Here is a 115343-nt window from a genome sequence, read left to right as displayed (position 1 = left end):
CCCACAACAGGTCTTCGTCGTCCAGCGTCAGGAAGGCGATATCGGCGCATGACAGGATATCGCGATAGGCGCTGCGGGCTTCCTCGGCGTTTTGCCACAAACGGGGACGGTAGTTGTTGTCAAAGATGACTTTGCCGCCGTTGGCCCGGCAGGTTTGCAACAGCGAGAACAGGCGTGACCGGCTTGCGGCGCTTAATATAGCGATACTGATGCCGCTGAGATAGAGATAATCGAAGTCGGCCAATTGGCGGCAGATATTCTCCGACTCTTCGCTTTCCAGCCAGTAACGGGCGGCGGCCTCGTTGCGCCAATAATAGAAGGTGCGCTCCCCGCTGGCATCGGTTTCGATGTAGTACAGACCCGGCAAACGGTTCGCCATACGCTGAATCAGATCGGTTTTAACGCCTTCCTGCCGCCAGGCACTCAGCATCTCCTCACTGAAATTGTCGGTACCCAGCGCGGTGACATAATGCACGTCCAGGACGTTTGCCGGCGCCAGCCGGGAAAGATATACCGACGTATTTAACGTATCGCCGCCGAACCCGCGTTTAACGTCGCTCCCCTTTTGGGACAGTTCAATCATGCATTCGCCGATAACGGCAATATTTTGAGTTGTCATTAACTGCTGGCCTGTATGAATAAAGTGACTAATGAGAGTGATTGTCCGTTTAAAGCCTGTTCCATCAAGACTATTTACCTGCCTTTTGGGCGCTGGGACGTGCTCGATATCCTCACGTACTCCGTGCGCGCGCCGGCTTGCGCGCGCGGTCCGTCTCCAACTGGCCGCGACAATTACGCCTTCTGGGATAGGCTCTTAGTCTCAACAGATCGACCGGTTCAGTCAATAGCTGTTGAAACGTTGTTTTAATTAAATTTGACGCGGATCGTCGTTCATTGGCCGGCCGGTTGCCTGTTTGGGTCGCGGCAGATAAAAAAATCCTCGTCTATACTCGAGATACTTCAAGACGCCGCGTTGTTGGCTGCGTCCGCCCACCCTGATCGCACGGTCTGCCATGTGTCCGGGGGACGGGTGGCGGACCCGGAGAAGGAGGGCGGGATGACGCGGTTATGATTGACATAACAAAGGCGCCGCAAGGGGAAAAAGCCGACATGACCAGAACCAGTAAGGCGATTAGCGCGACACTCGTGGTTTTGCTGTTGCTGATCATCGCTGCCATTATCTATATCGCCACATACGATCTCAATCGTCTGAAACCCGCCATCGACCAGAAAGTGTCGGCGGAACTCAATCGCCCGTTCGCCATCAACGGCGATTTGGGCGTGCGGTGGCAGCGTCAGCCCGGTGAAACCGGTTGGCGCTCATGGGTGCCGTGGCCCCATCTGCATGCACAGGACGTGGTGCTGGGCAATCCCCCCGACATTCCCGGCGACTACACCGCCCGGCTGACCCGGGTGGACGCCAGCATATCGCCGCTGGCATTGTTGCATAAAGAGGTTTACCTGCCGCGTATTACCCTGGTCGCGCCCGACGCCTCCCTTAAACGCCTGGCCGACGGAAAAAACAACTGGACTTTTAATCTGGCCAATAGCGATATCGCGCAACAGCAAAACAGCCCTCCCTCGACCTGGTCATTCAAGGTGGACGAAATTGTGTTCGATCAGGGCAAGATCGATTATCAGGATGCCATCACCAAAGCAGACGTTCATCTGCTGGTGAATCCGCTGGGTAAACCGGTGCCCTATGCCGAACTGTCCGGCAGTGATTCCCCCGCGACCGATACCGCCGCCAAACCCGATGATTATGTCTTTGGCTGGAAGGTCAGCGGTAAATACAACAACGAGCCTCTTCGGGGCGAAGGCAAAATCGGCGGGATGCTGTCGCTGCGCAGCAAAGACCGGCCGTTTCCATTGCAAGCCGACGTAAGCTCCGGCGATACCCGGGTGGCGTTGACCGGCACGCTGGATGATCCGATGAACCTGGGCGGGCTGGATCTGCGGCTGAAACTGTCCGGCAACAGTCTCGGCGATTTGCATGGCCTGACAGGCGTGGTATTGCCTGATACGCCGCCCTATGCCACTGACGGACACCTCATCGCCCATTTTCAGGGCAAGGAGGGCAACCGGTTCCGTTATGAAAAATTCAACGGCCGGATAGGCCAGAGCGATATTCACGGGTCGCTGGAATATGTGCAAAGTCAACCGCGTCCCACGCTGACCGGGGAAGTGGTATCGAACCAATTGCGATTCGCCGATCTGGGCCCGTTGATCGGCGCCGATTCGGGCACCGCCGCCGGCAAGGAAAAGGCCAGGACGCAGGCGGTCCAGCCACCGGATAAAGTTCTGCCCCATACCCAGTTCGAAACCGATAAGTGGGATACCATGGATGCGGATGTGACCTTCAGCGGTAAACGTATCGAGCATGGTAAATCCTTGCCTATCAGCGATTTGTATACGCATGTCAAATTAGATGACGGCGTGCTGCGGCTTGACCCACTGCGCTTTGGCCTGGCGCGGGGCAATCTCAACGCCACCATCCGGCTGGAGGGTAACCTCACCCCGATGCGCGGCCGGGCCGATCTGCATGCCCGGGGTTTGCAGCTCAAAGCGCTGTTCCCGAATGTGGACGCCATGCGCAGCAGCATGGGCGAACTAAACGGCGATGCGCAGTTTACCGGAACCGGCAATTCAGTGGCCGCCTTGCTCGGCAGCAGCAACGGGACGCTACGGCTACTGATGAACGACGGCGTGATAAGCCGTAACCTGATGGAAATCGCCGGCCTGAATGTCGGCAACTATGTGGTGGGTAAACTGTTTGGCGACGAACAGGTGAAAATCAATTGCGCCGCGGCGGATTTAAACGTCCAAAACGGTCTCGCCACGCCACATCTGTTTTTGTTCGATACTGAAAATGCGGTGATTCGTATTTCCGGCACCACCAACTTCGCCACCGAACGTATGAATTTATCCATTGATCCGGAAAGCAAGGGCGTGCGAATAGTCACATTGCGCTCACCGCTGTATGTGCGCGGCACGTTCAAACATCCCGACGCCGGGGTGAAACCCGGGCCGCTCATTACCCGTGGGGCGGCCGCGGTGGCGCTGGGGGCGGTACTGACGCCGGCGGCGGCGCTACTGGCGCTGATTTCACCCAGCAGCGGCGACCAAAACCAGTGCGGACCCATTCTCAAACAGATGAAACAGGCCAAATAACGGCGAAGCGCAACCCGCCGGGTCAGCCGTGGCGCAGGATGGCGCAGTTATGGTCTTGCAGTTCCTCCGGCGAGGCGCGGTTGTCGCGCAGCAGATTACGTTCCACCGCCAAGAGAACAAAGGCGCCGTCGGGCAGTTCCGCCATCGCCATGCCATAATGCCCCATTTCGGCGGCGGCGCCCGGGACCTCCCGCGCCAGCATAATAAAGGGGCTTTGCTCCGCCAGACCGCTGGCGCTGATCCGCTTGGCCAGATAAGGATGGCCCGCCAAGGGAACGGGCAGCGTTTGCCAGGATGGGCCAATGATATCGGCTTCCTGATTGAGTTGTTGGCGGACATCGGTGCGCAGGCAGGAAATGTGGATATGCAATTGGTTTTGCGTGCGCCCCGACGGGGAATTGATTGCCAGGGACACGGCGCTGTCGGGCACCGGCGTGCCGGCTTTTTCCGTCATATATTGTCGGGCTTGCCAAGCATGGTAGAAAAAGTTGGGGGTTTTTTCATCCAATAATCGCGGGCTTTCGATACCACTGATTTTCGCCACGGGCATCAATAGAAACTGCAACGGCCCTACCCGATCCTTGAGCACCACGTAGCCCGCTTCCAGATTTACCTCGCGGCAGGGGTCGGGATGGCCGAGCTGCTGCTGGTGCGGTACGCATTGCTGGCTGTCTATCCGCCATAACGCATCGGGATTGCCCGCCGGCGCGCGGTTGAAATAAAAAAAGCCGCCGGCCGCGGCGATAACGATCGCCGCGCAAGCCCATGTCAACGGATTACGATGAAGTCGCCTATTCAACATAATGTCAGTTCCCGGTGCGGAAAGTAAACCGGCCGGATCATGTCGATACCGGCCCGTCCAAGAGGCAAGCGCGCTCATCGGCGGAATGCCGTCGAGCTGCGCTTATCCTACACCGTTTTAAGCGACGGTTGATTACAATGTTTTATGCCGCGTTTCCTGACTGGCCAGCAAGGCCAACAGCGTCAGGACCGCCATCGACGCCAAATACACGCCCACGTAAAATAACCCGTAATGGGTATTGAGCCAGGTGGCGATATAGGGCGCCACCGAGGCGCCGATAATGGAAGCGACGTTATAGGAAAACGATGCGCCGGTATACCGCACTTCGGTGGGGAATAATTCCGGCAACAGTGCGCCCATCGGCCCGAATGTCAGGCCCATAATAATAAAGCCGCACAGCAGAAACGCCATCACCTGCCACAACGAGCCCGAACCAAGCCAGGACGGAAACAGCAACGCGAATACGATGATCAGCAGAGTAATGGCGATCATGGTCCTGCGTCGGCCGAAACTGTCGGCCAACTGACCGGCTATCGGCACCAGCAACCCGAACCCGATGACCCCCACCATCAGCATCAGCAGGAAATCGTTGCGGGAAATACCCAGACCCAGCGGCTTGGGGGCCGTACCGAACGTCAGCGAATAGACGGTCATGATGTAAAACAGGGTATAGGTCGCCACCATAATAAAGGTGCCAATTACCGTCACTTTCAGGTGCTTGCTGAACAGCCTGCCGATGGGGATGCGCACCTGTGCCTTGGCTTGGGCGATTTTGGCGAACACCGGGGTTTCATGTAGCGAGATACGCACATAAAGCCCGATGATGACCAGCGCCGCGGAGAGAATAAAGGGCACCCGCCAGCCCCAGCTCAGAAATTGCTGGTCGCTTAGCAGCCAGGATAACAGCAGGAATATTCCGTTGGCGAAAAAGAAACCGATTGGCGCGCCCAATTGTGGAAACGAACCGTATAAAGCGCGCCGGTGAGCCGGTGCGTTTTCAGTGGCCAGCAATGCTGCGCCGCCCCATTCCCCGCCCAGCCCCAGCCCTTGGCCAAAGCGCGCCAGCGCCAACAGAATCGGCGCCAGGATGCCGATGGTCTGGTAACCGGGCAACAGGCCGATGAGAACCGTGGACAATCCCATGGTCAGTAACGACGCCACCAGCGTCACTTTGCGTCCCAGCCGGTCGCCAAAATGGCCGAACAATGCCGACCCGATGGGCCGCGCCACAAACGCGATGGCAAATGTCGCCAGTGATTGCAGCGTGGCGGCGGCGGCATCCCCCTGGGGGAAGAAAATATGGGGAAAGACGATCACCGCCGCCGTGGCGTAAATGTAAAAATCAAAAAATTCGATGGCGGTGCCAATCAGCGAAGCCACCAAGACTTTGCCGCGCGAGTTGATCGGCAAAGACGCGGCTTCTGTCGGTATGGTTGGTGCGATGGAAGACTGCATTGTGTTTCTTAATAATTAAATTTGTAAAAGAAAGGCATCTTAGACACAGGGAAACGCAATTTCAATGGTGTTTTTTTGCACAAAGGGGCGCTAAAAAGCGAATAAAGCAGATAATGCGTCTGTTATCTTGTCCGCCAGAGGTTCCCCCTGAACAAGAATTATTCAACAGTGTTTAACCCTGGCAAAGCGGCAAAGAAAAGCGCCAAGCAGGTTAATTAAGCCGAATCTAGACCTACTGGCGGCCTAATTCGGTTTTATATAGGGAATAACCGGTATTTTAACGGAATTTACTGCCGGTATAGTCATTACCGGCGTCAGAATATCACGCGCAACGCCAGCGGCCGGTTGCATTCTCGCCGGCCGCTGGCGTTGCGCGACTTGCCGTTATGCTTGCGCGCCGTGGGAAAAGGCATCGTCGGACAGTCCGCGCCCGGCATCAGGCAAGACGCGTCTAGGATGACCGGGCGTCTTTCTTTGCCGGCGCCTCGGCGGTGGCTATCCAGGCCGCACAGAACAGGATTAGCCGGGCAAAGAAATAAAAGAAGGCCATCAGGCCGAGCACTGAGCCGAAAGCGGCGCCGGAGGGCGAAGTGGCCAATTTCGGCAGCGTCAGCGTCATAATGATTTTGATCGCTTCAAAGCCGATCGCCGCCAGCAAGGTGCCGCGAAAGATGGCGATACTGTGGGGTTTATGGCGGGGTATGATCCAGAAAATCCACAAAAACAGGAGATAATTGGCCAGAATGGAGATCGTCAGTCCGATAATGGTCAGTGCCGGTCGCAGCCAGGCGATGGCGTCCAGTCCCAGGGCGCTGACGATGCGGGCTTGGGCGGCGCCGGCGATTGATGTTAGCGCCAGGGTAATGCACAGGGCGATGATCAGGCCGAAAAGCGACAGCAGGTCACGCAGGTATTTCATATAGAATTTCTCCGCGTCGCGCGGATTGCGCTCCCATTCATCGCGCAACTGGGCGCGAATCGCCTCGCGCAGGTTGCCCATCCAGTTGAGCCCGGAATAGAGGGCAATCAACAGCCCGGTGATGCCCACCGTGGTACGTTGGGCCACCGCGGTTCGCACGGTGGTTTTCAGGGTATTGGCCAGGGTGGCGTCGTTGATGCTGTCGGCAATTTTATTAATAAGATCGGTGAGAATATCCGGGTTGGAGGCCAGGAAGAACCCCACGCCGGCGAAGGACACCATCAAAATGGGAATCAGTGACAAAAACGAAAAATAGGTGATTGCCGCGCCGAACTGGCTACCCATGCGATCATTGAACCGTTCCACAGCGCGAATCATATGGGCAATCACTGGATTGGCGCTTATCCTGGCGACAACCTGCCCGCCGCGTGAAAGCATTTTGTCCGTCCAGGCATTCCCGGTATGAATATCGGCGAAAACCGGCCGGGATTTGGCGTGCTGGACGGCAGGGGGGGTGGTTAATTTATCGGCCATAATTCCTCTTGTCCATTGTGCAACGATATTCGCCATACAAAAGTCGCCCCTGTGTCGGCGGCGTTCGTTCGCGCCGGCCATCGCGGTGGCCGCGCGCCGGCAAACCCCAGGCGCATCGATAACTCAGTGACCGGGGGACGGGCAAACACAGCCGGCAAAGAGGCCGCTTGAGGTATGACGTGTCTATAAAGCCGTATGATGATTATAGGTAAAGTCTGGTGATTGCGAAGGCGAAGGACTTATCGAATGGCTATGACATTCAGTTTGCTCATCTGATAGCGAATATCGTGCCATTGCCGAAGGAGAAAACCGTTATCAGCCTTAACCGATTATTCTGATTGCCGGCGGGCCGATCACGGGACGGTAATGAATGGGGCGATAAAGACAGCAACGGGCCGCTGCCGTCCGTTAATGGAATCGCGGTCATTATTGATGGAACATCCCACCGGCCGCCCGCCGTCGTAATGATGGAATGGCTGGCATGTATTCCGTACCGTCGGGCCGGCGCAAGCAAAACCGGGAGGCCGCCGCGTCTCGCATGGCGGCGAGGCGCGGGCGGGCGCTCCCCAGGCGCATAGCCCCCCTGGGCCGCCGCGGGTGAGTGAACGCCGGCAAAAAACGCGCCGCTAAACGTCTCATCAAGATAAGTTTCAATCCGGCCAATTTTTCCATAAATAATCGGCCGTTTCCTTCGGCGGGATACGTGCCGCGGAAAAACAAGGTTTATTATTGCTAATATTGAACGCTGGTCGCCGGAATGACGACGGACCGTGAAAAGTTAATGACGGCTGATAGGACGTATCGGGGAGAGTTAAGTAAGATTTGTTATATTAAAATATGTTCAATCAAGATGGTATTAATAGTTAATAAATTAAGTGATTCACCTTATTCAGAGTCGTTTCCTGGCCGCGTCAATAGGGGTTTTCTTTCTGGACGGATGCTTTTTTTTATGGTATTCCGTATGCAAAACGTGCTAAATATAAAATGCGATGTCGTTCAATAAAAAACACGATCACCAGGTCGTCCTTAAAAAATTAAGTCGCGATCACAAATTAAGGATCTAATATTGGGGTAGGTTAAGTCTCCCTGTCGGCAAATAGGATTATCTATGGCAGATAGATCGGAAAATAAATTATCGCTTTGGTCGTTGAGCGCGCTGGTTGTCGGATCGATGATAGGCGCCGGCATATTCTCGCTGCCGGCGACATTCGGCCGCGCCACCGGCGGGTTCGGCGCGCTGATTGCCTGGTGCATCGCCGGGGGCGGCATGTTAATGCTGGCTTTCGTATTTCAGACATTGGCCGAACGCAAACCCGACTTGAATTCGGGGGTATTTATTTATGCCAAGGAGGGTTTTGGGGATTATCTGGGGTTCGCTTCGGCGCTCGGCTTCTGGGCCGGCACCTGCATAGGCAATGTTTCCTATTTCGTCTTGATAAAATCCACGTTGGGCGCCTTCTTTCCGGTATTCGGCGACGGCAATACCGTTTCGGCGGTCGCGGTGGCCTCGGTCATTCTTTGGGGCTTCCATCTGCTGCTGCTGCGCGGCGTAAAGGGCGCGGCGTCAATAAATACCCTGGCGACTTTCGCCAAAATCATCCCCATATTCTGTTTTGTCATCATCCTGCTATTCGCTTTCAAGCAGGATTATTTCGCCCTGAATTTCTGGGGCATGCCCGCCCGGATCCCGACCCCGGATGTGGCCGCGCTAAACGATTATGGTTACGTCGGTCACGCCGCCATGGCAATTGAGCCTATCAGGCAGCCCGAGTCGCTGTTTTCGCAGATACGCGGCACCATGCTGGTGACGGTGTTTGTTTTTTTAGGCATTGAGGGCGCCAGCGTCTATTCGCGCTACGCCAAACAGCGCAGCCATATCGGCACGGCGACGGTGTTGGGTTTTGTCGGCGTGCTTTGTCTCCTGATTCTGGTAACCATGCTTTCATACGGCGTGTTGCTGCGTCCCGATCTGGCGGCCCTGCGCCAGCCGTCGATGGCCGGAGTGCTTGAAGCGGTGGTCGGCCGCTGGGGGGCGGTGTTTATCAGCGTGGGACTGATTATTTCCGTGTTGGGCGCGTACCTTTCCTGGTCGCTGCTGGCCGCCGAGGTGTTGTATTCCGCCGCCCGGAGCCACAGCATGCCGAAAATTTTCGCCACTGAAAATCGGCGGGCCGTGCCGTCCGCGGCGGTATGGCTGACCAATATTTGCGTGCAGATCTTTTTGATATTGACGTTATTCAGCCGCTACGCTTTCCAACTGGCCCTGGAATTGACCAGTTCCCTGACGCTGATTCCTTATTTGCTGGTTGCCGCCTACGGGCTGAAACTGGCCTGGACCGGAGAAACCTACGACATCCATCCGCGCGGGCAGAAAAAAGATTTTCTCCTTGCCATCCTTGCTACGTTTTATGCTTTATTGATGCTTTATGCCGGTGGTCTTAAATACCTATTACTGTCCGCCGTAATTTATGGCCCCGGCACCATTTTATATTTCATTGCCAAGCGCGAGCAGCAGTCTGATTTATTCAACCCGTTGGAGAAAGTTCTTTTCATCGTAGTGATGGTTGCCGCCATCGCGGCGTTATGGGGCATTGCTACAGGTATTATCACAATCTGAGTAGCCGGAGTTACTATGACCCGAAAAAAAGAGCCAGCCAAATATGGCGTTTATTCCGAGGTGGGTAAGCTGAATAAAGTGCTGGTGTGCGCGCCGGGACGGGCACACAATCGCCTGACGCCCAGCAATTGCGACGAACTGTTGTTTGATGACGTATTGTGGGTGGAGCGGGCAAAGCGCGATCATTTCGATTTCATCGCCAAAATGCGCGAACGTGGCGTTGATGTGCTGGAAATGCATAATCTGCTGGCCACCACGCTGGAAAATCCCCAGGCTCGGACCTGGATTTTGGATCAACAAATCGTACCCAATGAAGTCTCGCTGGGCATTCTTCAAGAAACCCGCAGCTTTCTGGATGGGTTGGCGCCCAGGGTTCTGGCGGAAGTGCTGATTGGCGGACTGTCGACCTCCGAGCTGGCGGAAGCCGGCCATTATGATAATGAAGAATTAAGGCTTATCCGGGAAGCGGTGGGCATTACCGAATATATGTTGCCGCCGTTGCCCAATACCCTTTACACCCGGGATACCACCTGCTGGATTTATGGCGGGGTGACGCTAAATCCCCTGTATTGGCCGGCACGCCATGAAGAGACGGTGCTGACGACCGCTATCTATAAATTTCATCCGGATTTCGCCGATGCTGATTTCGATATCTGGTATGGCGATCCGACCCGGCACCATGGCACCGCGACGCTGGAAGGCGGCGATGTCATGCCCATTGGCAATAAAAATGTACTGATCGGCATGAGCGAGCGCACCTCCCATCAGGCGATTACCCAATTGGCCGCCTCGTTGTTCGCCAATCCGCGTTCGGGCGTGGAACGCGTGATTATCGCTGCGATGCCGAAATTACGGGCGGCCATGCATCTGGATACCGTGTTCACCTTCTGCGATCGCGATGTGGTGACGCTTTATCCCGCCATTGTCGATCGGATCAAGACATTCTCCCTGCGGCCGGACAGCGGTCCCACCGGAATGAAGCTCAGCCGCGATGAGGGCGGATTCGTCGATGTGGTGGCGGCGGCACTCAACCTAAACCGGTTGCGGGTGGTGGAAACCGAAGGTAACGATTACGACACCGAGCGCCAGCAATGGGATAGCGGCAACAATGTCGTGGCGCTATCGCCCGGGGTGGTGATGGCTTACGACCGCAACACCAAGACCAATACCCAGTTGCGTAAAGAAGGCGTGGAAGTGATTGAAATCGTCGGCAGCGAATTAGGGCGCGGGCGGGGCGGCGGGCATTGCATGACCTGTCCGTTAAGCCGCGATGCGCTCGAATGATGATGTTAGGAAAGTAGTGCCATACCAGGGGAAGTCACCATAAAAAGTCCGACGCGCGGGCGTGCCGGTGACCGGCGGTTTTCAAACCGGTTGTCTTATCCGGCATAGCCCATGCGTATTTAAACGGACTGCGCAGTGCCTGGCGTTCCCGCGATTCCCGAACCGTTGCCTTGTGGCAGGAAACGGCGGGGGAATCCGGGAACGCTTTTTCTCAACCCGGCGATAGCCCGGCCATTCCCTCTGCCCTCCGACCCGGCAATCGACGCGATCGCATGCCGCCAACCAAACAGTTTGAAGGATGACGCGTATGCACTAAGCTACTCTTCTTGAGGTAATCGCCTACGGGATATGATGTCCCGTTTTTGCTTGAAGCCAAGGGGCCTTATATGTTGTACCGCCACTTCGAAAGAATAATCGATGTCTTTCGAGACGCGCCCGGTTCGACGCCGCCGAACCGGGTTTTGCCTTTCTATCTGTTCTATCTGCGCCAGGTCTGGCCATCCTTTGCCGCCCTGCTGGTGGTGGGGTTCATCGGGTCGCTTATCGAGGTGGCGATGTTCAGTTATCTGAGCCGCATTATCGATCTGGTCCGCAACTTTACCGGCGACGGTTTCTTCCGCCGATATGGCGGCGAGCTGCTGTGGATGGCGCTGGTTATCCTGGTTTTGCGCCCGGTGTTTATCGGACTGCACGACCTGCTGGTTCACCAGACCATCAGTCCGGGAATGACCAGTATGATCCGCTGGCAAAATCATAACTACGTGCTGCGCCAAAGCCTGGGATTTTTCCAGAACGATTTCGCCGGGCGCATCGCGCAGCGCATCATGCAGACCGGCAATTCCCTGCGCGACTCGGCGGTCCAGGCGGTGGATGCCCTCTGGCACGTGCTGATTTACGCCATCAGTTCGCTGGTGTTGTTCGCCGAGGCCGACTGGCGGCTGACGGTACCGCTACTGGTGTGGATTGTCGCCTACATGGCGTGTCTGTATTATTACGTGCCGCGGGTAAAGTCCCGCTCAGCGATATCTTCCGCCGCGCGTTCCCGGTTGATGGGTTGTATCGTTGACGGTTATACCAATATCGCCACCCTGAAATTGTTCGCCCATACCGATCTGGAGCGGCAATATGCCCGGGAGGCCATTACCGATCAAACCCAAAAGACCCAGTTGGCCAGTCGTGTGGTGACCAGTATGGATGTGGCGATCACGGTATTGAACGGTCTGCTGATTGTCGCCACCACGGGACTGTCCCTCTGGCTGTGGAATGGGTCTTTGATCAGCATCGGCGCCATTGCGCTGGCTACCGGGCTGGTGATTCGCATTGTCAATATGTCAGGCTGGATCATGTGGGTGGTCAACGGTATTTTTGAAAATATCGGCATGGTGCAGGACGGGCTGCAAACCATTTCCCAGCCGGTCGGCGTCACCGATCGTCCGCAGGCGCCGGATCTTAAAGTGAATATGGGCGCGCTCCGCTTTGAAGACCTGTCGTTCAATTATGGTCAGGGCCGCGCCGTGATCGACGGCTTGAATCTGGTCATTCGGCCCGGGGAAAAGATCGGCCTGATAGGCCCGTCCGGCGCCGGCAAATCCACCCTGGTCAATTTGCTGCTGCGATTATACGACCTGAACGGCGGCAGGATCCTGGTTGACGGACAGGATATCGCCGGGGTTACCCAGGAAAGTTTGCGGGCCAATATCGGCATGATCACCCAGGATACCTCGTTATTGCACCGCTCAATCCGCGATAATCTGCTGTACGGCAGGCCCGGCGCCAGCGACGCCGAGCTGTGGGCGGCGATACACCGCGCCCGGGCCGATGAGTTCATTCCCCTCTTGTCGGACGCCGAGGGAAGAACCGGCCTGGATGCCCATGTGGGCGAGCGGGGGGTGAAACTGTCCGGCGGGCAGCGCCAGCGCATCGCCATTGCCCGGGTATTGCTCAAGGACGCGCCGATTCTGATTATGGATGAGGCCACGTCGGCGCTCGATTCGGAGGTGGAAGCGGCTATCCAGGAAAGCCTGGAGATGCTGATGCGCGGTAAGACCGTCATCGCCATTGCGCACCGACTGTCCACCATCGCCAAAATGGATCGCCTGGTGGTGATGAGCAAGGGCCGCATCGCTGAAATAGGCAGCCATAGCGAGTTGTTGCGCCAAGACGGGCTTTATGCGCGGTTGTGGCAATACCAGACCGGCGGTTTCGTCGGCGTCGATTGATGCCGGCGGCGTCGGCCGGTCCTAGGGCTGTTCGTGCCGGTAGGGCAACGCGCGGCGGGCTTCATCGGCCCAGGCGCTTACCGCCTCCCGCTCCTCCAGTAAAAATCGCTCCACGGCTTCATGCAGACCGGGATGGCGCAGGTAGTGCCAGGAGTCGGTCAGTACCGGTTCGAAACCACGAATCAATTTATGCTCCCCCTGGGCGCCGGCATCGAAGCGGGCCAGTCCCTGGTTGATGGCGTATTCTATCCCTTGATAGAAGCAGGTTTCGAAATGCAGCCGGTCGAACTCGGCCAGGCATCCCCAATAACGGCCATAAAGCGTATTCCCCCCCGTCAGGTAAAACGCCATGGCGACGGGGCTGTCCGCCCGTTCGGCCAGCACCACCCGGATAGCCTCGGGCAGCCGTTCGGCCAGCAAGCTGAAAAATTCTCGGGTCAGGTAAGGGGTCTGTCCCCGGACAGCATAGGTATTGGCGTAGCAGGCATAAACGAAATCCCATTGGCTTTCGTTGACCTCGGCGCCGGTCAGCCAGCGGAACCCAAACCCCTGGCTGATCACCTGGCCGCGCTCTTTACGCATTTGCTTGCGCTTGCGCGAGCTGAGTGAATCCAAAAAATCCTGGAAGTCGCGATAACCCCGGTTATGCCAGTGATACTGGCAGCCCAGACGATGCAGCCAATGCGGCCGGGCTTGAATCAACCGGTTGGCGCGCGTATCGGTGAAGTTGATATGCGCGCCAGAGAGGCCCTGGTCGGCAAGATAATCCGGCAAGGCTTCCAGTAACCGGGCCGCCGCCGTATCGTCGCCCAGCAACCGGGCGCCGGTCACCGGACTGAAGGGCACCGCGCCCAGCCATTTGGGATAATAATCAATACCGGCCCGTCGGCAGGCGTCGGCCCAGCCGTGATCAAAAACGTATTCGCCGCTGGAGTGATATTTCCGGTAGCCGGGAATGGCGGCCAGGCAATGGCCGTTTTCCGTCCAAAGCAGATGTTCGGGGCGCCAGCCGGACGTCCTGTCCAGGCAACCGCTTTCTTCAAACGTGGAGAGAAAGGCATGGCTTAGGAACGGTTGTTCCGCCGGGGCCAGGGCGTCCCATTGCCCGGCCGGCAACTCGGCCAGACGCGCCAGGAGAGTTAAAGGCATGATCATCTCCATTTTTGAGTGTGGAAACGTATCCCGGACGACGCTGGCGGCGGGAGACGGCGTTACGCCGCGGACAGGTCCGAACAAGGGCGTTATCAGACGAAATGACGCCACAGATAAGAGATCGGAACCACAAAAAGCAGCGATGGCAAGAAATTGACCACTGAAAAAATCTTGATTTGCGCGATGCGCAATCCGACGGCGATCATGATAATGCCGCCGCAGGCAGAGAAATCGGCGAATGCGATGTCGTCCATGTTGGCGGTGATAAAACGCGCCAGAATCACTAACGTGGCTTGCACCGCAAACTGCGGGATGGTAATGATACTCACCCCCAGGGAGAGTGAGAAAATCATGGCGGTAAAAAAGTCCATCAGCGACTTTATCAGCAAGAGTTGCGCGTTGCCGGACAATCCCTCCGTCAGCGAACCCACCACGCCCAATCCGCTGGCGCAAAACAACACGATCATGGCCGTGAAGTTTTGCGCGAACTCGTTCGCCGGCAAGGTATTGCGCACGCGAATCACCCGCGCCAGGGCCAGGCGGGTTTTGTCCGCGCTCCATTTCACGCCGCGCTCTAAAAAAAACAGCTCGCCCAGCGCCGTGCCGCTTATCATCGCCAAAACCACCACCGGCATAAAGTGAACTTTAGCCGCCATATTAATCCCGATGAAAATCGAACTCAGGGCAAAAATGGCGGGTAAACCTTCCTCCAATCTCTTGGGGACATAGCGAGCAAGCATGACTCCCGCCAATCCGCCCAACACAATGGCGGCACTGTTGATAAATGGCCCGATCACGCAACGCTCTCCTCTTAGCGAAAAAACGCCCGGATGATAACGCGGACGGTACTGGACATGCAAAATACTCTCCAACATATTTTGCTTTTATATTTCATTTTTTTAGTTATTTTTTCTGAAAAATGAGAATTAATAAGCCTATATCACTGATAATGTGAACCAATAAATGGTATTACGATCCTTTGGCGCAGTGGGGAGCATGCAACGATGGCCGTCTTTTCGGCCGGCGTTTTGCGAGCCCGGGTTGTCGTCGTCGGCACCCGGGCAGTGTTATGTTATGGTGCAGGTTGACCTGTTTTTGCACTGCATTCGCGCATGTTAACGAAACGTAGGCAACCATGCGCTAATGTATCTTATTAATCAAATCAATGTAATGTGGACGTTGCTGGTGTTGGCATGTTTCCTGCAACACGTTATAACATGTTATGCTGAGTGAATAAAAGATAACCGAAATGGAACCCAAGAAAGAGAATAAAGCGATTGCCGATGACCTGGGGTCACTGCAGGCGCTCCAGTTCGATCCGTCGAGTCCTTTGTACATTCAGATCAAAGAATATCTGCGCGCGAAAATTCTCGAGGGGGTCTACAGCCCCAATCAGAAAATGCCGTCGGAAAGTGAAATGATGGAGGTGTTCAGCGTTAGCCGCATTACCATCCGCCAGGCGCTCAACGATTTGCAAAGCGAAGGGCTTGTGTTCAAAGTCCATGGCAAGGGAACGTTTGTGGCGGGCCCCAGGGCGACCCAGGATCTCGGGCAGCTACAGGGGTTCGGTATCGCTATGCGGCAGATGGGTTATGAGACGCATTCGCGACTGCTGTCGTTCAACACCGTGCGCGCGCCGGCATTGGTGGTGGAAAAGCTCAACTTAACCACCGGCGTCGACGTGACGGAACTGAAACGTTTGCGTTTTTTAAACCGGGAACCGATTTCTGTTGATGTCACTTACATCATACATGAGATAGGCGAGCGTTTACGTGACGCGGACTTTACCACCAAGGACATTTTTCACATTTTAGAGGAAGAACTTTATATTCCTCTGGGGCATGCGGATTTACAAATCAGTTCCGGTCTGGCGAATGAGGAATATGCAACCCATCTGAATATCGAGGAAGGGGCGCCAATTTTAATGATTGATCGCACTGTGCATACGGTTGTCGGTAAACCTATCGAATTTGAACATCTTTATTATCGCGGCGATACATTCCAGTTTAATTTCCGCGTCAATAAAGTAGGCGGGCAGTAACGTTTATCTGGTCCGGATTTTTGTGTGGAGTTGATGTTTGATGTATTGACTTTCAATCAAAATATGAGGGTTTGATATGAAGATGGTGAATTCTCTCAAATTGAGAGGCCGTATGCTTTTGCTTATCGTATCTGCAGTGTTTGTCCCTGGCCTGAAAGCAGCCGAAACCATTGATATTGGAATAGGTACTCAAGATACCACTACTAATACCGTCACGGCGGGTGTGGTAATAAAGAATTTGGGATTACTTGATAAATATCTTCCCCATTCCGGAAAATATCAGGGGGTTAAGTATAATATCACCTGGTTGAATGCGACCTCCGGTCCTCCCATTACCAACAGCATGATTGCCGGTAAATTGCAGATTGGTATGATGGGCGACTATCCGCTGTTGGTGAACGGCGCCACAGGACAGCAACTGGGCAATAATTCCGAACTTGTGGCGGTCATTGCCTATAACCGTTACGGCAGTGGTAATGGTATTGTGGTACCGAAGGATTCGCCCTATTACGATATTGCCGATCTGAAAGGAAAGGTGGTGTCGGTGCCGTTTGGCTCGGCTGCGCATGGTATGGTGGTTAATGCGTTGGCAGAACGTGGTCTGCCGCCTGATTACTTTAAGCTGATTTCGCAATCGCCGGAGGTGGGCAGCACCAGCTTGCAGGAGAAACGCATAGACGCGCACGCTGATTTTGTGCCGTTCCCGGAATTGCTGTCTTATCGCGGCATCGGTCGAAAAATATATGACGGCGCTGAAACCGGCATTCCCACCTTCCACGGCATTGTTGTGCGTAAGGATTTCGCGCAAAAATACCCGGAAGTCGTGGTCGGCTACTTGAAAGCGGTACTCGCCGCCGATCAATGGCTGAAGGCCAACCCCATCCAGGCCGCGGAAAAGATCGAACAATGGACAAAAATTGATAAGGAAGTGGCGTACATCTATCTCGGACCTGACGGCATCCATACCCTGGACTCCACCATCAAGCCTATTCTGGTGGATGCCCTAAAGAAAGACTATGCCCTGCTCCGTAAAATGAATTTGGTCAAAGAACTGAATATTGATGCCTGGGTCAATGACCGGTACATCAAGCAAGCCTATCAAGAAATGGGCATGGACTACGCTAAGCAACTGAAAAGTTTCGATAACTATGGTGTAAAAGGGTTCGACCCCGAGTGCAAAGTGGCGATCACCGATCAGCGCCTGGTCGGACAGATTTTAATGAAAGATGGCGAACTGGTGTCTTACAGTTCGCCGGATTGCACGTTCGCCGCCCTGAGCAAAACGCCAAGCGCGCAGGTCGATACCGTTTATTTGATTGATCACACTCGACAAATAAAAGTATTCGCTTCCAACGCTTTTTACAATGTGAATACGGTAAACGGCAAAAAAGTGATCACGCCCTTTATGCTGAAAGGGGATGCGCAGGCTTTTACGGACAAAAATGGCGGCAAGCTAGAAGGATATCAGGACGTACTGGACAATAAAAGCTGACGGTACATCTCAGTGATGTAAAGGTAACATTATGTGCTCTTATATCGACCAGCCTTCGGAGAACGGCACGAGGCATTCGGGTTATACCATGACATCTAAAACTGTGAATTATCAGGTTATGATGAACCGTCTTGATAAGATTGTATTGCCTTGTATTTCCATTGGTATCTTATTTCTAATTTGGTACTTGGGAACAAAGTATAAAATCAATTTTTACATTCGGTTCGGTAACGTTCCCACTCCGTATGAAGTATGGCAGCAGATATTGCAGGTAGCATCATCCAATGATTACTTGATTAACATCTATGAAAGTATGAAACGGATTATGTTTGGCTTCTTCATCGCCCTGGTATTGGGCGTGCTGATGGGGATATTAATAGGCAAATATAAATTAATACATGGACTTTGTATGCCGGCCATTGAAGTGCTCAGGCCGATACCGGCCATAGCCTGGGTGCCTATCTCCATCATGCTGTGGCCAAGCAGTGAGTCAAGTATTGTATTCATCACCTTTTTGGGGGCGTTCTTCCCGATATTGATCAACACGGTACACGGCGTCAACACGCTGGACGGCGTTTTGATTCGGGCGGCGAAAAGCCTGGGCGCCAGCGAAGTCAATCTGTTCCTGTATGTGCTCCTGCCCGGCGTTCTGCCAAGCGTCTTTACCGGGCTAGAAGTGGGCATGGGGGTTGCGTGGGTTTCGCTTATCGCGGCGGAAATGATCTCCGGTCAATTTGGCGTGGGCTATTTCACCTGGGAATCGTATTCATTGGTGAACTACCCCTCGATCGTGCTGGGGATGTTAACGATAGGCGTGCTCGGGCTGATTTGCAGCAGCGCTATTCGCTTAATTGGCCGGCTGATGGTGCCTTGGCTGGCGTACTCGAATGGGGGTAAACATGACGGACGGTAATCTGCGCGGCTTCGTCGAGTGCGACAACATCGGCGTGGTGTTCGGTTCCGGGGAGACCGAGGTCGAGGCGGTGAGGGATGTGACCATCAAGGTGCGGCCGGGGGAATTTGTATCGCTGATAGGTCCTTCCGGTTGCGGTAAGTCGTCGTTACTGAACATGTTGGCCGGATTTACGCGGCCAACGCGCGGCACCGTCCGGGTGGATAACGTCAATATCAAGAAACCCGGCCCCGATCGCGGCGTGGTATTCCAGCAGTATTCGCTGTTCCCATGGATGAGCGTGCGTAAAAACGTCGAGTTCGGTTTGAAGATGTCGGGCGTGGCGGCGCCGCAACGCGAGGCCCAGGCGCGGACATTGCTGGGGCTGGCCGGGTTGCTGGCATTTGAAAACCACTATCCCGATCAATTGTCCGGGGGCATGAAGCAGCGCATCGGTATCGTCCGCGCGCTGGCGACCAGCCCGCAGGTATTGCTGATGGATGAGCCGTTCGGCGCGCTGGATACCCAGACGCGCACGGTAATGCAAGAGATCCTGACCAATATCTGGCAGAAATTCCGGCTTTCAGTGCTGTTTATTACCCATGACATTGATGAGTCGGTATTTCTCTCGGACAAAATTTATGTCATGACCGCGCGCCCCGGGCGGATTAAAGCGGAATTAACGGTGCCCCTGCCGCGCCCCCGCACCGCGGAGATGACGCGTACTCCCGTTTTCACTGATCTTGTTAATGAGCTGAAGACGTTGATTCGCGAGGAATCGCTGGCGGCGATGGGAACTGAATTAAAAGAAGGCGGACTTTCCGGCTTTGGAACTGAGGTAGGCCCCAGTGGGGTCAAGAAAATTATTTAGCGTTCGTGAAGTACATTACGTGTGATTAAAAGAGGATCAAGCACTCATGGCAAATCGTAAACCCAATATTCTTTTTTTCCATGTCGATAACCTGGGCATGGGGGAATTAGGCTGTTACGGCGGCGGTATCCTGCGCGGCGCGGATACCAAGCGGATGGACAATTTCGCGAAAGAAGGGATGAAATTAACCCATTACGTGGTCGAACCGCAATGCACGCCGACCCGTTCGGCGTTGATGACCGGACGCTACCCGATCCGTTCCGGCAATCATACCATTGCGTTGGGCGGCAACTCCGGCGGTATTGTCTCCTGGGAAAAAACCATCGCGGAATTGCTGGAGGACAAAGGCTATAAATCGGCCTGCTACGGTAAATGGCATATCGGTGCCGAAGACGGTCGCTGGCCTATCGATCACGGCTTTGATGAATGGTATGGACCGCTTAGAACTTATGATGAATGCATGTGGCTGGAAGATCCGCACTATGTGGCGGAACGGGATGGCTTCTCATATATGCATGAAGGACGTAAAGGGGAAGGGTGCTGGCCCCTTAAGGATCAGCAACTGACCATGGACATGAAAAAAAGCTGCGACCTGGAATATCTGAACCGCAGCAAAGCGTTTATGGACAAGCAAGTGGCGGACGATCAGCCCTTTTTTGTTTACTTCAACCATTCCCTGATGCATTTCCCCATGATTCCCCGCGACGAGTTCGTGGGTAAAAGCACGAACGGCGACTGGGGCGATTGCCTGCTTATGCTGGACAACGATTTCGGCGTATTGCTGGATCACCTGGACACGTTGGGCGTGGCGGAAAATACCATTGTGGTGATGTGCGGCGACAACGGCGCGGAGGATCACCTCGCGGGGCGCGGAACCGGCGGTTTCTTTGACGGTTCTTACTTCAGCTCCGCCGAAGGCGGTATCCGTACCCCGTTGCTGATTCGCTGGCCGGGCCATATCCAGCCGGGTATTGAAAGCAATGAAATGATCCATGTGACGGACATGTTTACCACGTTGGCCAAATTCGCCCAATGCGATGTCCCGCAGGACCGAATTATCGATGGTATCGATCAAAGCGCGTTTTTCCTGAATCAGCAGGAAAATTCCAATCGCGAAGCCTGCATGGTATGGCTGAATGATGAATTACACGCGGTAAAATGGAAAGACTTCAAAATCAACTTTAAGCGCCAGCAGCATTTTCATGATCCGGAATTACCGCTTGGCTTCGCCCGTATTACCCATCTCCAGGAAGACCCTAAAGAACGTGAAGCCGTTAACCAGCGCTATGTCCGTTGGTGGGTAATGCAGCACGCGCATCGGGTGGTTCGGGAATTCGAGAGTTCGGTGAAACAAGAAGCTTTAATACCGCCAGGATCCGCGCTGGATTTTATTCCGGACAGTCATATCGACGCGAAATAAGACACGCTGACAAACCGTAATATATTCTAAATATTTCGAGTCGCATTGCGGCGGCAAGCGGGGGCGTCCCAGGAGCATAGCCAACGATGAAACTGGGGTGAATGAGCGCGGCCAACAAAGCGGCAACGTGAAGTATGAAGAAGAGAGTTAATTATGCCCGTCAGGGGCAGGGGTTTCCCTGTCCCTGAACATCGGAGATAGCTTTATGCGAATTATGTCGATTTCCGAGCCTCAGCATCAACGCGTGTTTATTCCCGCAGGGACTTTCGCTATGGGGTCGGAGAATTTTTATCCGGAGGAACGCCCGATTCGACAAGTGGCCGTAGCGGCGTTTCATATGGATAAACATCTGGTCACCAATGCGCAATTCGCCCGTTTCGTCGAACAAACCGGCTATCGCACCTTTGCGGAACTGCCGCCGGACCCGGCGCTGTATCCAGAGGCCGATCCGGCGTTGCTGGTGCCCGGCTCGCTGGTGTTCACGCGCCCGAACGGACCGGTCAGTCTGCGGGATTACCGCGCTTGGTGGGCATATGTGCCAGGCGCCTGCTGGCGTCATCCCGAGGGGCCGGACAGCAACGTCGACGCCCGCGGGAATCATCCCGTCGTGCAGGTGACATTCGGCGACGCCATGGCGTATGCCGCCTGGGCTGGCGGCGTGTTGCCCGACGAAGCGCAATGGGAGTACGCGGCGCGCGGAGGCCTGGATGGCGCCACCTACCCCTGGGGGGACGATTTCACGCTGGAGGGGCGTTTTATGGCCAATACCTGGCAGGGGCGCTTCCCATGGGAAAACCTGGCGGAAGACGGCTATGAAGGCACTTCGCCGGTGATGTCGTATCCCCCCAATGGCTATGGTCTGTTCGATGTGGTCGGCAATGTGTGGGAATGGACGCGCAGCGACTATACCCCTCGCCATGACGCGACCGCGCCGCGTAGCTGCTGTGCGCCGGCGGCGGCAGACCCCACGCGGCAACGCAAAGTGGTGAAAGGCGGTTCGCACCTGTGCGCGCCCAGCTATTGCCTGCGTTATCGTCCGGCCGCGCGCCAGGGACAAACCCTAGACACCGCCACCAACCATATTGGTTTTCGGTGTATCACTCAAGGCTGATAGTGTGCAGGAGGCTGTATGACGACCTTGTCAGCGGGAAAATGGGTCAATGAAGCATTGGCCGGCGTGGTAACGGCGCTGGCGCTGGTGCCGGAAGTGATTTCTTTTTCGGTGATTTCCGGCGTGTCGCCCAAAGTCAGTTTAATCGCCTCGGTGGTGCTGTGCCTGACGTTATCCATTCTCGGCGGCCGTCCGGCGATGGTGACGGCAGCGGCGGGGTCGGTAGCGCTGGTGGTCGGCCCTATGGTGCGCAGCCACGGTCTGGCGTATCTGCTGCCGGCCATCTTATTGTGCGGTGTAATACAAATTATCTTCGGTATGGCGGGATTCGCCAAGATGATGCGCTATATTCCCCGTTCGGTGATGACCGGTTTTGTGAATGCGCTGGGTTTGTTGATTCTTATGGCGCAGTTGCCGCATATCATCGGTCATCAACTGCTCTTATATCCCTTATTCGCCCTCACGGTGCTGATCGTGGTGTTTTTCCCCCGGCTCACCACACGGTTGCCCGCCCCCTTGATAGCGGTTGTGGCGATTACGCTGCTGGTCTGGTTCGGCGGCATCGCGATTCCGACCGTGGGCGATGAAGGCATGATGACGCCCGGATTACCGGACTGGAATCGACTCAGCGTGCCGCTTAATCTCGAGACACTGGGCATTGTGTTTCCCACCGCCCTGAGTATGGCGCTGGTGGGGCTGATGGAGACCTTGCTGACGGCGAAACTGGTCGACGCCATGACCGACAGCCAGTCCGATAAAACCCGTGAATCCTGGGCGCTTGGGGTCGGGAATCTGCTGGCCGGATTTTACGGCGGCGTGGCCGGCTGCGCGATGATCGGGCAGACCATGGTCAATGTCGAACTGGGCCGCGCCCGTACCCGGTTATCCACGTTGATTGCGGGGATCGTGTTGTTGTTGCTGGTAACGGTGCTCAGCGATGTGATGGCGCGGATTCCCATGGTGGTACTGGCGGGTATTATGGTTGTGGTGTCGCTCAAAACCATCGACTGGCACAGCGTGCGACCGGCCACCTTAAAAAAGATGCCCGTTTCGGAATCCTTTATCATGTTGTTGTGCGTCGGCGTGACCGTGTTTACCAGCAATCTCGCGCTGGGCGTGGTGGTGGGATCCGTTATGGCGATGCTGTTGTTTGCCCGCCGGGTTTCCCATGTGATTAACGTCACCCGCCTACTGGAGCCTTTGGCGCCGCGCGTGCGTTATCGCGTGGAGGGACCGTTGTTTTTTGCCAGCAGCAATGATTTGTATACCTGTTTTAGCTACCACGACGATCCGCCCGAGGTGGAGATCGATTTTTCCCATGCCACTATCTGGGATGCCTCGACAGTGGCCGCGTTGGACGCGATTTGCACCCAATACCAGGGGCTTGATAAACGCGTGCATCTGACCGGATTAGACAGCCAGAGCCAGTATTTTCATCAAACCCTGTCGGAGTACAATTAGCCCGGCCCGTACCGGGGTGTTCGCGACGGTAAATTTGACGATTGCCGGAAACGGTTTTGCGCTATCTGACAAGACACAGGGCGCCGGCGGCAACCGCCGGCGCCCTGACGTCGTTTGGGCGAGGACAGGGATTGCCGCGTTAACGCCGCATGGTGACCAATTCTTCAGCCGCTGTCGGATGGATGGCGACGGTGTTGTCGAAGTCCCGTTTGGTGGCGCCCATCTTGATGGCCACCGCGAAACCCTGCAAGATTTCATCCATTCCGAATCCGATGCCGTGCAGCCCCACGATTTTCTCGTCGGGGCCGACACACACCAGTTTCATCCGGCAAGGCTGCCGATGGGATGTCACGGCGGTATACATGGAGGTGAAGCTGGTTTTGTAGAGGGTGACTTCCTTCTCGCCGTATTTTTCAATGGCCTGCGGCTCGGTCAAGCCGATGGTGCCGATAGGCGGGTGGCTGAACACCACGGTGGGGATCAGGTGATAGTCCAAATGTTCTTCCGGTTTGCCATTGAACAGCCGTTCAGACAGACGGCGCCCGGCGGCGATCGCCACCGGCGTCAATTCCACCGCCCCGGTGTTGTCGCCCACGGCGTAGATGCCCGGGACAGTGGTATTCTGGTATTTATCCACTTGAATATAGCCGTTGCCGTCGGTTTCCACCCCGGCGGCGGCCAGGTTCAGATTGTCGGTGGAGGGTTCGCGGCCGATGGCCCAGATCAGGGCGTCCACCACGAAAGCTTGGCCATTTTCCAGCGTCAGCGTCAGGCTTCCGTCGCGGTTTTTCTCAATGTCCCGCGGAATCGAGCCGGGATGCAACGCCGGGCCTTCGCTGTTCATGACCTCTACCAGCGTGTCGATAATGATTGGGTCGAAGGTTCGCAGCGGCGCGTGCCGGCGCACGAACAAATGGGTTTCGGCGCCGAGGGCGTTGAGCACGCCGGCGATCTCCACCGCGATGTATCCGGCGCCCACCACCGCCACCCGGCGAGGCATGGCGTCCAATGCGAAAAAGCCGTCTGAATCAATGCCGTATTCCTGACCGGGGATGTCGAAGCGGCTAGGCCGGCCGCCGGTGGCGATGAGTATATGATCGGCGGTGATACGCTCGCCGTTAACCTCAACCGTGTGGGCGTCCACGAAACGGGCGAAGCCGCGGATGACATCCACCTTATTATTGTCCAGCACCCGTTCGTAAGATTGATGAATGCGATCGATATAGGCGCTGCGACTGTTAACCAGCGTTTGCCAGTCGAAACGGTTGATGGTGGCGTCAAAGCCGTAATCCGGCCCGTACAATTTGATGGCCTCGGCTATCTGAGCGGCATGCCACATCACTTTTTTCGGGACGCAGCCGACATTCACGCAGGTGCCGCCCAGGTATTTGGCCTCGATTAGCGCGCATTTACGGCCGTACATGGCCGCCCGGTTGATGGATGCGATACCGCCGCTACCGCCGCCAATGGCAAGGTAATCGTAATGTCTGCTCATGGGTTATCCCTACAGGTGAGTGAAATGGGGCAAGTGTAACGCGCCGGCGAGATTTGTCGCAAAGTTTGCGTCAATCTTTCCGATAGGCGCGACGGATGCCGGCCCTACTCCGGCGTTACCCAGCGAACCAGCGTATGGCCGATGCCTTCGGGCACCAGCGCCTGGTGCAGCCAGGGCAGTAAGATGTTCATCTGTTGTTCCAGCATCCAGGGCGGATTAATAACAAGCATGCCGGAAGCGGTCATGCCACGGTGATCGTTGTCCGGGCGCACCGCCAGTTCGATTTGCAGGATGCGGCGGATACCGGTCTGTTCCAACGCCGTCAGTAGGCGTTTGACCTGCTGGCGCAAGACCACAGGATACCATAGCGCATAGACGCCGGTGGCGAAACGTTTGTAGCCTTCCTGGATACCGGCCACCACATCCTGATAATCCGTTTTCAGCTCGTAAGGTGGGTCGATAAGGATGACGCCGCGCCGCGACGACGGCGGTAAGCGCGATTTCAACTGCTGATAGCCGTCGGCGCGCGCGACTTCCGCCCGGCGATCTTTCTGGAATTCGCCGCGCAACAAGGGGTAATCGCTGGGATGCAGCTCGGTCATGCGCAGTCGGTCCTGATCGCGTAATAACTGGCGGGCGATGAGCGGCGAACCGGGGTAATAGCGCAACGAGTCGCCGCGATTGTAATGGCGAATGACCCGCAGATAGGGTTCCAGCAACGCCGGGCAATCCTCGCGCTGCCAGATTCTGCCGATACCGTCCTGATACTCGCCGGTCCGCTCGGCGTGTTCGCTATGCAAAAGATAACGGCCGGCCCCCGCGTGGGTATCCAGATAAAGGAACGGTTTTTCCTTTTCTTGCATGGCGGTCAGGATCAGGCTTAATGTGCTGTGCTTGAGCACATCGGCATGGTTCCCGGCGTGGAAGCTGTGGCGGTAACTGAGCATGGGTTGATATCCGATTGGGGTATGGCGTTAATTAAAAATCAGTCCGGGTATTCTCACTGCCCCGCAGGGCTTTTCATCGCCGTCTCTGGTCCGGCTCAGCGCAGAACTGAATAGGCCCATTATATACCGAATGGCCGGCAAGTTGCAGACAGGTGAAGGCCCGCTGTATCCGCCGGGCGCGGAACACCCGGGGCGTTTGGGCGGGAGAGGCGGGCGGGCCGTTACTGCGCCGCTGCCGCGCCTTGCAGCATAAACTGGGTATCGGTGCCTATGGCAACCTAATCGAATCCCCGTTGGGCATAGCGCGTCGCCATCGGTTTATCGGCAGCGAAGATCATGGCGATTTTCAGATGCGCTTTACACGCCTGGATTATGTGGTCGATGGCGCAGATTTGCTCGAGATGATGGACATCGGGAATGATAATTCCGGCGGGGCCCAGATCAAGAGCGCGCAGCAGCGTGGCGCGCGACGCATCTTTGGTCCTGACGAACAACTTTTCCGGCCAACGGCTGGTGGCCTGAATCATGTGAAGCAGGTCGGCATCCGACAGCGGAGAGTGTTCCGCATCCGCAATAAGAAAATCGAATCCGGCATGGCAAAGACATTCCGCGGCTACCGGACTCATTAATTGGCAGAACGTACCGGTTTTTGAAAAAAACGCATTATCTGACATCAGGTCACCTTCTTGCTAACAAATGGAGCATGGCCTTCGGAAAAACAGTTATCCCAATGTTTCCCCTGAGCAATATTTACCCAGTAGCGCCTTGTTTTCTACCCTTAACCTTCCCCGCGAAGAGGAAATCACCAACTCTTTTTTGAGTTTACTGATGATGTAAGAGACCTGAACACGGGAAACCGCGACGACATTGGAGATCTCTTCATGTGTGAGGTTAATATCGCAGAACGGGTTTCCAGCGTTGTTCATATATTCAGAATAAAGGTAAAGAAAGTTACAGACCCTCACGAACGCGCTGTTATAGCTTTGGTTGATTGAATCGAAAATAAGAAAATTGAACATGTCCGGTTATTCATTTCATTCCGCCCCTGTGACTTTTTCATTCGAAAGCCGGTTAAGGTCTTGCCGCTCAATTTCCTTCAGCATGTCGTCTAAATGATCATCCGGTTGGCGCATCCAGATAATGACCATTATTGCGGCAACGCCAAAAAGCAAAAATTCAAACCCCATCATTACTGCCCAGATTTTCATGATATACCCTCAGCTAGATTTTCAAGGCCGTTTCATATCCCTGACGAATTGCCTTAACCATATCGCCCGGTTGTTCCACATCACCGATAATTTCTATGTTTTCATTGATCTTTTTCAAAGACGCCTTTAGCGAGTCATCATATCTGGCCCCTGTGGAAAGAATGATATTGTCAATAGATTCGACTAAGCGCTCGCCACCGTCCTGGGTATAAAAAACCTTATCGTTATCAATTCGGCTGACACGCGCCGGCTGATAATGTGCAACTGAGTATCTGTTTTCAGTTCGTCAAGCAGACAGATTCTTGAATCCTGAGGCATGCCGTGTGCGATATGTTCCTGGGGATCAATAATAAAGATCTCGACCTTTCTGACCGACATAATAAAATGCGCCAACTCCGCGCCCACGTCCCCGCCGCCAATGATGACCGCTCTGTCGCCCACCCGCTCAGGATGCGAAAAAACGCTTTCGGTGGACATCATTTTCCCGGGGACCAACCCGGCGATCGCAGGGGTTTTATCCACTGAACCCGTGGCAACCACAATGGCGTCATAAGCCAGGTCGATAATGTCGTTTTGGGTTATGCGGCGGCCGGTATAAATTTTTACCTGTAACCTGGCCAATTGACGTCGAAGGTAAGCCAGCACATCAAGATAGCTTTCTTTACCGGGCGCCAGTGCGGATTGCACGATTTTCCCGCCGATATCCCCGGCGGCGTCAAACAGCGAGACGTTGTGACCTTGCAGGGCGACCACCCGGGCCGCCTCCATGCCGGCGGGTCCGGCGCCGGCCACCATCACCTGTTGTGTGCGTTCCGCGTGTTTTATTGCGTAAGCGGCTTGTGTTTCCCTGTCCGTTTGCACGTTGAGCATGCATTTCACCGCCCGTTCTCCGGCGGTGCGGTCATGGCATCCTTTGTTGCAGGCGATACAATAAACGATATCGTCAAGATCTCCCCGCGGTAACTTGTTTGGGTAATCGGGATCGGCGATGAGCGCCCTGCCCAGCGCAATCACGTCCGCTTTTTTTCGGGTAATCGCTTCCGTCTGGATATCCGGAGAACTTAACTGCCCGGCGGCCATTACCGGAATACTCACCGCATCGCGGATATTTTCCGCCAGATAGAGATTTACGCCTTTCTTATGATAGGTATTCGGTACGGTACGGATATACGGGTACATCCCTGCCGATACGCTTATTGCCGCCACCCCCAGTTTTTCAAGGTAACGGGCAATGCGGACGGACAAATGGGGGTCAATGCCGCCATCGCGGCACTCATCACCGACGATACGGATACTTATCGGATAATCTCCCACCCGTTCCCGAGAACGCTCCATGATTTCCGTAATGAATTGCATCCTTCCCAGAAAACTCCCACCATAGCGGTCTGTTCTTTTGTTGGTCAGTGGCGACATAAAAGCGCAGATGAGATAGCCATGAGCGCCGTGCAGCTCTACTGAATCGAAGCCGGCTTGTTTGGCGCGCCATATCGCTTGGGCAAAATATTCCACATAATGGGCGACTTCTCCGGTGGTCAATTCTCTGGGGGGAGAATACTCGGCTTTGAAAATCGAATAGATTTCAGGCTCAAAATAAGAGGGTGCAACGGGTTGATACCCTGTGACGTCAATGCTGGTTTCCCGACCGGAATGATACAGACCGAACCCACGATAAGCATCGCCGCTCCGCCTCTGGCCCGGCGTTCATAGAAGGCGATTTCTTCCGGGGTGACACTGCCGTCATGGCTCATATGCACAGACATGGGCGCCATGACGAAACGGTTTTTTAATACCAAAGGGCCTATTTTGACTTTCTCAAACAAGACGCCATAATCCACTTTTTTCATGCCCCTTCCCCGCGAAATAAGCTGGTGATACAAGGGTCCTCTTCATACAGGCTCCCGATAAAAAAATTATAAAAATTGGACGCGATCAACTCAGCCGGCTATTCAGCCTCATGACCGCTAAATGCCGCGACAATGTTTGTTGTTACGCGTTGCCGTGAACACGTTAGCTGAAAGTTATCTTTGCCTGTCATAGATAATTCCTATGCTCTCGCGTTTTTAACGCCCTCGAAATTTATTTTCCCCGGAGACTATTGGTATGTGTTTTCGATACTTATATCAGGTGCGTTGTTTTTATCTGTAACGTACTTTACACAACCCTGTTAAAAGAGAAAGTATAAGTAAATGCGATTTCAGAAACCAAGAAATGATTTCTGCTGTATGGCAAATTTTCTCCCATAATGAAAAAATGAAATTGAAGACAATACGATATATTCATTACCGCCATGTAAAGCAGCGAATATGTAGCTAAGGCGATAAAAAAAAATTATATATTCTCATTCATTCGAGTTGCATCATGGCGGCAAGCGAGTCAGTCCTTGGGAGCAGAGTTAACGATGTGACTGGGGTGAGCGAGCGCCGCCAACAAAGAGGCAACTTGAAGTATGACGAGTATCAGTAACGACATCGTTGTTTAGATATGAGGGGGGAACGGACGAGGGATGTCCGCTCGCCCAGCGGTAAAAACAGCAACCGTTTATCCTATTGGCGGGCGAGGATAAACACCTATCGGTTGCCGGTTATCTTCCCGTTCAAATAACCATCGCCTCGACAATGGGCATATAAAAACCCGTATCAATGACTTGGTTGAGCCGCAATCCCGCGCCGGCCAGCAAGTGTTCCAGCTCTTCAACGGTGCGCTCGCGGGCGCCTTCCAGACAACTCATGACCAGCAGATCCATTATCTTGCTAAAATGGGGCATATTGCCTTCGGGGATAACGCTATCAATGATGAGAACTTTGCCGTCGGGCGCCATGGCCTTGCGGCAATTTTCCAGTATGCGCATCGCATGCTCGTCATCCCAGTCGTGAAGCGTATGTTTCAACAAATAAATATCGCCACGGGGGCAGGATTGGAAAAAATCCCCCTCGACCAGTTGCCAGCGGGAGGTATCTTGAAGTTCGTCCAGTCGATGCCGTTGCAGGACGTGCCGCTGATCAAACAATATACCCCGCACGGTGGGATGCGTTTGCATAATACGCAATAGCATCCCGCCAAAGCCGCCGGCCACATCGACAACCGTGCTGTGGGCGGGGAACGCATAATGGCGAATCAGCAGCGCGTTCTCCACCTCCGACATGGAATAGAGGCCGGCGTGGAAATCCTCCGCCGGCCTATGGGGTTGTTGCCAATATTCAAAAAAAGGCATACCGAATAAATTCTTGAAGACAGGGATGCCGCGCGCACATTCCGTCAGCCGTCCCGACGGATCCCATAGGGTTTTGTCCGTGAGCATTAACACCGCCGGGCGCAGGGAATTGGGATAATCGGAACGGAGGAACTCCGCCGCCGGCGTCAGAACAAATTGCCGATCGGCGGTTTCCCGAAAAATATCCCGGGTAGCCAGCAGGCGGAGAATACGCCGCAGTTGGCCTGGGTCGATGCCCAGAACCGCGCCAAGCTCCTCGGCGGTTTTCGCACCCTGCGCCAGGCAATGGGCTATGTCCAACTCGGCCGCCACCCTGAGCGCCGCCGGGAAGGCATAGCCCGCCGCCTGCTCCAGTAAATATAATCCGTCGTTGACATTGCCGGCGCCGGAAAGATCATGTTTGCCCATAACTGCTCCAGAGGTCTTGAGGTGATAGTCTCGGCATACGGCACGTCGCCTATTGGCTACGCTCGCTTGCCGCCGCGATGCGACTCGACGTATTCGGAGTGTGAGCGGCCGATTGATGCTTCCCGCCCGTTATCCGCGATGGACACATTATGCGAAAAGATTGGCGGGAAGGTGTGCAATGACATTCTGCCGGCTGTTCAATTCCCCATCCCCTGCCGAATGCCCCCCGCTCACCGGCTGATTGCCGGCAACGGCGCGGGCGGAATGTCGCTCAGACAGGATTACCCATTGATATCCTTTTACGATTTGTGCGAAGCGACGCGGCGTTTCTCCCCGTAGCATGTCCCTGCGGGCGCCAGGGGTGTATGCTGAAGCGGGACCCGCCGGTTAGTCGGTCAAACATCGGCGCATGGGAGACAAAACCGTCCATAGGACGCATACCAGAGGGGGCAGCCATGGCCGAGGTGAAAAATGTGCTTATCGCTTATGATGATTCCGACTGCGCGAAGAAGGCGTTGGATTTTGCCTGTGACTTTGTCCGGCGATATGGCGCCCGATTGCATATCGTATCCGTTTGTCAATTGCCGCAATTCGGCAGCGGCACCGCCACGGAAATGATTATCAAAAATGCCAAGGAAATCTACGGGGCGATATTCGCCGGTATGGACGGTGACCCCGCATACCAGGATATCGACATCGTTAAAGAGATGGAGGTCGGCAATCCGGCGGTCATGATCCTGCATTACGCCGAGAATCATAAAATCGACCATATTATCGTTGGCCACCGCGGCTTTTCCCATATCGAACGCTGGCTGATGGGGTCGGTGGCCCGGCAGGTTATCGATAACGCCGAGTGCCCGGTCACGGTGATCCGCGAACCGAGCTACTCGCACTGAGGCAGGACGGCGGCCTGTTTCCCCCGCATCGAGGGCGCCAAGACGCGGGCATGAAAAAGCCGGATAGGCGCCGCCGGACAATAACCGGCTCTAACGCCGCCCGCTTCGGCGGGTGGCCAGCCAGCACAGTAGCGAACCGGCGGTCACCATGACCACGCCAAACCAGAAAGATGGCTGCAACCGGGTATTGAGCAGCACACCCGCCAGTAGCGATGATAACACTGGCGTGAAGTAGGACGCGGTGGCCAGCAACACCAGGTTGCCGTGCATGATGCCGCGGTTCCAGGCCGCATAAGCCACCGCCGACGCGCCGCCGGCCGCCAGGAAGCGCCAGGCGGACGGCAAATCGATATGCATGCCCCGCTCTTGGCTGAAGCCATACTGGATCCAGAGGGTGGCGGCGGTCAGCAGAAAAAATAACGTCACGCCGTCTTTGCCGCCGGCCCATTTCTTGGTGATATTGCAATATGCCGCCCAAATCAGCGCGCCGCAGAACGCCAGGCCGTAACTCAGGGGGTTGGATAAAATATTGCCGCCTATGCGTTGCGGCGACCAGCCGTCGCCGCCGCCCATAATCCAGCCGATACCGTATAGGCACAGTAGCAGCCCCGGCAACAGCAATTTGTTGGCTTTTTCGCCGTTGAACACCACCGCCAGCGCAATGGTAAAACTGGGCCATAGATAATTGACCATGCCGATTTCGATGGCTTGGGTGCGATCGCGGGCAAAACCCAGCGCCAGCGATAAAAATATCTCGTAACTGGCGAACAGTACGCCTCCTGCCAGCAGATACTTGCGGGGGAAACCGCGCAGGGAGGGCAACCCCACCAGTAACAGTAAAAAAAGCGAACTGACGCTGTAGATTACCGCGGCGCCGCCAATGGGCCCCAGCGCTTCGCTGACGCTGCGTATCAGACCAATGGTGCTACTCCAGAGCAGAATTGCCGTTAACCCCGCCAGGGTCGCTTTGCCTTCGGATGAAAAAAGTTTCACTATAAAGTCTATTTGTTAAGCAATTGGCCGATTTTTTTTCTTTTCCACTTATCGATGCGTTTATCTATCACAAACGTTCTCAGCCCCTTATTGATAAGCAATACGGCCAAAATGGCGACGATCACCGCGGACCAGGTAATTCCGTGATTTATCCACGCGTTGATAAACATCAACAGCAGGCTGATAACGGTATAACTGCCCATTTGACGGTAAAATCGGGCCTCGGCGGCAATTTGCCGTTTGATTTTCGCCAGTTTTTCATCGACGGCTTGTGCTTGCTGACACTCTCCGGAATCGGCTTGACCGGCGTAAAGGTCGGTGACGCCCATATCAAAAGCGGCGGCAATGGCGGCCAGGGTTTCCAAACTGGCCTGCTCGCCGTTTTCTATCCGCTGTATGGTTCTTATGCTCAGTGAAGACAACTCGGCCAAGTGCTCCTGCGACCAGGCCCGAGAAAGTCTTAATGCTTTTATCCGATATTCGCTCATGATTCGCCTCCTTCGTGGTTGTTGGCGATAATCAAGATACCGGGGTTACGAGCACGCCGACACGACAGCGGTACGACAGCACTACGACAGCACTACGACAGTACGGCGAAACGCTGACGGCGGCGGCGCGAAACGGGTTCATTCAGCGGCGGCTCAACGCCAACCCGGGTTCTTCATGATGCTGATTCGGCCACAACCCAAAAACGCCATGGCCAGGCCGGCGAAGAAATAAACCGCCATTATCTCCACGCCCCATCCGCCGACTTTATCGAAAGTGAAAATTGCCGCGGGGTTGGTGATAAGCCAGGCGAAGATCATGGTAAAGCAGAAAATCAGCGCCGCCGGTCTGACCAGAATACCGAGAATCAACAGGATGGGCATCAGTACTTCCCCGATATACACCCCATAACCGACGAATGCCGGCATACCGTGATGTACTACCATGCCGATAATATTGTCTATGCCATGCATCATCTTGTGTATCCCGTGGGGCAGCATCATCCCTGCGAAGGCCAGGCGCAAAATGAATTTCCCTAAATCCGGCCTGTCGAGCATTCTATTAAGTATGGTTATCATTTTTTTTCCTTGTCATAGAGATAAATAGTAATCGTTACACTAGCAACAATGATATTCAATGACAATTCCGAACTCGCCGCATTGATTTTCGCTAGAGTTAGCCTCATGTTATTGAGATAAATCATGCAAGATAATCAGGGCCGCGCTATGACAAATCCATTACTGTCTTCTTTTGTTTTGCCGCCGTTTTCCGCCATCAAACCCGAACATGTCGTTGCGGCCGTGAAAGCCGCGCTGGACGACTGCCGGCGTGCCGTCTCGCGGGTGGTGGCGCTCGACGAACCCTATAGCTGGGACACTCTTTGCCAGCCGTTGGCCGAGGCCGACGATCATCTGGCCCGTATCTGGTCGCCGGTGGGGCATCTTAACGCGGTGAAAAATAGCCCCGAGTTACGGGAAGCCTATGAACAATGTTTGCCGCTGCTGTCGGAGTACAGCACCTGGGCCGGCCAGCACAAAGGGTTGTACGAAGCCTACCGCAGTTTGCGCGACGGCGACGGCTACGCCGAATTGAGTGTGGCGCGCAAGAAAGCGGTGGATAACGCTTTGCGCGATTTCGAATTATCCGGTATCGGCCTGCCGCCGGAAAAACAGCGGCGCTATGGTGAAATCGCCGCGCGCCTGTCGGAGTTGGGGTCCGCCTATAGTAACAATGTCCTTGACGCCACTATGGGCTGGACCCGGCTCATTACCGACGAATCCCTGTTGGCCGGTATGCCTGAAAGCGCGTTGTCGGCCGCCCGGGCCCGGGCCGAGGCGAAAGGACAGGATGGCTGGCTGCTGACGTTGGACGTACCCAGCTACCTGCCGGTCATGACCTATTGCGATAACGCCGCCCTGCGTGAGGACATGTACCGGGCCTATAATACCCGCGCTTCCGATCAGGGACCGAATGCCGGTAAATGGGATAACGGCCCGATCATGAGCGAGATTCTGGCATTGCGCCACGAACTGGCGCAGTTATTGGGGTTCGACAGTTTCGCCGACAAATCCCTGGCCACCAAAATGGCGCAAAGCCCTCAGCAAGTCCTTGATTTTCTAACCGACCTGGCAAAACGCGCCCGCCCCCAGGGCGAACAGGAACTGGCGCAATTACGCGCCTTCGCGGCGGAGCATTATGGTCAGCACGCGTTGCAGCCGTGGGATCTGACCTATTACGGCGAGAAACAGAAACAATTTCTGTACGCCATCAGCGATGAGCAATTACGGCCCTACTTCCCGGAGCATCGGGTCATAAGCGGCTTATTCGAGGTCGTGAACCGGATTTACGGCGTGACCGCCGAAGAGCGGACCGATGTCGAGACCTGGCATCCTGAAGTGCGGTTCTTTGATTTGTTCGACCAGCAAGGAGAACTGCGCGGCAGCTTCTATCTGGATTTGTATGCCCGGGAGAACAAGCGCGGCGGGGCGTGGATGGATGACTGCGTCGGCATGTTGCGCAAAGCCGATGGCAACCTGCAAAAACCGGTGGCTTACCTGACGTGTAATTTCAACCGGCCGGTGGACGGCAAACCCGCCTTGTTCACCCACGATGAAGTGACCACGCTATTCCATGAATTCGGTCATGGCTTGCACCATATGCTGACCCGCATCGACACCCCGGGGGTGGCCGGTATCAGTGGCGTGCCCTGGGACGCGGTGGAATTGCCCAGCCAATTTATGGAAAACTGGTGCTGGCGACCGGAAGCGCTGGCTTTCATCTCCGGCCATTACCAAACCGAAGAGCCTTTGCCGAAGGCGTTGCTCGATAAAATGCTGGCGGCGAAAAACTATCAGGCGGCCTTGTTCATTCTGCGTCAGTTGGAGTTCGGTCTCTTCGATTTTCGCATGCACTATGAATACAGCGAGGCGCAGGGCGCGCGTATCCTCGAAACCCTGTCGGAGGTGAAACGGCAGGTGGCGGTCGTGCCGGCGGTGGAATGGAGCCGTTTCCCCCATGCGTTCAGTCATATTTTCGCCGGTGGGTACGCGGCCGGCTATTACAGCTACCTCTGGGCCGATGTGCTGGCGGCGGACGCCTGGTCGCGTTTTGAGGAAGAAGGCATTTTCAATCGCGAAACCGGCCAGTCGTTCCTGGACAATATTCTGTCCCGTGGCGGTTCGGAGGAACCCATGGCGCTGTTCACCCGCTTTCGCGGGCGCGAACCGCAACTGGACGCCATGTTGCGCCACTACGGCATCCGGGGCTGAGTGTGTTCGCCATCGGCCTGGAATGCGGGCCGGATGTGGATGCGCGGCGGTTGCGCGCCCTGGCCGAGCGTTGGGGGCTTGTGGATGACGCCGCGTCGGTCATGGGTCTGGTGCTAACTTCGCGGCGTCTGGAGTTGGTTAAGCGGGACGAGCCCAAGCTCGGGGCCGTCTATGTGGATCTGGTCGGCGGCCAGGCGGCCCATCGGCGCCGGTTCGGCGGCGGCCGGGGCGAAGCGGTGGCCAAGGCGGTGGGTATCAAGGGCGACTATCTGCCCGATGTGGTGGACGCCACGGCGGGACTGGGCCGGGATGCCTTTGTCTTGGCCGCGCTGGGTTGCCGGGTGCGGATGTTTGAGCGCCACCCGGTGGCGGCCGCGTTGCTTGACGACGGTTTGCAGCGGGCTTATGACGACCCGGAACTGGGGGGGTGGCTAAGGCAGCGGCTTTGCCTGCTGCCGGGATCCAGTCTGGAAAACCTGCCGGGCCTGCAACCCCGCCCGGAAGTGGTCTATCTTGACCCCATGTTTCCCCATCGGCCGAAAAGCGCGCTGGTAAAAAAGGAAATGCGGGTATTTCAGACGCTGGTGGGCAGCGACGAGGACGCGGGGCAGCTACTGGCGCCGGCCCGTTTGCTGGCCACGCGGCGTGTGGTGGTTAAACGCCCGGATTACGCGCCGCCGCTGGGCGGTATCGCCGCCCAGGCGCACTTAACCACCAAAAACCACCGCTTCGACCTGTATACGCCGCTGTCAGTGCCGGACTGACGCGGGGCCAACGAAAGAGACGCCCTTCGCCCGCGATGGACGAAGGGCGGATATGACCCGGTGGCGCTATTCTTCGTAGACGTCTTCGTCGTTCAGCGGAACGATCAGCATGTCCACATGTACGGTATTGATCAATTGACGCGCCGAGGACATCAGTTTGCTCCAGAAATCTTGATGGTGGCCGCACAATACCAAATCAACATCGTACTTATTAATGGCATCCACCAATACCTGGGCCAGGTCGCCGCTGCCGCTCAGCACCTCGGTAATGGGATAGCCGGCATTTTGCGACAACTGCTTCAACGCGCTCTGGGTTTCGTCGGATATGCGTTTTTGCATATCGCCCAGATTGACATCAATCAAGCCGGTGTAGAGATCGGAGTAGTTGACATCGACATGGATCAGAGAAATCTTGGCGTTGTAAGGCTTGGCCATCGATACGGCTTTTTCCACCAGGATGTTGCTTTCCGGCGAGAGGTCGACGGCGATAAGTATATGTTTGTAAGACATGATCAGACTCCTTGCAAAATGTCACTCGTTAGCTTGTTGCGACGCGGTATCTCTTCCTTCCTGCCTGTGACACTTCGAGTTTAGCATTTTCCACGGCCCGCAGAGTGATGCGGAGATCACGCCGGTCCGCATATCCACCGGCAAACGGCGTATGTCATCACTCTTCCTTATTGGCGCCCCCCTGTCAATGATGGTTAAATCACAATATTGAATATACTCGTCATACTTCACGTTGCCTCTTGGTTGGCGGCCTTCGCTCAGTTGCCGCCGCGATGCGAGGCGATGTATCTAAAATAGATGCCCTAACCGCTTTCATTCGCCCATGAGGCGATAACCGGCGATGTCTCGGGTCTATCGGCGTCGATAGCTGAATTTTTTTAAACTTGCGTGATTTTTGTCGCTTCGGTTGCTTTCTTTTGACAAACTTTTTCTACACTCAATATTGAGGCCCTCATTGTTAAAGAGGCTACATAATACTGTTAGTGCGTCAATCCAATCTCGGATATATCAATTTTGGGGTGGGCTAGTTCAGCTCTGTGGTGAGTTGTTATCGGGCGCAATCGCTATCTATCCGCCGGTGGGGGATTTGATACGGTTCGTGTCGCCGGGGAGGGGTTATGATCAACACCGTTGCGCTTTTCTGGGCTTTATGCGTCGTTTGCGTAATCAATATGGCGCGTTACTACTCTTCGTTACGGGCACTGCTGATTGTCCTGCGCGGCTGTGATCCGCTGCTCTATCAGTATGTCGACGGCAGCGGATTTTTCACCGCCCATGGTCAGCCCAGCAAACAGTTGCGGCTGGTACGGTATATCTATGCGCAACGTTATCTCGATCACCACGATCAGGAATTTATCCGCCGTTGCGAGCGGGTGCGCCGGCAATTCATCCTGACCAGCGCCTTATGCGGACTGATCGTCATCAGTTTGGTCGGCCTGGCGATTTGGCATTGAATCCGCCCCGGCCATCTGGCAAACCGGCGGGTCAGATCAATTGCAGCGACAGCCAATACAGCGACCCTGAGAGCACCACCGCCACCGGCAGGGTGAGTACCCAGGCCAACAGGATATTCTGTACCGTTTTGTTTTGTACGCCGCCGCCGTCCACCAACATGGTGCCCGCCACCGCCGAGGACAGCACATGGGTGGTGGATACCGGCATGCCGGTATAGCTGGCGATGCCGATAGACACCGCCGCCGTCATTTGTGCGGAGAGTCCCTGGGCATAGGTCATGCCTTTTTTACCGATCTTTTCGCCGATGGTGGTGGCCACCCGGCGCCAGCCGATCATGGTGCCGATGGATAACGCCAGCGCGACCGCCGTGATAATCCAGAGCGGGGCATATTCCACGGTCTCCAGCAAATCCTTGCGCAAGTTAATCATCAGGCGCCTGTCATCCCCGGAGACCTGCGGCAGGGCGATAAGCTTGTCCGTTGAATCCGCGATGCACATCAATAGCCGCCGCACATGGGAACGCTCGGCGGGTTGCAGTTGATCGTAGCTTTGCAGGTTATCCAGCAGATCCAGCGTCTGGTTGATAGCGATCAGCGCCCGGTTGTTATCGCAATGAAAAAAGGTGACGGCCGGCTTGGGCGAATCCGCTTGCGGGGCGGGAGTGGACGGCGGCGTAACGTCTTCCACCTGCGGCAGCGATGCCAGGTGCTGCCGGAAAAAGGGCTGAAGGTTGGCGACGGCGTCCCGTGTTCGGGCGATATCATAGGGAGCGGCGTTCATGTTGACCATGAAACCCGCCGGGGCCACGCCAATCAGAACCAGCATAATCAGGCCGATGCCTTTCTGGCCGTCGTTGGCGCCGTGAGCGAAACTGACGCCGGCCGCCGATACGATCAGGGCGGTGCGGGTCCAGAACGGCGGCTTGCGCTTGCCGTCCTGCTTTTCCCGTTCGGCCGGCGTCAGATGGATACGCCGACGTTTCGGGGTGCCGCTCCAGTAGCGGCGCAGCAACGAGACCAGGATCCCGGCGAGAATCAGGCCCACCAGCGGTGAAATGATCAGCGACAGGAAGACTTCCACCAATTTGGGGATATTGAGGGCGTCCACCACCGAGCTGTGAGTGAGCAACGCATTGGTCAGACCGATGCCGATGATGGCGCCGATAAGGGTATGGGAACTGGATGCCGGCAGGCCGAAGTACCAGGTGCCCAAATTCCAGAGTATGGCCGCCAACAGCATGGAGAACATCATGGCCAGACCATGGGCGGAACCGACGTTTAGCAGCAGATCCACCGGCAGCAGATGGACGATGGCGTAAGCGACGCTCAGCCCGCCCAGCACCACGCCGAAGAAATTGAACACGCCCGACATGCCGACCGCCAACCGGGCGCGCAGAGCCCGGGCATAGATAACCGTCGCCACCGCGTTGGCGGTATCGTGGAAGCCGTTGATGGCTTCATAGATCAGTACGAAAATAAGCGCAAGAATCAATAAAAGACCGGTATGGAATTCGAGGCCGGTAAACAGATGCAGCATAAAAGTTAGGCCATTTATTGGATATGAACGGGGCGCATTATCTGCGACAACGGGGGCATGGGAAAAGCAAAAAATGTACTTTTTATGACATTTTTGCTGCAAGTGCTTCGTGTTGTTTAATTTTAGGCGTTGTATAACAATAAATTATGCTTAACGTCTCACGGTGTTCCAAGCGAAACCCACGCCGGTCGGAGATACGGCGGGCGGTGAAAACCCTCACCGCAAACCGCGGCGCAAACGGGGGGATGAATTCAGTCATCTTTTGCTTCGAAAACTTTGCGGCTTTCCCGGGTCAATAGCGTCAGGCAGCGGTGACGCAGGGCGAGAAATTCGGGACCCGCCATATCGTCCAGCTTGCGCGGACGCGGCAGGCTGACCTTAAGTTCTTCGATAATGTTGCCGGGCGAGGCGCTCATCACCAGTATGCGGTCGCCCAGGAAAATCGCTTCGTCGATATCGTGGGTGACAAATAACACGGTGATACGGAATTCCTGCCAGATAGCCAGCAAATTTTCCTGCATAAGCAGCCGTGTTTGCGCATCCAGCGCGCCGAAAGGCTCATCCATCAACAACACATTGGGATAATTGGCCAGGGCGCGGGCGATGCCGACCCGTTGCTGCATGCCGCCGGATAGGGCGGCGGGATAGCTATCGGCGAATTTGGTCAAACCGATCATGGAGAGAAATTTGTCCGCGATGGCCAGGGCCTTGTGCTCGCCGTGTCCGCCGATTCGGGGGCCGTAGGCGATGTTTTCCCGGACGGTTTTCCAGGGAAACAGCGAATGCTGCTGGAAGACCATGCCGCGATCCGGTCCCGGCGCGGTTATGGCCTCGCCGTCCACTTCCACCCGTCCGGTCGTGGGGGCGATAAATCCCGCGACGCAATTGAGCAGCGTGGACTTGCCGCAACCGGAGGGCCCCAGCAGACAGACGAATTCGCCGGGCGCGACGGTCTGGTTGGTGGCGGCCACGGCGTTGTGGCTAACGCCGCGCAAGGTGTAGGTAACGGCGACATCCTGGAAAACGATACGGCCGCGATGGGCATTGAAACGTTTAATCATTGGGGAACTCCCGGAGAAATCGCCCGCTTGTCCAACCAGGCGCCGGCCAGGCCGGCAATCCGTCCGTCGTGGAACGCGGGAGCGAACAACGTCATGCCAAACGGCAGTCCCGAGGGATAAAATCCGGCGGGCACCGCCAGCGCGCAAAGATCGAGGATATTGCAGAAATAGGAATACCGGCCTTGATGGGTATTGCGCGCGATAGGATCGGCCCGGATATCGGCAATGCTGTAAAGCGGCCCGACGGTGGGAAGCGCCAGAACGGCGTCGGCGCCGAACAGCGCGCGGGTACGGGCTTTCAGTTGGCTCAGGCGTTCCAGGCCACGGAAAACGTCCGCTCCGGACCATTGCCGGCTTTTATCCACTACCGCAACGATTTCGGGTAAAACCTGCTGCGGGTGCTGTTTAACAAAATCGCCGATTCCGGCATAACGGTCGGCTATCCAGGGACCCTCGAACACCAGGTTGCCGGCCTCGATAAAAGGCTGAAAATCGATGCGCGTTATCCCGCAGCCCATACCCGCCAATGCCTCCAGGCTTTGCCGGAACAGTTCGGCGCCGTCGGGGTTGGCGATAAATTCCAATTGATCGTCGCGGGGGGCCAGCAGGCGCCAGGCGCCGTTATGCGTGTGTTGCGCGAAATCGGCTCGCGACGCATCGTCGCGCAGGGAGGGATCCGACGGGTCCGGTTGGAAAATTTGCCGGGCGACCGCCAACGCATCCCCCACCGATAGGGCGAAAACCGACGGGCAATCCAGGGTGCGGCAACAAGGAACGATACCGCGGGTGCTTAGTGTCCCCACCGTGGGTTTTAAACCAACGACGTTATTCAGCGCGGCGGGGATCCTACCGGACCCGCCGGTATCGGTCCCCAACGAAAAGCAGACCTGATGCAGTCCCACCGATACCGCTGAACCCGAACTGGAACCGCCGGCGATCATCTCTGCGTCGAAAGCCGAACCGCAGGCGCCGTAAGGAGAACGCACTCCGGTCAACCCGGTGGCGAACTGATCCATATTGGTTTTGCCGATACAAATCGCCCCGGCCGCTTCAAGGCGCTCCACCACCGGCGCGGAGCGTTCGGGATGGTAGGCATAACCCGGACATGCGGCGGTGGTCGGCAACCCCCGCACATCGATATTATCCTTAACCGAAAACGGAATACCGTAAAACGGCAGTGAGTCCGGCGAATGCCGCGCCAACTCCTGCGCCATCCGGCGGGTTTCCTCGCGCGGCCGCCGGCTTATCCAAACATCATCCCGTCCGGCGGCCTCGATGCGGTCATCGATCTGATCAATCAATTCAGGTGGCCGCAAGGTTCCCGCGAGGTAGGCCTGGCGCAGCGCGGACAGATATAGCGGACCCGTTATCACTGTCGTGTTCCTTGTTCCATAGGGTTAAATACGGCGCATGATCAATGCGAGGACTGTTTTTCCAGCCAGGACGGGTCCAGATAGGCGGCGAATTGCGCGCGGGGCAGCACGGCCGGCAGACGCTGCTGAGAGACCAAAAATTGAGCGGTGGATTCCAGCGTATCCACAAAGCGGCCCTTCCGACCGGTATGGCCCAAATAGTCCTGACCGGTTTGCTCCGCGCAGGGCACCACTTTCACGCCTTTCATCATCCGGGTGGCGTCCGGCAGGGAAATGGACAGTTCCTCGGCAATGATTTTGGCGGTGTCATCCGGATTTTTCAGCCAATAATCAATACCCTCACATTCGGCGGCGACGAATTTCCGCACATCGTCCGGGTATTTTTTGGCGAAGTCATTCATGACCAGGCCGATATCCCAGGTAGGATAGCCTTTTTTGGCCATTTCACCGGAATACATCAGGATTTTGCCGCCGTTTTGCACCACTTTGTTCAGACCCGGTTCCCAGAACCAGGCGGCATCGATATCGCCGCGTCCCCAGGCCGCCACAATATCGGTGGGCGACAAATCGAGAATGGTCAACTGGCTGGGTTTAATACCGGCCTGTTTCAGGGCCTGCAACAATAGATAATGCGTGGTCGTGCCAAATGGCGCGGCGACGCGTTTGCCGATCAGATCGTGAATAGAATGGATATTGGCTGAATCGCGCACCGCCATGCCTTCGATGGTATTCAGTACGTCGAAAACCATGATTCCCTTAAACGGCAGGTTGCGCGTCATACCGATAGTGGCCGGCGGGTTGCCCAGAACGCCAAAGTCCACCTGATTGCCGGCCATGGCGCGCAGCATATCGCCGCCACCGTCCAGTTTGACGTAATGTATTTGGGCGCCGGGGATATGTTTCCCGATTAAACCGAGGTGTTTGGTTACCAATTCGGCATTCACCAATCCCAGATAACCGACATTGATCTGTTCCGGCGAAGCGGCATAGATCTTGGCGGCGGACATGACGCCGAGCATCAAGGTGACGGCGGTGATAAGCTTTTTCATCGCAGGTTCTCCAAAAAATAAAGTGACGTTTATTCCGGCAACGGTATCGATAGTTTCACTATCCCCGTTATGCGTTACGACTGACTCTGCGTTCACACTATGTGAAATAGTGGCTTTTCATACTTTACATCGCCTCTTGGTTGACGCGATGCCATTGGGATGATGTGGAATATGCGTTCAATGACGTGTCCAGGGCATCAACAAACGGCCGATAAACTGCATAACCAAATCCAATAAAATACCGGTCAGGCCTAAAACAATTAACCCCATAATCACCACATCGGATAATAGAAACTTTGCCGCATCCCATATCATCCAACCTATCCCGGCGGAAGCCGCGACAATTTCCGCCGCTACCAATACGGTATAGGTAAATCCCAATGAAATTCTCATTCCGGCTAAAATCGTCGGGCCGGCGGCCGGCAAATAGACGGTCAAAACAATTTGCCGATGACTGGCGCCTAAACTCCTCGCCGCGCGAACATAGAGCGGATCGATATTCTTTACCGCCTGTTTGGTGGCGATAATTAATCCCGGCAATGCCGCCAAAAATAATAAGGCGAATTTAGAACGTTCACCGATGCCCAGCCACATCACCAATAGCGTATACAAGCCCAGTGGCGGTAAAGGGCGATAAAATTCAATTAAAGGCCGCAATAATGCATTGGCCCGCTCGGAGGTGCCCATCAGAATGCCGAGCGGTATACCCACCGCGCACGCCGCGACAAACGCGGTAATGATCCTATAAAGGCTGGTGGCGACATGTACCAGCAAAGTATGGCCCTGATACCCGGTGGTCGCGACGGTAATAAACGCCTTGAAAACCGCCATCGGCCCCGGCAGCAGCATAGGGTTGGTCAGGCCGAGCGCCGAGCAGGCAATCCACAAGGCGAGAAAGAACACCACCGTCATGGTCGATAAGAGATAGCCGCGTTTACGGTTGCTCAGCCGGAATCGACGGTTTTTTTTCATGGTTTCAGCCACCAGCCGCGCCCTTAAGAATTCCCAGTATAGTCAATGCATAAAGCCGCGTCGCCATGACCGCCTTTGAGATGGAAATGGACTCGTTGTCCACCGCCCAGCCATCTTCGCCGGGCCCGATGGTGACGGCGTTTATCCCCGCTTCGCGCAACCTTATCGTATCGTTGAAGGCATTTTTGCGGTTGGGGATCGGCGCGACGTCGTTCATCAGCTTTCGATAGGATGAAGATATCGTCAGGCAGGGCTCTTCATTTAACGGCACCGGCGTGGTCGGCGCGACGAAGAGCGAGTCCGGCACCTGCCTGACCGTTATCGAGATATCCTGTCGCTCGCCGAGAAATTGCCTTGCCTGCCGGTTAACATCCTCGATGATGCTTTCCAGCGTCATGCCGGGCACCAGGCCCACCACCGCAAGGGTAATGACGCAGGCGCCCGGCGAGAATTGCATTTCCCCCTCAAGCCCCCCCTGAATGCGGACAATAGTGACGCAGGGCGGGGTGTGGCCCATAAAATCCGTGGGCTGGTGGGTAAACGCCATGTTTTGCAGCGCGGGGATAAAGGCCGCCGCTTCCACCACGGGATTGATGCTGATATCCGGCCGCCAGATGTGCGATTTGGCGCCGATCACGCTGACTTCCAGCAAGCAATGCCCGGCGTTGGCGATGGAAAGGTTCATGCCCCATTCGCCGTCGGCGGGACCCCAGGCGGTAGGTTCGGCGGTAATGGAGTAGTCGGCGCGGATACCGATTTCCTGGGTCAGATAGAGGGAGCCATAAGTGCCGTTGCGTTCCTCATCGACGCAGAAACAATAAATCAGGTCGCCGGCGAAGGTCACCCCTTCCTCTTTGAGGACCTGCGCCGCCAATAAACAGGCGGCCATGTTGCCGCGGGTGTCCGATGTCCCGCGTCCATAAAGCAAATCGCCGTGGCGGGTCGCGTTATAAGGATCGAAACCGGTTTTATCCCAGCGTTCCGGCTCCACCACCGGATAGGTATCCAGATGATCATTGATCATCAGCGAAGGTCCTGCGCCGGAACCTTTAAGGACGCCCACGACGTTCGGACGATGGCGCACGGCTTCGTAAATGGCGACATCCATGCCCAGGGCCTCGAATTTGCCCGCCACCCGCATGGCGATGGCTTCCTCTTCCGCGCCGGGCAGATCGGGATCGAGGGGATTGCCGGAGCGGGGCTGGCCGGTGCGAATCAACTCGCGCGCCAAATCCAGCCAACGTTGTTCGGTGATCCGGGCCAGCACGCGCTGTTCCAGTTCGGTTAACGACTTGTTATGCATTCTGGCCGCCGCTTTTCAGGTTTTCTGGACTCCGCGGGGGAGTCGGATTGGGGTTTGATTACAATCTAGCAAAGAGATATGTTGAGATCTGCTGCTATTTTTTCACATTATTGACACAAAAAACTCAACACCCGGAGGGCGGATCTTTGCGCAATTTAACGGTCTATCGCTATATCGACGCCATCGCGCGGACAGGATCGATCCGCAAAGCGGCGGAAACGCTGGCCATCACGCCATCGGCCCTTAACCGGCGCGTGCTGGCGCTGGAAGAAGAGCTGGGCGTGCCGTTGTTCGAGCGGTTAGGCAACGGCGTGCGCCTGAATACCGCCGGTGAACTGATTATCACGCTGTTTCGCCGCCAGTTGGCTGAAGTGGAACGCCTGAAATCGCAACTGGCCGATCTGTCCGGATTGCGGCGTGGGCATGTTTCCGTGGTCTGTAGCCAGGCTTTACTGCCGTATTTTCTGCCGCGTCAGATCCATTTATACCAGGCGCTTTATCCCGGCGTGACTTTTCGGGTGCATGTGCGGGATGGCGAGGCGGCCGGCAAGGAGTTACTGGATTATTCCGCCGATTTCGCCCTGTTGTTCGAACCGCTGCCGTCCAACGACTTCCTGACCATACTCACCGTCAAACAACCGGTACACGCGGTGATGTCCCAGGAACATCCGCTGGCGATCAAAACGTCGCTCAAGCTTAGCGAGTGTGTCGCCTATCCACTGGCCATGCCGTCGGCGCCCTATGCGTTGCACAGTTTTCTACGGGTGGCCCTGGCGAAAATTTCTCATAATGTCGAACCCACGGTGGAAGCGGACAGTTATGTTTTTTTACGGAATTTCGCCGCCGTACCGCCGGTTATTGCGTTTGAATTACAAATCGGCGCGCCGCCGGAACTGATCGGCATGGGGCTTGTGAGCATCCCGGTGGAACTGGGCGAGCACGGCGCGGGGCATTTGCATCTGATCCAGCTCAAAGGCCGGGCTTTATCCGTGGCCGCCGCGCGTTTTCTGGATCAACTGGGCAATGCATTATCGAATCTGTCATAAGCCTATTGCCTATTGCCTATTGCCTATTCAGGGAATAAGCAATCACACCACCCGCTAATCTTGTATTCATCCGGTATGCAAAGGAGGAGGCAATATGCCCGCCCCGAATGAACCTTGCGCCATAAGGGGTATCGGCTGATCGTTGGAATAAAGATGAATATTCTGATCCCGACCCTACCGTCTCAGCGATGGAAATCGCATTGCCGCGACACCGGACAAGGTATGTCTGGCGCAAAAGGGTTATGCTGAAAGCTTATGACATGCGAGCGGCAGACAGGATGATGGCGTGAGTGGAATGAGCGACAAGGGCGCGCCGCCGGCGCCGGATAACCGGGATGCCGTGCTGGCCGCCGCTTGGCGGCGCAGCGAAACGCGGTTGCGTCCGGACATCTGGCGAATGCCGCCGCGGGCCAGTGGCATGACTTTTCAGTCCCTTTGCCAGCGGCAGCGCGATGTGTTGGTATTGGCGCAGGCGACGCTGGAGGATGCCTGGGAATACATGGCGCCCCGCCCTTGCGTACTACAGATTATGAATGCCAGCGGTTGCGTGCTTTGGCAGTGCGGCGCCGTCGAGGTGACAGAGCGACTGGCCGTGCTCGGTATTTTGCCCGGCTGCTACTGGTCGGAGGATTACCTGGGCGCCAACGCGCCGGCGTTGGCCATTCATACCGCCGCGCCAGTTCGGCTGAGCGGCGGCCAGCATTTCAAAGCCGCCCTGCATCCCTGGCATTGCTGCGCCACGCCGGTTTTCGACAGCACCGGCAGATTGCAGGCGGCGATTGCCTTGATTGCGCCGGCCGGTCAGCAAGCCGACGCCGATCTGGCGTTAACCTTGGCGCTGGCGCGCGAGGTGGGCGATGTGCTGCATACCGATAGCCTGCTGGCGGAAAACAATCGCCACCTCAACGCCCTGTACGCATTGCTCGAAGGGGTGGAAGACGGTGTGTTGGCCTGGGATCGGCAGCAGCGCGTGCAGTATCTCAACCAGCACGCGGCGGATATGCTGGCGCTGGATGGGGTGGCCAGCGTCGGTAAGCGGCTCGATGAATTGCTGATTCTGCCGGCCCTGGTGCAAAACGCCATGCGGCAGCATACGCCGCTCAGTCGGGTGGAGGTGACCTTTGAAACCCTGCGCCAGGCGTTTTTGCCGCTGCAATTGACGCTCAAACCCGTGCAGGACGGCGATCACTACGGCTTTATCGCGTTATTGCATCCCATCGCCCAACTACGCCAATTGATACATCTGCAATCGGTGCGGCAAGCCCGTACCTTCGAGACCATGCCGGCCGGTTCGGCGGATATGCGCCGTCTTTTACGTTATGGACGGCGGGCGGCGCAAGACGATCATGCCATGCTGCTGTGCGGTGAGGGCGGAGTGGGAAAAATGGCGCTGGCGCAAGCGATCCACGCTGCCAGCGACAGGCGCGACGGGCCGTGGTTGGCGGTGGATCTGCAAACCGTCACGCTCAGGGATATGGCCCGTGAATTGCTGGGCTGCGATGCCAGCGAGGGCGATGCCGGACAGCCGGGTAAATTCGAACTGGCCAACGGCGGTACGTTATATCTGGAGCATATCGAATACCTGTCGCCGGAGCTACAGTCGTCATTACTGCAAATGCTTAAAACCGGGCGGATCATGCGTCAGAATTCCAGCCGCATTCTGCCGGCGAATGTGCGGCTTATTGCCGCGAGCGCCGCCAATCTGCCGCAACTGGTGCAGGCCGGCCGCTTCCGCCGGCAATTGTTCTATACCCTGCGCAGCTTTGCCATTGAAATCCCGCCGTTACGGCGGCGGCCGGCGGATATTCCCGCGCTGGTGGATCACCACCTGCGTCTGCTGGAGACGCATTACCATCGTAAATACCAAATTGACCAGGAAGCGCTGGCGCAACTGACGCGTTACCGCTGGCCGGGCAACGATGAAGAGTTGGAGGGAATGATCGAACGGGCGGCGATGGTATGCCGGCAACAGCGCATTCGGCTGGCGGATTTGCCGGAGCATCTTGCCGCCGAAGCGAGCGGCCCGGAAGATTCCACAACGCCGTCGTCCGCCTTCTCCCTGGCGGAAACGGAACGACAGGCTATTCTGCGCGCCGCGCGCGCCGGTCAAGGGCAACCCCAGGCCATCGCGCGGCTATTGGGTATTGGCCGCACCACGCTGTGGCGCAAGCTGCGGCTCTACGGTATTGATTTGACCCAGTTCAGGCAATAAGCAACGTCCCCCCTACCGGATCCAGCGTGACGGATTGACCATCGCGAACCTTAACGGCCAGGCCTCCCATGTTGACTACTATTGGAATGCCCATGGCCCGCGCCAGTATGGCGGTGTGGGACAGAGGATGGCCGCCTTCCAGCGCGATGCCCGCGATCCGGCGGCGATCCAGCGAGGCCAGCCGGGAAGGAAACAACTCGGCGCCGATCACTATGTACTCACCGGCCGGCAGTGGCGCCGGCGCCGGCGCGTTATTGAGGATTCCCAGCAGTCTAGCTTGCAGATCGCGCACATCCAATTCCCTGACCCGCAAATAGGTGTCCTCCAGGCCGGCATAAAGCGCCGCCATGGCGTCGGTCTCCCGTCGCCAGGCATTCGCGGCGCCGTCCCGCCGGGTGATGGCCTCGTCAACCGCCGCCACGAGATCTTCATCGTCCAACAGCATGGATTGCGCTTCAAAAATACCGGCGAAACGCGTGCCGAGGCGATTGGATATCTCCCGGCGCAGTTGCGCCAATTCCCGTTGCGCCCGAACGACGGCTTCGGCGAAGCGTCGCCGCTCGCGCGCCGGATCGGTTATGACGACATCGTCCGGCGGAACATCCGTCAACCACCGCGCGGGGGCGGTCACGCTTCCCTCGGCGACCGGTTTGCCATGTAACAACGTACCGTCGCCGGTGGGAAGCAACTCGCCGAAACCGGCGCGCGCTTCCTCAAGGAAAGCCGCTAGGGCCGCTTCGGCTTGCTCGCCTTCGGCGTGCAAAACAATCTTATCGCCCTGACGCACCTGCAAGGCGGCCACGTGATTCAACCGGACGGCGTTGGCGAATCGGCCGGCCTTTTCCAACGTCAGACGGGCGTTGAAGGGAGACAACGCCGACACCAGCCGCGCCGCCGGACGGGCATGCAGGCCCTGGGGATTTTCCACCCGCCAATCGGCACGGCGGGCGTCTTTGGCCGGCGGCGGCGTCAGCGGCTCGGCGGCGGGCGGCGCTTCGCCCAACTGCTCGCGCTTGGCGTCCAGCGCGCCGGCCGCCTCGGCCAGTACGTCGTCCAGCGCCGCGCCGCCGGAAGCCGCCACCGCGGCCGCCAGGACGCCTTCCACCAGCGGCGCGGCGCTGAGTCTCACCCGTTCGGCGTAATCAGGATCCAGCAAGTCCAGGGCGGTTTCGGCGCTGAGCAACGCGCTGCCCAGATCCATGAACACCACGACGCCGGAAGGATCGAAGACAGACTCAATGGCCGTCATGATCTTTACCGCGTCGGTGCCGATGGGGTGCTCTTCATCGTCTACCCCGGCCGCGACGGCCAGGCGGCAACCACCGTCCCGAATCATCTGTGCCGCCAGTTTCGCCACGCCTTCCGCCAATTCGGCACTGTGGGAAACCACTACAAGGTTAACCATGACTACCCCCGTCCGGCCTCATTCGCCGCCTCGGCCAGGGCGCGTATCATCAGCATGACTGATGTGGCGCCGGGATCCTGATGCCCGATGCTGCGCTCGCCCAGATAGCTGGCCCGTCCCTTGCGCGCCCGCATGACGATGGTGCCTTCCACGGCTTCCTGGGCCCGGATGACCGCGCGATCCAGCGCCGACGCCAGGTCATCACCGTTGTCCTGCGCCTGTTGCAGCGTCTCAACCACCGGCCACCATACGTCGCACATGGTCTTGTCGCCCGGTTCGGCTTTTCCACGGGCGACCACGCCTTCAACGCCTTCCCTGAGCATGGCGCACAGCTCGGGCAATTCCAGACTTTGCCGGGAGGCGGTGCTCTGCGCGGCACGGATAAAAAACGACCCGAATAACGGTCCGCTGGCGCCGCCGACGCTGGACAGTAGAATCATGCCCGTGTTTTTCAGGATGAAACCAATATCTTTATCAGCGAATGTGGGCAGTTTTTCAGCGACTTTACTGAACCCGCGGTGCATATTCAAACCGTGGTCGGCGTCGCCTATTTCGGTATCCAGTTGGGTCAGAAAATCGCGTTGCTCTTGAAAAACCTCCGCGCAACGCGCCAGCCAGTCGACTATCTGTTGCTTGGTTAATGCCATGTCTCCCTCCCTTAACAGCCCCAGCGCAGAGCCGGAGTATTGACCGGCGCGTCCCAGAGCTCCAGGGTTTCGCGGTCGGCCCTCATCAGTGTGATGGACATGCCGTACATATCCAGCGAGGTGCACCAGGACCCCACCAGGCAGCGGGCGATATCAATGCCGGCATCGGCGCAGCATGCCGTCAGGCGGTGGTACACTCCATAGAGCTCTGAAAGCGGGACACCGCCAAGATTATTGACCATGGCTATCACCTGATCGCCGCGGCCCAATGCCTGGCGATGCTGGGTTTCTTCCCGCCACTGGCCGTTTTCACGATCCCAGCGGCGAATGGTGCGCTGGTAATCGCCGTTCTCAATAAGGGTGGCGAACATCTGATCCACTGTATCGTCCAGGGTGCGGAATGTGCGACGTTCGATGCCGGGTTCGCCGTGGATGCCCACGCCGAATTCCATTTCGTCCTCTTTAAGGGTGAACGACGGTCGGCCGGCCGCCGGCACGGTACAGGCGCCCAGGGCCACGCCCAGCGAAAAGCCGTTGTTATTGTATCGATGTCCCAGTTCCTGAAGTTTTTCCAGACCGTCGCCGCGCGCCGCCGCCGCCCCAAGCAGCTTTTCCAGCACCACGGTATTGGCCACGCCGCGCCGCCCGGCGGTATACAGGCTGTCTTTGACCGCGACATCGTCATCCACCAGGACGGTGGCTACCGGGATACCGGCATCGTGCAAGAGCTCGGCGGCGGTTTCGAAATTCATGACATCGCCGGTATAGTTTTTGATAAGCAGCATGACGCCTGGTCCGCCATTGAGCGCCATGCCGCATTCATACATCTGGTCCGGCGTGGGCGAGGTAAAGATCTCCCCTGGGCAGGCGCCGTCCAGCATGCCGTCGCCGATATAACCGGCATGCATCGGTTCGTGCCCGCTGCCGCCGCCGGAAATCAATGCCACTTTATCTTTTACCGGCGCGCCGGCGCGGGTAACGTACACAGGGTCCCGGTGAAGCGTCAGGGCAGGGTGAGCCGCCACCAGTCCGGCCAATTGACCGGCAAGCAAATCATCCACGCCATTGATGAATTTTTTCATAATGAGTTCCTTTTGTGCAGGGTGTGGGGGAATTGCTAGGAGCATAGAAGGAAAAACCGGTCGGGGGAATTCGCTGATTCTTGTTCCTTTTTGAGACGGATTTCGCCGCCACGCGTTTCAAAATGAAACGCAAAAGGCGCCTTATGCCATCAATTTGCGTGCCGCCGCACAGTTTGGCCGGCGCCGCCTGACCGCGATGAAAAATTGCTGGCGCATTCGCCGACGCTATATACGGCGGTAGGTCGTTGTCCTGGCAAACCAGGGGATAAAAATTTGGATAAGCGGACCAATGGTCACGGCATAAATCACCGTGCCTATTCCCAGCGTCCCGCCCAGCAGCCATCCCACCGTCAATACAGTGAGCTCAATGGCCGTGCGGACATATTTTATCGACCAACCGGTACGCCTGTTGATGCCGGTCATCAGACCATCACGCGGGCCAGGACCAAAATTCGCGCCGATATACATCGCCGTCGCGATGGCATTGATGACGATTCCGCCGAGCAACAGCCCTCCCCGAAGGACGATATCGTCAACGGGCGGCAGTAGCGATAACGTGGCATCCGCCACCACTCCCAGCACGATCACATTACTGACCGTGCCCAGGCCAGGCAACTGCCGCAGGGGGATCCATAATACTAAAACCGCCGCGCCGACCAAAATGATGACATGACCGATGGAAAGGGATAACCGCCCCGCCAGGCCCTGATGGAAAACATCCCAAGGATCCAGACCGAGATTCGCCCGGATATAAACCCCAATCGACAAGCCATAGAGGGATAATCCCGTATAAAGTTGCAACAGTCGGCCCAGCATTGTTTGATCCTTAGCAAGTAAAAAGTCCCTATCAGTCATACTCAAAATAGGACTTGGATTTAATAGCCAGTTTTAATAAATTGGACTGCTATGTCACTACGCCGCGTTGGAAGCCAGTCCTTGATTCATCTTTTGGGCCACTGGCGACAAAATACTTCCCGGGCGCCGCTATGGCGGCAACTGGCGGAGGCCTTGCGCCTCTTGATTCTTGATAGCCGTCTTGGTCTGGATAATCGCCTGCCCGGCGAGCGGGAACTGGCCGCCGCCTTGCAGGTGAGTCGTACCACCGTGGTAAGCGCGCTTAATCAACTAAGGGAGGAAGGGTATCTGCAAAGCCGCCAGGGCAGCGGTAGCCGCGTGGCGCTGCCTGCGCAAAGACCCACGATCCCCACCCGTTCCGCGGCTCCCGATGCCCTTGATCTCTCCGTCGCCTCTTTGAGCGCCGGTTGCGAGATCCATCAGGCTTATCAGCATGCGCTCGCCATGATGCCGTACTATCTCTCCGGCGCCGGTTATGCGCCGCAAGGGTTGACTTTGCTTAGAGACGTTATTGCGAAACAATATTGCCTCAGGGGGCTGCCGACCGAAGCGGACGAAGTGATGATTGTCAACGGCGCGTTGAACGGTTTTGCGCTGATCTTGCGTTTGATGACGGTACCGGGGGACCGGGTACTGATAGAACATCCCACCTATCCGTTGGCGATAGAAGCCATTAAAGGCGTATCATGCCAGCCCATCGGTTTCGCCATGGCGGCGGCGGGGTGGGATGTCGCGGGTTTTATGGCCAGGATCGCCCAGACGGCCCCCCGTCTCGCCTACCTGATTCCGGATTATCAGAATCCCACCGGTTTATGCATGGATGCCGCCACTCGCGAAGTCATCGCCTCCGTCGCCGCCAGAACCCGCACTCCGTTGGTCATTGACGAAACCATGGCGGATTTATGGTACGACGAGCCTCCCCCCTTGCCGATGGCGGCATTCCATCGGCAAGCCGCGATATTCACCCTGGGCTCGGCATCGAAAAGTTTCTGGGGGGGATTACGGGTGGGCTGGATCCGGGCACCGCGCCGACTCATCGCATCGCTGGTGCAAATCCGCGACACTCTCGATCTGGGCAGCCCCATTCTGGAACAGGTCGCCGTCGCGTGGCTTGTGCAACAGGCCGGGCTGCTTATGCCGCCACGCCGTGAATTACTGAAACATCGTCGCGATGAAACCTGTGATTTACTCAGCCGGTATTTTCCTGAATGGGAGTTCACCCGGCCGGACGGCGGGCTGTCCCTTTGGCTTAAACTCCCCGGCATGCTGGCGACCGCTTTTGCCTCACGGGCGGAAAACGCCGGCATTCACCTGGGAACGGGAACCCGGTTCGGTCTAAACGGCGCGTTCGACCGCTTTCTAAGAATGCCCTTTGTCACCGACCGGGACACCCTGGCCGGCGCGTTATCCACCTTGCGACCCCTATGGTTGGAACTGCTTGACCAGCCCCTCGCCGCTGGACGAATGGTCTTGCGATGATGACCAATTGCGCCGGCGGAAGAGCTGCCGACGCTTTTAGGCATGCCTGCGGCGCTGGAATGCCTATTCGCCCGCGGGTTGCGTCTCAGATTGACCCTGATGCACGGCGATATAACGCTGGTAGCGGGACGGCTTGAGTTGACGCAGGTCGACCAGAACCAGACCGTCGATACAGTTATTGAATGCCGGATCGCAGCCGAAATCGATAAACTGCACACCGCCGGTTTCGCACAGCTCGGAGTATTGTTTATAGAGCGGGGGGATACTGCAGCCGAAATTGCCGAACATGCGTTTTAGCCGATGCAGATCCTCTTGATAATTATCGCCAGTGAACTGGGCCAATACCGAGGGCAATGACGCGGGGTAGGGGCGGCGCGATACCGCCAGCGGCAGACTTGGCGCGAAGTAGAGCCGGTAGAAGGCCACCAGCAGGTCGCGCGCCGCCACCGGCAGCCCGCCCGAAATGGATACCGGTCCGAACAAGTAACGGTATTGCGGGTATTTGGCCAGATAGGCGCCGATACCCACCCACAGGTAATCCAAACTGCGTTTGCCCCAATAAGTCGGCTGGATGAAACTGCGGCCGAGCTCAATACCCTGGGCCAGGATGTCATCCATTTGGTGTCCATAATTGAACAGGCTGTGGGTGTAGATGCCGTTGATGCCTTTATGACGATACTGTTCGCTGGTGGGAATAAACCTATAGGCGCCGACGATTTCCAGCGCCTCGCCGTCCCAGAGGATCAGGTGATAATAGTCGTCGTCGTAGCCGTCAAGATCCCGTCGCCTGCCGCTGCCCTCTCCCACGGCGCGAAAAGCGATCTCCCGCAAACGCCCGAGCTCGCGCAGTATCGGCACGTAGTCTTCGCCATTGCGGCGGTACAGGTAGATCGTTTTACCGTCCGGCAAATGACCGAGTACCTCGCTGGCTTCCAACGCGCGTTTGAGAACGGCGCGATCTTCCGGCCGCGCGATGGCGGATTCGCTGCGAAACAGCCCCGCTTTACCCTGTCCCAGCCGGTAAACGTGGCGGCGAAAACGCCGGGCCAGATCCTTGGCCTGGGTATGGCCGTCATGCCAGCAGGAGAAGGGAATACGGGCGCCGATGCGCAATCTGAGACGGCTGCCGCCCTGCAAAAACATTTCCCGTACCAGCAGCAAAGTGGACAAAGGCCGGTAAAGGAGGGAACAGCCGTAAAACATCATGCTATTGCGTCCGCCGATATGCACCGGCACGATGGCCGCGCGGGTTTTAGCCGCCAGGCGAATGAAACCGGCATGCCAGTGGCCGTCGCGTATGCCTTTGGCGCCGAGGCGGGATACCTCGCCGGCGGGGAAGAGAATCAATACCCCCTGCTTTTCCAGATGCGCCTGCATAAGGGTAATTTGGGCGCGGCTGGTGCGATTGCCCATGTTATCCACCGTAATCATCAGGCTACTCAACGCATCGACACAGGAGAGTACCCGGTTGGCGACAATTTTCACGTCCGCCCTGACCGCGGCTACGGCATGCAGCAAAGCCAGGCCATCCAGCGTGCCAAGCGGATGATTGGCCACCAGCACCACCGGACCGTAGCTGGGAATCTGTTCCAAGTCGCGTTCGGAGAACTCGCAGCGTAAATCGAAATAGTCCAGCATCTGCTCCACCAAATCCAATCCCTTAAGATGGCGATATTCCTCGGCGAATTGATGGAAGGCTTTTTCGTGAAACAGATAACCTAATATACGACGCTGCCAGGGCGCAGTTTTACGTCGTGGATTGTAATCCGCCAGCACCGAATCCAGGCTAAACATAGAAACACCTCCAAATAAGATGTTTCAAAAATAAACGGGGTGGATGACATTTCAATGGCAGCCATATGATGTCGTTAGCCGCGCGGGTTAGGGTATTACCAAACGTTACCAGCGTACCGAGAGAGGGGCGGGATGTCCCGTTATCACCACTAACCCCACTATTTGCCATGTGTTTCCAGATATTTAAACAGTCGCTTTCATTAACGCCATTGATTCGCATCGTCCCTGGCGGGGGACGCAATAGGATGTCGATTATATGACGATATTATGACAACTCGTCGACGGTGATAATATCTCCGTCATATTTCACGTTGCCTTTTTGTTGGCGATGTTCGTTCATCCCGGTTGCCGCGTCGTCTCTGCCGCCGCGATGCAACTCGAAGTATATGGAGTATAAATTAGGGATTGCATTTATTTTTGTTACTGGCGTAATAACGTTATTCCTCCTCGCGATGATATGAACCATGCCGACGGAAAATTTACAGCAACTGAATTTTAACGATGAAGTCACGGGGCTGATATACGGTTATGTTTTTGCGCCGTATAAGGCGCCCCGGCGGATTTCCTCCTGGGAAGTTATCCAGGAATTCAATAGGCTTGCGCCGGAATCAGGTTTCATCTGGCTGCATGTCAATCTCAATCATGCCACTGCTGAAAAATGGCTGAAAAGGCATTTCGACTTGGCGGAGTTTTTCTTCGAAGAAATACGCCAGGGATCGCGCAGCACCCGGATAGAGCGCCAGGGAACGGAGCTGTTCGCCGTATTGAACGATGTCGTTTTCCATCCGCAAAGCGGGGATGACGAAGCGGCCACGCTCTGGCTGTATTGCCGGCAGCAATTGGTTGTTACCGCGCGCCATAAACCGGTCCGCCTTATTGAATTCCTGTTTCGCCGGCTTGATGAATTACAGCCGGTATCACCCACCGCGTTGCTGGTGCAATTGTTGGAGGAACAGGAGGACGTGCTCGAACAAATCGTGCGTCAGGCCAATCAATTCGTCGACGCCATTGAGGAACGGTTGCTGAGCCACCATATCAAAAACAACCGTACCGCCCTGGGGCGGCTGCGCCGGATGCTGTTACGCTATCAGCGCCTATTGGCGCCGGAGCCGGCGGCGTTGTTCCGGCTCATGAGCCGGCCGCCGTCCTGGTTGGATAACGGCGTAGTCCAGGATTTACGGCATTTCGCCGAAGAGTTTACGGTGGTGCTCAATGATCTGACGGGATTGACCGAGCGTATCCGTTTGCTACAAGAGGAGATCGCCGCCAAACAGATGGAGCAGAATAATCGCACGTTGTTTCAACTGACCGTTATTACGGTATTGGCTTTGCCCATCAATATTGTCGCCGGTTTATTCGGCATGAATGTCGGCGGCATTCCGCTGGCCGGCAGCCATCATGGTTTTCTGCTGCTGGTAATGCTTATCACCGTCTTCACCCTGATCGCCGCCTATTGGGCTTTCAGACGCCGGGGGGATGGCGGGTAAAGCGATGGCGGAGGGGGCGGCAAACTGGCTATCTGATCCCGGGAATAATGGTAGTTCAAACGTAATTCCCGGCCGGCGGAAATGAACTCGGTGGTGAAAATAGCGACCAGATTGATTTTGCGTCCGTCGGTTAGGTGCGTTTTGAATCTGGCGATCTCCACGTTGTAGCCCAATTCCCCTTGACATACTGGTTTACCCTCTTCGTTGTAGGCATATATCGTATTGATTTTAGACAGGATACCATCGCTGTCTAAATAGGTGGTCGGTTGGCTTTTTACTGAAATATCGATAATGTAGTCGTGGCTGAACAATTCGCCGTCCCCCATTTCTTTACTCGACACCAGGGTTCCGGAAAATATTCCGATACAGCGCGCCGCGGGCAAATCCTGATTCGCGATAACGCCCCATTGGCCGATCAGGGCGATTTCGTGAGGCGGCAACTCGGATTGGGTCAATTTCCGGCATAGCAGCGTGGTGTAGAGCCGCTGCCTGTCGTCTCCACTTAAACCTGGCGCGACAAAGGGTTTGATATCGGTGGCGGCGTATCGCCTCCCGGAATCAGCCACCAAAGAGAGGTTATTGATAAAACTGATATCAACCTGGGCGCCGCGAACGTCGCGCAGCGGAAAGAGCCGGTTGGCCGCGGGGTCATAACCGCGTCTGATGGCGAGCATGGCTTCTTTCAACCGGTATTTCAGCATGGATTCGAGAATACCTTCCATTGCTTTACTGGCATAATAATGCGCGGCGGCCAGTTCGTCGCCGGCCGCCACGGCTTTCTTATTGCGGCGAAGGTCCACCAGACAAGTAATCAGCATATTATCCTGAACCGGCAACGCGGCCTGGATATCCAAGCCTCGTGCCGTCAGGGCGGTCTTGTCCTGGACGGTAACCATCCGCTGGCTGATAGCGCGGGTGCATTCCAGGCCGATAGTAATGGGGCGGCAGGGATGTTCACCGCTCGCGGCTTTGCCTGATGCCTTTTGCAGCAAGCTATCGGCCACTTTTTGCCATTGTCCCCAGAGCGGACGGCAATGTTCGCAGCAATTGCGTATTTCCTGTAGTCGTTGCTGAATGTTTTCGAGCCGATATGCCGGCAAGTCGCGCAAAAACGGAAAAACAGGGATATGCGCGATAAAGTCATAAGAGCCACTGGGGTTCATCATTCCCTTCCTTGAGAGATTGGCCGCAACCGGGCCACTGGGGAACATAACCGGTCAGGATGCGGTCTCGCCTGCCGGCGCTCGACGTTCGGCGCTCATCGCAGGGCAAAGGGTAGCGGCTTGGTATGGCGGCGGCAAGACCGCCGCCGGAAGGAGTAGTAAATACCCGGTGCCGGGCAGTTCGGCGCGCCTTGGCGGCGAACCTTGTCAGGCGCGCCGGATGATCGGTTCTGGGCGATGGGGTGGGCCTGAGGCGCTATTGGGCGGATGTCTTAAATCATCATCCGTTAGCACAGCCAAGGTAAATAGCTAAAAACCAGTCTGGTATTGGACGATTTCCGCAAAAGAATTGTGCTTGTCCCCTCACGGGACATAAGTCATTACCTGCGCGGGGCGATGGCAATAGACGCCAGTACCGCCAGCGCGATGGCAAGATAACTGACGCCTTGCCAGCCGTCTTGTTCCCAGGCCAGCATCGCCGTCATGGATCCCAAGGTGCCGCCCAGGAACATGCCGCCCATAAACAAGGTATTGACCCGCCCCTTGGCTTGTGCACGCAAACCGTAGATCACATGCTGATTGGCGATAAGCGCGCTTTGCACGCCAAGGTCGAGCAGAATCACGCCGACGATGAGGCCCGTAAGGGTTGTCCAGCCGGCGAAAATCAGCCAGGACAGTAAAACCAGCGCCGCGCCCGCCGTCACTACCCGACGCCCGCCGATCCGATCGGCCAGGCGTCCGGCCGCGGGCGCCGCCAGGACGCCGGCGGCGCCCACCACGCCAAACAAGCCGGCGACGCCGGCGCCGAGTTGATAGCGTTGCGCCAGATAAAGCGCCAGAACGCTCCAAAAGGCGCTGAAAGCCGCGAACAACGAAGCCTGGGTCAGGGTGGCCTGACGCAGCCGCGGTTCTTCACGCCACAGTCGCGCCAAAGAGATCATTAGCTCGCCATAGCCAAGGGAGACCGTGGGTTTTACCGACGGCAATATTCTGCCCATGGCCAGGGCGCCCAGCAGCGCCAGCGGCACCCCCAGCAGAAACATCGCCCGCCAGCCCGCCGAGGCCGAAATGAATCCGGATAAGGTCCGGCTGAGCAAAATACCGCTGAGCAATCCGCTCATAACGGCGCCCACCACGGCGCCGCGCCTGGCCGGGGCAGCCAGGGTCGCCGCCAGGGGCACAATCTGCTGCGCCGCCGTGGCGCCGATGCCCAGCAACAAAGACGCCCCCACCAGCGTCAAAGCGGTCGGCGCGTAGGCCGCCAGCAATGACGCCAGCGCCAGTAACAGGAATTGCGCCACAATAAGTTTACGGCGATCCAACAGGTCGCCCAGCGGCACCAGCAGCAGCAATCCGGCCGCATACCCCAATTGGGTCACGGTCGGCACCAGCGATGCGCCGAACTGTCCGGGAAAGCTGGCGGCGATCATGACCAGCATCGGTTGGTTGTAATAAATATTGGCGACGGCGATACCGCAGGCCACGGCCATGGTAAAAATCAGTAAGGCGCCGAGCGCCACGTTTTTTTCCCGTGATTCCAATGATGTGAGCGACATATTTCCCCCCTTATAAATAAGGCCTTAATCGGCCGATGCGTAATGACCGCCAGCATAAGCGTTGGGCCGTCGCGACAGTAGACGGATAATGAAACTATGAGTTATTCCTGTGCGGAATGAAGCGTGGCCGTCTGGTATAGCGGCCTTTCCCGAATGGATTCGTAGAGATAATTGACGAAGGCGCGGGCCCGCGCACCGGCCAGCCGCCCGGAGGGAAACACCGCCCAGAGATCCATGGCCGGCAATTGCCAGTCATTGAGTACCGACACTACCCGGCCATCGACCAGTTCGGGCGCGAACATCCATTCCGACGCCATGGTCAGACCTAACCCGGACAAGACCAGGGCGCGAATACCTTCGGCGGCCGATACGCGGATCCGCCCCCGGCCATTGACGGCGCGGGTTTCGCCTTGCCGCCTGAAACGCCAGCGGGAACCGCCGCCGTCGCGCTGGGTGTAGACTACCGCCTGATGCGCCGGCAGATCTTCCGGGATCCGCGGTTCGCCCGTGCGGCGAAAATAGTCGGGCGTGCCGAGAATCACCCGCCGGCAGGTATCAAGCCTACGGGCGATAAGGCCGGAATCCGCCTGATCGCCCAAACGCAATGCCACATCAATGCCTTCGGCAATCAGATCGATATGGCGATCGTCAAGCACGACATCGATATCAAGTCCTGGATGGCGCTCCAGAAAACCGGCCAGCCGCGGCAGAATGTGCAAACGGGCGAACGTGACGGGCGCGCAAATGCGTAAACGGCCGGTCAGGCCCGCGCCGGACTCACGGATCGCCGCTTCGGCCTCATTGACATGATCGATGGCGCGTTTGGCGCTTTGGTAGTAATCCTCGCCGGCTTCCGTGGGGGTGAGGCCACGGGTGGAGCGGATAAGCAATCGGACGCCGAGCCGCAGTTCCAGAGTGGCGATAATCTTTGATACCGCCGGCTGGCCGAGATCCAGCCGCTTGGCCGCAGCGGTGAATGAACCGGTTTCCACGACTGTGACAAAAATTTCCATCGCCGCCAGCCGGTCCATATTATTCCTCGCTGGAATGTCTGTGTCATGCCGTCCAGTGTACCTTGCCGGCCGGTGAAAAGGTATCGCGAGACACAACGTATTCCAGCTTGCCGGTCCCAGACCGTTCAACGCATCCCATTGAGCATCGCGTCATGCAGGTCCAGGCGCTGCCAGAAATTTTGTTCGCCAGTACCGGCCGACAAAGGATAGCCATTGGGGATGGCGGTTTTGGCCATCAACGCCCGGCGTTGCGCGACGGTCATCCGAGGCAGCGGCGCCGCCAGTAGAATTTCCGCGCCTTCCGGCACTTTCACCGGACGGGCTTTGGCGTTCTTGTCCGCCGGTAAACCGTAGGTCATGGTATAGCGGTAAAAAACGGTCAGGCCCTTGCCGAAGTAGGGATCGGCCGCACCCTGATTTTTGGCGCACTCCGCCAGGGGCTCACCGCATTCTTTTGCCAGCGCGGCGCGCAGTTGCTGTTTGGCTTCGTCGAACAAGACCCGGTATTTGGGGTCGTTAAGGAAATGGGCGACGTTACGTTCGGCCACCATCCGCGAACCGATGATATCCAACGGATAGTGCACGCCCAAAATGATACGGGAATAGCCATAACGCGCGCCGCGATCCACCAGCGGCAGGAAACGTTCCGGGATCATCTCTCCCATCAGCAAGGCATCCGTATAGCCGGTGTTGGTATGTCCGCTGGGGAAAGACCCGCCGGTGGCGCCGTAGGGTTTATTGTCCTGTACCACCATATCGTCCGGCACCAGGTGGATCTGGTTGCCGGGCCGCAGGAAGGGCCGGGGATAATTAAAATGATCCTTGGCCGCGCCGGTGCTGATTTCCGTTTTTTTGATTAACGCGGCGGCCTTGTCGATCTCGCCGTTTTGATAAGCCGCCAGGAAGGCTTTACCAAGACGGGGGCCAAGGGCGTCGGCCAGGAAAAACAGGTAGCTCTGGCCTTCGGCATCCACCAGCGCCTGCTGCCGCTGTCCCTGGGTGGCGTCGCGATTGATCTGGGTAACAATGGCCAGGTTTCGCGCCAGAACGGCCGGCGACAGACTGGAAAAATCCTGCAGCAGCTCAATACCCGCCTGTTGATTCTGTTTGACATGGAAGTCGTATCCGGATTGCTTTAACCACTGCCAGTCCGCCAGCGTGTCCGATTGTTTCACCTTCTCAAGTTGCGAACGGGTCAACTGGGGGGCGCCGCCTTGCAGCGCCTTGCGCAACGCATTCTGAATATGCTGATCCAACTCGAGAAAATCGGCGTTGCGGCTATAAAACGTGGTGGTGTCGACCACATCGCCGATTCGGCCGGAGTCCATCACATTAACGGGACGCGCCCAGGCGGATGAAAACAGCATCGTGGCGCAGACGATGACCGAGGCAGAGGAATAGCGCATGTCGAATCCTTTGTTAGCGTAAATGGGGGTATTGGCAGGGGAAACGTCATAATGCCATTAAGCTAGGCCGCTTAGATGACAGTTTAATGTCGCCAGGATAACGCCGGAAACGGCGCCGGTCATCCGGTCAGAACTGGCGACCGGGCCGCGACCCGGCCGCGGCGGATTGTTGCCGTTGTCGTTGAATCTGGGACAATTCCTGCGGACGCATCAACTTCAGCGCCCCGGTCGGGCAGACTTCCACACAGGCCGGCCCCTGGTCGCGTTCACTGCAAATATCGCATTTATAGGCCGCGAAGCGATGACCGCCGCCATTGGACAGCGGAATATCGCGCAGGCCGATGACGCCGAACGGGCAGGCCAGGCTACAAGCCTTGCAACCGATGCAAAGCGATGCGCGAATCTCGACGCTGTCCGCGCCGTAGCGAATCGCCCCGGCGGGACAGACATTGGCGCAAGCGGCGTTTTCGCACTGACGGCACAGCACCGGCAACGTTATCTGGGCGGTTTTTACCACCGTTAGCCTGGGCGCGAATGCGTTCCCGGAAATATTGCCGTCGTCATGGGCCAGCGCGCAGGCAATTTCACATGTACGGCAACCAATGCATTGGCGGCTGTCGGCGATAACGAAGCTGTTCATAATGTCGCCGCCGTAGCGTCCCGCGCAAGATCTTTCAAATAGCAACTTATGCTTTCCGCCGCTTTCCGACCTTCGGCGATGGCGGTGACAATCAGGTCCGCGCCGCGGACGATATCGCCGCCGGCGAAAATTTTAGGATTACTGGTTTGCTGCGGATAGCCCGCCACCGCCGGCGCCACCACGCGCCCCTGTTTGTCCAGCACAACGTTATGATCCGCCAGCCAGGCCATGCGATGAGGCCGGAAACCGAACGCCAGAATCACCGCATCGGCGTTTATCCTCTGTTCCGAATCCGGGATCGGCACCGCCCGCCGGCGGCCCGCCGCATCCGGTTCGCCCATGGCGGTCCGAACGACGGCGACGCCGGTCACATGTCCCGACTCGTCAGTCTCAAAACGCAGCGGTTGCAGGTTGAACATGAATTCGGCGCCTTCTTCACGGGCGTTTTTCACCTCCCGTTTCGAACCCGGCATGTTTTGCTCGTCGCGGCGATAAGCGCAAATCACCCGGGCGGCGCCCTGGCGCAGTGACGTTCGCACGCAATCCATGGCGGTATCGCCGCCGCCCAGCACCAGCACGGTCTTGTTTTCCATGCTGACATAAGCACGGCCGTCGGTATCGGGATAGCCCATCAAATGCCGGGTGTTGGCGATAAGAAAAGGCAAGGCGTCGAACACGCCTTCGGCATTCTCATTGTCCAGGCCGGAGCGCATGGATTGGTAAGTGCCTACGCCGAGGAACAAGGCATCATATTCATCAAGCAGTTGTTCCATGGTAACGTCCCGGCCGATTTCAGTGTTAAGCCGAAACTCCACGCCCATGGCGGTAAAAATTTCCCGCCGGCGGACCATAATATGCTTGTCCAGCTTGAAGGCAGGGATCCCGAAAGTCAGCAGGCCGCCGATTTCCGGATAGCGATCGAAGACGACAGGTTGTATGCCGTTGCGGATTAATATATCGGCGCATCCCAGGCCGGCGGGACCGGCGCCAATCACCGCCACCCGCTTGCCAGTGGGGATGACCCGCGAAAGATCAGGTCGCCACCCGCTGGCGAAGGCGGTCTCGGTAATATAACGCTCAATATGACCGATGGTCACGGCGCCGTGCCGTTCATTGAGGGTACAGGCCTGTTCGCACAACCGATCTTGCGGGCAGACGCGGCCGCAGACTTCGGGCAGGCTGCTGGTGCTGTGACTCAGTTCGGCCGCTTCGATAAAGCGGCCCTGTTCGGCCAATGTAATCCATTGCGCAATGGCGTTGTGAAGCGGACAGGTCCATTGACAGAACGTTTGTTCGCCGCAATGCAGGCAACGCCCGGCCTGTTCGACGACCTGATCTTCACTAAAGGGCTGGTAAATTTCATCGAAACCGGTTTTCCGTTGTTCGAGGGGAATCTTCACCGCTTCCAGGCGCGGAGGACGGGGCAAGTCAAGTAAATTGACTGCCGGCGGTTGATTTCGGGCGGTCATCCGTCGAATCGGCGCCAGCCGGGGATCGGCATTCAAAGGGTAACCGGCGGGATCCTTGAGCGCCGCGGCCAGGCGTTTTTGCTGTTGACGAGCGCGAATCCGTTCGTCATCAACTAACTGCAACGCCTGGGTGGGACAAGCGGCCACACAGGCCGGATCGTATTGCCGATCGGCGCAGAGATCGCATTTTTGCGCTTCGGTGCGCTGATAGGCTTCGGCCAGGCGCTGGCTGGGCGGCTGGATGGTTTCGGTCACCACCGTAATCATCCCGAACGGGCAGGCGACCACACAGCTCTTGCAGCCGATGCAGAGCGTCTGATTGACCTGGATGGCGTCATGGTCGCGGGTGATGGCGCCGTTGGGGCAAACAGCGGCGCAGGGCGCATCCTCGCAATGATGGCAAGAGACGGCATAACTGGCTTTATTGCCTTTTATCACTTTAATCCGCGGTGCGAAAGCGTCGCGTTTATCGGGAAAATGCCCGTCGTGATGGCTGACGACGCAGGCCACTTCGCAACTGCGGCAACCGATGCAGGTTTCGGACTCTGCGACGATGAATTTATTCATAAGGCGTTACCTGCCGCGCTTGGGTTCCCCATCGCCGGGCGGTAAGGCCAATATGCGCTGAGGGAGAAATGAAGGAGCTTAATGCCTTACATTTATAATGGTTATTCTTCTCTCTCCGCAATGTTTTTTTCCTCTGAACGAGACGGCGGGCAGCAAGTTTGTGCAGACGGCGGGAGAAAGCGGTTTGCTATGGGGAAAACGCCCAAAGCCAGCCAGAGGTATGCGGAGGGGCGACCTGCTTTATGGCGCACATCGAAGGGTTAACTAACCCATGCAATGTTCCATCGATCACGACCGGTGACGTCCATTTTACTTGGCGAAATTTCTGAGTCCTAGGGTTACGCCGGCGTTTTTGTGCAAATGCCCTGGTTTTTCGGCGATTAGACAGTGATCCGTCGCAAATAAATGGTTATAGTTACTAACTATTTGTCACATGGCGATTTACACGCGGCGCCCTTTCCTACGAGAAAGCAGTACATGCCTGGTTCCACACCACAGCCCGCGGCCAGCGGATGGCGTCTTAATCTGCGCATCATCTCCGTGGTCATGTTCAATTTCGTCAATTATCTGACCATCGGTTTGCCGCTGGCGGTATTGCCGGGGTATGTGCATACCCATATGGGGTTTAGCGCATTCTGGGCCGGGCTGGTGATAAGCCTGCAATATCTGGCGACCCTGCTCAGCCGGCCCTGGGCCGGACGTTATGCCGACCGGGTCGGCGCCAAGCGGATCGTGGTATTGGGATTGTTCGGTTGCCTGTTAAGCGGCGCGGGCTACCTGTTATCGCTGCTGGTGGATGCCTGGCCGGCCATGGCGGCGCTGTGCGCTGGACGGGTTATCCTTGGCGTCGGACAAAGTTTCGTCGGCACCGGCGCGACCCTTTGGGGGGTCGGTGCCGTTGGGTCGTTGCATATCGGCCGGGTCATTTCCTGGAACGGCGTGGCCAGTTACGGCGCATTGGCGGTGGGCGCGCCGTTGGGCGTCGGGTTATATCAGCTCGGCGGACTGGCGCTGCTTTCGGGCGTTATCATCGCGGTGGCGGCGCTGGCCATTGCGGCGGCGCTGCCCAGGCCTCCGGTAAAGACCGCCGCCGGCAAGCAACTCCCCTTCAGCGCAGTGGTGGGCATTATCTGGCGATACGGATTGGTACTGGCGTTTGCTTCATGCGGTTTCGGCGTAATAGCCACGTTCATTACTCTGTTTTACAGCGCTCATCAATGGGAAGGCGCGGCTTTTGCCCTGACGCTGTTTAGCATCGCTTTCGTCGGCACCCGGCTGTTTTTTCCCAATAGCATTAACCGGTATGGCGGTCTGCGTGTTTGCCTATGCTGTTTTATCGTCGAAACCGTCGGGCTGCTGATGGTATGGCTCGCGACGGGGCCGGGGATGGCCGACCTGGGGGCCTTACTGACCGGCGCGGGTTTCTCGCTGGTTTTTCCCGCGCTAGGGGTAGTGGCGATGAAAGAAGTACCGCCGCAAAACCAGGGTAGCGCGCTGGCCACCTTCACGGCCTTTATGGATTTGTCGCTGGGTGTGGTGGGGCCGCTGGCCGGCATGTTGATAACCCATGCCGGCGTCGCGTCGATTTATCTGAGCGCCGCCTTGTTGGTGATGATGGGGCTGGTTATGACGCTGTCTTTGCAGCGTCGGTCCTTACGCAATCTGGCGTCCGGCCGGCGGGGGTGAGCCGCGGCGGCCCGTGGAGCGGGCAGCGGCGGCGACCGGACGGTCTATTTGATCGTGATGGTATTCAAGATTCCCTGCGCGGTTGTTTGCGCCTGCTGCTGGTTATCGGCCGGCAAGGTGACCTGCATGGTCATGAGATGGTTATCCACTTTACCGAACACCACGGAAGAGTATGCGGGTTTGCCGGCGCTGGAGACGATGCTGTCCAGTTGCTGCAACGGCGCGCCGTTGACGGTAACGGACTTATCGGAAATGACCTGTAAATCCGGATCGCGCGAGCGTTGCTGTTCTTCCATGCGCCGGGTGAATACGGCCAGCGGTTCGTCGCTATTGTCGCCGATGATCACGATCACCGCCCGATGTCCGGTTTTGTCGGCGTAAACGTGCATATTATTGGCTTGGGTACCCAACTGGCCGCTTTGGTCGCTCATGTAGTCGGGAAGGGCGAACGCCAGTTTCCCATCCATCAGCGAGACTTTATTGGTGGCCTGGGCGTGCGCCGCGCTATCGGCGGTTTTCTGGTCATTTTTGTTATCGCAACCCGCCAGACCGATAATCAGCATACCGATGCCCAGATATTTCACTACATTCCGCATAGATTTCCTCAATAACTCCATTTCAGCCGATCAGCCATCATACAATTTGAACACGACAGAAAACCATTAACGAAGTGTTAAAGGTTTTTTGCGAGCCATGTCAAATTCTTCCAATCATCATCCCGCGCATCCACCTTGGCCGGCAGATAATGATTTGCTATAAGAAACAATAGCATTCCCGTATATCGGTTGCGCACTTTCACCGTGATCTTATTATAACCCCGCGTCGCGGCCCACTCTTCTTGTGCCATCCATAATCGCCGGCCGATGCCCCGGCGGCGGTAAGCGGGCAGTACCCCGCCCAACCAATTGAAAAACAGCGCCGGCTCCAAGGCGTAGCCGGCCACAAGTCCCACCGGGCAGCCGTCCGCTTCCGCCAGCAGCAAATGATGCGGCTTATGCTGTAGGCGCATCTCCAATTCCAGCAGACCATGGTGAGTGTCATACTCGGGCAGCCGCGCATAAAGCGAATGGATTTCTTTGGCGCTGGCCGCGCGTAACAGGGTGGTCATGGCGTCTCCCGCGGACAATATTCCCATCGCCTTTCCCGCTGCCGCCGCGCGTAATATATAGGGTATAGCGCAATTCCGCCGCTAACTCAGTTGGAGAAATCCGGTTTCATGCGCGCGGCCGCATCTTTTCAATAACAGATTGAGAAGCATGCCATACATCGGTAGAAAGAAGATCAGGCTTATCAGTAATTTGAAAGTGTAGTCCACCGTGGCGATTTCCACCCAATTGACCGCCATAAAAACATTTGTGCTTTGGTAGAACGCGATAAAGAAAAACGCCATCGTATCGCTCAGGTTACCCAGCAAACTGGACCCCGTCGGCGCCACCCACCAGCGGCGGCCCTTACGCAGTCGGTTGAAAACATGCACATCCAGTATCTGTCCCAGGGCATAGGCCATAAAACTGGCGCAGGCGATACGCGCCACAACAAGATTAAAATGGCCCATGGCGGCCAGACCCTGCCACTGACCCTGGTAAAATAACGAAGAGACGCAGTAAGAAATCAGCAGGGCGGGCACCATAACCGTGAATATAATTCGTCGGGCCAGCGGCGCGCCGAACAGTCTCACCGTCAGGTCGGTGGCCAGAAAAATGAACGGAAAAGTAAAAGCGCCCCAAGTGGTTTGAAAACCGAAAATAGCTATCGGTAACTGAACCAGATAATTGCTGGAGGTGATAATGACGATATGGAACAAAGAGAGCCATATCAACGCGCTTAGGCGTTGGCGTAGCATGGATAAGTACATTTTGCGACCTTTTTGGCAATGGGGTGAGGGAACCCGGGACAATAAACGCGCCTTTTTTAGCACGCGGCGCGCATAATACCTGGTTACACTAATAATGCAACCGTGGTCAAGATGTTCGGCAATACCCCCCCTGTCGGCGGCACACGCCCGTTCCCGAGACGGGTGCCGCGTGCTTGCCGCCGCGATGCAACGCCAATGAGTTAGGATATATGAGTGATTAGGATATATGAGTGAGATGAAGCATAAGATGGACGTCCCGCCCGACCTTTTTGCCGGCGCGGATCACACGTTGGACGCCCAGGGCCTGCGTTGCCCCGAGCCGGTAATGATGGTGCGCAAGGCCGTTCGCGGTATGGTTTCCGGTCAAACACTGCTGATTATCGCCGATGATCCGGCCACTATCCGCGATATTCCCGGATTTTGCCGCTATATGGACCATATTTTGTTGGCGCAAATGACCGAAAACCCTCCCTACCGTTACTTGTTGCGCAAAGGCTAACCCATAAGGGCCCTGGTGGTTCAGGACGGGGAGGGGCCGTCGCGGATTTCAGATATAAAGCGATCGGACGATAAGAAAATGCCCGGCGAAGTAGCAGGCGGCAACCACCGCTCGCGATGCCCGGAAAGAATAACGGTAGTGGCTTATCAACCAGACGGCGGAGGCGACCAACAGCAATGCCGTCCCGGCCAACAGCGAAAAACCATGACTTGAGCGGTTGCCGAAATACTGCTCGCCGGCCACCCACACCATTATCAGGGTCATGGCCACATAGGTGCAAATAGGCCAACGTAACTCATGTAGCCGCGTCCAGACCGCCGTAAGCAGCAACGCGCCGATGATCAGTAGCGCGACCGGCAGCGGCCAGAAAATGCTGAACGTCATCTGGCTGGCGAAACCCAGCGTATACAGAAGATGGGATAAAAAATAGGCGCCGATGACATACATCATTCGTTCTTTAGGTAATAATGACAAGGTATCCGCCGCCAGCGTCGCCACCAGTCCGAGAAGAATCAGGTAACCGGTGGCGGTCATTACCGGCGCTTGTAGGGCGAGAACCAGCAGCAGCAGCAGCGTAACCGGCCTAAACAGCCAGCGTTGCCAGGCCGGACCGCGATAGGCGGCATCCACAAACAGCCAGCCGGAAAACACAACCGCGATAAAAGACCAGATCATTTTTTATCCTTAGTGTCGGTAATGGACGGATCCCGTAAATCCTTCGGGTCTGGTACGCCGGTGCCTGTCATCGTCCGGCCGCGGCTATGCGCCGGTATTAACGAAGATTGGCCAAGGATGGTGCGTCTCAACGGCGCTTCATGCTATGTTAGCGCCAGATTTTTTATATGCAAAACGCATTAACCCAGAATGAAGGGAGATAGCCGGGTTATGAGCAACGAACAGCCCCTGTATCGTATTCAGTTCATCAACAACGGGAAAAACTACCAGCTATTTGTGCGGGAACTGAGCCAAAGCCCGATGTTTGGATTTATCGAGATCGGCGATTTCGTTTTCCATAGCCATAGCACGGTCTTGGTGGATCCGAGCGAAGAAAAGCTCAAGACCGAATTTTCGGGCGTCACCCGCAGCTACATTCCCCTTCATTCGGTCATCCGTATCGACGTGGTAACCGAAAAGGGCAGCGCGCGTATCTCGGAACTTGGCGATAATGTCACGGTGCTGCCTTATCTACCGGGTAAGAAGCCTTGATATCCCTTGATAACCGTCCTTTGGGCGGGTGGGGATGGATTATCGGCGCTTAAGTTTTTTCTGCCAGGCCAGCATCTCGAAAACGCCGAACAGAAACATCCGGATTTGGAAAATTACCGAAAATTTCGGTTCGTCCCTGGTCAATGTGGCCTTGAGCAGGAACAATTGCAGCAAGTGCATGACCGCCATGAATATCAGGGCAACATCCAGGAAATATTTCAAAGGCTTCGGCGAGGGGCGCACGACATTGAGCAGCAGGAAGCCCCAGACGAGCAACATGAATAACCGGCCGATATTAATCCACATCTTAAAGCTCCTGTGAGGTATCCTGGCGGAAAAACAGTCGATAAGCCACCTGGCCGGCCGTTTTTTCCCGGTGGGGGCGCCAGGTGGGCGGCAAGGAGAGCGAGCGGTTTTCCGTTTCGGTTTCAATGTAAATCCAGGCCTGTGGCGCCAGCCAGCCATGCTGTTCCAGCAAACGCGCCGCGGGATCAAGCAGGTTCTGGCGAAAGGGCGGGTCGAGAAAGATCACATCATAGGGCGTTCCCGGACGGTCTAGCCAGCGCAGGCAGTCGGCGGCGATCACCTCGCCGTTGGCGGCTTCCAGCAACCGCAGATTTTTGTCCAGTTGCGCGGCCACCGCACGATCCCGCTCCAATAAAGTGGCTGAACCAGCGTAGCGGGACAGGGCCTCGAATCCCAGCGCGCCGCTGCCGGCGAAACAGTCCAGGCAGCGGGCGTCCCGGATAACGGGGGCCAGCCAATTAAACAACGTCTCCCGTACCCGATCGGTGGTGGGACGAAGTCCCGGACTGTCGGGAACCGGTAATTTGCGCCCGCGCCATCGTCCGCTTATCAAGCGGATATGCCCGGCGGGACGTGTGAGAGTATTTTTCGCCATGTATGCCTTGGGGTGCGCCGTTGCGGCCTGATGCCATGATGAAATCAGTATTGATGGCCGGCTATTCTACCGGCCCGGCGGACCGGGGGGAATGTTAATTCATCACAGATCGCCGACGGGGAGGGGGAAATCCCCGTGAGCACGTGTAGAGACGCCGGGAAAAGTGATAAACTCTTAAGTTTATCAGTCACGTTATGCAACCGCCAAGATGATGGAGCGGGGAGAGTGGTCGCAAATGGCAAAAGAGAAAAAGCGCGGTTTTTTGTCCTGGCTCGGCATTAACCGCCAAGACGACGAAACCCAAACGCCGCCGGAAGCGCCGTCGAAGGATGCGGCCGAACCCACCGCCGCCGGGGATGCGGCCGAACCCGTCGCCGGGGATGCGGCCGAACCCGTCGCCGGGGATGCGGCCGAACCCGTCGCCGGGGATGCGGCCGAACCCGTCGCCGGGGATGCGGCCGAACCCGTCGCCGGGGATGCGGCCGAACCCGTCGCCGGGGATGCGGCCGAACCCGTCGCCGGGGATGCGGCCGAACCCGCCGCCGGGGATACGGTCGAACCCGCCGCCGGGGATGCGGCCGAACCCGCCGCCGAGGCTATCGTAGCCGTCACCGAACAGGCGGCCCAACGACAGGCTGCCGGGACGGAGGGCGGCGAAGCGATGCCGACGCCGCCCTCCGTCCGGGACGACACGGATCCCGTCACGGCCGGGGACGTCGGGTTCGACTCTGACCACGTAGCCCCTTTGCCGTCGGATACCGGCCAACCACAACCGCCGTCCCCGCCGCGGCCCGGTCCGGCGCCGGCGGGTGAGCAACCGCCCGTCCCCGCGCCAGACAGCGAACCGATCCCCCCGGATAACATCGCGTCGACCGCCGTGCGGGGGGGCGACGCGGCCGCCGGGGAGCAAGAACGTCCCGCGCGCCAGGGATTTTTCGCCAGACTCAAACGCAGTCTGGTAAAAACCCGGCAAAATCTCGGATCCGGATTTATCGGATTGTTCCGCGGGAAAAAGATAGACGATGATCTGTTCGAACAATTGGAAGAGCAGTTGTTGATAGCCGACGTGGGCGTGGAAACCACCCGTAAAGTGATAGCGGGCCTGGTGGAGCACGCCGATCGCCGCCAGCTCAAGGACGCGGATGCGCTATACGGCAAACTGAAAGACCAAATGGCCGCTATTTTGTCCCGCGTGAGCCAGCCGCTGCGGGTCGACGGCAAGGTTCCGTTCGTTATCCTGATGGTCGGCGTCAATGGCGTCGGCAAAACCACCACCATCGGCAAGCTGGCCCGCCAGTTCCAGGCTGAGGGCAAGACGGTTATGCTGGCGGCCGGCGATACCTTCCGTGCGGCGGCGGTGGAGCAATTGCAGGTCTGGGGCGAACGTAATCACATCGCGGTGGTGGCGCAGCATACCGGCGCCGACTCCGCCTCGGTCATCTTCGACGCCATCCAGGCCGCCAGCGCGCGTGGCGTCGATGTCCTGATTGCCGACACCGCCGGTCGTCTGCAAAATAAAGGTCATCTGATGGACGAGTTGAAGAAGATTGTCCGGGTGATGAAAAAACTGGATCCGGAGGCGCCGCATGAAGTCATGCTTACGCTGGACGCCAGTACCGGCCAAAATGCCGTCAGCCAGGCGAAGCTATTCAATGAAGCGGTGGCGCTGACCGGCATTACGCTGACCAAACTGGACGGCACCGCCAAGGGGGGCGTGATTTTCGCCATCGCCGACCAATTCGGCATCCCCATCCGCTATATTGGCGTCGGCGAAGGGATAGAAGATTTACGGCCGTTTGATGCCGATGATTTTATTGAGGCGCTATTTGCCCGTGAGGATTGATTAGGATGATTCGCTTTGAACATGTCAGCAAAGCCTATCTCGGCGGACGACAAGCGCTGCAAAGCGTCAACTTTCATTTGCGTCCGGCCGAAATGGCCTTTCTGACTGGCCATTCGGGAGCGGGGAAAAGTACCCTGCTCAAATTAATTTGCGGTATTGAACGGCCTAGCGCGGGGCATATTTTTTTTGACGGACACGACATCAGCCGATTGAAAAACAGCGAGGTGCCTTTTTTGCGTCGCCAGATCGGCATGATTTTTCAGGATCACCACCTGCTGATGGAACGGACGATTTACGATAATGTGGCGATGCCCCTCGTTATCGCCGGCGCGAGCGGCGAGGATATCCGGCGCCGGGTTTCGGCGGCGCTGGATAAGGTCGGGTTGCTGGATAAAGCGCGCAATTTTCCCATCCAGCTCTCCGGCGGCGAACAGCAGCGGGTGGGCATCGCCCGTGCGGTGGTAAACAAGCCCGTGGTGTTATTGGCGGACGAACCAACCGGTAATCTCGACGACGCGTTGTCGGAAGATATCCTGCGTTTGTTCGAGGAATTCAACCGTGTCGGCGTGACGGTTTTGATGGCGACCCATGATTTGGGGCTTATCGCCCGACGGAACTATCGTATCATGTCATTGAATCAGGGACGGATGGCCGGGGGCGCCGATGGTGAATAAACTTAACCGGCCGCGGGCGGCCCGCGACGCCAAAGCGGCAAAAAGCAAGGCATTGCGCGGCGGCCGGCGTGAACAATGGGCTTATGCCTGGAGCAATACCCTGGGGGACCTGCGGCGTCAGCCGTTAGCGACTCTACTAACGGTGATGGTTATTGCCATCTCGTTGACCTTGCCCAGCGTATGCTATCTGGTATGGAAAAACGTCAGCCAGGCGGCCGAGCAGTGGTATCCGGCGCCGCAACTGACGGTGTACCTGGATAAAACCCTGGACGACAATGCCGCGCTGAAAGTATTGGACCGCTTAAAGCAGGAGGCGGGCGTCGAAAAGGTGAATTATCTCTCCCGCGAGGAGGCCATGGGCGAGTTTCGCAACTGGTCCGGATTCGGCGGCGCGCTGGACATGCTGGAGCAAAACCCGCTGCCGGCGGTGGCGATTATCACGCCGAAACTGGATTTTCAAAGCGCGGATACCTTGAAAACCCTCAGGGATCGGGTCGCCGCGGTGCCCGGCGTCGACGAAGTCCGCATGGACGACAGTTGGTTCGCCCGTCTGGCGGCGCTGACCGGACTGGTGGGGCAAATTTCGGCAACTATCGGCCTATTAATGATCATTGCCGTTTTCCTGGTCATCGGCAATAGTATCCGTCTGAGCATCTTCAGCCGTCGGGATACCATCAACGTCATGAAACTGCTCGGCGCCACCGACGGATTCATTTTGCGGCCGTTTTTGAACGGCGGCGCGATGCTGGGGCTGTGCGGCGCGCTGGTATCGTTGATCTTGTCCGAAACGCTGGTATGGCGGCTGGGTTCGGTCGTGGCCAATGTGGCGGCGGTCTTTGGCACCACGTTCGTCATCCGCGGTTTTAACTGGATGGAGGTCGTGTTGCTGCTACTGGTCTCCGCCATGATAGGCTGGCTGGCGGCCTGGCTGGCGACGGTGCAACATTTACGCCGATTTACACCGCAATAGGGCGATCTTTTGTTATACTTGTTCATCGAACATTTCGACCGCACGGGCTGATCAGCGTTTTTTATTCCCTGAACTAAGATACAACGTGCCGGTCTTAAACTCTGGGTAATTCGAGTCGCATCACGGCGGCAAGCGCGCGACAAATTCGTCGGGAACGATTTAAACCGCCAGCGGTGGGCCTCCGGTAAGAATGATAATGCCCCGCATGCCTCCCAGGCGCATAGCCGACTAAGCGACGGGGCGACCGAGCGCGGCCACCAATGAGGCGGCTTGAAATATGGCGAGTAGAGTATCGGCTGTACAGTCACGGCATGCGGCCTTAGAGGCCATGCCTTGCGACAGCGGCAGAGAATTTAGCGAGAGGTCTTGAATGATCAAAGATATGCAAGCTTTAGCCCTGATACCCCAAGGCAGTCTGGAAGCCTATATCCGGGCGGCCAACGCCTATCCGATGTTGACGGCGGAGGAAGAGCAGTCTCTGGCTGAACGGTTGCATTATCAGGGCGATTTGGAAGCGGCCAAGAAACTTATTCTTTCCCATCTGCGTTTCGTCGTGCATATTGCCCGGAGCTACTCCGGCTACGGCTTGCCGCAGGCGGACCTGATCCAGGAAGGCAATATCGGTTTGATGAAAGCCGTGCGCCGTTTCAACCCCGAAGTGGGGGTCCGTCTGGTGTCTTTCGCGGTGCATTGGATCAAGGCCGAAATCCACGAGTACGTTTTGCGCAACTGGCGCATCGTCAAAGTGGCCACCACCAAAGCCCAGCGCAAGCTGTTTTTCAACCTGCGTAAGACCAAACAACGGCTGGGCTGGTTCAATCAGGATGAAGTGGAAATGGTGGCCAAGGAACTTGGCGTTACCAGCAAAGACGTGCGTGAAATGGAATCGCGGATGGCTGCCCAGGATATGACATTCGATCCGACGCCGGAAGAAGAAGCGCGTGAGGGCCAGCCGATGGCGCCGATGCTTTATCTTCAGGACAAGTCGTCCGATTTCGCCGACGGCATCGAGGAAGATAATTGGGATGATCATGCCGCCGACAAGCTTAGCGCAGCGCTGGAAGGCCTGGATGAACGGAGTCAGCATATTATTCGCGCCCGTTGGCTGGATGACGACAATAAATCCACTTTGCAGGAATTGGCCGATCATTATGGCGTTTCGGCAGAACGGGTGCGTCAACTGGAAAAGAACGCCATGAAGAAAATGCGGCTGGCGATCGAATCCTGACATGTCCTTTCCCCTTGAAAAAGCCGGCCAAAGACCGGCTTTTTTATAGGCGGAATTCCCCACCCGAAAAAACATTATGATGAAAAGTTGCCTTCCTCTTCATTATTCTCAGTCACCTATTTATGTCAGCTAATGGCGATGCGATGTATCGCCGACTTCCCACCGTATAGAGTAAATTAAGAGTATAAACGGTTATTAATTAGATGAATTCCTTCGAACAAATAGCGCTTTACCTGCGTAAATATCACTGTTATTTTACTTACCGAGTCTGCGGAAGTATTTTCAATATTCCTTAATTCTAAAGAATTATAATACATACTTTATACTCTAGATAATTCAAGTTGCATCACGGCGTCACGCGAGTGACCAATATCTTGGTAACGAATTTGTCTCCCCTATGCCGCCGCGATCTTAAGTGAATTATTTATAGTATAAATATAATTATCTCTTCAATATATGTTGCAGCAATTTAGATATATCCATATTGTCATTTCATTAAATTCAACGGAGAGGCATCATGCACCATATACAATTTTTGAATTCTTTTCCGCAACATTATTCTTTACCTTTAAACCTCTATGGCGGGAATGTTCATTCCGGCAATTGCCACCCGCCGGGGGAGATTCCCGTTTTTTCTCGCCAGCATGCCGCCGGTCCGGGCGGTAATCCGGGTCACGGTTGCCCTATCGCGGCTATGGCCAATCGAATGCCGGCGCCAACCCATATCAGCAATCTGGTCATCGGTATGGGGTCCACCATGCCCTCCTTGATGACATTAATGCCCTCGCAGATACTGCTGCCCGTCATGGCTCACGCCGTGTTGCCATCGCACTGCTCCGCAACTATGCCGCATCCGTCTGCTTGCGCCCGCCAACGCATGTTTTGCGATGGCCCTCCCCAACGCGGACATGGGTGTCAGGCGGCTCCTCAACGTCACCCGATTCCCGTGCGCGATCCGGATGCCGGACATGATGGCCCCGCGAATGCTTGCCATAAGGCGCCATCCGTACCGCCGCTTACCAGACCAACACCCGCCGCCGATTGTTATGACATTGAAAATGACGACGGGGATAGCCAGTCGGAGAGCGCCTACTACGCCGTCCCGGCTCCCGATGGCAATGGACAAAAAGAAACGCCCGAGCAAGTACATATTGTGCCCGGGTATGACGTACCGGTTAGAGCATGGTCTCCCTCCCCTGACGTGTTCGATGAGGAAAAAGCGCTCTGCGACGCTTACCCCGTCCAGCCCGGTCAAGAGAGTTCCCAACCGCTGACGATGGAACCCGCGGCGAAAAGTAACGAAAACGCGACCGCTTGAGACGACGCGAGACGCATTCGGCGGCAGTTCCACCGCGAACGCCACGCAAATGCCACTGTCGGCGTAGTCCATGACGCGACAGTAACTTCATTAAAATCATTGCATATTTTATACAAAAATGGCATATTTTATACAATATGCCATTTTGCGGATTTTGCCGTCTTGTCCAGGGAAAGGGGCAATCCCTTTGCTGAGTGACCGGCATCCGGAACTTCGCCGATAGCCGACCGTTCACGGCGTTTGACCAGCTCAGTCATATCATACCCGTGGCCGGATGCCGAACGCCATTGCCTTATTCATCTTCGCGAGAAACGGAAATTACCCTATGTCCTTTGTGATGCCCATTGGCGGCGCCGATACGCCGGAACCCATGTCCTTGCCGGAAATCGTTTATCGCAAATTGCGCGATGCCATTCTCAATGGCGTTTACCCCCCGGGAGCCATGCTGCGCCAGGAAGAGGTCGCCGCATTGCTGGGCGTCAGTCGTAACCCATTGCGCGAGGCCCTGCCCAGGTTGGAATCGGAGGGCGTGGTCGTGCTGTATCCCCGGCGTGGTTATGCGGTCGTCAAACTGGATCCCGCCGAGATAGTCAATGTTTTTGATTTACGCATTCTGTTGGAAACGGAACTGGCCGGACGTTCGGTAAAGTCGAAAACGCACACTGATGAGCAACAGGTGCAAGCTATTCTGGACGAGATGGCCTCACTGGCCGAGCAGGCGGAAACCGCCGACAGGGTCCGCTGGTTCGATTTAAATCTGCGCTTTCATGATGCACTGCTGTCGCCGGCCCATTGTCCCCACCATATGAAAGCCCTGGCGCAATCCCGCGGCGTGCTGGAGGCCTATATTCGGGCCGAGGTGCGGCTGACGGGCGACCTGGCCCAGGCCCAGACGGAACACACCCGCATGGCCCAGGCTTTTTACGCCGGTCAGGGAGAATCGCTGATTCGTTTGACACGGGAACATTCCGAACACACTCGGGATCGTTTATTGCGCGGGCTGGCGCGCTAGCCGGCATTTCGTCGCGCCCCCTTCCGGCAGTAAGGGAATGCCGGTAGATTCATTCGCACCGGGTTGCCACAGGGTTCCCCAGCCGGCCTATAGGCAGGATCTCAATATCGACCTGATCGCCGTGGGTCAGAAATTTCGGCGGATTGAAGCCGATGCCGACTCCGGCGCATGTCCCGGTGGCGATGATATCGCCGCTTTCCAGCGACATGGTCCGACTAAGGGTCTCAATTAGGGTGGGAATATCAAAGAGTAAATCCGCCACGCTGGCGTTCTGCCTGAGCTCGCCGTTGACCCAGGTCCTCAGTTGCAATTGTTCGGGCGAGGGTATCTCATCGGCTGTGACCAGCGCCGGACCCATAGGGCAATAACCATCAAGGCTCTTTCCCAAAAACCACTGTCTGTGAGCCTGTTGCAGGGTGCGCGCCGTCACATCGTTGATAATGGTATAGCCGAAAACATGGGCCATGGCTTCGGCGCGTGCAATATGACGACCCCCCCGGCCAATCACTACCGCCAGCTCGCCTTCGTAATCGGTGGAGTCGCTATAGTCGAGATAGGCCGGGATTGTCATGCCGGGACCTATCACACTTGACGGCGCTTTGGTAAATATCACCGGCAACGCCGGCGTATTTTCGTTGGCGCTGGCATCAAAACCACTGGCCTGAAATTCTTTGGCATGTTCGCGATAGTTTTTCCCTACGCAAAAAATATTGCGCGCCGGGCGAGGAATCGGCGCCAGCAGTTGGACCCGATCCCGCTCCACCCAACCAACGGGATCTGCCTCTGGTTCCCGGCCCATCGCGGATGATTGGATAAAGGCCAGCATATCGCCGCCGGCCGGGCCGCTGAATGGCTCTATGGCGGTATTGGCGGCGTTCAGCCGGCCGATCCGCACAATCCCCTCCCACACAAAACTGACTAATTTCATGTTTGGCTCCCCTGTGAATGGCGCTTGGTCAAGTCACAACAAAGCCTAATCTGGACTGAACCAATCTACAACCAATTTATAAATTGGAGTATTATTTGCGCTGATTGGCGGCAATAAAAAAGAGGGATGAGGGATCTTTGGCGCTGATGGTTACGGATATGATAAGCTCAGGAGCATTTCCGGTCATCGTAGGTTCTGGCCAATACCCACCCTAATTTGCGTCGGTATTCCCGCCTGTTTTTGCGGGGCCGGCAACCGGCCTTGAAGGAGATCGCGTCATGAAGCCCGCTGCGCAAGCGCAACCGACCTTATCCGCGGCGCCGGGAGCCGTCAAACCGAATCCCGCGTCGCATGCCCTTGCCGCGCGGATCAAATCCCATCTCGCACAATTAAAGCTGGCAAACGGGGACCGGCTTCCTCCCGAGCGGGAATTGGCCCAAGCGCTGGGCGTAACCCGGTCAATTCTGCGGCGGGGGCTTAAGCGGCTTGATGCCGAGGGGTTTTTATGGCGGCATGTGGGCAAGGGGACTTTTATCGGTCCGGCCCCTATCGGCGCGGATTCTCTTAGCGCCGGCATGGACAGCTATATGAATCCCCATGATTTGATGGAGGTTCGGGTGTTTCTGGAACCGCCGGCGGTGGGCTTGGCCGCCCTCCGTGCCACCCCTGCCGAGCTGAGCGAGATTCAGCGTTGTCTGGATGCTTCGTTAACGGCCGCCACGGCGCTGGAATATGAACATTGGGACGGTTGCCTGCACCGGGCGATGATCAAAAGCACCAAAAATATGTTGCTGGTGAAAATTGGCGAATTATTCGAATCGGCGCGGGATGAACGCGTATGGGGCAAACTCAAGGAACGTTCTTCCAGCGTCGAACGGCGCGAGCATTACAGCCGGCAACACCGGGCCATCGTGGCGGCGCTGCGCGATCGTAACCGCGGTGATGCCGAAACGATCATGCGGGAACATTTACTGGATGTGCAAAAGGATCTGCTGCGTGTCAGCGGCCGGGAATAACAGCCGGATATCCCGGTTTGGGCGCCCTGATTCCCCTGGGGTCGTGCAATTGAAATGAACCCAATTCAAACCAATACAGGCATGTTAGCGCTTTGGGTTATGATCCCACCCTGTTTTCCGCCGTTATTCCGCCAAACCAGCAACCCATCGCGTGTCGTATTAAGGATTGTCACTCAACGGCGGGGGGTGACCATCCAGGCAATCGGTAGGTATTCAGGTCATAAGTGTGGGTTATGAATAACGAGTCATGGGCAGTGGAACACTCACCCTGTTTCCGGCCGTGATCCCACGCCCGGTATCTTGCTTGTTGTTGGACTCGCGGCTGGAACCGCTATCAATTATCTAACGTCGCTTATGCCACCCGTCCGATTCGCGGCTAAAGCCGCATGCCGTCATGAAGTGATCCATTATCGCCATATCTTCCACCGGCTGATCGTGGCTGAGCCACCAATGATTGATGTCCGGTAATTGCCGCTGTGTTTCGTCAAGTAAGTATAGGCCCACGCCGCGCCGGCGGGTCACCTGGCGTACCAGGGGCATCAGCAACCGGCCTTCGCCCCATTCTTTGTCGATGACCGCCTGCAAGGCGCCCAGTAGCCGATCGTTGAACTTGGCGGCGAAGACCTGATACGACGGGGAAAGTTTTGCTTCCAACGCGGCGATATCCTCATTCGGCCAGATTTTCGCCAGGTCGATTTTATCTTGTGCGGTGAAGCGTGAGAGCCGTTCAATTGTCAATTTCATGCGTGTCGTCACTTAATGCGCAAAAATATAATGTAGCGTATATGTTTATAAAACATTATCAAAATAGGGGATTACCAAAACTTGCCAAATGATTCTGTCCAATAACCAATCTCTCATTAAATAATCTCCCTGTTAACGATAAGCTGGAATAAGTCACTAAAAAAATGATTATATCAGGACGATAATACCATTATTTTGTTCTGCCGATGCAGGTTATTTCTTAAAGTATAAGTTGATTTACAGCATAATATTTCTGTTTAATAATATGAAAAATAAAAGCTTATTTGGGAACTCGCTTCAAAAAGGCTAACTCGTTATTACATATAATAAAAACTTCTGGTTACCGTCATTGTCCGGTTAAAAATCAGACAGCAAACACAATACAATAATCACGGAGAACATGTGGATGAATTTCAACAAAGGTAACACTTTGCTGGCCGGTTGTGTGGCCTTGGCGATGAGCCACGCCGCTTGGGCGCAGGATATCAAGGTGGCGATCGTCGGCGCGATGTCCGGACCGGTAGCCCAGTACGGCGATATGGAATTTACCGGCGCGCGTCAGGCCATTGCCGATATCAATGCCAAAGGGGGGGTCAAAGGCAACAAGCTGGTGGGCGTCGAATACGACGACGCCTGCGACCCTAAGCAGGCGGTGGCGGTGGCCAACAAGGTCATCAATGACGGCATCCGTTATGTCATAGGCCATCTTTGCTCTTCATCCACCCAGCCGGCTTCCGATATTTACGAAGACGAGGGCGTCATCATGATCACCCCGGCGGCCACCAATGCCGACCTGACCACCCGGGGCTACAAGATGATTTTGCGGACCACCGGCCTGGATTCGGACCAGGGACCGACCGCCGCCAAATATATTCTCAACGACATCAAACCGAAACGTATCGCCGTAGTGCATGATAAACAGCAATACGGCGAAGGGTTGGCGCGCGCCGTGCAAGACAGCCTGAAGAAAAACGGCGGCAATGTGGTCTTGTTCGAAGGCATCACCGCGGGTGATAAAGATTTTTCCACTTTGGTGGCCCGCCTGAAAAAAGATAACGTCGATTTTGTTTATTTCGGCGGCTATTACCCTGAAATGGGGCAGATCCTTCGCCAGTCGCGTCAGGCCGGACTGGATATCCAGTTTATGGGGCCGGAAGGGGTCGGCAATGCTTCATTGTCCAACATCGCCGGCGCGGCATCCGAAGGGATGTTGGTGACCTTGCCGAAACGCTATGACCAAGTGCCCGCCAACCAGCCTATCGTGAATGAATTCAAGGCCAGTAAGAAGGACTATACCGGGCCGTTCGTCTGGACGACCTACGCGGCGCTTCAGGCATTGACCACCGGTATGCAACAGGCGGGGATGGAGCCCGAGGACATCGCGAAGTATCTCAAAGCCCATACGGTAAATACTGTAATGGGGCCGTTGAGCTGGGATGAAAAGGGCGATCTGAAGGGATTCGAATTCGGTGTATTCAAATGGCATGCAGACGGCACTTCCACTCCAGTGAAGTAAGCCGCTTTCCCCCTGACTTGCAACACGCCGCCGGCCGGATTGACTCCCGGCTGCGGCGATAAAGGTTTATGGTATGTCCGAGCAGTTCCTCTATTTTATGCAGCAGTTGTTCAACGGCGTCACGTTGGGCAGCACCTATGCATTGATTGCCATTGGCTACACCATGGTCTACGGCATTATCGGCATGATCAATTTCGCCCACGGCGAAGTCTATATGATCGGCAGTTATGTCTCTTTCATCGTTATCGCCGCCTTGATGATGATGGGTGTCGACACAAACTGGCTATTGATTGGCGCCGGATTTATCGCGTCCATCTTCATCGCCAGCGCGTATGGCTGGAGTATAGAACGGGTGGCTTACAAACCGGTTCGTTCCTCCAAACGCCTGATCGCCTTGATTTCGGCCATCGGCATGTCGATCTTTTTGCAAAACTACGTCAGCCTGACCCAGGGATCGCGGGATTTGGCGCTGCCGACCCTGGTCAGCGGCCAATGGGTACTGGGGCAGCGCAACGGGTTCGTCACCAGTATCAGCACAATGCAACTGATTATCTGGGTCGTCACCTTCCTTGCCATGTTGGCGCTGACGGTATTTATCCGCTATTCGCGTATGGGACGGGCATGCCGCGCCTGCGCCGAAGATTTAAAAATGGCCAGCCTGCTTGGCATCAGTACCGATCGGGTGATCTCGCTGACCTTTGTGATAGGCGCGGCGATGGCGGCGGTGGCCGGGGTACTGCTGGGCCAATTCTACGGCGTCATCAACCCTTTTATCGGGTTCATGGCCGGGATGAAGGCGTTCACCGCGGCGGTACTGGGCGGCATCGGCAGTATCCCCGGCGCCATGCTCGGCGGTTTAATCCTGGGCGTGGCCGAATCGCTGACGTCGGCTTATCTGAGCAGCGAATATAAGGACGTGGTGTCGTTCGCTTTGCTTATCGTGGTATTGCTGGTACTGCCTACCGGAATTCTGGGCCGTCCGGAGGTGGAAAAAGTATGAAACTCGGTACGTTGCTGGGCGCTTTACTGTCCGCCCTGATGCTATTGGTACTGGCCTCGCTGATGATGGGCATGCAGCTCGGCCTGGACGGCACCCATCTGGTAGTGCATAACGCCGGCCAGGTCCGCTGGTTGTGGATTGGCGCCGGATGCGCCGTGGTTTTCCTGTTTCAGCTGCTGCGGCCGCTTTTTCAGCGCGGCCTGAAAAAAATCAGCGGTCCGTCCTGGGCGCTGCCGAGTTTCGACGGCTCCACGCCGCGGCAGAAGATGTTGGCGGCGCTGCTGATTCTGGCCGCCATCGCCTGGCCGTTTCTGGTCTCGCGCGGGTCGGTGGATATCGCGACCCTGACCATGATATACGTGATCTTGGGGCTGGGGTTGAACGTGGTGGTGGGGCTCTCCGGACTGCTCGTACTGGGGTATGGCGGATTTTATGCCATCGGCGCCTATACCTATGCCCTACTGGCCCATTATTACGGCTTGAGTTTCTGGGAGTGCCTGCCGCTCGCCGGGCTGGTATCGGCTGCTTTCGGTTTTCTGCTCGGGTTTCCGGTGCTCAGGCTGCGCGGCGACTACCTGGCGATCGTCACGCTGGGGTTTGGGGAGATCGTCCGGATCTTGTTATTGAACTTTACCGATCTGACCGGCGGTCCGAACGGCATCAGCCAGATCCCCAAACCGACATTCTTCGGCCTGGAGTTCAACCGCCAGGCGCGCGAGGGGGGCTGGGGATCGTTTCATCAGTTTTTCGGCATCAAGTACGATCCCAATGATCGGGTCATTTTCCTTTATATGGTGGCGTTGCTGCTGGTCGTACTGACGTTGTTTATTATCAACCGTCTGTTGCGAATGCCGCTGGGGAGGGCTTGGGAAGCGTTGCGCGAGGATGAAATCGCCTGTCGGTCACTGGGATTAAGCCCGACGCGCATCAAGTTGACCGCTTTTACCATTAGCGCGGCCTTCGCCGGTTTCGCCGGCACGCTATTCGCCGCCCGCCAGGGGTTTGTCTCGCCGGAATCGTTCACCTTCGTGGAATCCGCTTTCGTCCTGGCCATCGTGGTGCTGGGGGGAATGGGATCGCAGCTCGCGGTGGTGCTGGCGGCCATATTGCTGGTGGTGTCGCGCGAGCTTATGCGCGACCTCAACCAGTACAGTATGCTGTTACTGGGCGCGTTGATGGTATTGATGATGATATGGCGGCCGCAAGGGCTGTTGCCCATGAAACGCCCGCAAATCAAATTGGAAAACGGCAAAGGAGCGCAAGCATGACTGACGATGCTTCCCGGCCGTTGCTGTCCGTGCGCCAGCTCGCCATGCGTTTCGGGGGCTTGCTGGCGGTCAATCAGGTGGAACTGGATCTGTTCGCGGGCGAGATCGTATCGCTCATAGGCCCGAACGGCGCCGGCAAGACTACGGTATTCAATTGTCTGACCGGTTTCTACCGCCCCACCGGCGGTACCATATTGTTGCGCGATCAGCATTTGGAAGGCTTGCCGGGCCAAAAAATCGCCCGTATGGGCGTCGTGCGCACATTTCAGCATGTCCGCCTTTTCCGCGAGATGACGGTTATCGAAAATTTGCTGGTGGCGCAGCATCAGCATCTTAAAAACGGCGTATTCGCCGGTTTACTTAAAACCCGCGCCTTTCGCCAGGCCGAGGCCGACGCGCGGGATTTCGCCGCTTCCTGGCTTGCCCGCGTCGGGTTACTGGCGCTGGCCAATCGTCAGGCCGGTAATCTGGCGTATGGACAGCAACGCCGGCTGGAGATCGCCCGCTGCATGGTGACCCGTCCGTCGCTGTTGATGCTGGACGAGCCGGCCGCCGGCCTTAACCCTAACGAGACCGCCGAACTGAACGATTTGATCGCCGAATTGCGCGCCGAGCATCAGGTTTCGGTGTTACTGATCGAACACGATATGAAACTGGTCATGGGCATATCCGATCGCATCTACGTCGTCAATCAGGGCACCCCCCTGGCCAACGGCACTCCGGCCGAGATCCGCCGCAATCCCGACGTAATCCGGGCCTATCTGGGCGAGGCCTGATGACAGAGAGAACCAGACATGTTGTCATTTAACCAAGTATCGGCCCATTACGGTAAAATTCAGGCGCTGCATCAGGTCAGCCTGCATATCGAACAGGGCGAAATCGTGACGCTTATCGGCGCCAACGGCGCGGGTAAAACCACGCTGTTGGGCACCCTTTGCGGTGATCCCCGCGCCACTGAAGGACAAATTCTGTTCGACGGCAACGATATCACCCAATGGCCGACGGCGCGTATTACCCGCGCCACCATCGCCATCGTGCCGGAAGGGCGTCGGGTTTTTTCCCGCATGACGGTGGAGGAAAACCTGGCCATGGGGGGCTTTTTCGCCGATCGCCGGCAATACCAGCAGCGTATCCAGCGGGTGTTTGAACTGTTCCCGCGGCTAAAGGAACGCCGCCTTCAGCGCGCCGGCACCATGTCCGGCGGCGAACAGCAAATGCTGGCCATCGGCCGGGCGCTGATGAGCCAACCCAGATTACTGTTGCTGGACGAGCCTTCCCTGGGTCTGGCGCCGATTATCATTCAGCAGATCTTTGACACCATTGAGCAATTGCGCCAGGAAGGCGTGACCGTTTTTTTGGTGGAGCAGAATGCCAACCAGGCGTTGAAACTGGCCGATCGCGGCTACGTACTGGAAAACGGTCGGATTGTGCTGGAGGATACCGGCGCGGCGCTGTTATCCAACGAGGCGGTGCGTAACGCCTATCTGGGCGGGTAACCGGTCCATCACGGCAAGGCTTCCGGCGCAGGCGAGCCGCGCCTTGCGTCGGATATCGCCGGACTGCAAATGAGAGACAGGATGTCTCTCATTCCTTCGTCACGCATCGCTTGTCATCCCGCTGTCATCTCGCTGTTCTTTTTCTGTCATTTCCCCATGCCATGTTACAGACCACTGTTTTTTGGGTTTTCAGGAGATAGGCATGCTGCGGCAAAGTATACGTATAACCATGTTAAGTATTGCGCTGACGATGGCGTTCAGTACCGGCGCGCAAGCGGTAACCGACATCCCTTTCTGGCATTCCATGGACGGTGCCTTGGGCACTGAGGTGGACTCGCTGGCGGCGCGTTTTAACCAGTCCCAGTCGCAATACCGGGTGGTTCCCGTGTATAAGGGCAATTACGAACAAAGCCTGGCGGCGGGCATTGCCGCGTATCGCACCGGCAACGCGCCGGCCATCCTTCAGGTCTATGAGGTCGGCACCGCCACCATGATGGCCAGCAAGGCCATCAAACCGGTTTATCAAGTGTTTGATGAAGCGGGTATAAAAAACGATGAGTCGGCGTTTGTCCCCACCATATCCGGTTATTACAGCGACAGCAAAACCGGACACCTGCTCTCCCAGCCCTTCAATAGCTCCACGCCGGTACTCTATTACAATAAAGACGCATTCCGGAAAGCCGGACTGGACCCTGATAAAGCTCCCGCCACCTGGCAGGAACTGGCCGAGGATGCGGCCAAACTGCGCGCCAGCGGCATGAAGTGCGGTTACGCCAGCGGCTGGCAGGGCTGGATCCAGATTGAAAACTTCAGCGCCTGGCACGCGTTGCCGGTGGCCACCGAAAACAACGGCTTCGGCGGTCTCGACGCCAAACTGGTATTCAACGGCCCCGTTCAGGTCAAGCATATCCAGATGCTGGAAGATATGAACAAGAAAGGGGATTTTAGCTATTACGGCCGCAAGGACGAATCCACCGCCAAATTCTATGACGGCGAATGCGGTATGACCACGGCGTCATCCGGTTCGCTGGCCGATATCCGCCAGCACGCCACATTCCATTATGGCGTCGGCATGATGCCCTACGACGCGGATGTCAAAGGCGCGCCGCAAAACGCCATTATCGGCGGCGCCAGCCTGTGGGTCATGAACGGTAAAGACGCCAATACCTATAAAGGCGTAGCCGAATTCCTGCACTTCCTGACCGAACCGAACATCGCCGCCGAATGGCATCAAAAAACCGGTTACCTGCCCATTACCACCGCCGCATACGAGCTGACCAAATCCCAGGGTTACTATGCCAAGAACCCTGGAGCGGATATCGCCATCCGGCAGATGCTGAATAAGCCGCCGCTGCCTTTTACCAAAGGGTTACGCCTGGGCAACATGCCGCAGATTCGTACTGTGGTGGATGAAGAGCTGGAGCGGGTCTGGACGGGCAAGGCGACGCCGCAGGAAGCGTTGGATAACGCGGTAAAACGCGGCAATGCGTTATTGCGCCGCTTTGAGCAATCGGTACGCTAAACCGTATCGACCCCACCACGACGGCCCGCCGGCCAACCGCGCGGGTCGTTGCGCATTTTGTGGATGGCATCATTCATGGCTAATCAAACTCATCGCGGTTTCTCCGTCGGTTGGTTGCCTTACCTGTTGGTCTTGCCGCAACTGGCGATCACCGTGGTCTTTTTTCTCTGGCCGGCCGGCAAAGCGCTCTGGTATTCGGTCCAGCAGGTGGACCCCTTTGGCTTGTCCAGTACCTTTGTCGGCCTGGCCAACTTCATCCAACTGGCTCACGACGATTATTATCTGGCGTCATTCGAAACCACGTTGGTGTTCAGCGCGCTGGTGACCGGTATCGGTCTGGCGGTTTCGTTACTCTTGGCGGCGATGGCCGACCATGTCGTGCGCGCCAAACGCCTATATCAGACCCTGCTGTTGTTGCCCTACGCCATCGCGCCGGCGGTGGCGGCGGTGCTATGGATGTTCCTGTTTAATCCGGGCATGGGGCTTGTGAGCTTTTACCTCAACCGGATGGGCTATGTATGGAATCATGCGCAAAATAGCGGACAAGCCATGTTTCTGGTGGTGCTGATTTCGGTCTGGCAGCAGGTCAGCTACAATTTCCTGTTTTTTCTCGCCGCCTTGCAATCCATCCCGCGTTCGCTGGTGGAAGCGGCGGCTATCGACGGCGCCGGTCCGGTCCGGCGATTTTTCACCATCGTTTTACCCTTGATCTCGCCAGTGAGCTTTTTTCTGTTGGTGGTCAATCTGGTCTATGCCTTCTTCGACACCTTCCCGGTTATTGATGCGGCCACCGCCGGCGGTCCCGTGCAATCCACCACCACCCTTATCTATAAAATTTACCGTGAAGGCTTTGCCGGGCTGGATCTCGCCAATTCCGCGGCGCAATCGGTCGTGCTGATGATTTTGGTGATGATATTGACCGTCATCCAGTTCCGCTTTGTCGAACGCAAGGTACGCTATCAATGATTGAACAACGCCGCGGGCTGGATATCTTCAGCCATGTCATGCTGATCCTGGGCGTGGCCGTCATATTGCTGCCCTTGTATATCGCTGTGGTGGCGGCCACCCTCAATGATCAACAAATCTTCCAGGTACCGCTCGGGCTGGCGCCTGGCGGTCAGCTATGGCACAACCTTATCCATGTCTGGCGCCAGGGGGTAGGCCCCCAGGCCGTGCCGCTGAGCCGCCTGCTGTTCAATAGCCTGGTGATGGCGTTGGGCATCACCCTGGGCAAGATAGCCGTCTCCATCTTATCCGCCTATGCCATCGTCTATTTTCGTTTTCCCCTGCGCAGCCTGTTTTTCTGGTTAATATTCATTACCCTGATGCTGCCGGTGGAAGTACGTATTTTCCCCACGGTGGATGTTATCGCCCGCCTGCATTTGATGGACAGTTATACCGGTCTGACGCTACCGCTGATGGCATCGGCCACGGCGACATTCCTGTTTCGCCAGTTTTTTCTGACCATACCCCATGAGTTGCTTGAAGCGGCGCGTATCGACGGCGCCGGCCCATTGCGGTTTTTGTGGGACATACTGCTGCCGCTGTCGAAAACCAATCTGGCGGCGCTTTTTGTTATCACGTTTATCTACGGTTGGAATCAGTATTTATGGCCGATTCTGATCATTGATAACAGCGCCATGGGTACAGCGGTCGCGGGGGTGAGAAGCATGATCTCCCTTACCGACGGCACCACCCAGTGGAATGATGTGATGGCGGCGATGTTAATGACCATGTTGCCGCCGGTGGCAATCGTGTTGCTGATGCAACGTTGGTTTGTGCGCGGACTGGTTGACAGCGAGAAATAACCCCTTATGGCAAGCTTGAGCTTACGTTCAGTCGTCAAAAGCTATGACGGCGAAAATCAAATTATCGCGCCACTGGATCTGGATGTGGCCGACGGCGAATTCATCGTTTTAGTGGGACCGTCCGGCTGCGGTAAATCCACGTTGCTACGGATGGTTGCCGGCCTGGAAAGCGTCAGCGGCGGCGATATCTACATTGACGGCGAACGGATGACGGACCGCGAGCCTAAAGATCGCGGTATCGCGATGGTATTTCAGAATTATGCGTTGTATCCGCATATGAGCGTTTATGACAATATGGCCTACGGTTTGAAAATCCGCGGCTTTGGCAAAGCGCATATTCGCCGGCTGGTGGATAACGTGGCGCAGATCCTGGAGCTGGGCGAGCTGTTGCAACGTAAGCCACGGGAATTATCCGGCGGCCAGCGGCAACGGGTCGCCATGGGGAGGGCGCTGGTGCGTGAGCCGGCGGTATTTTTGTTCGATGAGCCGCTCTCGAACCTGGATGCGAAACTGCGTACCCAAATGCGGTTGGAATTGCAGATGTTACATCGCCGGCTGCGCACCACCAGTCTGTATGTCACTCATGACCAGGTCGAGGCCATGACGTTGGCGGAGCGGGTCATTGTGTTGAACAAAGGCCGGGTCGAGCAGATCGGCACGCCATCGGAGATTTATCGTCGTCCGGCATCGCTGTTTGTGGCCGGATTTATGGGATCGCCATCGATGAATTTGCTGCCCGGCCGTGTCAGCGACGACGGCATGAGTTTCGTGGTATGGCACGGACCGACTATTCCCGTAGCGGGTTTTGCCGCACAATGGCGCGGACGTGAGTTGACCGCGGGCATCCGTCCGGAGCATATTGAACAATCCAGGTCCGCAACATCGGGCGTGGCGCTGGAAATTTTAACGCTTGAGCAACTTGGCGCTGATAATCTGGTCCATGGACATTGGGGGGAAAGCGATGTCGTTATGCGGCTTCCCCATGACGACCTGCCGGCCGTGGGTACGATACTTTCGGTAATATGCCCGGCCAAGGCATGGCATTTTTTTGATCCGTTAAGCGGATCCCGGGTGGAAATATGACAAAAAACTGGCCTTATCCTACTGTCGTCGCCCATCGCGGCGGCGGCTCGCTGGCCCCTGAAAACACCCTGGCCGCCATCGATACCGGTGCGCGGCGCGGACTGAAAATGATTGAGGTGGATGCCAAGCTGTCCGCCGACGGCAAACTTTTCTTGCTGCATGACGACACGCTTGAACGGACCACCAATGGCCGCGGCGTCGCCGGTCTGCTCGATTGGCCCGCCTTATCCGGGCTGGACGCCGGCGGCTGGTTCGGCGACGCATTTGCCGGCGAGCCATTGCCGCTGCTGTCGGACGTGGCGGCGCGCTGCGCGCAATGTCAACTGGCGATAAACATCGAGATCAAGCCCACCACGGGCAGCGATGCCGAAACCGGTCGGGCGGTGGCTCTGGCGGCCCGCGAACTTTGGCGGGATCAAACGCCGCCGCTACTGTCCTCGTTTTCCATCACCGCCCTGGCCGCCGCCCTGCGCGCCGCGCCGGAATTACCACGGGGATTGCTGCTCGACGAATGGGACGAAAACTGGCCCAGGCTGGCGCAGCAACTCGATTGCAGCGCGTTGCATCTGAATCACGATATGCTGACTGAGGAACGGGTCACCAAAATCACCGACGCGGGTTTGCATATCCTGGCCTATACGGTCAATAGCCCATACCGCGCGCGCACTCTGCTGGGCTGGGGGGTCGACTCCATATGCACTGACCGCATCGATCTTATTGACGCCGAGTTCGCCGAAAACTAGCGCAATCCCTTACGGACGCCTGCCCCAGGCGGGGCGGTTTGAGACGGCGGCGCTCAGGGATTCTGCTGTTGTCCGGCGGACGGCGTGTTTTGCTGAACGCGCAGCCGATCGGTATTCAGTTGCGACTGTAATTGGTTGCGTTGCTGCTGGCGCTGGATGTCTTGTTGCATACGCAGCCGGGTCTGCTGCTGTTGCTCGTTATTTTGCATCTGTTGTTGTAAATGACTTTGCGCCGGCGTCGGCGTAAACGGCGGATAGGGCTGCGCGGACGTGGTGTTCTTGGCCAGGACGGGCGCTGCCATCGCCGCCAGCAATACCGGCAGCCATCGCCATAAGGTCATGTTCATTTTCGTCTCCTCAGTGTCGCTTACGGTTATTTTACGCGTAAATCGCCATAAGCGCAGGGCATGACCGCGCTAATTGCCACGCCGCTCGCAAACTCAAACAGCCCGATAACGCCGCCTGGCTATTTGGCCATTGTTAACAATGCGCCTTAAACGCGTGTGAAGGGCGCAAACCGCCTTGTTTGCTCAAAATACAATCAAATGTAAACCTACTTTGCGGAAAATATTTTCCGGCTATCGGTTAACATGGTTTTTTGGGGATAGCGGATTTGCAAACGTGCCATTACTTATCATTACCACTGTGTTGTGGGCTTTTTCTTTCAGCTTGATTGGCGAGTACCTGGCCGGCCGGGTGGATAGCTGGTTCTCGGTTTTGATCAGGTTGACATTGGCGGCCTTGGTTTTCCTGCCTTTCCTGCGTTGGCGCGGATACCGGGCGTCGCAACTGGCGGCGTATATGGCGGTGGGCGCCTGCCAGTTGGGGATCATGTATATGATAAGCTACCGGGCCTATTTGTATCTGACGGTGCCGGAATTTCTGCTGTTCACCGTGATGACGCCGCTTTATGTCACACTGCTCTATGATGTGCTGGCCCGGCGGCGGCCTCGCTGGGGCTATGTGCTGAGCGCCTTGCTGGCGGTGGTCGGCGCGGCGATTATCCGCTACGATCATGTCAGCGAGCATTTTTGGCGCGGATTAATATTGGTACAGGCGGCCAACCTGGTTTTTGCCATCGGCCAGGTCGGCTACAAGCGGTTAATGGAAATTTCGCCGATGCCGCAGCACACCGCCTTTTCCTGGTTCTACCTCGGTTCCTTTATCGTGGCCCTGATAGGCTTCGGCCTGTTTGGCAATGCGCGGCAACTGCCCACCACCGGTTTGCAATGGGGAATTTTGATTTGGCTGGGGGTGGCGGCTTCCGCCCTGGGGTATTTCATGTGGAATTACGGAGCGACCCAGGTGGATGCCGGTACGTTGGGCATCATGAATAATTTCCATGTCCCGGCCGGTTTGCTGGTCAATCTGGCGATATGGCAACAACAGCCGCACTGGCCGAGTTTTCTGCTCGGCGCGCTGGTGATTATGGCTTCGTTATGGGTGCATCGACGCTGGATCGTTGCGCGTCCCGCACAAAAGGCAAGTGGGCGCATGCATGCCGACGGGCCGAGCGAACAAACGCATCTATGACCGGTTGACGCTGCTCGCCATCACGCGACGCCGCGTAAAGCCGGCTCCACAGCCCTTCCCCGAGAGTTTTGGTGACGATTAGCCCCTGCGTCTCAAAGCTTTCCACCACCCAATGGGGCAGGGCGGCGATCCCCATGCCCGCCGAGACCATTTGGATGAGCAGTAACGTGTTATCCACGCTTTTCAGGGCCGGGCTGACGCCGGCCGGCTGCAAAAATTGCCGCCAGATATCCATGCGCTGGCGTTGCACCGGATATATCATCAGCACTTCGTCACTCAGATCCTCGGGCGCGATGCGCGCCTTGCGCGCCAAGGGATGCTCCGGCGCCAGTGCCAGCCTCACCTCAAAATCGAACATCGGCATATAAAACAACCCGCTGCGCGGCAAAATGTCCGATGTCAATACCAAATCCAGTTCCCCTTGCTGTAAGGCCGGCTGGGGATCGAAGGTCACCCCGGAACGGAAATCCACCCGTACCTCGGGCCATTGTTCCCGGAACTCGCTCAATGCCGGGGTCAGCCACTGAATGCAGCTATGGCATTCTATCGCCAGCCGGAGCATGGCCTGATGGGGTTCGAGGCAGTTTTGCAGCGCTTGCTGCACCTGCGGCAAAATGTGCTCGGCCAGTTGCAGCAGAATCTCCCCCTGCGGGGTAAAACGCAGCGGCTGACTTTTTCGGACAAACAGCCTGAAGCCCAACCGTTGCTCAAGATCGCTGAACTGATGGGACAATGCGGATTGAGTCTGGTGCAGTTGGGCGGAGGCGGCCGCCAGCGAACCGCTGTTCCGCAGGGCCTGCAAGGTTCGCAGATGTTTAAGTTCGATCATGAGGGTGCTTCACCTGGACGTGAATAATTTGCGCTTGTGAATAATACAGTACATGGTGAATATGGATGTGTAAACATCTGGACGTCCAAATGGGAGAAGGTAATGGCAATACTAAGTCACACACTGGGTTTTCCACGCGTCGGTCTGCACCGGGAGTTGAAAAAAGCGCAAGAAAGCTACTGGGCAGGCGAAATCTCGCAACAGGAATTACGGGCGGTGGGCCGCGAACTGCGCGCCCGGCACTGGCGTCAGCAACAGGACGCCGGCGTTGACCTCCTGCCGGTGGGTGATTTTGCCTGGTATGACCATGTCTTGACCACCAGCTTGATGCTGGATAATGTGCCGTCCCGGCATCGCCAGGGCGCCGATTCGATCGATTTGGACACCCTGTTTCGCATCGGCCGCGGCCGGGCGCCAAGCGGCGAACCGGCCGCGGCGGGGGAAATGACCAAATGGTTTAACACGAATTATCACTACATCGTGCCGGAATTCAGCCAAGGGCAATCCTTCCGCCTGGGGTGGACGCAATTGCTGGACGAAGTGGACGAGGCTCTGTCGCTGGGGCACCGCGTCAAGCCGGTGCTGCTCGGGCCGGTGACCTATCTCTGGTTGGGAAAAACCAAGGGCGAGCCGTTTGACAGGCTTTCGCTGCTGCATCGATTACTGCCGGTATATGCCCAGATCCTCGACGAATTGGCGCGTCGCGGTATCGAGTGGGTGCAAATCGACGAGCCGGCGCTGGTGCTGGAACTGCCCGAGGACTGGCGTAGGGCTTTCCGCACTGCCTATCAGGCGCTGCAAGGCCCGGTTAAGTTGTTGCTGACGACATATTTCGACAGCATCGATCATCATCTGGACCTGATCGGTTCATTGCCGGTACAGGGCCTGCATGTGGATTTGGTCGCCGGTCGGGATTGCCTCGCCGAATTGCGGCAAAAACTGCCGGCCGACTGGCTACTGTCGCTGGGCGTCATTAACGGCCGCAATGTCTGGCGGGCCGACCTCGGGGCCTGGTTCGAACGTTTGCGCGGCCTGGCCGATGAGCGTCCGCTCTGGTTGGGAACGTCCTGCTCCCTGCTGCACAGCCCTATTGATTTATCGACGGAAACCCGACTGGATGACGAAGTCGTCAGCTGGTTCGCCTTCGCCTTGCAAAAATGCGCCGAGCTTAGGTTACTGACGGCCGCCCTCAATAGCCCCGAAGAAGCGCCGTTGCGGCGGCAACTCATTGATTACAGCGCGCCGATCCGGGCCCGCCGCGATTCGCCGCGCGTCAACAATCCGCATGTGCAGCGGCGCCTGGCGCATGTCACGCCGGAAATGAGTTTACGCGATCAGCCGTACCGGCAACGGGCCGTCGTACAACGTCGGCGCTTTAATCTGCCGGCCTGGCCGACCACCACCATTGGTTCTTTTCCGCAGACCGCTGACATCCGCAGACTGCGTCTGGATTTTAAACGCGGCAGGCTGGACCGGGGCCGTTATCGCGACAGCATAAGCGAACACATCCGCCAGGCGGTGCTGGAACAGGAGCGGCTGGGGCTGGATGTGTTGGTTCATGGCGAAGCGGAACGCAACGACATGGTGGAATATTTCGGCGAACATCTGGATGGCTTCGTTTTCACGCAAAACGGCTGGGTACAAAGCTACGGTTCGCGCTGCGTCAAACCGCCAATCATTATCGGCGATATCAGCCGTCCAGCGCCGATTACCGTGGAATGGGCCAAATATGCGCAATCCCTGACGAAAAAACCAATGAAAGGCATGTTGACCGGCCCGGTGACGATTCTTTGCTGGTCGTTTCCCCGCGAAGACATCAGCCGAAAATCCATTGCCCAACAGATAGCCCTGGCGCTGCGCGACGAAGTGGTGGATCTGGAAAACGCCGGCATCGGCATCATCCAAATCGACGAACCCGCGTTGCGGGAAGGTTTGCCGTTGCGCCGTTCCGAATGGCGGGAATATCTTGAATGGGCGGTGGAAGCGTTCCGGTTGAATGCCGCCGCGGCAAGTGATGATACGCAAATCCATACCCATATGTGTTATTGCGAATTCAACGACATCATGGATTCCATTGCCGCGCTGGATGCGGATGTCATCACCATTGAAACTTCCCGCTCGGACATGGAATTGCTGGAAACTTTCCAGGCATTCGACTATCCCAACGAGATTGGGCCGGGTGTCTATGATATCCATTCCCCCAACGTGCCGAGCGAAGACTGGATCCTTGATTTGTTGCGTAAAGCGGCAGAGTGCATTCCAGCCGAGCGCTTATGGGTCAATCCCGATTGCGGCCTGAAAACCCGCGCCTGGCCGGAAACACGTCAATCTTTGCTGAATATGGTGAACGCCGCCAGACGGTTACGGGCCGAAAACGTGTAAAGGACGGCGCCACGCCGGCCGGTCCGGTCTGCGGGCGGGAATTACGCCCCGCCCGCGACGCCGTGCCGGGCAAGAAATCGCAGCATTTTCCCCCAGCCGTCCTTTGCCGAATCGGCATGATAATTGGGACGATAATCGGCGTTGAAGGCATGGCCGGCGTCGGGATAGACCACGATATCGGCATCGGCCTTGGCGGCTTGCAGCGCTTTGCGCATGGCATCGACATGTCCCGGGAGTATACCGGTATCCTGTCCGCCATACAGGCCCAGTACCGGCGCAACCAGCTCGTCCGCCACGTCCACCGGATGACGGGGGGTCGTCAGGGATTTTTCGCCCACCAGCTTGCCATACCAGGCCACCGCCGCTTTCAACTGGGGATTATGGGCCGCGTACAGCCAGGCTATCCGCCCGCCCCAGCAAAACCCGACGACCGCCAGACGCCGGCTGTCTCCGCCACGCCCTGCCGCCCAGTGCGCCGTATGATCCAAGTCGGCCAGAACTTGCGAATCCGGCACTTTGCTGACCAACTGCGCGAATAAAGTGGAAATGTCCTCGTAGGACGCGGGATTCCCCTGCCGGAAATAAAGCGCCGGCGCCACCGCGAGATAACCCTGTTTCGCCAGGCGACGACACAGGTCGCGGATATGTTCGTGTACGCCGAAAATTTCCTGAACCACAATAACAATAGGCAATGACGCCTGTTCCCCGGCGGGTTTGGCCATATACGCCGGCATCTCGTCGCTTTGCGAAGGGAGGGTGATATCGCCGGCAACCAGGCCGGAATCGTCTGTATGGATAGTGGTGGACGACGGTTCGCCGGCCGCTACGGCAAAGGCGACGGGCTTCTTATTCAACGCGAGGGTATCGTCGGTGTTCATTTAGAGGCCTTCTCCGTTTAGGATGATACTCGTCATACTTCAAGTTGCCTCTTTGTTGGCTGTACTCGCTCACCCCAGTCACATAGTGAGCTATGCTCCTGGGGACTCGCTCGCTTGCCGCCGCGATGCAACTCGACGTATTTAGAGTAAATACTCGTCATACTTCAAGTTGCCTCTTTGTTGGCTGCGTCGCACACTGGTCGCCGCAATGCAACCTGAAATCGTGGAGCATAACAAGATTATAGCTGAAGTTAACGGTTTGTGAATTGTTGCAAAATAATGCAACACTGGCAATGGGAACGCAACGCCAACCCCACATCACGAAAGCAAGAGACGGATAAAATTCTTTTGCTCATCTCCCCTATCTGCAAGGGGCCTTTTTATAAGCGGGCGAATAACCATTTCTTGCAATTCTTAATGTGGACACATCAGTAAATTCATCACTTCAGTATCGCTAATGAATGACGGGAATAATATCCGCCTGAGGGGCGTCATCCCAACGCATCCCCGATGTGGCGAAATTCCCTGAATAACCCAGGTGGTATTGTGGTGGCGAGGGAGGATCCAACGCACCGTGACGTATTGTTTGCCGAAAAAAGGCGCAGGCGTTCTCCGTGTGCCGGGTGAGTAAAATAAAGTTGAATGATTTTAATTATCATTCATTAACAAATAGTTTATTAGGTTCATAATGGATAATATCAAATCAAATTGATTTATAAGAAATTATATATGCGGAAAACTGTAATTTCTAAATTTAACTCATTTAAAACAATTCATAGCAAAATTAATAGCTATGTTCAAAGTGCAATCTCAATCTGTTTTATTGTTTGGGAGTCATCGCCATGAATATCGAAACCAGCCGTTTTATTCCTTCCAGTACAATCCCGACATCACCTGTTCAATCGGGCACCGGCCCCTCGCGGCTCTCCTCTATGCTTGCCTCGGTAAAAAACAGCAGCGAAACCCTTGGAAAACTGGCCAACCTCGTCAGCGCGGCCACATCATCCGCATCGAAACTCTGCGGCGCCCTCGGGCTTTCCTCGCTAGTCAAAGGACTGACCTGGGTCGGCAATGCGGTGAGCTACGCGCCGCAACTCGGTAAGCATATCAATAATGCCATACAGATATGGGAAACCGGCGCGAAGATCATGCAACACGGCATATCCTCGCTATTGCGCGAATTGGCGTCGCTCATGAAAAGCGAGGCTTTCCCCATCATCAAATGCTGGATAAACACCGTTATCGACGCCGGAGAAAACGTCACGGCGAGTCAGGCGCTTAAGCTGTTGCTCGATTGCATTATCAACAATGGCGAAATCAGCCGATTATTCAGGGACGCCACCGCCGGTTCCTAACCGCGCGAGTGTGAGATGAGCCACGACACAGGCCGAGGAAAGCCAGTATTCTGGTAATATACTGTTCTTCATCCCGAAAAGCGTTTTCGGGTCGGCTTCGCGCAGTCGCTCCGGCCACCGCGTCTTTTATGGCCGCCGGGTCGCCTGCGCTTGCCGTCCCACTGCGTAAGGGTATAAGGGTTGCTACCATGTCTTCATCAGAAGTTTTTCACCTCGGCCTGACGCATGCCTGTCTGCAAGGCGCGACACTGGCTATCCTTCCCGGAGACCCACAGCGTGTGGAGAAAATCGCCTCGCTGATGGATAATCCGACGGCGCTGGCGTCGCACCGCGAGTTCACCACCTGGCGGGCTGAACTGAATGGCCGGAACGTCATCGTCTGCTCCACCGGCATCGGGGGACCGTCCACATCCATCGCGGTGGAGGAACTGGCGCAGTTAGGCATCCGGACGTTTCTGCGCGTCGGCACTACCGGCGCCATTCAGCCCTCCATCGGGGTGGGCGACGTGCTGATCACCACCGCATCCGTCCGGCTGGACGGCGCCAGTCTGCATTTCGCGCCCGTGGAATACCCCGCAGTGGCGGATTTCGATTGCGCCTGCGCTCTGGCGGCCGCGGCCAGACAGCTCAGCGCCAGATGCCACGTGGGTATCACCGCATCGTCCGATACTTTTTATCCTGGTCAGGAACGATACGATACTTATTCGGGGCGGGTCCTCAATCGCCTGAAAGGCTCCATGGCGGAATGGCAAAGCCTGGGGGTGATGAATTACGAAATGGAATCCGCCACCTTGCTCACAATGTGCACCGTTATGGGATTGCGCGCCGGGATGGCGGCGGGTGTTATCGTCAACCGCACCCGGCAGGAAATCCCCGACCCCGGCGCCGTCCAACAAGCTGAAAACATCGCCGTGAAGGTTGTCGTGGAGGCGGCACGCCGGCTGCTCGACCAATAGACATGGACGACCGGAAGGAAATATCCGGTCGTTTTACCACCGTTTAACCTGCTCCTTGTCTCTAATGGCATGATAGGCTTGACCCCTCCGGATAGACTTCTCCCCGATCATCAACGTTGTTCCTAAAGGAAGATGCCTTGTTATTGGATGATATTGTTACCTGGACCACCGAGTTCGTTCGTCAGCATGAAGCCTGGGCGGCGCCGGTGGCCTTCACCCTGGCGTTTGGCGAATCGCTGGCTTTTCTTTCACTTTTACTGCCCGCCACCGTTGTTTTACTGGCGCTGGGGGCGCTGATCGGCGAAGCCGGCATCGATTTCTGGCCCATTTACGCCGCGGCCGTGGCCGGCGGGTTTTTCGGTGATTGGCTATCCTACTGGATCGGTCATCATTACCAGGATCGGATAGCCCATGTATGGCCCCTCTCGAGCCATCCGAATATGCTGGCGCGCGGCCATGCTTTTTTTGCGCGCTGGGGCGTGTTGGGCGCGTTTATCGGTCGTTTTTTCGGCCCTCTGAGGGCGGTCGTGCCGCTGATAGCCGGCATGTGCGAAATGCCCAGGGGCTATTTTCAATTGGCCAATCTCGGTTCAGCGATCCTCTGGGCGTTCGGCCTGCTGGCGCCCGGCGCGTTTGGCATACCTTGGCTGGGACGGTGGTTCGGTTGATAATTTCGCTGGACATTCATACAGCCCGTCTTTAACGTGGCTGTCAGTTCGGGTGATGGCGGAGGAGATATGGACTACAGCCTGTTATACGGCGCGGCCGGTCTGTTGGCGGGAGGGCTGATAAGCCTCGGCATCGCCGGTTTCCGTTACCGGCGGCGGCAAAACTCCCACGAGACCGCGCTGGCGCTGCAAGACAGAGCGCTGGGCGCGTTGCAGCAAGAACTGGCGCGCGCGAGGGAGGCGGCCGTCGATGATGAACAGCGGCTTCGGGCCGGCGAGCGCGAGCAGCGCGATCTCTACGGGCGCCTTTCGGCCGCCGAAGAACGGTTGGCGACGCTGAATCACTGGCGCCAAGAGTGCGAACAACTGTCCCGTGAACTGCGGACGCTGCGCGAAGTTAACGGCGCGCAGGAAGCGGAGCTGCGGGAAGTCACCATCCGTTTGGAGGAAACCCGCATCGGCGCGGAAGAAAAGCAACGCTTGCTGATGAACAGCGAGCAACGGCTGACGGCGCAATTCGAAAATCTGGCCAACCGCATATTCGAGCAAAGCGGGCGCAAAGTGGATGAGCAGAACCGGCAAAGCCTGGATCTGCTGTTGGCCCCCCTGCGGGAGCAACTGGACGGTTTTCGCCGCCAGGTACAAGACAGTTTCGGCCAGGAAGCGCGGGAACGCCATACCCTGACCCATGAAATCCGCGGACTGCAACAACTTAACGCGCAAATGGCGCGGGAAGCGGTGAATTTAACCCGCGCTCTCAAAGGCGACAACAAGACTCAAGGCAATTGGGGCGAAATGGTGTTGAGCCGGGTGCTGGAAGCCTCCGGCCTGCGCGAGGGCCATGAATACCAGACCCAGGTCAATGTCAACATCGGCGATGCCCGCCGTATGCAACCTGATGTCATTGTCCGCCTGCCGCAGGGCAGGGATGTCATCATCGACGCGAAAATGTCGCTGGTGGCCTACGAACGGTATTTCAATAGCCAGGACGATGAGGAACGTCAACAGGCGCTGACGGAGCATATCCAGTCGCTGCGCGGCCATATGCGGCTGCTCGGCCGCAAGGATTACCAGCAGTTACCCGGCTTGCGTTCGCTGGACTATGTGCTGATGTTCGTACCGGTGGAGCCAGCCTTTATGCTGGCCGTCGATCGGCAGCCGGAGCTCCTTGGCGAGGCGCTCAAGCAGAATATCATGCTGGTCAGCCCCACCACGCTGCTGGTGGCGCTGCGCACCATCGGCAACTTGTGGCGGTACGAGCATCAAAGCCGCAACGCCCAACTGATTGCCGAGCGGGCGGCCCGCCTTTATGACAAGATGCGCCTGTTTGTGGACGATATGCTGGCCATCGGTCAGAGCCTCGATAAGGCCCAGTCCGGCTATCGGCTGGCGATGAACAAATTGTCCCAGGGGCGCGGCAATATGTTGAGCCAGGCCGAGTCGTTCCGGGCGTTGGGCGTCGAAATCAAACGGCCCATCACCGCGTTGTCCCTGGCGCCGGACCCGCCAGACGTCGGCGCGCCAACCCCGCGAGACGCCGCCGACGCGCCGACGTCTCCGGCGCCGGCGGGTAACGATGCCGATGATGCCGGGAACGACAATCCGGCATCTAGCGGGGTAAATTACCCGCCATCGGTTGACGGCGGCGCGCAGTGGGGCGAAACTCCGTTGCAGGCGCAGGATAATAACGCGTCGCCGGCCGCAAGCGAGCTTCCGGCGCGCGGGCGGCAAGGATACCCTATGGGTTGACGGCCTTTCCCGTGTGGGCTTTCGGCTCGCTTCTGTTAAACTTCCCTGGTATCTCTTTACGCAGGACAAAAATAACATGGCAGATGAAGACAAACACGACACCACCCATTTCGGTTTTCGCACGGTAGCCAAAGGGGAGAAAGCCGTCTTGGTGGCGGATGTCTTTCATTCCGTCGCCGCCAAATACGATCTCATGAACGATCTGATGTCGTTCGGCATCCATCGCTTATGGAAGCGTTTCGCCATCCACTGCAGCGGTGTTCGCAAGGGGCAGCGGGTACTGGATCTGGCCGGGGGCACCGGCGATCTGACCGCGAAGTTCTCCCGCCTCGTGGGCGAGACCGGAGAAGTGGTGCTGGCGGATATCAATGACTCGATGCTGAAAGTCGGCCGCGACAAACTGCGCAATAAAGGCATTATCGGCAATGTCAGTTATGTCCAGGCGAATGCCGAGGCGTTGCCCTTCCCCGACGACACGTTCGATTGCATCACCATCTCGTTTGGCTTGCGCAATGTCACCGAGAAAGAACAGGCGCTGCGCTCCATGTACCGGGTGCTGAAGCCGGGAGGGCGCCTGCTGATCCTGGAATTTTCCACGCCGTTGTTCAAGCCGTTGAACAAGGCCTACGATCTCTATTCATTTCATGTTTTGCCGCGCATCGGTGAGATGGTGGCGCGCGACGCCGGCAGCTACCGCTATCTGGCCGAGTCGATCCGGATGCATCCGGATCAGGAAACGCTGAAGACCATGATGCTCGAAGCGGGTTTCGATTCCGCCGAATATTTTAATATGACCGGAGGCATAGTGGCCTTGCATCGCGGTTACAAATTCTGATCAGGACACGTCATGCTGATGCAACTGTTGGCCGCTGGCTTGGAAATCGGCCTTAAACGCCTGCTCTACCGGGATCGGGCCATGAAACCGGCCCGCCAGCGCCTTAAAGGCAAGACACTGTGTTTCGAGGCGGCCGAGCTGGCCTATCCGGTTATTCTGCTATTCGGCGAAACGCAGGTGGATGTGCTTACCGCCTGGGAGGGCGTGGCGGATTGTACGGTCAGGACTCACCTGTCGGTCCTGCCGGCGTTACGCCGAAGGCGGCAATTGACCTCGTTGATTCGTGACGGCTCCTTACAAGTGGATGGCGATGCGCAGGTCGTCCAGCAATTCGTCGCTTTGCTGGACTGCGTGGAGTGGGATCCGACGGAAATTCTGGCGCCCTACCTTGGCGATGTGCTGGCGGAGGGGGTCTCGCAACGGCTGGCGGCCCACGCCGCCGACGCCAAGCGCCGCTGGCGGGAACGCCGGGACCAATTGGGGCTGGCGTTAACCGAGGAATGGCGCCTGACGCCATCGGCCCTTGAACTGGCCTGGTATGACGAGGAGGTCGCCGCCCTTGCCGACGCCGAACAACATCTGGCCGCCCGGCTGGACAGCTTGGAGAATCGCCGATGATTGTGGGAGAAATCGGCCGTTTATATAGTATTGTGCGAGTCTTGCTCAGTTACGGACTGGATGAACTGATTCCCAGAGTCCGCCTGACGTTGCCGTTGCGTCTTGGCCGTAAATTGCTGTTCTGGATGCCGAACGAGCACGCCGGCCGGCCGCTGGGGGAACGCTTGAGGCTGGCACTAGAGGAATTGGGGCCGGTTTGGATCAAATTCGGCCAAATGCTTTCCACCCGTCGCGATCTGTTTTCGCCGTTAATCGCCGATCAATTGGCCATGTTGCAGGATCAGGTGAAACCTTTCGACGGCGCGCTGGCCCGGCAGCATATCGAACGGGCGATGGGCAAACCACTGGAAGCCTGGTTCGATGATTTCGACCAGCAGGCGCTCGCGTCGGCGTCCATCGCCCAGGTGCATACGGCGCGATTAAAGGAAAACGGCAAAGAAGTCGTCATCAAAGTTATCCGTCCCGATATCATGCCGATGATCAAGGCCGACATCCGTCTGATGTACCGGCTGGCCAGTCTGCTGCCCAGGTTGTTGCCGGACGGCCGGCGTCTGCGGCCCGTGGAGGTGGTGCTCGAATACGAGAAGACATTGCTGGACGAGCTGAACCTGCTGCGGGAAGCCGCCAATGCCATCCAACTGCGGCGCAACTTCGACAACAGCCCGATGCTGTATATACCCGAAGTCTATCCGGACTATTGCAGCGAGACCATGATGGTGATGGAGCGGATCTACGGCGTTCCGGTGTCGGATGTGGCCGCGCTGGAAAAACAGGGCACCAATTTGAAATTACTGGCGGAACGTGGCGTACAGGTCTTTTTTACGCAAGTGTTTCGTGATAGCTTTTTCCATGCGGACATGCACCCGGGCAATATTTTCGTCAGTTTTGATCACCCGGAAAATCCGCAATACATCGGTATCGATTGCGGCATTGTCGGGTCGCTCAATAAAGAGGACAAGCGATACCTGGCGGAAAATTTCATCGCTTTTTTCAATCGCGATTACCGCAAGGTCGCCGAGTTGCATGTGGATTCCGGATGGGTTCCGCCCGAGACCAATGTAGAGGATTTCGAGTTCGCCATTCGCACCGTGTGTGAACCTATCTTTGAAAAGCCGCTGGCGGATATTTCGTTTGGGCATGTGTTGCTGAATTTGTTCAATACCGCCCGGCGTTTCAATATGGAAGTTCAGCCGCAGCTGGTGTTGCTGCAAAAAACGCTGTTGTATGTGGAAGGCGTGGGACGGCAGCTCTATCCGCAACTGGATTTATGGAAAACGGCTAAACCTTTTCTTGAAAATTGGATCAAAGATCAAGTGGGCCTACCGGCCATCATGCGTGCGTTGAAGGAAAAGGCGCCATTCTGGGCCGAAAAACTGCCGGAATTGCCCGAGCTCTTTTATGACGGGTTCAGGCAACATAAACACTTGCAAAAAAGCGTAGACAAGCTGGCGGTGGAATTCAAGGAACAGCGCGTCAAGCAGGGACAGGCAAGATTCCTGTTTGGTATTGGCGCCACACTGCTGCTTTGCGGTACGATTTTATTGTCGCAGGGGAATCAGGTGTCATCCATCCCGGCCTGGCTAATGGCCGCTGGTATCGTAAGCTGGATTATCGGCTGGAAACGCACGGCTTAACTTCCCGTTATTCGGCTTGTGATCGGTAACGTTTATCAATCCCTGGAAAATGAGGTGACATTATGGGCGGCATCAGTATCTGGCAATTGCTCATCATTGCGGTTATCGTGGTTTTACTGTTCGGCACCAATAAATTGCGCGGTCTGGGTTCCGACCTGGGCGCGTCCATCAAAGGGTTCAAAAAGGCGATGGGCGATCAGGATGACGCGAAGAAAACGGATGCCGATACCAAGGATGCGGACTTTACGACGAAACCCATCGCCGAATCCCGGCAATCCGACTCGACGGAGTCGAAAAGTAAAGACAAAGAGCAGGTATAATCTGTGTTTGACATCGGATTTGGCGAACTGGCGCTAGTGTTCGTTATCGGGCTGGTGGTTCTCGGCCCGGAACGTTTGCCGGTGGCGGTCAGAACAGTGGTCGGCTGGATCAGGGCGCTGCGCTCAATGGCGGCGACGGTGCAAAACGAATTGAGCCAGGAGCTCAAGCTTCAGGAATTGCAGGACAGCCTGAAAAAAGTGGAAGAAGCCAGCAAAGCCAACATGACGCCGGAGCTCAAGGCGTCCATGGAGGAATTGCGCGAAGCGGCCGATTCGATGAAAAAGACCTTTAACAGCAAATTGGTTGTCGATGAGCCTGACCAGCCCAATACCATCCATAATCCGGTGGTCACCCATCCGCAGGCGTCCCATGAGGGTGTGACGCCGGCTGACGGCGCGGGCCGGGCGCAATCGCCGGCCATGGCTCCTGAACCGCCGGCCCAAACCGAGTCCGCCGTGCCTGAGGATAGCGCCCGCGCGGCGGAAAATTCCGACGAGGGCATTCCTGCCGATGAAACAAAGCAGCCGACCGTGACGGCACAAGCACCCTCCGTGACGTCGTCTTCCCCTAATTCACAACATGATCGCTAAAACATGGCCGTTGAAGATACACAACCCCTTATCAGTCATTTAATTGAGCTGCGTAAGCGATTATTGAACTGCATAATCAGTGTGTTAGTCGTATTCTTGATACTGGTGTATTTTGCCAATGACATCTATCAAATTGTTTCGGCACCATTGATCAAACAATTACCCGCCGGCGCCAGCATGATAGCCACTGATGTGGCGTCGCCGTTTTTCACGCCGATTAAACTGACCATCATTGTCTCCGTGTTTGTTGCCGCGCCGTTGCTGCTTTATCAGATATGGGCGTTTATCGCCCCGGCGCTGTACAAACACGAACGGCGGCTGGTGATGCCGCTATTGTTTTCCAGCACTATCTTGTTTTATGTGGGCATCGCTTTTGCGTATTTCATTGTTTTCCCACTGGCGTTCAGTTTCTTTGCCAGAACCGCGCCGCGCGGCGTGCTGATAGCCACGGACATCAATAACTATCTTGATTTTGTCATGGCGTTGTTTTTTGCGTTCGGCGTGGCGTTTGAGGTACCGATTGCCATTGTCCTGCTCTGCTGGACCGGCGTGGTTAAACCGGAAGCGCTGAAAAAGAAACGGCCATACGTGCTGGTGGGCGCTTTTGTGGTGGGAATGTTGCTGACGCCGCCCGATGTGTTTTCGCAAACGCTATTGGCCATCCCCATGTACCTGCTGTTCGAGATTGGTCTGTTCTTCTCCCGGTTTTATGTGGGTAAAGGCCGCAAACAGCAGGATGATAGCCCTGATTCCGAAGACCCCGGCGAGAGTGATTAAGCCGGTCGCCCCCGGACGTCCCGTCGATAATTGAACCGCCTTCCGGGGCGGTTCTTGCTTGCAATGGAAAGAATGGTCGCCGCCAGGTCACTGACCGGCGCTGTTCAGGAGATACAGTAATGAGCAATGTCTATGGCACTTATCCCGGCCGTCGCCTTCGCCGGCTACGCCGTTATGATTTCAGCCGCCGGCTGGTGGCGGAAAACCAGTTGACGGCGAACGACCTGATTTATCCGGTGTTCATTATGGAGGGCAGGCAGAAACGGCAGGAAGTCGCGTCCATGCCCGGCGTATACCGGATGACAGTGGACCTGCTCATTAAGGAAGCGGAGGAAGCGGCCAAACTCGGGATACCGGTATTATCGCTGTTCCCGGTCATTGAGGCTGACCGAAAATCCCTGTTGGCGGAGGAGGCCTATAATCCCGAGGGGCTGGTGCCGCGTGCCGTCCGCGCGCTGAAAGACGCGGTTCCGGAGTTGGGTCTGCTGACCGATGTGGCCCTTGATCCTTATACCCTTCACGGACAAGACGGCATTATCGATGAACAGGGGTATGTCATCAATGAAACCACCAAGGAGATTCTGGTTCGGCAGGCGTTGTGCCATGCCGAGGCGGGCGCCGAAATCGTCGCGCCGAGCGATATGATGGACGGACGCATCGGCGCCATCCGCGAGAACTTCGAGCGGCGCGGGTTGGTGAACAGCCAGATCATGGCCTACTCGGCCAAATATGCTTCATGCTATTACGGGCCGTTTCGGGACGCGGTGGGTTCCGCCGGCAATCTTAAAGGGGGAGACAAGAAAACCTACCAAATGGATCCGGCCAATAGCGATGAAGCTTTGCAGGAAGTGGCGCAAGATTTGCAGGAAGGCGCCGATATGGTGATGGTTAAGCCGGGTATGCCCTATCTGGATATGGTCCGCCGGGTTAAGGATACATTCGGCGTGCCGACCTTCGCCTATCAGGTTTCCGGCGAATACGCCATGCATATGGCGGCGATCCGCAATGGCTGGCTACAGGAAAAACCGGCTATCATGGAATCTTTGCTGTGCTTCAAACGGGCTGGCGCCGATGGCATCCTGACCTATTTTTCCAAACGTGTGGCACAGTGGCTGCACGACGACCATCTGCAACGCTTTTGACGGCGATCGCGCCAGTGTCGCGGGATTTCGGCCGATAACGCCGGGAGCCCGTTTCTCGGCACGGAGTATTAAAGGACCTTTTGGAACTGACGGTTATCCAGGCTCTGGCTGACCTGTTTATTTAGGAAATTGAGCAGTAGAATCGAACGGGTTTCGCCGTCCGGCTCGGTATAAATGGCCTGAAGACCCTCGAAAACGCCCGCGGTGATCACCACGGTATCGCCGCTGTGGGGGGTCTGCGGATCGGTTATACCTTCATAGTGATGCCCGCGCAGTTCCTCAATGACGTCCGACGGAACAGTGACGGGCAGGTTGCCGAAACGGACAAAGTGGCTAACGCCCCGGGTGGCGCTGATGGTGGTGGTATGAATGCGTTCAGGGTCGAATTCGATAAAAAGATAGTTCGGAAACAACGGTTCGCTGACGGCAGCGCGTTTTCCCCGGACAATTTTCTCCAGGGTCACCATCGGGCTCAGACAAGACACCTCCTGGCGTTCAAGGTGTTCTTTAGCGCGAAGCAACTGCCCGCGTTTGCAATACAACAAATACCATGCTTCCATAATCTGTTTAAAAACTGATTTACCGTAGGTTCAGCATAACAAAAGCCCTACCGGAGTAATAGCGTCTTATGGTGACGGCCGCCGCGTTGTCAAAGGAAAAACAAGCTATTTACCCCGAATATTTGACAAAAAAGCGGCATGACTCCGCTCCAGACCTTATAATGCAGCGATAACCCGGTTTCCGATGACTCTATGAAATACCGTGACTTGCGTGATTTTCTCTCCCTGCTTGAACGCCGGGGAGAATTGAAAAGGATTAGCTTACCCATCGATCCCCATCTGGAAATGACGGAAATCGCCGACCGCACTTTGCGCGCCGGCGGCCCCGCCTTGTTGTTCGAAAACCCCAAGGGCTATGCTATGCCGGTGCTTTGCAACCTGTTTGGCACCACACAACGTGTGGCGCTCGGTATGGGACAGGACGACGCCATGGCGCTGCGCAATGTGGGTGAGTTACTGGCGTTTCTCAAAGAACCCGAGCCGCCGAAGGGTTTTCGCGATTTATGGGACAAGGCGCCGAAGTTCCGTCAGGTTCTGAATATGCCGGTGAAGCGGCTCGATTCCGCGCCCTGTCAGGAGCAGGTTTGGCAAGGCGATGATGTGGATTTGTCCCGTATTCCCGTCATGACATGCTGGCCAGGGGATGCCGCCCCGCTAATCAGCTGGGGATTGACCGTCACCCGCGGGCCCTATAAGGAGCGCCAGAATCTGGGCATTTACCGCCAACAGGTGCTGGGCAGGAATAAAGTCATCATGCGTTGGCTTTCGCATCGGGGCGGCGCGCTGGATTTCCAGGAATGGTGTCAGGCGCATCCCGGACAGCGTTTCCCGGTAGCGGTGGCGCTGGGCGCTGACCCGGCCACCCTCTTGGCCGCGGTTACCCCTGTGCCCGACGGTCTGTCGGAGTATGCTTTCGCCGGCTTATTGCGTGGTTACAAAACCGACGTCGTAAAGTGCCTTACCTGCGATCTCGATGTCCCCGCCAGTGCCGAAATGGTATTGGAAGGCTACATCGACCCGGGCGAAACGGCCGCCGAGGGGCCTTATGGCGATCACACCGGCTACTATAATGAAGTAGACCGATTCCCGGTGTTTACCATCACCCATCTCACGCAGCGGCGGGACGCAATCTATCATTCCACCTACACTGGCCGCCCGCCCGACGAACCCGCGGTCATGGGCGCGGCGCTCAATGAGGTTTTGGTGCCGATACTGCGCCGGCAATTTCCGGAAATCATCGATTTTTACCTGCCGCCGGAAGGCTGTTCCTACCGGCTGGCGATAGTGACGATCAGAAAGCAATATCCGGGCCATGCCAAGCGGGTGATGATGGGCGTCTGGTCCTTTCTGCGCCAATTCATGTATACCAAATTTGTTATCGTGTGCGATGATGATATTAACGCGCGTGATTGGAAAGACGTCATCTGGGCGATAACCACCCGCATGGATCCCGCGCGCGATACGGTATTAATGGAAAATACACCGATTGACTACCTGGATTTCGCCTCGCCGGTTTCCGGACTGGGGTCAAAAATGGGAATGGACGCCACCAATAAATGGCCGGGAGAAACACAACGGGAATGGGGAACGCCCATTCGTATGGACGACGACGTACGTGCCCGTGTTGATGCTATCTGGGATGAACTGGCCATATTCGACGACAGTGGTAAAGGGCTGTGAAATTTCTGGCTCTCTCTTCCGTTCTGATTAATGACCCGACAGAGGGAATGCATGACAACAATGACCTGTAAGGTCACTTCCGTGGATGCTATCACCGATACGGTATATCGGGTATGTCTTGTCCCTGAAGAGGCTTTTAGTTTTCGCGCCGGCCAATACTTGATGGTAGTGATGGACGAGCGCGACAAACGCCCTTTTTCCATGGCGTCCACCCCTATGGAACATTCGGCCATCGAACTGCACATTGGTGCTTCCGAATTGAATTTGTACGCGATGGCCGTCATGGATCGGATCTTGAAAGATCGGCGGATTACGGTGGATATGCCGTTTGGCGAAGCCTGGCTGCGCGAAGATACCCAGCGGCCGATCATCCTGATTGCCGGCGGTACGGGATTTTCCTATGCCCGCTCCATTTTGCTGACCGTCATGGAAAAACAGCCGGGACGCGACATCGCCATTTATTGGGGCGGCAGAGAACTCAAGCACTTGTATGATTTAAGCGAACTGGAAACGCTGACGATACGCCATCCCCGCCTTAAAGTGGTGCCGGTGGTCGAACAACCGGATGAACAGTGGCAAGGCAGGACAGGAACGGTACTCAGCGCGGTTATGCAGGATTACGCCAACCTGGAAAATTACGATATCTATATCGCCGGCCGCTTCGAAATGGCCAAAATTGCCCGCGAGCGATTTTGCGCGGAACGGAACGCCAGCCAAAGCAGAATTTTCGGCGACGCTTTCGCTTTTATCTGACAGGCGGACGGTATCATTGACCGGGGCAGGACCCGGCGGCAAACTAAGGTCGATATATGGAATCTCTATCATCTCTTTATCGGGATCATCTCGAGACGCTGCAAAAGCGGACCCGCGAGATCCTCGGACGCCAGCGGCTCGATGCGTTGCTGATCCATTCCGGCGAACCCATTACGGCATTTCTTGACGACCAAGATTACCCTTTCAGGGTCAATCCGCATTTCAAGGCCTGGCTGCCGGTCATCCATGTGGCGCATTGCTGGCTGTGGGTAGATGGCGTCAATAAGCCGACATTATGGTTCTATCTGCCGGTGGATTATTGGTACAGTGTCGAGCCGCTTCCCGAGGCATTCTGGACGCCTTTTGTCGATATCCTGCCCATTGCCAACCCCGATGATATCGGCCGGCTGCTGCCGACGGATCGTGATAATATCGCCTATATCGGCTCCGCCGGGCCACGGGCCATGAGCCTCGGTCTGCGGCCGGAACAGATCAATCCGCAGCCGGTGCTGGACTATCTGCATTTTCACCGCGCCTACAAAACCCCGTATGAACTGGCCTGCATGCGTGAGGCGCAAAAATCCGCCGTGATTGGCCATCGGGCGGCCAGGGACGCTTTTCTGGCCGGCATGAGCGAATTCGATATCAACACCGCATACCTTAACGCCACAGGTCATCGGGATACCGACGTACCCTATGGCAATATCATCGCGCTGAACGAACATGCGGCGGTGCTGCACTACACGCGGCTGGAGCAGCGCCGTCCGGAGCAGGTACGCAGTTTCCTTATCGACGCCGGCACGGAATACCAGGGATACGCGGCCGATTTGACCCGTACCTATGCGGCGCGAAAAGAATCCGATTTTGCTGCGCTGATCGAGGCGATGAATACCGAGCAGCAGGCGCTCATCGGCACCATGAAGGCCGGCGTCAACTACATCGATTACCATTTGCAAATGCACGGACGTATCGCCAAATTGCTCAAGGGTTTCGATATTGTTTCCGGACTGAGCGAAGAAGCCATGGTGGCGGAGGGGATAACCAGCCCGTTTCTGCCCCATGGACTCGGCCATCCCTTGGGCCTGCAAGTCCATGATGTCGGTGGTTTTATGCAAGATGATCGCGGCGCGCATCTGGCGCCGCCGACCGGTCATCCTTATCTGCGCTGTACCCGTATCATGCAGCCGGGCATGGTGATGACTGTCGAACCCGGATTGTATTTCATCGAATCGCTGCTTTCCCCTTGGCGAGACAGCGCCTTTAGCGCCCATTTCAACTGGTCGCGGATAGAAATGTTCAAAGCCTTTGGCGGCATCCGTATCGAAGATAACGTGGTGATTGGGGATAAGCAGGTGGAAAACATGACCCGCGACCTCAAACTGGCATAATGCAATCGTTCTTCGTCCCGGCGGCGCCGGTTTCCGTAACCGCGGAGATCAAAAAGAGCCGTTTTATCACCCTGGTGGCGCCGACCAGGGGCGTCGATGCCGCCAAGGGGTTAATTTTGCAAGTGAAAGCGGATCATCCCTCGGCGACGCACCATTGTTGGGCTTATATCGCCGGCCCCCCGCAAGACTCGCGGCAATATGGTTTTTCCGATGACGGCGAGCCGTCCGGTACGGCCGGGCGCCCTATGCTGGCACAACTTCAGGGCAGCGGCGTCGGCGAAATCACCGCGGTGACGGCGCGCTATTTCGGTGGAATCAAATTGGGCACCGGCGGGTTGGTCAGGGCCTACGGCAGCGGGGTGCAGCAAGCGCTGAAACTGATGGAACGGCGGGAGATCACGCCCCGGATCACGTTTATCGTAAATTGCCGCTACGGTCAGCAGGCATGGGTGGAATTGGCGATCAAGCAGGTCGAGGGACTGATTGTCGAAAGCGATTATGGCGAAACCATCGCCTTCAAGGTGGCGGTGCCGTTCAATCGGGTCGCCGAAGCCGGTCAGAAACTGGGAGACATCAGTCGCGGCGCCTTGCATCTGGAGCCATTGGCCGGTTAGGCCGTTCTGCGGACAGCCGTTACATTATTCAAGGATCATGCTGAAATGCATTTTCGCGCCATAACCCGCATCGTCGGCCTGCTTGTCATTTTGTTTTCCGGGACCACGATCCTCCCTGGACTGGTGGCGTTGATCTACCGCGATGGCGCGGGCAGCGCCTTTACCCAGACCTTTTTCTTTACCTTGTTGCTCGGACTGGCGCTCTGGCTACCGAACCGTCAACAGAAACACGAACTCAAGGCGCGGGAAGGTTTTTTGATAGTGGTATTGTTTTGGACGGTACTGGGCAGTATCGGCGCATTGCCGTTCTTGTTCGCCGACCACCCCGATCTATCGGTCACCAATGTCTTTTTCGAATCTTTCTCCGGCCTCACCACCACCGGCGCCACCGCCCTGGTCGGGTTGGATAATCTGCCCAAGGCCATTTTGTTCTACCGTCAGATGCTGCAATGGTTCGGCGGCATGGGAATCATCGTCCTGGCGGTGGCCATTTTGCCGATTCTGGGTGTTGGCGGCATGCAGTTGTATCGTGCCGAGATGCCCGGACCGCTAAAAGACAACAAAATGCGGCCGCGTATCGCCGAGACGGCGAAAACGCTCTGGCTTATCTATCTGATGCTGACCGTTATCTGCGCCCTGGCCTTATGGGGCGCCGGCATGTCGGTATTCGACGCCATCGGCCACAGCTTCTCCACCATCGCCTTGGGCGGGTTTTCCACCCATGATGCCAGTATCGGCTATTTCAACAGCCCATTAATCAATACCATCATCGCTGTCTTTCTGCTGATCTCCGGCTGTAATTATGGGCTGCATTTCGCCTTCCTGAGCGGCCGCCATCCGCGTGTGTACTGGCGTGATCCTGAATTCAGGGTCTATATCTCGGTACAATTTATCCTGGTGGCGGTTAGCGCCCTGATGCTTTGGCGCTACAATGTCTATCAGAGCGGACTGCAAACCTTGAACCAGGCGTTCTTTCAGGTCGTGTCCATGGCCACTACCGCCGGTTTTACCACCGACAGTATCGCCCGTTGGCCGTTATTTTTGCCGATATTGCTGTTATGCTCGGCGTTTATCGGCGGTTGCGCCGGATCCACCGGCGGCGGTCTGAAAGTGATCCGTATCCTGCTGCTCTATCTGCAAGGATCCAGGGAGCTGAAACGTCTGGTCCATCCAAACGCGGTCTACACCATAAAACTTGGCCACCGGGCGCTGCCTGAACGGATTTTGGAAGCGGTTTGGGGGTTCTTTTCCGCTTATGCGTTAGTGTTTATCGTGAGTATGCTGGCAATTATCGCCACCGGCGTCGATAATTTTTCCGCTTTCGCGGCGGTTACCGCTACCTTGAACAATTTGGGACCTGGATTGGGCGTCGTTGCCGAGAACTTCACCTCGATGAACGCGCTGGCCAAGTGGATTCTGATTGCCGATATGCTGTTCGGCCGTCTCGAAGTGTTTACCGTATTGGTACTCTTTACGCCTACCTTCTGGCGCGAATAACATAGGATTTGTTATGCGTATATTGATTCTCTATTCCAGTCGGGACGGACAAACCCGGAAAATAGCGCGGTTCATCGGCAGGGAGCTCATCGATTTCGCCGCGTGCGATGTGGTCGACCTGGAACAGGCCGGCGATTGTCCCGTGCGCCAGTATGACGGCGTCATAATAGGCGCGTCCATACATTACGGGCATTACGCCGTCGCACTGAACAGGTTTATCAAACGGCATCTGGATGGGCTCAACACGCGCCCTGGAGCGTTTTTTTCGGTTAACCTGACGGCGCGTAAACCGGATAAACGGATGCCAGGCAGCAATGTCTATACCCGTAAATTCCTTGCCGCCAGCCCATGGCATCCCGAACGTTGCGCCGTATTCGCCGGTGCGTTGCGCTATCCGCGTTATCGCTGGTTCGATCGAATCATGATTCAATTGATCATGCGTCTTACCGGTGGCGAAACCGATCCTGCCAGGGAAGTCGAGTATACCGATTGGCAACAGGTTGGTCATTTCGCACGGGATTTCGCCGCTATAGTAGGCGAATCCGTTCGTCGGGCCGGGATCGACGCGGGATCTGTCCAAAAATAAATCGATCAGCGGGAATTTCGCATTTAGCGCTTGTCTCGCCGCAGGAAGTCCCTATAATGCGCCTCCACCGACCGGGATTATACGTGAAAACGCGTCAGGTCGAGTGGGTTAAGTCAACAATGCGCCGCACGGTTTGAGCAGCACAAAAGTCATACCGGCAATGCAAATAAAAGCTTGACTCTTCAAGGGGAAAGCGTATTATACGCAACCTCGCGCCAGGTGAGATTGACAGGCTTTGGCGCACGCTCTTTAACAAGTTATCAGACAATCTGTGTGGGCACTCGCAAGACCTATAATACGCTGAATATTTCGGGTTGCGTCGCGGCGGCAAGTGAGCGGATCCCCAGAAGCATAGCTGACTATGTGACTGGAGTGAGTGAACGTCGCCGACAAAGAGGCAACGCGAAGAATGACGCGTATGGATTCACAAAATCAAGTCTTGAAGAGTGACAACAATTCATTGAATTTATAGTCAGTTCATCTTCG

The 115343-nt window shown here is 56.6% G+C and carries 104 protein-coding genes and 1 pseudogene (1 of these 105 running past the window's edge); 58 read left to right on the top strand and 47 right to left on the bottom strand.

Features of this window, described 5'->3' with window-relative positions; genetic code table 11:
- Positions 1 to 619, bottom strand: the 5' portion of a protein-coding gene (gene kdgK, locus FCN80_RS07250) for a 2-dehydro-3-deoxygluconokinase (RefSeq protein WP_136989457.1). 314 nt of this gene lie to the left of the window's left edge; the window shows 619 of its 933 coding nt (coding positions 1-619); its start codon is at positions 617 to 619; its stop codon lies off the left edge, out of view.
- A 449-nt stretch (positions 620 to 1068) separates the two neighbouring features.
- Between kdgK and FCN80_RS07245 the strand changes: the two genes are divergently transcribed.
- Complete coding sequence (locus tag FCN80_RS07245; protein ID WP_230492541.1) at positions 1069 to 3171, top strand: AsmA family protein; 2103 nt, start codon at positions 1069 to 1071, stop codon at positions 3169 to 3171.
- A gap of 22 nt (positions 3172 to 3193) precedes the next feature.
- Here FCN80_RS07245 and FCN80_RS07240 read toward each other — a convergent pair whose 3' ends face one another.
- From FCN80_RS07240 to yhjD, 3 genes are all read right to left on the bottom strand, one after another.
- Entirely contained in the window at positions 3194 to 3973 is a 780-nt protein-coding gene (locus FCN80_RS07240; protein ID WP_136989455.1) for a CDP-diacylglycerol diphosphatase, read from the bottom strand.
- Between the two features lie 132 nt (positions 3974 to 4105).
- Positions 4106 to 5428 (bottom strand): MFS transporter, encoded by a 1323-nt coding sequence (locus tag FCN80_RS07235; protein ID WP_136989453.1) that lies wholly within the window; start codon positions 5426 to 5428, stop codon positions 4106 to 4108.
- Between the two features lie 451 nt (positions 5429 to 5879).
- Positions 5880 to 6881 (bottom strand): inner membrane protein YhjD, encoded by a 1002-nt coding sequence (yhjD, locus tag FCN80_RS07230; protein ID WP_136989452.1) that lies wholly within the window; start codon positions 6879 to 6881, stop codon positions 5880 to 5882.
- A 1108-nt stretch (positions 6882 to 7989) separates the two neighbouring features.
- Between yhjD and FCN80_RS07225 the strand changes: the two genes are divergently transcribed.
- From FCN80_RS07225 to FCN80_RS07215, 3 genes are all read left to right on the top strand, one after another.
- Positions 7990 to 9498 (top strand): amino acid permease, encoded by a 1509-nt coding sequence (locus FCN80_RS07225; RefSeq protein WP_136989450.1) that lies wholly within the window; start codon positions 7990 to 7992, stop codon positions 9496 to 9498.
- A gap of 15 nt (positions 9499 to 9513) precedes the next feature.
- Positions 9514 to 10782, top strand: coding sequence for an arginine deiminase (arcA, locus tag FCN80_RS07220; RefSeq protein ID WP_136989448.1), 1269 nt, complete (start codon positions 9514 to 9516; stop codon positions 10780 to 10782).
- Between the two features lie 386 nt (positions 10783 to 11168).
- Positions 11169 to 13001 carry an ABC transporter ATP-binding protein gene (locus FCN80_RS07215; protein ID WP_136989447.1) on the top strand — a complete coding sequence of 611 codons (1833 nt, stop codon included), beginning with the start codon at positions 11169 to 11171 and terminating at the stop codon, positions 12999 to 13001.
- Between the two features lie 21 nt (positions 13002 to 13022).
- Here FCN80_RS07215 and FCN80_RS07210 read toward each other — a convergent pair whose 3' ends face one another.
- Positions 13023 to 14150: a GNAT family N-acetyltransferase gene (locus tag FCN80_RS07210; RefSeq protein ID WP_136989445.1), complete on the bottom strand. Its 1128-nt coding sequence runs from the start codon at positions 14148 to 14150 to the stop codon at positions 13023 to 13025.
- Between the two features lie 95 nt (positions 14151 to 14245).
- Positions 14246 to 14950 carry a DUF554 domain-containing protein gene (locus FCN80_RS07205; RefSeq protein WP_136989443.1) on the bottom strand — a complete coding sequence of 235 codons (705 nt, stop codon included), beginning with the start codon at positions 14948 to 14950 and terminating at the stop codon, positions 14246 to 14248.
- 452 nt (positions 14951 to 15402) lie between these two features.
- On the opposite strand from FCN80_RS07205, the gene FCN80_RS07200 reads away from it, so the two are divergent.
- From FCN80_RS07200 to FCN80_RS07170, 7 genes are all read left to right on the top strand, one after another.
- Positions 15403 to 16194: a GntR family transcriptional regulator gene (locus FCN80_RS07200; RefSeq protein WP_136989441.1), complete on the top strand. Its 792-nt coding sequence runs from the start codon at positions 15403 to 15405 to the stop codon at positions 16192 to 16194.
- Between the two features lie 112 nt (positions 16195 to 16306).
- On the top strand, positions 16307 to 17686 hold the full coding sequence (locus FCN80_RS07195; protein ID WP_136989439.1) for an ABC transporter substrate-binding protein: 1380 nt from the start codon (positions 16307 to 16309) through the stop codon (positions 17684 to 17686).
- Between the two features lie 313 nt (positions 17687 to 17999).
- Positions 18000 to 18599, top strand: a complete 600-nt coding sequence (locus FCN80_RS07190) for an ABC transporter permease (protein WP_230492540.1) — start codon at positions 18000 to 18002, stop codon at positions 18597 to 18599.
- The gene (locus FCN80_RS07185) at positions 18586 to 19449 is read left to right on the top strand and encodes an ABC transporter ATP-binding protein (RefSeq protein ID WP_136989436.1); all 864 of its coding nucleotides are present in this window, start codon (positions 18586 to 18588) and stop codon (positions 19447 to 19449) included. Before FCN80_RS07190 ends, FCN80_RS07185 begins: the two co-directional genes overlap by 14 nt.
- A 46-nt stretch (positions 19450 to 19495) precedes the next feature.
- Complete coding sequence (locus FCN80_RS07180) at positions 19496 to 20869, top strand: arylsulfatase (protein ID WP_136989434.1); 1374 nt, start codon at positions 19496 to 19498, stop codon at positions 20867 to 20869.
- Between the two features lie 205 nt (positions 20870 to 21074).
- On the top strand, positions 21075 to 21980 hold the full coding sequence (locus FCN80_RS07175; protein ID WP_136989432.1) for a formylglycine-generating enzyme family protein: 906 nt from the start codon (positions 21075 to 21077) through the stop codon (positions 21978 to 21980).
- An 18-nt stretch (positions 21981 to 21998) separates the two neighbouring features.
- Complete coding sequence (locus FCN80_RS07170; protein WP_136989430.1) at positions 21999 to 23441, top strand: SulP family inorganic anion transporter; 1443 nt, start codon at positions 21999 to 22001, stop codon at positions 23439 to 23441.
- A 139-nt stretch (positions 23442 to 23580) separates the two neighbouring features.
- Here FCN80_RS07170 and gorA read toward each other — a convergent pair whose 3' ends face one another.
- The 8 genes and pseudogenes from gorA to FCN80_RS07135 all read right to left on the bottom strand — a co-directional run bounded on the left by gorA (position 23581) and on the right by FCN80_RS07135 (position 30710).
- The gene (gene gorA, locus FCN80_RS07165) at positions 23581 to 24936 is read right to left on the bottom strand and encodes a glutathione-disulfide reductase (RefSeq protein ID WP_136989428.1); all 1356 of its coding nucleotides are present in this window, start codon (positions 24934 to 24936) and stop codon (positions 23581 to 23583) included.
- A gap of 104 nt (positions 24937 to 25040) precedes the next feature.
- Positions 25041 to 25883 (bottom strand): 23S rRNA (adenine(2030)-N(6))-methyltransferase RlmJ, encoded by an 843-nt coding sequence (locus FCN80_RS07160; protein WP_136989426.1) that lies wholly within the window; start codon positions 25881 to 25883, stop codon positions 25041 to 25043.
- Positions 25884 to 26161: 278 nt separating this feature from the next.
- On the bottom strand, positions 26162 to 26557 hold the full coding sequence (locus FCN80_RS07155) for an aldolase/citrate lyase family protein (RefSeq protein ID WP_136989425.1): 396 nt from the start codon (positions 26555 to 26557) through the stop codon (positions 26162 to 26164).
- A 48-nt stretch (positions 26558 to 26605) separates the two neighbouring features.
- Positions 26606 to 26902, bottom strand: a complete 297-nt coding sequence (locus FCN80_RS27405) for a helix-turn-helix domain-containing protein (RefSeq protein WP_373880323.1) — start codon at positions 26900 to 26902, stop codon at positions 26606 to 26608.
- Between the two features lie 15 nt (positions 26903 to 26917).
- Positions 26918 to 27091: a hypothetical protein gene (locus tag FCN80_RS26405; protein WP_170975335.1), complete on the bottom strand. Its 174-nt coding sequence runs from the start codon at positions 27089 to 27091 to the stop codon at positions 26918 to 26920.
- A gap of 183 nt (positions 27092 to 27274) precedes the next feature.
- Entirely contained in the window at positions 27275 to 27886 is a 612-nt protein-coding gene (locus FCN80_RS26730; RefSeq protein ID WP_306767858.1) for an FAD-dependent oxidoreductase, read from the bottom strand.
- Positions 27887 to 28105: 219 nt separating this feature from the next.
- Positions 28106 to 28851 (bottom strand): annotated as a pseudogene (locus FCN80_RS26725) (NADH:flavin oxidoreductase); the annotation flags it as partial.
- An 833-nt stretch (positions 28852 to 29684) separates the two neighbouring features.
- Positions 29685 to 30710: a methyltransferase gene (locus FCN80_RS07135; RefSeq protein WP_136989420.1), complete on the bottom strand. Its 1026-nt coding sequence runs from the start codon at positions 30708 to 30710 to the stop codon at positions 29685 to 29687.
- Positions 30711 to 31165: 455 nt separating this feature from the next.
- Here FCN80_RS07135 and FCN80_RS07130 point away from each other — a divergent pair, with 455 nt between their 5' ends.
- Complete coding sequence (locus FCN80_RS07130; RefSeq protein WP_170975333.1) at positions 31166 to 31606, top strand: universal stress protein; 441 nt, start codon at positions 31166 to 31168, stop codon at positions 31604 to 31606.
- Positions 31607 to 31696: 90 nt separating this feature from the next.
- Here FCN80_RS07130 and yddG read toward each other — a convergent pair whose 3' ends face one another.
- The 3 genes from yddG to FCN80_RS07115 all read right to left on the bottom strand — a co-directional run bounded on the left by yddG (position 31697) and on the right by FCN80_RS07115 (position 33663).
- Complete coding sequence (yddG, locus tag FCN80_RS07125) at positions 31697 to 32599, bottom strand: aromatic amino acid DMT transporter YddG (RefSeq protein ID WP_136989416.1); 903 nt, start codon at positions 32597 to 32599, stop codon at positions 31697 to 31699.
- Between the two features lie 8 nt (positions 32600 to 32607).
- Positions 32608 to 33087, bottom strand: coding sequence for a helix-turn-helix domain-containing protein (locus FCN80_RS07120; protein ID WP_136989414.1), 480 nt, complete (start codon positions 33085 to 33087; stop codon positions 32608 to 32610).
- A 153-nt stretch (positions 33088 to 33240) separates the two neighbouring features.
- Positions 33241 to 33663 carry a DoxX family protein gene (locus FCN80_RS07115; protein WP_136989412.1) on the bottom strand — a complete coding sequence of 141 codons (423 nt, stop codon included), beginning with the start codon at positions 33661 to 33663 and terminating at the stop codon, positions 33241 to 33243.
- A 147-nt stretch (positions 33664 to 33810) separates the two neighbouring features.
- Here FCN80_RS07115 and prlC point away from each other — a divergent pair, with 147 nt between their 5' ends.
- Positions 33811 to 35853 (top strand): oligopeptidase A, encoded by a 2043-nt coding sequence (gene prlC, locus FCN80_RS07110; protein WP_136989410.1) that lies wholly within the window; start codon positions 33811 to 33813, stop codon positions 35851 to 35853.
- Positions 35854 to 35855: 2 nt separating this feature from the next.
- Entirely contained in the window at positions 35856 to 36617 is a 762-nt protein-coding gene (locus tag FCN80_RS07105) for a class I SAM-dependent methyltransferase (protein WP_230492539.1), read from the top strand.
- A gap of 66 nt (positions 36618 to 36683) precedes the next feature.
- On the opposite strand, the gene uspA is transcribed toward FCN80_RS07105, so the two are convergent.
- The gene (gene uspA / locus FCN80_RS07100; protein WP_136989408.1) at positions 36684 to 37127 is read right to left on the bottom strand and encodes a universal stress protein UspA; all 444 of its coding nucleotides are present in this window, start codon (positions 37125 to 37127) and stop codon (positions 36684 to 36686) included.
- 617 nt (positions 37128 to 37744) lie between these two features.
- On the opposite strand from uspA, the gene uspB reads away from it, so the two are divergent.
- On the top strand, positions 37745 to 38080 hold the full coding sequence (gene uspB / locus FCN80_RS07095; protein WP_136989407.1) for a universal stress protein UspB: 336 nt from the start codon (positions 37745 to 37747) through the stop codon (positions 38078 to 38080).
- A 31-nt stretch (positions 38081 to 38111) separates the two neighbouring features.
- Here uspB and pitA read toward each other — a convergent pair whose 3' ends face one another.
- The 6 genes from pitA to FCN80_RS07065 form a co-directional block, all read right to left on the bottom strand.
- Positions 38112 to 39617, bottom strand: coding sequence for an inorganic phosphate transporter PitA (pitA, locus tag FCN80_RS07090; protein WP_136989405.1), 1506 nt, complete (start codon positions 39615 to 39617; stop codon positions 38112 to 38114).
- Between the two features lie 251 nt (positions 39618 to 39868).
- Positions 39869 to 40678, bottom strand: a complete 810-nt coding sequence (locus tag FCN80_RS07085; protein WP_136989403.1) for an ABC transporter ATP-binding protein — start codon at positions 40676 to 40678, stop codon at positions 39869 to 39871.
- Positions 40675 to 42051, bottom strand: a complete 1377-nt coding sequence (locus FCN80_RS07080) for an allophanate hydrolase (RefSeq protein WP_136989401.1) — start codon at positions 42049 to 42051, stop codon at positions 40675 to 40677. The genes FCN80_RS07085 and FCN80_RS07080 overlap by 4 nt, the downstream gene beginning before the upstream one ends.
- Positions 42052 to 42092: 41 nt before the next feature.
- The gene (locus tag FCN80_RS07075) at positions 42093 to 43100 is read right to left on the bottom strand and encodes a taurine ABC transporter substrate-binding protein (RefSeq protein ID WP_136989399.1); all 1008 of its coding nucleotides are present in this window, start codon (positions 43098 to 43100) and stop codon (positions 42093 to 42095) included.
- A 177-nt stretch (positions 43101 to 43277) separates the two neighbouring features.
- A complete protein-coding gene (locus tag FCN80_RS07070) occupies positions 43278 to 44072 on the bottom strand; it encodes an ABC transporter permease (RefSeq protein ID WP_136989397.1) in 795 nt (264 codons plus the stop codon).
- A gap of 4 nt (positions 44073 to 44076) precedes the next feature.
- Positions 44077 to 45375 carry a M20 family metallopeptidase gene (locus FCN80_RS07065; RefSeq protein WP_136989395.1) on the bottom strand — a complete coding sequence of 433 codons (1299 nt, stop codon included), beginning with the start codon at positions 45373 to 45375 and terminating at the stop codon, positions 44077 to 44079.
- A gap of 146 nt (positions 45376 to 45521) precedes the next feature.
- Here FCN80_RS07065 and FCN80_RS07060 point away from each other — a divergent pair, with 146 nt between their 5' ends.
- On the top strand, positions 45522 to 46421 hold the full coding sequence (locus FCN80_RS07060) for a LysR family transcriptional regulator (RefSeq protein ID WP_136989394.1): 900 nt from the start codon (positions 45522 to 45524) through the stop codon (positions 46419 to 46421).
- Between the two features lie 295 nt (positions 46422 to 46716).
- A complete protein-coding gene (dhaR, locus tag FCN80_RS07055; RefSeq protein ID WP_136989581.1) occupies positions 46717 to 48633 on the top strand; it encodes a dihydroxyacetone kinase operon transcriptional regulator DhaR in 1917 nt (638 codons plus the stop codon).
- Here the strand turns inward: dhaR and dhaM are convergent.
- From dhaM to yczE, 4 genes are all read right to left on the bottom strand, one after another.
- A complete protein-coding gene (gene dhaM, locus FCN80_RS07050; RefSeq protein ID WP_136989392.1) occupies positions 48623 to 50038 on the bottom strand; it encodes a dihydroxyacetone kinase phosphoryl donor subunit DhaM in 1416 nt (471 codons plus the stop codon). The genes dhaR and dhaM overlap by 11 nt on opposite strands.
- 2 nt (positions 50039 to 50040) lie before the next feature.
- Entirely contained in the window at positions 50041 to 50685 is a 645-nt protein-coding gene (gene dhaL / locus FCN80_RS07045) for a dihydroxyacetone kinase subunit DhaL (RefSeq protein ID WP_136989390.1), read from the bottom strand.
- Positions 50686 to 50696: 11 nt separating this feature from the next.
- Positions 50697 to 51767, bottom strand: coding sequence for a dihydroxyacetone kinase subunit DhaK (gene dhaK / locus FCN80_RS07040; RefSeq protein WP_136989388.1), 1071 nt, complete (start codon positions 51765 to 51767; stop codon positions 50697 to 50699).
- Between the two features lie 225 nt (positions 51768 to 51992).
- Positions 51993 to 52583, bottom strand: coding sequence for a membrane protein YczE (gene yczE, locus FCN80_RS26400; protein WP_170975332.1), 591 nt, complete (start codon positions 52581 to 52583; stop codon positions 51993 to 51995).
- 120 nt (positions 52584 to 52703) lie between these two features.
- Here yczE and yczR point away from each other — a divergent pair, with 120 nt between their 5' ends.
- Positions 52704 to 54101 (top strand): MocR-like transcription factor YczR, encoded by a 1398-nt coding sequence (gene yczR, locus FCN80_RS07030; RefSeq protein ID WP_230492538.1) that lies wholly within the window; start codon positions 52704 to 52706, stop codon positions 54099 to 54101.
- 63 nt (positions 54102 to 54164) lie between these two features.
- Here yczR and olsF read toward each other — a convergent pair whose 3' ends face one another.
- Positions 54165 to 55895 (bottom strand): bifunctional ornithine lipid synthase OlsF, encoded by a 1731-nt coding sequence (olsF, locus tag FCN80_RS07025; RefSeq protein WP_136989385.1) that lies wholly within the window; start codon positions 55893 to 55895, stop codon positions 54165 to 54167.
- Between the two features lie 464 nt (positions 55896 to 56359).
- Between olsF and FCN80_RS07020 the strand changes: the two genes are divergently transcribed.
- Entirely contained in the window at positions 56360 to 57382 is a 1023-nt protein-coding gene (locus FCN80_RS07020; RefSeq protein WP_136989383.1) for a transporter, read from the top strand.
- On the opposite strand, the gene FCN80_RS07015 is transcribed toward FCN80_RS07020, so the two are convergent.
- The 6 genes from FCN80_RS07015 to aegA all read right to left on the bottom strand — a co-directional run bounded on the left by FCN80_RS07015 (position 57346) and on the right by aegA (position 65196).
- Complete coding sequence (locus tag FCN80_RS07015; protein ID WP_136989381.1) at positions 57346 to 58548, bottom strand: hypothetical protein; 1203 nt, start codon at positions 58546 to 58548, stop codon at positions 57346 to 57348. The two genes, FCN80_RS07020 and FCN80_RS07015, sit on opposite strands and share 37 nt — an antisense overlap.
- A 377-nt stretch (positions 58549 to 58925) precedes the next feature.
- Positions 58926 to 60101 carry an MFS transporter gene (locus FCN80_RS07010; protein WP_136989379.1) on the bottom strand — a complete coding sequence of 392 codons (1176 nt, stop codon included), beginning with the start codon at positions 60099 to 60101 and terminating at the stop codon, positions 58926 to 58928.
- Positions 60102 to 60202: 101 nt separating this feature from the next.
- Positions 60203 to 61132, bottom strand: a complete 930-nt coding sequence (locus FCN80_RS07005; protein ID WP_136989377.1) for a LysR family transcriptional regulator — start codon at positions 61130 to 61132, stop codon at positions 60203 to 60205.
- Between the two features lie 107 nt (positions 61133 to 61239).
- On the bottom strand, positions 61240 to 62520 hold the full coding sequence (locus FCN80_RS07000) for an acid phosphatase (protein WP_136989375.1): 1281 nt from the start codon (positions 62518 to 62520) through the stop codon (positions 61240 to 61242).
- Positions 62521 to 62647: 127 nt separating this feature from the next.
- Positions 62648 to 63160: a 4Fe-4S dicluster domain-containing protein gene (locus FCN80_RS06995; protein ID WP_136989373.1), complete on the bottom strand. Its 513-nt coding sequence runs from the start codon at positions 63158 to 63160 to the stop codon at positions 62648 to 62650.
- Complete coding sequence (gene aegA / locus FCN80_RS06990) at positions 63157 to 65196, bottom strand: formate-dependent uric acid utilization protein AegA (protein ID WP_136989371.1); 2040 nt, start codon at positions 65194 to 65196, stop codon at positions 63157 to 63159. Before aegA ends, FCN80_RS06995 begins: the two co-directional genes overlap by 4 nt.
- A gap of 477 nt (positions 65197 to 65673) precedes the next feature.
- Here aegA and FCN80_RS06985 point away from each other — a divergent pair, with 477 nt between their 5' ends.
- Positions 65674 to 66882 carry an MFS transporter gene (locus tag FCN80_RS06985; protein ID WP_136989370.1) on the top strand — a complete coding sequence of 403 codons (1209 nt, stop codon included), beginning with the start codon at positions 65674 to 65676 and terminating at the stop codon, positions 66880 to 66882.
- Between the two features lie 44 nt (positions 66883 to 66926).
- Here FCN80_RS06985 and FCN80_RS06980 read toward each other — a convergent pair whose 3' ends face one another.
- The 3 genes from FCN80_RS06980 to FCN80_RS06970 form a co-directional block, all read right to left on the bottom strand.
- Positions 66927 to 67478, bottom strand: a complete 552-nt coding sequence (locus FCN80_RS06980) for a DcrB family lipoprotein (RefSeq protein WP_136989368.1) — start codon at positions 67476 to 67478, stop codon at positions 66927 to 66929.
- A gap of 77 nt (positions 67479 to 67555) precedes the next feature.
- On the bottom strand, positions 67556 to 68017 hold the full coding sequence (locus tag FCN80_RS06975) for a GNAT family N-acetyltransferase (RefSeq protein ID WP_136989366.1): 462 nt from the start codon (positions 68015 to 68017) through the stop codon (positions 67556 to 67558).
- A gap of 54 nt (positions 68018 to 68071) precedes the next feature.
- Entirely contained in the window at positions 68072 to 68725 is a 654-nt protein-coding gene (locus FCN80_RS06970) for a 7-cyano-7-deazaguanine/7-aminomethyl-7-deazaguanine transporter (protein ID WP_230492537.1), read from the bottom strand.
- Positions 68726 to 68963: 238 nt separating this feature from the next.
- Here FCN80_RS06970 and tusA point away from each other — a divergent pair, with 238 nt between their 5' ends.
- Entirely contained in the window at positions 68964 to 69236 is a 273-nt protein-coding gene (gene tusA, locus FCN80_RS06965) for a sulfurtransferase TusA (protein WP_230492536.1), read from the top strand.
- Between the two features lie 48 nt (positions 69237 to 69284).
- Here the strand turns inward: tusA and FCN80_RS06960 are convergent, their stop codons facing one another.
- Positions 69285 to 69911 carry a lysoplasmalogenase gene (locus FCN80_RS06960; protein WP_136989363.1) on the bottom strand — a complete coding sequence of 209 codons (627 nt, stop codon included), beginning with the start codon at positions 69909 to 69911 and terminating at the stop codon, positions 69285 to 69287.
- A 210-nt stretch (positions 69912 to 70121) separates the two neighbouring features.
- Between FCN80_RS06960 and FCN80_RS06955 the strand changes: the two genes are divergently transcribed.
- A complete protein-coding gene (locus tag FCN80_RS06955) occupies positions 70122 to 70442 on the top strand; it encodes a DUF1820 family protein (RefSeq protein ID WP_136989361.1) in 321 nt (106 codons plus the stop codon).
- 39 nt (positions 70443 to 70481) lie between these two features.
- On the opposite strand, the gene FCN80_RS06950 is transcribed toward FCN80_RS06955, so the two are convergent.
- Positions 70482 to 70748, bottom strand: coding sequence for a DUF1145 family protein (locus tag FCN80_RS06950; protein WP_136989359.1), 267 nt, complete (start codon positions 70746 to 70748; stop codon positions 70482 to 70484).
- A 1-nt stretch (position 70749) separates the two neighbouring features.
- A complete protein-coding gene (gene rsmD / locus FCN80_RS06945) occupies positions 70750 to 71343 on the bottom strand; it encodes a 16S rRNA (guanine(966)-N(2))-methyltransferase (protein ID WP_136989357.1) in 594 nt (197 codons plus the stop codon).
- Positions 71344 to 71578: 235 nt separating this feature from the next.
- Between rsmD and ftsY the strand changes: the two genes are divergently transcribed.
- From ftsY to FCN80_RS06915, 6 genes are all read left to right on the top strand, one after another.
- Positions 71579 to 73186 carry a signal recognition particle-docking protein FtsY gene (gene ftsY, locus FCN80_RS06940; RefSeq protein WP_136989355.1) on the top strand — a complete coding sequence of 536 codons (1608 nt, stop codon included), beginning with the start codon at positions 71579 to 71581 and terminating at the stop codon, positions 73184 to 73186.
- A gap of 5 nt (positions 73187 to 73191) precedes the next feature.
- The gene (gene ftsE / locus FCN80_RS06935; RefSeq protein WP_136989353.1) at positions 73192 to 73860 is read left to right on the top strand and encodes a cell division ATP-binding protein FtsE; all 669 of its coding nucleotides are present in this window, start codon (positions 73192 to 73194) and stop codon (positions 73858 to 73860) included.
- Positions 73850 to 74830, top strand: coding sequence for a permease-like cell division protein FtsX (gene ftsX / locus FCN80_RS06930; protein ID WP_136989351.1), 981 nt, complete (start codon positions 73850 to 73852; stop codon positions 74828 to 74830). The genes ftsE and ftsX overlap by 11 nt, the downstream gene beginning before the upstream one ends.
- A 382-nt stretch (positions 74831 to 75212) precedes the next feature.
- Complete coding sequence (gene rpoH / locus FCN80_RS06925) at positions 75213 to 76058, top strand: RNA polymerase sigma factor RpoH (RefSeq protein ID WP_306767854.1); 846 nt, start codon at positions 75213 to 75215, stop codon at positions 76056 to 76058.
- Between the two features lie 517 nt (positions 76059 to 76575).
- Positions 76576 to 77376, top strand: coding sequence for a hypothetical protein (locus FCN80_RS06920; RefSeq protein ID WP_136989347.1), 801 nt, complete (start codon positions 76576 to 76578; stop codon positions 77374 to 77376).
- A gap of 325 nt (positions 77377 to 77701) precedes the next feature.
- A complete protein-coding gene (locus tag FCN80_RS06915; RefSeq protein WP_170975331.1) occupies positions 77702 to 78388 on the top strand; it encodes a GntR family transcriptional regulator in 687 nt (228 codons plus the stop codon).
- Positions 78389 to 78437: 49 nt separating this feature from the next.
- On the opposite strand, the gene FCN80_RS06910 is transcribed toward FCN80_RS06915, so the two are convergent.
- Positions 78438 to 79316, bottom strand: a complete 879-nt coding sequence (locus FCN80_RS06910) for a fumarylacetoacetate hydrolase family protein (RefSeq protein ID WP_136989344.1) — start codon at positions 79314 to 79316, stop codon at positions 78438 to 78440.
- Between the two features lie 278 nt (positions 79317 to 79594).
- Between FCN80_RS06910 and FCN80_RS06905 the strand changes: the two genes are divergently transcribed.
- Positions 79595 to 80332: a FadR/GntR family transcriptional regulator gene (locus tag FCN80_RS06905; RefSeq protein ID WP_136989342.1), complete on the top strand. Its 738-nt coding sequence runs from the start codon at positions 79595 to 79597 to the stop codon at positions 80330 to 80332.
- Positions 80333 to 80674: 342 nt separating this feature from the next.
- On the opposite strand, the gene panM is transcribed toward FCN80_RS06905, so the two are convergent.
- A complete protein-coding gene (gene panM / locus FCN80_RS06900) occupies positions 80675 to 81076 on the bottom strand; it encodes an aspartate 1-decarboxylase autocleavage activator PanM (protein WP_136989341.1) in 402 nt (133 codons plus the stop codon).
- 406 nt (positions 81077 to 81482) lie between these two features.
- On the opposite strand from panM, the gene FCN80_RS06895 reads away from it, so the two are divergent.
- The 10 genes from FCN80_RS06895 to ugpQ all read left to right on the top strand — a co-directional run bounded on the left by FCN80_RS06895 (position 81483) and on the right by ugpQ (position 91512).
- Positions 81483 to 82592 (top strand): branched-chain amino acid ABC transporter substrate-binding protein, encoded by a 1110-nt coding sequence (locus tag FCN80_RS06895; protein WP_136989339.1) that lies wholly within the window; start codon positions 81483 to 81485, stop codon positions 82590 to 82592.
- 73 nt (positions 82593 to 82665) lie between these two features.
- Positions 82666 to 83592 carry a high-affinity branched-chain amino acid ABC transporter permease LivH gene (gene livH / locus FCN80_RS06890; RefSeq protein ID WP_136989338.1) on the top strand — a complete coding sequence of 309 codons (927 nt, stop codon included), beginning with the start codon at positions 82666 to 82668 and terminating at the stop codon, positions 83590 to 83592.
- Positions 83589 to 84860 carry a high-affinity branched-chain amino acid ABC transporter permease LivM gene (locus FCN80_RS06885; protein ID WP_136989337.1) on the top strand — a complete coding sequence of 424 codons (1272 nt, stop codon included), beginning with the start codon at positions 83589 to 83591 and terminating at the stop codon, positions 84858 to 84860. The genes livH and FCN80_RS06885 overlap by 4 nt, the downstream gene beginning before the upstream one ends.
- Positions 84857 to 85636, top strand: a complete 780-nt coding sequence (livG, locus tag FCN80_RS06880) for a high-affinity branched-chain amino acid ABC transporter ATP-binding protein LivG (RefSeq protein WP_136989335.1) — start codon at positions 84857 to 84859, stop codon at positions 85634 to 85636. The genes FCN80_RS06885 and livG overlap by 4 nt, the downstream gene beginning before the upstream one ends.
- 18 nt (positions 85637 to 85654) lie before the next feature.
- Entirely contained in the window at positions 85655 to 86356 is a 702-nt protein-coding gene (gene livF, locus FCN80_RS06875) for a high-affinity branched-chain amino acid ABC transporter ATP-binding protein LivF (protein ID WP_136989333.1), read from the top strand.
- 202 nt (positions 86357 to 86558) lie between these two features.
- Complete coding sequence (gene ugpB, locus FCN80_RS06870; protein ID WP_136989331.1) at positions 86559 to 87878, top strand: sn-glycerol-3-phosphate ABC transporter substrate-binding protein UgpB; 1320 nt, start codon at positions 86559 to 86561, stop codon at positions 87876 to 87878.
- Between the two features lie 75 nt (positions 87879 to 87953).
- Positions 87954 to 88844: a sn-glycerol-3-phosphate ABC transporter permease UgpA gene (gene ugpA, locus FCN80_RS06865; protein ID WP_136989330.1), complete on the top strand. Its 891-nt coding sequence runs from the start codon at positions 87954 to 87956 to the stop codon at positions 88842 to 88844.
- The gene (ugpE, locus tag FCN80_RS06860; protein WP_136989328.1) at positions 88841 to 89686 is read left to right on the top strand and encodes a sn-glycerol-3-phosphate ABC transporter permease UgpE; all 846 of its coding nucleotides are present in this window, start codon (positions 88841 to 88843) and stop codon (positions 89684 to 89686) included. The genes ugpA and ugpE overlap by 4 nt, the downstream gene beginning before the upstream one ends.
- 6 nt (positions 89687 to 89692) lie before the next feature.
- Positions 89693 to 90769, top strand: a complete 1077-nt coding sequence (locus FCN80_RS06855; RefSeq protein ID WP_136989326.1) for a sn-glycerol-3-phosphate import ATP-binding protein UgpC — start codon at positions 89693 to 89695, stop codon at positions 90767 to 90769.
- On the top strand, positions 90766 to 91512 hold the full coding sequence (ugpQ, locus tag FCN80_RS06850; RefSeq protein WP_136989325.1) for a glycerophosphodiester phosphodiesterase: 747 nt from the start codon (positions 90766 to 90768) through the stop codon (positions 91510 to 91512). The genes FCN80_RS06855 and ugpQ overlap by 4 nt, the downstream gene beginning before the upstream one ends.
- Positions 91513 to 91565: 53 nt before the next feature.
- Here the strand turns inward: ugpQ and FCN80_RS06845 are convergent, their stop codons facing one another.
- Positions 91566 to 91859 carry a DUF2756 domain-containing protein gene (locus tag FCN80_RS06845; RefSeq protein ID WP_136989323.1) on the bottom strand — a complete coding sequence of 98 codons (294 nt, stop codon included), beginning with the start codon at positions 91857 to 91859 and terminating at the stop codon, positions 91566 to 91568.
- Positions 91860 to 92133: 274 nt separating this feature from the next.
- On the opposite strand from FCN80_RS06845, the gene FCN80_RS06840 reads away from it, so the two are divergent.
- Entirely contained in the window at positions 92134 to 93045 is a 912-nt protein-coding gene (locus FCN80_RS06840) for a carboxylate/amino acid/amine transporter (protein ID WP_136989321.1), read from the top strand.
- Here the strand turns inward: FCN80_RS06840 and metR are convergent.
- Positions 92939 to 93874, bottom strand: coding sequence for an HTH-type transcriptional regulator MetR (metR, locus tag FCN80_RS06835; protein WP_136989320.1), 936 nt, complete (start codon positions 93872 to 93874; stop codon positions 92939 to 92941). The two genes, FCN80_RS06840 and metR, sit on opposite strands and share 107 nt — an antisense overlap.
- 102 nt (positions 93875 to 93976) lie before the next feature.
- On the opposite strand from metR, the gene metE reads away from it, so the two are divergent.
- A complete protein-coding gene (gene metE, locus FCN80_RS06830; protein ID WP_136989318.1) occupies positions 93977 to 96256 on the top strand; it encodes a 5-methyltetrahydropteroyltriglutamate--homocysteine S-methyltransferase in 2280 nt (759 codons plus the stop codon).
- Positions 96257 to 96297: 41 nt separating this feature from the next.
- Here the strand turns inward: metE and FCN80_RS06825 are convergent, their stop codons facing one another.
- Positions 96298 to 97134, bottom strand: coding sequence for a dienelactone hydrolase family protein (locus FCN80_RS06825; RefSeq protein ID WP_136989317.1), 837 nt, complete (start codon positions 97132 to 97134; stop codon positions 96298 to 96300).
- 842 nt (positions 97135 to 97976) lie between these two features.
- On the opposite strand from FCN80_RS06825, the gene FCN80_RS06820 reads away from it, so the two are divergent.
- The 11 genes from FCN80_RS06820 to hemB all read left to right on the top strand — a co-directional run bounded on the left by FCN80_RS06820 (position 97977) and on the right by hemB (position 107779).
- Complete coding sequence (locus FCN80_RS06820) at positions 97977 to 98489, top strand: hypothetical protein (protein WP_136989315.1); 513 nt, start codon at positions 97977 to 97979, stop codon at positions 98487 to 98489.
- Positions 98490 to 98677: 188 nt separating this feature from the next.
- Positions 98678 to 99445 (top strand): uridine phosphorylase, encoded by a 768-nt coding sequence (udp, locus tag FCN80_RS06815; protein ID WP_136989314.1) that lies wholly within the window; start codon positions 98678 to 98680, stop codon positions 99443 to 99445.
- A 137-nt stretch (positions 99446 to 99582) separates the two neighbouring features.
- Positions 99583 to 100113: a DedA family protein gene (locus tag FCN80_RS06810; protein WP_136989312.1), complete on the top strand. Its 531-nt coding sequence runs from the start codon at positions 99583 to 99585 to the stop codon at positions 100111 to 100113.
- Positions 100114 to 100182: 69 nt separating this feature from the next.
- Positions 100183 to 101862: a DNA recombination protein RmuC gene (rmuC, locus tag FCN80_RS06805; protein ID WP_230492534.1), complete on the top strand. Its 1680-nt coding sequence runs from the start codon at positions 100183 to 100185 to the stop codon at positions 101860 to 101862.
- A gap of 76 nt (positions 101863 to 101938) precedes the next feature.
- On the top strand, positions 101939 to 102697 hold the full coding sequence (gene ubiE / locus FCN80_RS06800; RefSeq protein ID WP_136989310.1) for a bifunctional demethylmenaquinone methyltransferase/2-methoxy-6-polyprenyl-1,4-benzoquinol methylase UbiE: 759 nt from the start codon (positions 101939 to 101941) through the stop codon (positions 102695 to 102697).
- 12 nt (positions 102698 to 102709) lie between these two features.
- Complete coding sequence (locus FCN80_RS06795) at positions 102710 to 103315, top strand: ubiquinone biosynthesis accessory factor UbiJ (protein WP_136989309.1); 606 nt, start codon at positions 102710 to 102712, stop codon at positions 103313 to 103315.
- Positions 103312 to 104949, top strand: coding sequence for a ubiquinone biosynthesis regulatory protein kinase UbiB (gene ubiB, locus FCN80_RS06790; protein WP_136989307.1), 1638 nt, complete (start codon positions 103312 to 103314; stop codon positions 104947 to 104949). The genes FCN80_RS06795 and ubiB overlap by 4 nt, the downstream gene beginning before the upstream one ends.
- 62 nt (positions 104950 to 105011) lie before the next feature.
- Positions 105012 to 105269: a Sec-independent protein translocase subunit TatA gene (gene tatA, locus FCN80_RS06785; RefSeq protein WP_136989305.1), complete on the top strand. Its 258-nt coding sequence runs from the start codon at positions 105012 to 105014 to the stop codon at positions 105267 to 105269.
- Between the two features lie 3 nt (positions 105270 to 105272).
- Positions 105273 to 105860, top strand: a complete 588-nt coding sequence (gene tatB / locus FCN80_RS06780) for a Sec-independent protein translocase protein TatB (protein WP_136989303.1) — start codon at positions 105273 to 105275, stop codon at positions 105858 to 105860.
- A 3-nt stretch (positions 105861 to 105863) separates the two neighbouring features.
- A complete protein-coding gene (tatC, locus tag FCN80_RS06775) occupies positions 105864 to 106637 on the top strand; it encodes a Sec-independent protein translocase subunit TatC (RefSeq protein WP_136989301.1) in 774 nt (257 codons plus the stop codon).
- Positions 106638 to 106756: 119 nt separating this feature from the next.
- On the top strand, positions 106757 to 107779 hold the full coding sequence (gene hemB, locus FCN80_RS06770) for a porphobilinogen synthase (protein ID WP_136989299.1): 1023 nt from the start codon (positions 106757 to 106759) through the stop codon (positions 107777 to 107779).
- Positions 107780 to 107847: 68 nt separating this feature from the next.
- Here hemB and rfaH read toward each other — a convergent pair whose 3' ends face one another.
- The gene (gene rfaH, locus FCN80_RS06765; RefSeq protein WP_136989297.1) at positions 107848 to 108339 is read right to left on the bottom strand and encodes a transcription/translation regulatory transformer protein RfaH; all 492 of its coding nucleotides are present in this window, start codon (positions 108337 to 108339) and stop codon (positions 107848 to 107850) included.
- A 192-nt stretch (positions 108340 to 108531) separates the two neighbouring features.
- Here rfaH and ubiD point away from each other — a divergent pair, with 192 nt between their 5' ends.
- From ubiD to hemG, 6 genes are read left to right on the top strand one after another with little or no spacing between them, the layout of a single operon-like run.
- Complete coding sequence (gene ubiD, locus FCN80_RS06760; RefSeq protein WP_136989296.1) at positions 108532 to 110019, top strand: 4-hydroxy-3-polyprenylbenzoate decarboxylase; 1488 nt, start codon at positions 108532 to 108534, stop codon at positions 110017 to 110019.
- Positions 110020 to 110070: 51 nt separating this feature from the next.
- On the top strand, positions 110071 to 110772 hold the full coding sequence (gene fre / locus FCN80_RS06755; protein WP_136989295.1) for an NAD(P)H-flavin reductase: 702 nt from the start codon (positions 110071 to 110073) through the stop codon (positions 110770 to 110772).
- A gap of 56 nt (positions 110773 to 110828) precedes the next feature.
- Positions 110829 to 112160, top strand: a complete 1332-nt coding sequence (gene pepQ, locus FCN80_RS06750; protein ID WP_136989293.1) for a Xaa-Pro dipeptidase — start codon at positions 110829 to 110831, stop codon at positions 112158 to 112160.
- Entirely contained in the window at positions 112160 to 112774 is a 615-nt protein-coding gene (locus tag FCN80_RS06745; protein WP_136989291.1) for an IMPACT family protein, read from the top strand. Before pepQ ends, FCN80_RS06745 begins: the two co-directional genes overlap by 1 nt.
- A 45-nt stretch (positions 112775 to 112819) precedes the next feature.
- The gene (gene trkH / locus FCN80_RS06740) at positions 112820 to 114271 is read left to right on the top strand and encodes a Trk system potassium transporter TrkH (protein WP_136989289.1); all 1452 of its coding nucleotides are present in this window, start codon (positions 112820 to 112822) and stop codon (positions 114269 to 114271) included.
- A 13-nt stretch (positions 114272 to 114284) separates the two neighbouring features.
- Positions 114285 to 114857 carry a menaquinone-dependent protoporphyrinogen IX dehydrogenase gene (gene hemG, locus FCN80_RS06735; protein ID WP_136989287.1) on the top strand — a complete coding sequence of 191 codons (573 nt, stop codon included), beginning with the start codon at positions 114285 to 114287 and terminating at the stop codon, positions 114855 to 114857.
- Positions 114858 to 115343 lie beyond the last annotated feature (486 nt).

The organism is Martelella alba, from assembly GCF_005217455.1.
In the GTDB taxonomy this organism is placed as follows: Bacteria; Pseudomonadota; Gammaproteobacteria; order Enterobacterales; family Enterobacteriaceae; genus Acerihabitans.
The sequence above is the reverse complement of the archived record's forward strand: the minus strand, read 5'-3'. Positions and strand labels throughout refer to the sequence as shown.

Excerpts from the sequence above, each read along its gene's own strand:
- FCN80_RS07245 (WP_230492541.1), top strand. The coding sequence starts at position 1,069 with ATGATTGACATAACAAAGGCGCCGCAAGGGGAAAAAGCCGACATGACC.
- FCN80_RS07240 (WP_136989455.1), bottom strand. The coding sequence starts at position 3,973 with ATGTTGAATAGGCGACTTCATCGTAATCCGTTGACATGGGCTTGCGCG.
- FCN80_RS07235 (WP_136989453.1), bottom strand. The coding sequence starts at position 5,428 with ATGCAGTCTTCCATCGCACCAACCATACCGACAGAAGCCGCGTCTTTG.
- yhjD (WP_136989452.1), bottom strand. The coding sequence starts at position 6,881 with ATGGCCGATAAATTAACCACCCCCCCTGCCGTCCAGCACGCCAAATCC.
- FCN80_RS07225 (WP_136989450.1), top strand. The coding sequence starts at position 7,990 with ATGGCAGATAGATCGGAAAATAAATTATCGCTTTGGTCGTTGAGCGCG.
- arcA (WP_136989448.1), top strand. The coding sequence starts at position 9,514 with ATGACCCGAAAAAAAGAGCCAGCCAAATATGGCGTTTATTCCGAGGTG.
- FCN80_RS07215 (WP_136989447.1), top strand. The coding sequence starts at position 11,169 with ATGTTGTACCGCCACTTCGAAAGAATAATCGATGTCTTTCGAGACGCG.
- FCN80_RS07210 (WP_136989445.1), bottom strand. The coding sequence starts at position 14,150 with ATGCCTTTAACTCTCCTGGCGCGTCTGGCCGAGTTGCCGGCCGGGCAA.
- FCN80_RS07200 (WP_136989441.1), top strand. The coding sequence starts at position 15,403 with ATGGAACCCAAGAAAGAGAATAAAGCGATTGCCGATGACCTGGGGTCA.
- FCN80_RS07195 (WP_136989439.1), top strand. The coding sequence starts at position 16,307 with ATGCTTTTGCTTATCGTATCTGCAGTGTTTGTCCCTGGCCTGAAAGCA.
- FCN80_RS07190 (WP_230492540.1), top strand. The coding sequence starts at position 18,000 with ATGAAACGGATTATGTTTGGCTTCTTCATCGCCCTGGTATTGGGCGTG.
- FCN80_RS07185 (WP_136989436.1), top strand. The coding sequence starts at position 18,586 with ATGACGGACGGTAATCTGCGCGGCTTCGTCGAGTGCGACAACATCGGC.
- FCN80_RS07180 (WP_136989434.1), top strand. The coding sequence starts at position 19,496 with ATGGCAAATCGTAAACCCAATATTCTTTTTTTCCATGTCGATAACCTG.
- FCN80_RS07175 (WP_136989432.1), top strand. The coding sequence starts at position 21,075 with ATGCGAATTATGTCGATTTCCGAGCCTCAGCATCAACGCGTGTTTATT.
- FCN80_RS07170 (WP_136989430.1), top strand. The coding sequence starts at position 21,999 with ATGACGACCTTGTCAGCGGGAAAATGGGTCAATGAAGCATTGGCCGGC.
- gorA (WP_136989428.1), bottom strand. The coding sequence starts at position 24,936 with ATGAGCAGACATTACGATTACCTTGCCATTGGCGGCGGTAGCGGCGGT.
- FCN80_RS07160 (WP_136989426.1), bottom strand. The coding sequence starts at position 25,883 with ATGCTCAGTTACCGCCACAGCTTCCACGCCGGGAACCATGCCGATGTG.
- FCN80_RS07155 (WP_136989425.1), bottom strand. The coding sequence starts at position 26,557 with ATGTCAGATAATGCGTTTTTTTCAAAAACCGGTACGTTCTGCCAATTA.
- FCN80_RS27405 (WP_373880323.1), bottom strand. The coding sequence starts at position 26,902 with ATGTTCAATTTTCTTATTTTCGATTCAATCAACCAAAGCTATAACAGC.
- FCN80_RS26405 (WP_170975335.1), bottom strand. The coding sequence starts at position 27,091 with ATGAAAATCTGGGCAGTAATGATGGGGTTTGAATTTTTGCTTTTTGGC.
- FCN80_RS26730 (WP_306767858.1), bottom strand. The coding sequence starts at position 27,886 with ATGGTGGCCGGCGCCGGACCCGCCGGCATGGAGGCGGCCCGGGTGGTC.
- FCN80_RS07135 (WP_136989420.1), bottom strand. The coding sequence starts at position 30,710 with ATGGGCAAACATGATCTTTCCGGCGCCGGCAATGTCAACGACGGATTA.
- FCN80_RS07130 (WP_170975333.1), top strand. The coding sequence starts at position 31,166 with ATGGCCGAGGTGAAAAATGTGCTTATCGCTTATGATGATTCCGACTGC.
- FCN80_RS07120 (WP_136989414.1), bottom strand. The coding sequence starts at position 33,087 with ATGAGCGAATATCGGATAAAAGCATTAAGACTTTCTCGGGCCTGGTCG.
- FCN80_RS07115 (WP_136989412.1), bottom strand. The coding sequence starts at position 33,663 with ATGATAACCATACTTAATAGAATGCTCGACAGGCCGGATTTAGGGAAA.
- prlC (WP_136989410.1), top strand. The coding sequence starts at position 33,811 with ATGACAAATCCATTACTGTCTTCTTTTGTTTTGCCGCCGTTTTCCGCC.
- uspA (WP_136989408.1), bottom strand. The coding sequence starts at position 37,127 with ATGTCTTACAAACATATACTTATCGCCGTCGACCTCTCGCCGGAAAGC.
- uspB (WP_136989407.1), top strand. The coding sequence starts at position 37,745 with ATGATCAACACCGTTGCGCTTTTCTGGGCTTTATGCGTCGTTTGCGTA.
- pitA (WP_136989405.1), bottom strand. The coding sequence starts at position 39,617 with ATGCTGCATCTGTTTACCGGCCTCGAATTCCATACCGGTCTTTTATTG.
- FCN80_RS07085 (WP_136989403.1), bottom strand. The coding sequence starts at position 40,678 with ATGATTAAACGTTTCAATGCCCATCGCGGCCGTATCGTTTTCCAGGAT.
- FCN80_RS07075 (WP_136989399.1), bottom strand. The coding sequence starts at position 43,100 with ATGAAAAAGCTTATCACCGCCGTCACCTTGATGCTCGGCGTCATGTCC.
- FCN80_RS07070 (WP_136989397.1), bottom strand. The coding sequence starts at position 44,072 with ATGAAAAAAAACCGTCGATTCCGGCTGAGCAACCGTAAACGCGGCTAT.
- FCN80_RS07065 (WP_136989395.1), bottom strand. The coding sequence starts at position 45,375 with ATGCATAACAAGTCGTTAACCGAACTGGAACAGCGCGTGCTGGCCCGG.
- dhaR (WP_136989581.1), top strand. The coding sequence starts at position 46,717 with ATGAGCGACAAGGGCGCGCCGCCGGCGCCGGATAACCGGGATGCCGTG.
- dhaM (WP_136989392.1), bottom strand. The coding sequence starts at position 50,038 with ATGGTTAACCTTGTAGTGGTTTCCCACAGTGCCGAATTGGCGGAAGGC.
- dhaL (WP_136989390.1), bottom strand. The coding sequence starts at position 50,685 with ATGGCATTAACCAAGCAACAGATAGTCGACTGGCTGGCGCGTTGCGCG.
- dhaK (WP_136989388.1), bottom strand. The coding sequence starts at position 51,767 with ATGAAAAAATTCATCAATGGCGTGGATGATTTGCTTGCCGGTCAATTG.
- yczE (WP_170975332.1), bottom strand. The coding sequence starts at position 52,583 with ATGCTGGGCCGACTGTTGCAACTTTATACGGGATTATCCCTCTATGGC.
- olsF (WP_136989385.1), bottom strand. The coding sequence starts at position 55,895 with ATGTTTAGCCTGGATTCGGTGCTGGCGGATTACAATCCACGACGTAAA.
- FCN80_RS07020 (WP_136989383.1), top strand. The coding sequence starts at position 56,360 with ATGCCGACGGAAAATTTACAGCAACTGAATTTTAACGATGAAGTCACG.
- FCN80_RS07015 (WP_136989381.1), bottom strand. The coding sequence starts at position 58,548 with ATGATGAACCCCAGTGGCTCTTATGACTTTATCGCGCATATCCCTGTT.
- FCN80_RS07010 (WP_136989379.1), bottom strand. The coding sequence starts at position 60,101 with ATGTCGCTCACATCATTGGAATCACGGGAAAAAAACGTGGCGCTCGGC.
- FCN80_RS07005 (WP_136989377.1), bottom strand. The coding sequence starts at position 61,132 with ATGGACCGGCTGGCGGCGATGGAAATTTTTGTCACAGTCGTGGAAACC.
- FCN80_RS07000 (WP_136989375.1), bottom strand. The coding sequence starts at position 62,520 with ATGCGCTATTCCTCTGCCTCGGTCATCGTCTGCGCCACGATGCTGTTT.
- FCN80_RS06995 (WP_136989373.1), bottom strand. The coding sequence starts at position 63,160 with ATGAACAGCTTCGTTATCGCCGACAGCCGCCAATGCATTGGTTGCCGT.
- aegA (WP_136989371.1), bottom strand. The coding sequence starts at position 65,196 with ATGAATAAATTCATCGTCGCAGAGTCCGAAACCTGCATCGGTTGCCGC.
- FCN80_RS06985 (WP_136989370.1), top strand. The coding sequence starts at position 65,674 with ATGCCTGGTTCCACACCACAGCCCGCGGCCAGCGGATGGCGTCTTAAT.
- FCN80_RS06980 (WP_136989368.1), bottom strand. The coding sequence starts at position 67,478 with ATGCGGAATGTAGTGAAATATCTGGGCATCGGTATGCTGATTATCGGT.
- FCN80_RS06975 (WP_136989366.1), bottom strand. The coding sequence starts at position 68,017 with ATGGGAATATTGTCCGCGGGAGACGCCATGACCACCCTGTTACGCGCG.
- FCN80_RS06970 (WP_230492537.1), bottom strand. The coding sequence starts at position 68,725 with ATGCTACGCCAACGCCTAAGCGCGTTGATATGGCTCTCTTTGTTCCAT.
- tusA (WP_230492536.1), top strand. The coding sequence starts at position 68,964 with ATGAGTGAGATGAAGCATAAGATGGACGTCCCGCCCGACCTTTTTGCC.
- FCN80_RS06960 (WP_136989363.1), bottom strand. The coding sequence starts at position 69,911 with ATGATCTGGTCTTTTATCGCGGTTGTGTTTTCCGGCTGGCTGTTTGTG.
- FCN80_RS06955 (WP_136989361.1), top strand. The coding sequence starts at position 70,122 with ATGAGCAACGAACAGCCCCTGTATCGTATTCAGTTCATCAACAACGGG.
- FCN80_RS06950 (WP_136989359.1), bottom strand. The coding sequence starts at position 70,748 with ATGTGGATTAATATCGGCCGGTTATTCATGTTGCTCGTCTGGGGCTTC.
- rsmD (WP_136989357.1), bottom strand. The coding sequence starts at position 71,343 with ATGGCGAAAAATACTCTCACACGTCCCGCCGGGCATATCCGCTTGATA.
- ftsY (WP_136989355.1), top strand. The coding sequence starts at position 71,579 with ATGGCAAAAGAGAAAAAGCGCGGTTTTTTGTCCTGGCTCGGCATTAAC.
- ftsE (WP_136989353.1), top strand. The coding sequence starts at position 73,192 with ATGATTCGCTTTGAACATGTCAGCAAAGCCTATCTCGGCGGACGACAA.
- ftsX (WP_136989351.1), top strand. The coding sequence starts at position 73,850 with ATGGTGAATAAACTTAACCGGCCGCGGGCGGCCCGCGACGCCAAAGCG.
- rpoH (WP_306767854.1), top strand. The coding sequence starts at position 75,213 with ATGCAAGCTTTAGCCCTGATACCCCAAGGCAGTCTGGAAGCCTATATC.
- FCN80_RS06920 (WP_136989347.1), top strand. The coding sequence starts at position 76,576 with ATGCACCATATACAATTTTTGAATTCTTTTCCGCAACATTATTCTTTA.
- FCN80_RS06915 (WP_170975331.1), top strand. The coding sequence starts at position 77,702 with ATGTCCTTTGTGATGCCCATTGGCGGCGCCGATACGCCGGAACCCATG.
- FCN80_RS06910 (WP_136989344.1), bottom strand. The coding sequence starts at position 79,316 with ATGAAATTAGTCAGTTTTGTGTGGGAGGGGATTGTGCGGATCGGCCGG.
- FCN80_RS06905 (WP_136989342.1), top strand. The coding sequence starts at position 79,595 with ATGAAGCCCGCTGCGCAAGCGCAACCGACCTTATCCGCGGCGCCGGGA.
- panM (WP_136989341.1), bottom strand. The coding sequence starts at position 81,076 with ATGAAATTGACAATTGAACGGCTCTCACGCTTCACCGCACAAGATAAA.
- FCN80_RS06895 (WP_136989339.1), top strand. The coding sequence starts at position 81,483 with ATGAATTTCAACAAAGGTAACACTTTGCTGGCCGGTTGTGTGGCCTTG.
- livH (WP_136989338.1), top strand. The coding sequence starts at position 82,666 with ATGTCCGAGCAGTTCCTCTATTTTATGCAGCAGTTGTTCAACGGCGTC.
- FCN80_RS06885 (WP_136989337.1), top strand. The coding sequence starts at position 83,589 with ATGAAACTCGGTACGTTGCTGGGCGCTTTACTGTCCGCCCTGATGCTA.
- livG (WP_136989335.1), top strand. The coding sequence starts at position 84,857 with ATGACTGACGATGCTTCCCGGCCGTTGCTGTCCGTGCGCCAGCTCGCC.
- livF (WP_136989333.1), top strand. The coding sequence starts at position 85,655 with ATGTTGTCATTTAACCAAGTATCGGCCCATTACGGTAAAATTCAGGCG.
- ugpB (WP_136989331.1), top strand. The coding sequence starts at position 86,559 with ATGCTGCGGCAAAGTATACGTATAACCATGTTAAGTATTGCGCTGACG.
- ugpA (WP_136989330.1), top strand. The coding sequence starts at position 87,954 with ATGGCTAATCAAACTCATCGCGGTTTCTCCGTCGGTTGGTTGCCTTAC.
- ugpE (WP_136989328.1), top strand. The coding sequence starts at position 88,841 with ATGATTGAACAACGCCGCGGGCTGGATATCTTCAGCCATGTCATGCTG.
- FCN80_RS06855 (WP_136989326.1), top strand. The coding sequence starts at position 89,693 with ATGGCAAGCTTGAGCTTACGTTCAGTCGTCAAAAGCTATGACGGCGAA.
- ugpQ (WP_136989325.1), top strand. The coding sequence starts at position 90,766 with ATGACAAAAAACTGGCCTTATCCTACTGTCGTCGCCCATCGCGGCGGC.
- FCN80_RS06845 (WP_136989323.1), bottom strand. The coding sequence starts at position 91,859 with ATGAACATGACCTTATGGCGATGGCTGCCGGTATTGCTGGCGGCGATG.
- metR (WP_136989320.1), bottom strand. The coding sequence starts at position 93,874 with ATGATCGAACTTAAACATCTGCGAACCTTGCAGGCCCTGCGGAACAGC.
- metE (WP_136989318.1), top strand. The coding sequence starts at position 93,977 with ATGGCAATACTAAGTCACACACTGGGTTTTCCACGCGTCGGTCTGCAC.
- FCN80_RS06825 (WP_136989317.1), bottom strand. The coding sequence starts at position 97,134 with ATGAACACCGACGATACCCTCGCGTTGAATAAGAAGCCCGTCGCCTTT.
- FCN80_RS06820 (WP_136989315.1), top strand. The coding sequence starts at position 97,977 with ATGAATATCGAAACCAGCCGTTTTATTCCTTCCAGTACAATCCCGACA.
- udp (WP_136989314.1), top strand. The coding sequence starts at position 98,678 with ATGTCTTCATCAGAAGTTTTTCACCTCGGCCTGACGCATGCCTGTCTG.
- rmuC (WP_230492534.1), top strand. The coding sequence starts at position 100,183 with ATGGACTACAGCCTGTTATACGGCGCGGCCGGTCTGTTGGCGGGAGGG.
- ubiE (WP_136989310.1), top strand. The coding sequence starts at position 101,939 with ATGGCAGATGAAGACAAACACGACACCACCCATTTCGGTTTTCGCACG.
- FCN80_RS06795 (WP_136989309.1), top strand. The coding sequence starts at position 102,710 with ATGCTGATGCAACTGTTGGCCGCTGGCTTGGAAATCGGCCTTAAACGC.
- ubiB (WP_136989307.1), top strand. The coding sequence starts at position 103,312 with ATGATTGTGGGAGAAATCGGCCGTTTATATAGTATTGTGCGAGTCTTG.
- tatA (WP_136989305.1), top strand. The coding sequence starts at position 105,012 with ATGGGCGGCATCAGTATCTGGCAATTGCTCATCATTGCGGTTATCGTG.
- tatC (WP_136989301.1), top strand. The coding sequence starts at position 105,864 with ATGGCCGTTGAAGATACACAACCCCTTATCAGTCATTTAATTGAGCTG.
- hemB (WP_136989299.1), top strand. The coding sequence starts at position 106,757 with ATGAGCAATGTCTATGGCACTTATCCCGGCCGTCGCCTTCGCCGGCTA.
- rfaH (WP_136989297.1), bottom strand. The coding sequence starts at position 108,339 with ATGGAAGCATGGTATTTGTTGTATTGCAAACGCGGGCAGTTGCTTCGC.
- ubiD (WP_136989296.1), top strand. The coding sequence starts at position 108,532 with ATGAAATACCGTGACTTGCGTGATTTTCTCTCCCTGCTTGAACGCCGG.
- fre (WP_136989295.1), top strand. The coding sequence starts at position 110,071 with ATGACAACAATGACCTGTAAGGTCACTTCCGTGGATGCTATCACCGAT.
- pepQ (WP_136989293.1), top strand. The coding sequence starts at position 110,829 with ATGGAATCTCTATCATCTCTTTATCGGGATCATCTCGAGACGCTGCAA.
- FCN80_RS06745 (WP_136989291.1), top strand. The coding sequence starts at position 112,160 with ATGCAATCGTTCTTCGTCCCGGCGGCGCCGGTTTCCGTAACCGCGGAG.
- trkH (WP_136989289.1), top strand. The coding sequence starts at position 112,820 with ATGCATTTTCGCGCCATAACCCGCATCGTCGGCCTGCTTGTCATTTTG.
- hemG (WP_136989287.1), top strand. The coding sequence starts at position 114,285 with ATGCGTATATTGATTCTCTATTCCAGTCGGGACGGACAAACCCGGAAA.